This is a genomic window from Sinorhizobium sp. 22678, assembly GCF_052044265.1.
Classification (GTDB): domain Bacteria; phylum Pseudomonadota; class Alphaproteobacteria; order Rhizobiales; family Rhizobiaceae; genus Sinorhizobium; species Sinorhizobium meliloti_A.
In genome coordinates, this window is record NZ_JBQEMS010000004.1 from 27496 (window position 1) to 140996 (window position 113501).

Annotated in this window: 102 protein-coding genes, 1 tRNA gene and 1 pseudogene; 55 read left to right on the plus strand and 49 right to left on the minus strand. The window is 63.9% G+C overall.

The genetic code is table 11. The features are described from left to right. The coding region (locus ACTJKL_RS07720) for a formyltetrahydrofolate deformylase (protein WP_440852616.1) at positions 1-580 on the plus strand (580 nt) is incomplete at its 5' end. A 155-nt stretch (positions 581-735) separates the two neighbouring features. On the opposite strand, the gene ACTJKL_RS07725 is transcribed toward ACTJKL_RS07720, so the two are convergent. The 3 genes from ACTJKL_RS07725 to araD form a co-directional block, all read right to left on the minus strand. Next, complete coding sequence (locus ACTJKL_RS07725; RefSeq protein ID WP_440852617.1) at positions 736-3189, minus strand: phosphoketolase family protein; 2454 nt, start codon at positions 3187-3189, stop codon at positions 736-738. A gap of 144 nt (positions 3190-3333) precedes the next feature. Continuing rightward, positions 3334-4116 carry an NAD-dependent epimerase/dehydratase family protein gene (locus ACTJKL_RS07730; RefSeq protein WP_440852618.1) on the minus strand — a complete coding sequence of 261 codons (783 nt, stop codon included), beginning with the start codon at positions 4114-4116 and terminating at the stop codon, positions 3334-3336. Between the two features lie 63 nt (positions 4117-4179). Continuing rightward, entirely contained in the window at positions 4180-5904 is a 1725-nt protein-coding gene (gene araD / locus ACTJKL_RS07735; RefSeq protein ID WP_127708814.1) for an L-arabinonate dehydratase, read from the minus strand. 77 nt (positions 5905-5981) lie between these two features. On the opposite strand from araD, the gene ACTJKL_RS07740 reads away from it, so the two are divergent. Then, on the plus strand, positions 5982-6704 hold the full coding sequence (locus tag ACTJKL_RS07740; RefSeq protein WP_100669944.1) for a FadR/GntR family transcriptional regulator: 723 nt from the start codon (positions 5982-5984) through the stop codon (positions 6702-6704). 5 nt (positions 6705-6709) lie between these two features. On the opposite strand, the gene ACTJKL_RS07745 is transcribed toward ACTJKL_RS07740, so the two are convergent. Next, complete coding sequence (locus ACTJKL_RS07745; protein ID WP_157813651.1) at positions 6710-6856, minus strand: hypothetical protein; 147 nt, start codon at positions 6854-6856, stop codon at positions 6710-6712. A 158-nt stretch (positions 6857-7014) separates the two neighbouring features. On the opposite strand from ACTJKL_RS07745, the gene ACTJKL_RS07750 reads away from it, so the two are divergent. After that, a complete protein-coding gene (locus tag ACTJKL_RS07750) occupies positions 7015-7899 on the plus strand; it encodes an SMP-30/gluconolactonase/LRE family protein (RefSeq protein WP_440852619.1) in 885 nt (294 codons plus the stop codon). A 20-nt stretch (positions 7900-7919) separates the two neighbouring features. Here ACTJKL_RS07750 and ACTJKL_RS07755 read toward each other — a convergent pair whose 3' ends face one another. The 7 genes from ACTJKL_RS07755 to ACTJKL_RS07785 are packed head-to-tail and all read right to left on the minus strand — an operon-like array spanning position 7920 to position 14904. Continuing rightward, on the minus strand, positions 7920-8561 hold the full coding sequence (locus ACTJKL_RS07755; protein WP_440852620.1) for a glutathione S-transferase family protein: 642 nt from the start codon (positions 8559-8561) through the stop codon (positions 7920-7922). Then, positions 8558-9640 (minus strand): ABC transporter ATP-binding protein, encoded by a 1083-nt coding sequence (locus ACTJKL_RS07760; protein WP_440852621.1) that lies wholly within the window; start codon positions 9638-9640, stop codon positions 8558-8560. The genes ACTJKL_RS07755 and ACTJKL_RS07760 overlap by 4 nt, the downstream gene beginning before the upstream one ends. Positions 9641-9664: 24 nt before the next feature. Beyond that, on the minus strand, positions 9665-10738 hold the full coding sequence (locus tag ACTJKL_RS07765) for a Gfo/Idh/MocA family protein (RefSeq protein WP_440852622.1): 1074 nt from the start codon (positions 10736-10738) through the stop codon (positions 9665-9667). Position 10739: 1 nt separating this feature from the next. Then, positions 10740-11756, minus strand: coding sequence for a Gfo/Idh/MocA family protein (locus ACTJKL_RS07770; protein WP_440852623.1), 1017 nt, complete (start codon positions 11754-11756; stop codon positions 10740-10742). 22 nt (positions 11757-11778) lie between these two features. Next, positions 11779-12666, minus strand: coding sequence for a carbohydrate ABC transporter permease (locus tag ACTJKL_RS07775; RefSeq protein ID WP_100669939.1), 888 nt, complete (start codon positions 12664-12666; stop codon positions 11779-11781). Next, entirely contained in the window at positions 12659-13615 is a 957-nt protein-coding gene (locus tag ACTJKL_RS07780) for a carbohydrate ABC transporter permease (RefSeq protein WP_018093750.1), read from the minus strand. Before ACTJKL_RS07780 ends, ACTJKL_RS07775 begins: the two co-directional genes overlap by 8 nt. Before the next feature lie 5 nt (positions 13616-13620). Then, positions 13621-14904 carry an ABC transporter substrate-binding protein gene (locus tag ACTJKL_RS07785; RefSeq protein ID WP_275597044.1) on the minus strand — a complete coding sequence of 428 codons (1284 nt, stop codon included), beginning with the start codon at positions 14902-14904 and terminating at the stop codon, positions 13621-13623. A 193-nt stretch (positions 14905-15097) separates the two neighbouring features. Between ACTJKL_RS07785 and ACTJKL_RS07790 the strand changes: the two genes are divergently transcribed. The 13 genes from ACTJKL_RS07790 to deoA all read left to right on the plus strand — a co-directional run bounded on the left by ACTJKL_RS07790 (position 15098) and on the right by deoA (position 30582). Then, a complete protein-coding gene (locus ACTJKL_RS07790) occupies positions 15098-15775 on the plus strand; it encodes a TetR/AcrR family transcriptional regulator (protein ID WP_018093752.1) in 678 nt (225 codons plus the stop codon). Positions 15776-15897: 122 nt separating this feature from the next. Next, positions 15898-17046, plus strand: coding sequence for a Gfo/Idh/MocA family protein (locus ACTJKL_RS07795; RefSeq protein ID WP_440852624.1), 1149 nt, complete (start codon positions 15898-15900; stop codon positions 17044-17046). Between the two features lie 3 nt (positions 17047-17049). Continuing rightward, entirely contained in the window at positions 17050-18213 is a 1164-nt protein-coding gene (locus ACTJKL_RS07800; protein WP_440852625.1) for a dihydrodipicolinate synthase family protein, read from the plus strand. A gap of 9 nt (positions 18214-18222) precedes the next feature. Then, positions 18223-19638: an enolase C-terminal domain-like protein gene (locus tag ACTJKL_RS07805; protein WP_440852626.1), complete on the plus strand. Its 1416-nt coding sequence runs from the start codon at positions 18223-18225 to the stop codon at positions 19636-19638. A 17-nt stretch (positions 19639-19655) separates the two neighbouring features. Beyond that, complete coding sequence (locus tag ACTJKL_RS07810) at positions 19656-20480, plus strand: sugar phosphate isomerase/epimerase family protein (protein WP_440852627.1); 825 nt, start codon at positions 19656-19658, stop codon at positions 20478-20480. Positions 20481-20567: 87 nt separating this feature from the next. Next, positions 20568-21878, plus strand: coding sequence for a Gfo/Idh/MocA family protein (locus ACTJKL_RS07815; RefSeq protein WP_440852628.1), 1311 nt, complete (start codon positions 20568-20570; stop codon positions 21876-21878). 53 nt (positions 21879-21931) lie between these two features. Continuing rightward, the gene (locus ACTJKL_RS07820) at positions 21932-24151 is read left to right on the plus strand and encodes a heavy metal translocating P-type ATPase (protein WP_440852629.1); all 2220 of its coding nucleotides are present in this window, start codon (positions 21932-21934) and stop codon (positions 24149-24151) included. Positions 24152-24428: 277 nt separating this feature from the next. After that, entirely contained in the window at positions 24429-25964 is a 1536-nt protein-coding gene (locus ACTJKL_RS07825) for an ABC transporter ATP-binding protein (RefSeq protein ID WP_275597037.1), read from the plus strand. After that, the gene (locus tag ACTJKL_RS07830) at positions 25961-27094 is read left to right on the plus strand and encodes an ABC transporter permease (RefSeq protein ID WP_127708786.1); all 1134 of its coding nucleotides are present in this window, start codon (positions 25961-25963) and stop codon (positions 27092-27094) included. The genes ACTJKL_RS07825 and ACTJKL_RS07830 overlap by 4 nt, the downstream gene beginning before the upstream one ends. A 1-nt stretch (position 27095) precedes the next feature. After that, positions 27096-28067, plus strand: coding sequence for an ABC transporter permease (locus ACTJKL_RS07835; protein WP_018093761.1), 972 nt, complete (start codon positions 27096-27098; stop codon positions 28065-28067). 2 nt (positions 28068-28069) lie between these two features. After that, the gene (locus ACTJKL_RS07840) at positions 28070-28465 is read left to right on the plus strand and encodes a cytidine deaminase (RefSeq protein ID WP_003536146.1); all 396 of its coding nucleotides are present in this window, start codon (positions 28070-28072) and stop codon (positions 28463-28465) included. After that, positions 28462-29259, plus strand: coding sequence for a purine-nucleoside phosphorylase (locus ACTJKL_RS07845; RefSeq protein ID WP_440852630.1), 798 nt, complete (start codon positions 28462-28464; stop codon positions 29257-29259). Before ACTJKL_RS07840 ends, ACTJKL_RS07845 begins: the two co-directional genes overlap by 4 nt. 6 nt (positions 29260-29265) lie before the next feature. Continuing rightward, entirely contained in the window at positions 29266-30582 is a 1317-nt protein-coding gene (gene deoA, locus ACTJKL_RS07850; protein WP_440852631.1) for a thymidine phosphorylase, read from the plus strand. 103 nt (positions 30583-30685) lie between these two features. Here the strand turns inward: deoA and upp are convergent, their stop codons facing one another. The 6 genes from upp to ACTJKL_RS07880 all read right to left on the minus strand — a co-directional run bounded on the left by upp (position 30686) and on the right by ACTJKL_RS07880 (position 35654). Beyond that, positions 30686-31315, minus strand: coding sequence for a uracil phosphoribosyltransferase (gene upp, locus ACTJKL_RS07855; RefSeq protein WP_440852632.1), 630 nt, complete (start codon positions 31313-31315; stop codon positions 30686-30688). A gap of 110 nt (positions 31316-31425) precedes the next feature. Next, on the minus strand, positions 31426-32400 hold the full coding sequence (locus ACTJKL_RS07860; protein ID WP_440852633.1) for an adenosine deaminase: 975 nt from the start codon (positions 32398-32400) through the stop codon (positions 31426-31428). Then, positions 32397-33617 carry a phosphopentomutase gene (locus tag ACTJKL_RS07865; RefSeq protein WP_324762649.1) on the minus strand — a complete coding sequence of 407 codons (1221 nt, stop codon included), beginning with the start codon at positions 33615-33617 and terminating at the stop codon, positions 32397-32399. Before ACTJKL_RS07865 ends, ACTJKL_RS07860 begins: the two co-directional genes overlap by 4 nt. A gap of 169 nt (positions 33618-33786) precedes the next feature. Further along, on the minus strand, positions 33787-34371 hold the full coding sequence (locus ACTJKL_RS07870) for a TadE/TadG family type IV pilus assembly protein (RefSeq protein WP_127708777.1): 585 nt from the start codon (positions 34369-34371) through the stop codon (positions 33787-33789). A 7-nt stretch (positions 34372-34378) separates the two neighbouring features. Beyond that, positions 34379-34993 carry a TadE/TadG family type IV pilus assembly protein gene (locus ACTJKL_RS07875; RefSeq protein ID WP_018093768.1) on the minus strand — a complete coding sequence of 205 codons (615 nt, stop codon included), beginning with the start codon at positions 34991-34993 and terminating at the stop codon, positions 34379-34381. 244 nt (positions 34994-35237) lie between these two features. Continuing rightward, entirely contained in the window at positions 35238-35654 is a 417-nt protein-coding gene (locus tag ACTJKL_RS07880; RefSeq protein ID WP_127708773.1) for a pilus assembly protein N-terminal domain-containing protein, read from the minus strand. 251 nt (positions 35655-35905) lie between these two features. Between ACTJKL_RS07880 and ACTJKL_RS07885 the strand changes: the two genes are divergently transcribed. The 9 genes from ACTJKL_RS07885 to ACTJKL_RS07925 all read left to right on the plus strand — a co-directional run bounded on the left by ACTJKL_RS07885 (position 35906) and on the right by ACTJKL_RS07925 (position 44809). After that, positions 35906-36094 (plus strand): Flp family type IVb pilin, encoded by a 189-nt coding sequence (locus ACTJKL_RS07885; protein ID WP_107607858.1) that lies wholly within the window; start codon positions 35906-35908, stop codon positions 36092-36094. 109 nt (positions 36095-36203) lie between these two features. Continuing rightward, positions 36204-36713 (plus strand): A24 family peptidase, encoded by a 510-nt coding sequence (locus ACTJKL_RS07890; protein ID WP_440852634.1) that lies wholly within the window; start codon positions 36204-36206, stop codon positions 36711-36713. Between the two features lie 114 nt (positions 36714-36827). After that, a complete protein-coding gene (gene cpaB, locus ACTJKL_RS07895) occupies positions 36828-37637 on the plus strand; it encodes a Flp pilus assembly protein CpaB (protein ID WP_440852635.1) in 810 nt (269 codons plus the stop codon). A 13-nt stretch (positions 37638-37650) separates the two neighbouring features. Further along, entirely contained in the window at positions 37651-39186 is a 1536-nt protein-coding gene (locus ACTJKL_RS07900; protein ID WP_440852636.1) for a type II and III secretion system protein family protein, read from the plus strand. Positions 39187-39241: 55 nt separating this feature from the next. Next, on the plus strand, positions 39242-39922 hold the full coding sequence (locus ACTJKL_RS07905; protein WP_440852637.1) for a CpaD family pilus assembly protein: 681 nt from the start codon (positions 39242-39244) through the stop codon (positions 39920-39922). Between the two features lie 22 nt (positions 39923-39944). Then, positions 39945-41231 carry a CpaE/TadZ family protein gene (locus ACTJKL_RS07910; protein ID WP_440852638.1) on the plus strand — a complete coding sequence of 429 codons (1287 nt, stop codon included), beginning with the start codon at positions 39945-39947 and terminating at the stop codon, positions 41229-41231. Positions 41232-41293: 62 nt separating this feature from the next. Continuing rightward, the gene (locus tag ACTJKL_RS07915; RefSeq protein WP_198516599.1) at positions 41294-42760 is read left to right on the plus strand and encodes a TadA family conjugal transfer-associated ATPase; all 1467 of its coding nucleotides are present in this window, start codon (positions 41294-41296) and stop codon (positions 42758-42760) included. Positions 42761-42807: 47 nt separating this feature from the next. Then, positions 42808-43818, plus strand: a complete 1011-nt coding sequence (locus ACTJKL_RS07920; protein WP_100669915.1) for a type II secretion system F family protein — start codon at positions 42808-42810, stop codon at positions 43816-43818. A 7-nt stretch (positions 43819-43825) separates the two neighbouring features. Then, positions 43826-44809, plus strand: a complete 984-nt coding sequence (locus ACTJKL_RS07925; RefSeq protein ID WP_440852639.1) for a type II secretion system F family protein — start codon at positions 43826-43828, stop codon at positions 44807-44809. Positions 44810-44965: 156 nt separating this feature from the next. On the opposite strand, the gene ACTJKL_RS07930 is transcribed toward ACTJKL_RS07925, so the two are convergent. Next, on the minus strand, positions 44966-45790 hold the full coding sequence (locus ACTJKL_RS07930) for a tetratricopeptide repeat protein (protein WP_440852640.1): 825 nt from the start codon (positions 45788-45790) through the stop codon (positions 44966-44968). Positions 45791-45921: 131 nt separating this feature from the next. Between ACTJKL_RS07930 and ACTJKL_RS07935 the strand changes: the two genes are divergently transcribed. The 3 genes from ACTJKL_RS07935 to ACTJKL_RS07945 all read left to right on the plus strand — a co-directional run bounded on the left by ACTJKL_RS07935 (position 45922) and on the right by ACTJKL_RS07945 (position 48609). After that, entirely contained in the window at positions 45922-47313 is a 1392-nt protein-coding gene (locus tag ACTJKL_RS07935; RefSeq protein ID WP_440852641.1) for a leucyl aminopeptidase family protein, read from the plus strand. A gap of 88 nt (positions 47314-47401) precedes the next feature. Continuing rightward, entirely contained in the window at positions 47402-47746 is a 345-nt protein-coding gene (locus tag ACTJKL_RS07940; RefSeq protein ID WP_440852642.1) for a MarR family transcriptional regulator, read from the plus strand. An 8-nt stretch (positions 47747-47754) separates the two neighbouring features. Then, positions 47755-48609: a C40 family peptidase gene (locus ACTJKL_RS07945; protein ID WP_440852643.1), complete on the plus strand. Its 855-nt coding sequence runs from the start codon at positions 47755-47757 to the stop codon at positions 48607-48609. Positions 48610-48800: 191 nt separating this feature from the next. Here the strand turns inward: ACTJKL_RS07945 and ACTJKL_RS07950 are convergent, their stop codons facing one another. The 5 genes from ACTJKL_RS07950 to ACTJKL_RS07970 form a co-directional block, all read right to left on the minus strand. Beyond that, the gene (locus ACTJKL_RS07950) at positions 48801-49760 is read right to left on the minus strand and encodes a 2-hydroxyacid dehydrogenase (protein WP_440852644.1); all 960 of its coding nucleotides are present in this window, start codon (positions 49758-49760) and stop codon (positions 48801-48803) included. A 10-nt stretch (positions 49761-49770) separates the two neighbouring features. Then, positions 49771-51399: an ABC transporter ATP-binding protein gene (locus ACTJKL_RS07955; protein ID WP_440852645.1), complete on the minus strand. Its 1629-nt coding sequence runs from the start codon at positions 51397-51399 to the stop codon at positions 49771-49773. Between the two features lie 8 nt (positions 51400-51407). After that, complete coding sequence (locus ACTJKL_RS07960) at positions 51408-52541, minus strand: ABC transporter permease (protein WP_324762660.1); 1134 nt, start codon at positions 52539-52541, stop codon at positions 51408-51410. Then, a complete protein-coding gene (locus tag ACTJKL_RS07965; protein ID WP_018093787.1) occupies positions 52541-53623 on the minus strand; it encodes a microcin C ABC transporter permease YejB in 1083 nt (360 codons plus the stop codon). The genes ACTJKL_RS07960 and ACTJKL_RS07965 overlap by 1 nt, the downstream gene beginning before the upstream one ends. A 180-nt stretch (positions 53624-53803) precedes the next feature. Next, positions 53804-55663, minus strand: a complete 1860-nt coding sequence (locus ACTJKL_RS07970; RefSeq protein WP_440852646.1) for an extracellular solute-binding protein — start codon at positions 55661-55663, stop codon at positions 53804-53806. Positions 55664-55956: 293 nt separating this feature from the next. Between ACTJKL_RS07970 and mepA the strand changes: the two genes are divergently transcribed. The 6 genes from mepA to ACTJKL_RS08000 all read left to right on the plus strand — a co-directional run bounded on the left by mepA (position 55957) and on the right by ACTJKL_RS08000 (position 61999). Next, positions 55957-57024 (plus strand): penicillin-insensitive murein endopeptidase, encoded by a 1068-nt coding sequence (gene mepA / locus ACTJKL_RS07975; protein WP_100670053.1) that lies wholly within the window; start codon positions 55957-55959, stop codon positions 57022-57024. Between the two features lie 112 nt (positions 57025-57136). Continuing rightward, complete coding sequence (locus tag ACTJKL_RS07980; protein WP_275597014.1) at positions 57137-57517, plus strand: methylglyoxal synthase; 381 nt, start codon at positions 57137-57139, stop codon at positions 57515-57517. Between the two features lie 47 nt (positions 57518-57564). Further along, positions 57565-58584, plus strand: coding sequence for a glucokinase (locus ACTJKL_RS07985; protein ID WP_411932513.1), 1020 nt, complete (start codon positions 57565-57567; stop codon positions 58582-58584). Positions 58585-58692: 108 nt separating this feature from the next. After that, positions 58693-60498 carry an ABC transporter ATP-binding protein gene (locus tag ACTJKL_RS07990; protein WP_100669905.1) on the plus strand — a complete coding sequence of 602 codons (1806 nt, stop codon included), beginning with the start codon at positions 58693-58695 and terminating at the stop codon, positions 60496-60498. A gap of 16 nt (positions 60499-60514) precedes the next feature. Then, a complete protein-coding gene (gene dapB, locus ACTJKL_RS07995) occupies positions 60515-61333 on the plus strand; it encodes a 4-hydroxy-tetrahydrodipicolinate reductase (protein ID WP_379937171.1) in 819 nt (272 codons plus the stop codon). 30 nt (positions 61334-61363) lie between these two features. Beyond that, on the plus strand, positions 61364-61999 hold the full coding sequence (locus ACTJKL_RS08000; protein WP_018093794.1) for a 2,3-bisphosphoglycerate-dependent phosphoglycerate mutase: 636 nt from the start codon (positions 61364-61366) through the stop codon (positions 61997-61999). Between the two features lie 106 nt (positions 62000-62105). Here the strand turns inward: ACTJKL_RS08000 and ACTJKL_RS08005 are convergent, their stop codons facing one another. Both ACTJKL_RS08005 and ACTJKL_RS08010 read right to left on the minus strand, forming a co-directional pair. Next, the gene (locus tag ACTJKL_RS08005; RefSeq protein WP_411932515.1) at positions 62106-62978 is read right to left on the minus strand and encodes a methylated-DNA--[protein]-cysteine S-methyltransferase; all 873 of its coding nucleotides are present in this window, start codon (positions 62976-62978) and stop codon (positions 62106-62108) included. 72 nt (positions 62979-63050) lie between these two features. Beyond that, positions 63051-63548, minus strand: a complete 498-nt coding sequence (locus ACTJKL_RS08010) for a DUF2244 domain-containing protein (protein ID WP_440852647.1) — start codon at positions 63546-63548, stop codon at positions 63051-63053. A 22-nt stretch (positions 63549-63570) separates the two neighbouring features. On the opposite strand from ACTJKL_RS08010, the gene nth reads away from it, so the two are divergent. Next, complete coding sequence (nth, locus tag ACTJKL_RS08015) at positions 63571-64344, plus strand: endonuclease III (RefSeq protein WP_440852648.1); 774 nt, start codon at positions 63571-63573, stop codon at positions 64342-64344. Here the strand turns inward: nth and ACTJKL_RS08020 are convergent. Continuing rightward, positions 64338-64931 (minus strand): TetR family transcriptional regulator, encoded by a 594-nt coding sequence (locus ACTJKL_RS08020; protein WP_440852649.1) that lies wholly within the window; start codon positions 64929-64931, stop codon positions 64338-64340. The genes nth and ACTJKL_RS08020 overlap by 7 nt on opposite strands. A gap of 67 nt (positions 64932-64998) precedes the next feature. Here ACTJKL_RS08020 and ACTJKL_RS08025 point away from each other — a divergent pair, with 67 nt between their 5' ends. From ACTJKL_RS08025 to ACTJKL_RS08035, 3 genes are all read left to right on the plus strand, one after another. After that, the gene (locus tag ACTJKL_RS08025; protein WP_440852650.1) at positions 64999-65424 is read left to right on the plus strand and encodes a VOC family protein; all 426 of its coding nucleotides are present in this window, start codon (positions 64999-65001) and stop codon (positions 65422-65424) included. A gap of 138 nt (positions 65425-65562) precedes the next feature. Further along, positions 65563-66555 carry an adenosine kinase gene (locus ACTJKL_RS08030; protein WP_440852651.1) on the plus strand — a complete coding sequence of 331 codons (993 nt, stop codon included), beginning with the start codon at positions 65563-65565 and terminating at the stop codon, positions 66553-66555. Between the two features lie 37 nt (positions 66556-66592). Then, positions 66593-67132, plus strand: coding sequence for a P-loop nucleotide/nucleoside kinase family protein (locus ACTJKL_RS08035; RefSeq protein ID WP_440852652.1), 540 nt, complete (start codon positions 66593-66595; stop codon positions 67130-67132). On the opposite strand, the gene ACTJKL_RS08040 is transcribed toward ACTJKL_RS08035, so the two are convergent. Then, a complete protein-coding gene (locus ACTJKL_RS08040) occupies positions 67125-67628 on the minus strand; it encodes an SH3 domain-containing protein (RefSeq protein WP_050563083.1) in 504 nt (167 codons plus the stop codon). The two genes, ACTJKL_RS08035 and ACTJKL_RS08040, sit on opposite strands and share 8 nt — an antisense overlap. 252 nt (positions 67629-67880) lie before the next feature. On the opposite strand from ACTJKL_RS08040, the gene ACTJKL_RS08045 reads away from it, so the two are divergent. Next, the gene (locus tag ACTJKL_RS08045; RefSeq protein WP_003531928.1) at positions 67881-68885 is read left to right on the plus strand and encodes a 2-hydroxyacid dehydrogenase; all 1005 of its coding nucleotides are present in this window, start codon (positions 67881-67883) and stop codon (positions 68883-68885) included. Positions 68886-69285: 400 nt separating this feature from the next. Here ACTJKL_RS08045 and polA read toward each other — a convergent pair whose 3' ends face one another. Beyond that, positions 69286-72300 (minus strand): DNA polymerase I, encoded by a 3015-nt coding sequence (gene polA / locus ACTJKL_RS08050; RefSeq protein ID WP_440852653.1) that lies wholly within the window; start codon positions 72298-72300, stop codon positions 69286-69288. A 474-nt stretch (positions 72301-72774) separates the two neighbouring features. Between polA and ACTJKL_RS08055 the strand changes: the two genes are divergently transcribed. The 3 genes from ACTJKL_RS08055 (at position 72775) to ACTJKL_RS08065 (ending at position 76019) form a co-directional block, all read left to right on the plus strand. Beyond that, positions 72775-73218 carry a MarR family winged helix-turn-helix transcriptional regulator gene (locus ACTJKL_RS08055; protein ID WP_018093804.1) on the plus strand — a complete coding sequence of 148 codons (444 nt, stop codon included), beginning with the start codon at positions 72775-72777 and terminating at the stop codon, positions 73216-73218. A 95-nt stretch (positions 73219-73313) separates the two neighbouring features. Then, positions 73314-74708, plus strand: coding sequence for a M20/M25/M40 family metallo-hydrolase (locus ACTJKL_RS08060; RefSeq protein ID WP_100669896.1), 1395 nt, complete (start codon positions 73314-73316; stop codon positions 74706-74708). A 363-nt stretch (positions 74709-75071) separates the two neighbouring features. Next, positions 75072-76019, plus strand: a complete 948-nt coding sequence (locus ACTJKL_RS08065) for a lysylphosphatidylglycerol synthase transmembrane domain-containing protein (RefSeq protein WP_100669895.1) — start codon at positions 75072-75074, stop codon at positions 76017-76019. A gap of 53 nt (positions 76020-76072) precedes the next feature. Here the strand turns inward: ACTJKL_RS08065 and ACTJKL_RS08070 are convergent, their stop codons facing one another. After that, the gene (locus ACTJKL_RS08070; RefSeq protein ID WP_411923543.1) at positions 76073-76564 is read right to left on the minus strand and encodes a hypothetical protein; all 492 of its coding nucleotides are present in this window, start codon (positions 76562-76564) and stop codon (positions 76073-76075) included. 97 nt (positions 76565-76661) lie between these two features. After that, positions 76662-77585 carry a DMT family transporter gene (locus tag ACTJKL_RS08075; protein WP_440852654.1) on the minus strand — a complete coding sequence of 308 codons (924 nt, stop codon included), beginning with the start codon at positions 77583-77585 and terminating at the stop codon, positions 76662-76664. A gap of 505 nt (positions 77586-78090) precedes the next feature. Between ACTJKL_RS08075 and ACTJKL_RS08080 the strand changes: the two genes are divergently transcribed. The 3 genes from ACTJKL_RS08080 to dnaJ all read left to right on the plus strand — a co-directional run bounded on the left by ACTJKL_RS08080 (position 78091) and on the right by dnaJ (position 83904). Further along, positions 78091-80349: a transglycosylase domain-containing protein gene (locus tag ACTJKL_RS08080; RefSeq protein ID WP_440852655.1), complete on the plus strand. Its 2259-nt coding sequence runs from the start codon at positions 78091-78093 to the stop codon at positions 80347-80349. Between the two features lie 216 nt (positions 80350-80565). Continuing rightward, positions 80566-82491, plus strand: a complete 1926-nt coding sequence (dnaK, locus tag ACTJKL_RS08085; protein ID WP_100669893.1) for a molecular chaperone DnaK — start codon at positions 80566-80568, stop codon at positions 82489-82491. Positions 82492-82764: 273 nt separating this feature from the next. Further along, on the plus strand, positions 82765-83904 hold the full coding sequence (gene dnaJ / locus ACTJKL_RS08090; protein WP_440852656.1) for a molecular chaperone DnaJ: 1140 nt from the start codon (positions 82765-82767) through the stop codon (positions 83902-83904). Positions 83905-84035: 131 nt separating this feature from the next. Here the strand turns inward: dnaJ and ACTJKL_RS08095 are convergent, their stop codons facing one another. The 4 genes from ACTJKL_RS08095 to ACTJKL_RS08110 all read right to left on the minus strand — a co-directional run bounded on the left by ACTJKL_RS08095 (position 84036) and on the right by ACTJKL_RS08110 (position 87323). Next, positions 84036-84920 carry a DUF2182 domain-containing protein gene (locus ACTJKL_RS08095; protein WP_440852657.1) on the minus strand — a complete coding sequence of 295 codons (885 nt, stop codon included), beginning with the start codon at positions 84918-84920 and terminating at the stop codon, positions 84036-84038. 4 nt (positions 84921-84924) lie between these two features. Beyond that, a complete protein-coding gene (locus ACTJKL_RS08100; protein WP_440852658.1) occupies positions 84925-85560 on the minus strand; it encodes a DUF1326 domain-containing protein in 636 nt (211 codons plus the stop codon). Positions 85561-85674: 114 nt separating this feature from the next. After that, positions 85675-86679: an inorganic phosphate transporter gene (locus ACTJKL_RS08105; protein WP_018093815.1), complete on the minus strand. Its 1005-nt coding sequence runs from the start codon at positions 86677-86679 to the stop codon at positions 85675-85677. Next, positions 86679-87323, minus strand: a complete 645-nt coding sequence (locus ACTJKL_RS08110) for a DUF47 domain-containing protein (RefSeq protein ID WP_018093816.1) — start codon at positions 87321-87323, stop codon at positions 86679-86681. Before ACTJKL_RS08110 ends, ACTJKL_RS08105 begins: the two co-directional genes overlap by 1 nt. A gap of 234 nt (positions 87324-87557) precedes the next feature. Between ACTJKL_RS08110 and recF the strand changes: the two genes are divergently transcribed. The 3 genes and pseudogenes from recF to ACTJKL_RS08125 all read left to right on the plus strand — a co-directional run bounded on the left by recF (position 87558) and on the right by ACTJKL_RS08125 (position 89961). After that, positions 87558-88682 carry a DNA replication/repair protein RecF gene (gene recF / locus ACTJKL_RS08115; RefSeq protein WP_440852659.1) on the plus strand — a complete coding sequence of 375 codons (1125 nt, stop codon included), beginning with the start codon at positions 87558-87560 and terminating at the stop codon, positions 88680-88682. A 26-nt stretch (positions 88683-88708) separates the two neighbouring features. After that, positions 88709-89485, plus strand: a complete 777-nt coding sequence (locus tag ACTJKL_RS08120; protein ID WP_440852660.1) for a molybdopterin-synthase adenylyltransferase MoeB — start codon at positions 88709-88711, stop codon at positions 89483-89485. Positions 89486-89492: 7 nt separating this feature from the next. After that, positions 89493-89961, plus strand: a pseudogene (locus ACTJKL_RS08125) (GNAT family N-acetyltransferase). A gap of 117 nt (positions 89962-90078) precedes the next feature. Here the strand turns inward: ACTJKL_RS08125 and ACTJKL_RS08130 are convergent. The 9 genes from ACTJKL_RS08130 to ACTJKL_RS08170 all read right to left on the minus strand — a co-directional run bounded on the left by ACTJKL_RS08130 (position 90079) and on the right by ACTJKL_RS08170 (position 101948). Next, positions 90079-90735 (minus strand): TetR family transcriptional regulator, encoded by a 657-nt coding sequence (locus tag ACTJKL_RS08130; protein WP_324762677.1) that lies wholly within the window; start codon positions 90733-90735, stop codon positions 90079-90081. Positions 90736-90799: 64 nt separating this feature from the next. Continuing rightward, the gene (locus tag ACTJKL_RS08135; RefSeq protein WP_440852661.1) at positions 90800-93946 is read right to left on the minus strand and encodes a multidrug efflux RND transporter permease subunit; all 3147 of its coding nucleotides are present in this window, start codon (positions 93944-93946) and stop codon (positions 90800-90802) included. Positions 93947-93956: 10 nt separating this feature from the next. After that, positions 93957-95168, minus strand: coding sequence for an efflux RND transporter periplasmic adaptor subunit (locus tag ACTJKL_RS08140; protein WP_512556636.1), 1212 nt, complete (start codon positions 95166-95168; stop codon positions 93957-93959). A 414-nt stretch (positions 95169-95582) separates the two neighbouring features. Beyond that, positions 95583-96593 (minus strand): ABC transporter ATP-binding protein, encoded by a 1011-nt coding sequence (locus ACTJKL_RS08145; protein ID WP_440852662.1) that lies wholly within the window; start codon positions 96591-96593, stop codon positions 95583-95585. A 16-nt stretch (positions 96594-96609) separates the two neighbouring features. Next, positions 96610-97674, minus strand: coding sequence for a Gfo/Idh/MocA family protein (locus ACTJKL_RS08150; protein ID WP_100669884.1), 1065 nt, complete (start codon positions 97672-97674; stop codon positions 96610-96612). Beyond that, complete coding sequence (locus ACTJKL_RS08155) at positions 97671-98510, minus strand: carbohydrate ABC transporter permease (RefSeq protein WP_100669883.1); 840 nt, start codon at positions 98508-98510, stop codon at positions 97671-97673. Before ACTJKL_RS08155 ends, ACTJKL_RS08150 begins: the two co-directional genes overlap by 4 nt. A gap of 12 nt (positions 98511-98522) precedes the next feature. Then, on the minus strand, positions 98523-99470 hold the full coding sequence (locus ACTJKL_RS08160; RefSeq protein WP_018093826.1) for a carbohydrate ABC transporter permease: 948 nt from the start codon (positions 99468-99470) through the stop codon (positions 98523-98525). 266 nt (positions 99471-99736) lie between these two features. Then, positions 99737-100996, minus strand: coding sequence for an ABC transporter substrate-binding protein (locus ACTJKL_RS08165; protein ID WP_100669881.1), 1260 nt, complete (start codon positions 100994-100996; stop codon positions 99737-99739). A gap of 55 nt (positions 100997-101051) precedes the next feature. Then, the gene (locus tag ACTJKL_RS08170; RefSeq protein WP_440852663.1) at positions 101052-101948 is read right to left on the minus strand and encodes an N-acetylmuramic acid 6-phosphate etherase; all 897 of its coding nucleotides are present in this window, start codon (positions 101946-101948) and stop codon (positions 101052-101054) included. A gap of 199 nt (positions 101949-102147) precedes the next feature. On the opposite strand from ACTJKL_RS08170, the gene ACTJKL_RS08175 reads away from it, so the two are divergent. From ACTJKL_RS08175 to nagA, 4 genes are all read left to right on the plus strand, one after another. Next, complete coding sequence (locus tag ACTJKL_RS08175) at positions 102148-103032, plus strand: glucosamine kinase nucleotide-binding domain-containing protein (RefSeq protein WP_100669879.1); 885 nt, start codon at positions 102148-102150, stop codon at positions 103030-103032. Beyond that, the gene (locus tag ACTJKL_RS08180) at positions 103029-103793 is read left to right on the plus strand and encodes a GntR family transcriptional regulator (RefSeq protein ID WP_018093830.1); all 765 of its coding nucleotides are present in this window, start codon (positions 103029-103031) and stop codon (positions 103791-103793) included. Before ACTJKL_RS08175 ends, ACTJKL_RS08180 begins: the two co-directional genes overlap by 4 nt. Positions 103794-103887: 94 nt before the next feature. Continuing rightward, positions 103888-104910: an SIS domain-containing protein gene (locus ACTJKL_RS08185; protein WP_275596994.1), complete on the plus strand. Its 1023-nt coding sequence runs from the start codon at positions 103888-103890 to the stop codon at positions 104908-104910. Beyond that, entirely contained in the window at positions 104907-106067 is a 1161-nt protein-coding gene (gene nagA, locus ACTJKL_RS08190; RefSeq protein ID WP_440852664.1) for an N-acetylglucosamine-6-phosphate deacetylase, read from the plus strand. Before ACTJKL_RS08185 ends, nagA begins: the two co-directional genes overlap by 4 nt. 194 nt (positions 106068-106261) lie before the next feature. Here nagA and ACTJKL_RS08195 read toward each other — a convergent pair whose 3' ends face one another. Genes ACTJKL_RS08195 through ACTJKL_RS08205 form a run of 3 tightly spaced genes read right to left on the minus strand, consistent with a single transcriptional unit; the run spans position 106262 to position 109271 of the window. Next, the gene (locus ACTJKL_RS08195; protein WP_379937153.1) at positions 106262-107005 is read right to left on the minus strand and encodes a copper homeostasis protein CutC; all 744 of its coding nucleotides are present in this window, start codon (positions 107003-107005) and stop codon (positions 106262-106264) included. After that, positions 107002-107913 carry an ROK family protein gene (locus ACTJKL_RS08200; protein WP_379937152.1) on the minus strand — a complete coding sequence of 304 codons (912 nt, stop codon included), beginning with the start codon at positions 107911-107913 and terminating at the stop codon, positions 107002-107004. Before ACTJKL_RS08200 ends, ACTJKL_RS08195 begins: the two co-directional genes overlap by 4 nt. Then, positions 107910-109271, minus strand: coding sequence for an amidase (locus ACTJKL_RS08205; RefSeq protein ID WP_440852665.1), 1362 nt, complete (start codon positions 109269-109271; stop codon positions 107910-107912). Before ACTJKL_RS08205 ends, ACTJKL_RS08200 begins: the two co-directional genes overlap by 4 nt. Before the next feature lie 385 nt (positions 109272-109656). On the opposite strand from ACTJKL_RS08205, the gene ACTJKL_RS08210 reads away from it, so the two are divergent. Further along, the gene (locus ACTJKL_RS08210) at positions 109657-110391 is read left to right on the plus strand and encodes a sulfate transporter family protein (protein WP_018093837.1); all 735 of its coding nucleotides are present in this window, start codon (positions 109657-109659) and stop codon (positions 110389-110391) included. 76 nt (positions 110392-110467) lie between these two features. Beyond that, positions 110468-110680 carry a SlyX family protein gene (locus ACTJKL_RS08215; RefSeq protein WP_033047208.1) on the plus strand — a complete coding sequence of 71 codons (213 nt, stop codon included), beginning with the start codon at positions 110468-110470 and terminating at the stop codon, positions 110678-110680. A 74-nt stretch (positions 110681-110754) separates the two neighbouring features. Here ACTJKL_RS08215 and ACTJKL_RS08220 read toward each other — a convergent pair whose 3' ends face one another. The 3 genes from ACTJKL_RS08220 to ACTJKL_RS08230 form a co-directional block, all read right to left on the minus strand. Next, on the minus strand, positions 110755-111747 hold the full coding sequence (locus ACTJKL_RS08220; RefSeq protein WP_324762690.1) for a BMP family lipoprotein: 993 nt from the start codon (positions 111745-111747) through the stop codon (positions 110755-110757). Between the two features lie 286 nt (positions 111748-112033). Then, on the minus strand, positions 112034-112687 hold the full coding sequence (gene msrA, locus ACTJKL_RS08225) for a peptide-methionine (S)-S-oxide reductase MsrA (protein ID WP_018093840.1): 654 nt from the start codon (positions 112685-112687) through the stop codon (positions 112034-112036). 52 nt (positions 112688-112739) lie between these two features. Next, on the minus strand, positions 112740-113057 hold the full coding sequence (locus tag ACTJKL_RS08230) for a hypothetical protein (RefSeq protein WP_440852666.1): 318 nt from the start codon (positions 113055-113057) through the stop codon (positions 112740-112742). 230 nt (positions 113058-113287) lie between these two features. Between ACTJKL_RS08230 and ACTJKL_RS08235 the strand changes: the two genes are divergently transcribed. Further along, positions 113288-113377: transfer RNA gene (locus ACTJKL_RS08235), tRNA-Ser, on the plus strand. The last annotated feature ends 124 nt before the right edge of the window (positions 113378-113501 follow it).

Consider the following 113501-nt stretch of genomic DNA (forward strand, 5'->3'; position numbering starts at 1 on the left):
TCTCTACCGCTGGAAGATCGGCGCCTTGCCGATCGACATCGTCGGGGTCGTCTCCAACCACTTCGACTACCAGAAGGTGGTCGTCAACCACGACATCCCCTTCCACTGCATCAAAGTGACGAAGGAGAACAAGCCCAAGGCCGAAGCCCAGCTGATGGACGTGGTCGAGCAGACCGGCGCCGAGCTGATCGTTCTTGCCCGCTACATGCAGGTGCTTTCCGATGCGCTCTGCAAGAAGATGTCGGGGAAGATCATCAACATCCACCACTCCTTCCTGCCGTCGTTCAAGGGGGCGAACCCCTATAAACAGGCCTATGAGCGCGGCGTGAAGCTGATCGGCGCGACGGCCCATTACGTCACCGCCGATCTCGACGAGGGACCGATCATCGAGCAGGATATCGCCCGCATCACCCATGCCCAGTCGGCCGAGGACTACGTCTCGATCGGCCGCGACGTCGAAAGCCAGGTGCTGGCCCGCGCCGTGCACGCCCATATCCACCACCGCTGCTTCATCAACGGCAACCGCGTCGTCGTCTTCCCGCCAAGCCCGGGTTCCTACGCGTCGGAACGGATGGGCTGAGGTCGATAGAGGCCGAAACCGGCTTGCTCCAACCCGCCATTACCGCCCATCGCATCAGAGGCACGCTCTGCATCGGACCGGTGATCGAAACACGGAAATAGGCCCGCTTCGGCGGGCCTTTCGTGATGGTAGGTCCGGCCGCGGAAGTGCGTCTCTCAGACATTGTCGCCTTCGGTCGATGTTCCCTGTGCCGTCCCGGCGCTGCCGCCGCCCCATTTCCAGCCACTGATCGCCGGCATGTCCTCGCCGTATTTTTCGATATGGTGCTTGTGGTCGATCAGCCGCTCGTGGATCGCCTGCTTGAAATATGCGGCGCGGGCGCCGAGTTGCGGCAGCCGGTCGATGACGTCCTCGACCAGATGGAACCGGTCCAGATGGTTGAGCACCACCATGTCGAAGGGCGTCGTCGTCGTCCCCTCTTCCTTGTAGCCGCGGACATGCAGATTGGCATGGTTCGTACGGCGATAGGTGAGGCGGTGGATCAGCCAGGGATAGCCATGGAAGGCGAAGATGATCGGCTTGTCCTTTGTGAACAGGGCGTCGAAGTCGCGGTCCGGCAGGCCGTGCGGGTGCTCCCCCGACGGCTGCAGCTTCATCAGATTGACCACGTTGATCACCCGCACCTTCAATTCCGGCAGGTGCTCGCGCAGCAATTGCACTGCGGCAAGCGTCTCCAGCGTCGGAACATCGCCGCAGCATGCCATGACCACGTCCGGCTCGCAGCCTTTGTCGTTGCTTGCCCATTCCCAGATGCCGAGGCCTTCGGTGCAATGCTTCACCGCCTGGTCCATGGTTAGCCATTGCGGAGAGGGCTGCTTGCCGGCAACGACGACGTTGATGTAGTTGCGGCTCCTCAGGCAATGGTCCGTCACCGACAGCAGCGTATTGGCGTCCGGCGGCAGATAGACGCGGATGGTGTCCGCCTTCTTGTTGACCACGTGGTCGATGAAGCCGGGATCTTGATGGCTGAAGCCGTTATGGTCCTGGCGCCAGACATGCGAGCTCAGGAAATAGTTCAAGGAAGCGATCGGGCGCCGCCACGGGATTTCGTTGCAGACCTTCAGCCATTTGGCGTGCTGGTTGAACATCGAGTCGATGATGTGAATGAAGGCTTCGTAGCAGGAAAAGAAGCCGTGGCGTCCGGTAAGCAGATAGCCTTCGAGCCAGCCCTGGCATTGATGCTCGCTGAGGACCTCCATCAGCCGCCCGTCCGGCGACAAATGGTCGTCTTCCGGATAGATGTCCGCCATGAAACAGCGATCCGTGACTTCGAGCACGTCCTGCCAGCGGTTCGAGTTGTTTTCGTCCGGACTGAACAGGCGGAAGTTCCCGGACTTCAGGTTGAGCTTCATCACGTCGCGCAGATAGCTGCCCATCACGCGGGCCGACTCGGCCGTGGCCGTTCCCGGGCTCTGAACCGAAACCGCATAATCGCGGAAGTCGGGCATCTTCAGGTCGCGCAGCAACAGCCCGCCATTGGCATGCGGATTGTCGCTCATCCGGCGGCGGCCCGTTGGGGCAAGCTCCGCCAGTTCCGCCGTCAGCCGCCCTTCACCGTCGAAAAGCTCCTCCGGCCGATAGCTCTTCATCCAGCCTTCGAGGATGCGGACATGCTCCGGCTTGTCCATGTCGCCCATCGGCACCTGATGCGATCGCCAGTAATCCTCGCATTTCTTGCCGTCGATTTCGGCCGGGCAGGTCCAGCCCTTGGGTGTGCGGAAGACGATCATCGGCCAGGCAGGGCGTTTCAGATTTCCGTTGACCCGGGCGTCGGCCTGAATGCGCCTGACATCGGCAAGCGCGGTATCGAGCGCGCCCGCCAGCTGCTGGTGCACGTCTGCGGGGTCATGACCTTCGACGAAAAGCGGCGCATAGCCCATGCCCTCGAAGAACTTCTGCAGCTCCTCTCTGGGAATGCGTGCGAGAAAGCAGGGATTGGCGATCTTGTATCCGTTGAGGTGCAGGATGGGCAGGACGCACCCGTCGCGCGCCGGGTTCAGGAACTTGTTGCCGTGCCAGCCGGTCGCGAGCGGACCCGTTTCGGCTTCCCCGTCGCCCACGACGCAGGCGACGATCAGCTCCGGATTGTCGAAGGCGGCACCGTAGGCATGGCTCAACGCATAGCCGAGCTCGCCGCCCTCGTGAATGCTGCCCGGCGTTTCCGGCGCGACATGGCTCGGGATGCCGCCGGGGAAGCTGAACTGCTTGAACAGCTTCCGCAGGCCCTCGGCGTCCTGGCTGATGTCCGGATAGACCTCGCTATAGGTGCCCTCCAGATAGGCGTGGGCGACGAGCGAGGGCCCGCCATGCCCGGGCCCGATGACATACATCATTTCGAGATCGTCGCGCTTGATCACCCGGTTCAGGTGGACATAGAGCATGTTCAGGCCCGGCGACGTACCCCAATGGCCGAGAAGCCGCGGCTTGATGTGCTCCCGCTTCAGCGGCTCGCTGAGAAGCGGATTGTCGAGGAGGTAGATCTGGCCGACGGAGAGATAGTTCGACGCCCGCCAGTAGGCGTCCATCCGCCGAAGTTCATCTGCGGAGAGCGGATTGGCGGATAATGGATCATGGCCGGAAACGCCACCTGCCGTCCTGGGGGAAGTCATGTATTCCTCCTGAAGCGAGAGCTCGGATAGCGACGGCGCAACGAGCTGCCGAAGCTGCCGCTGCAGAATCTATGGCGGTGCCGCGCCAGGGCAATGCCGAGCAGCGGCGGGGATGGAGAACCGTGGTCTTGCGGGCCGGTTGCCTTAACCCGGCAACTTCGCCGCCGCATGACGCCCGCCCTGATAGCGCACGCCGTCCGAAGGCGCCTCCTCACGCTCTTCAATCGCGTGCCGGTAAGGTTCGCTGCTGTCCTGCGGGCGCCAGCCGAGGAAATCCGCATGCCCGTTTGACCACCAGACGTCACGGTTGGCGGAGACGCCGTAGAGAACCAGATGGCCGATTTTCGGTGCATCGAGAAGCCTGCGCACAAGCGCCAGGAAGTCGCGCGGGCTCAGCCAGGTGGAGAGCATGCGGCGGTTCGTGGGTTCGGCAAAGCAGCTGCCGATCCTGAGGCAGGCGGTTTCCATGCCGTATTTGTCGAAATAGAGCCGGGAAAGATCCTCGCCGAAGCACTTGCTCACGCCGTAAAGGCTGTCCGGCCGCCGCGGCGACAGGTGGTCGAGCGTCTCGCCGACGGGATGGAAGCCGGTCACATGGTTGGTGCTCGCAAAGAGAACGCGGTTCACGCCGGCCTTTCGCGCCGCCTCGTAGAGATTGTAGGTGCCGAGGATGTTGGCCTGAAGAAGAGCGTCGAAGTCGGACTCCACCGAGATTGCACCGAGATGCAGGATCGCATCGCAGCCGCGCACGAGTCGGTCGACCGCCTCGCGCTCGGCGAGGTCGCAATGCACGACTTCCTCCCCCTCTCGGGCGGGAAAAAGCGTGGCGACATCCGAAAGGCGCAGAACATCGGCGCAGCCCTTCAGTCCCTCGCGGGCATAGCGGCCGAGGCCGCCTGCGGCCCCGGTTATCAATAGTCGCGTCATGCGTACAACCTGCTTCGCACGGATCGTGATGACTTCGGCTCCAATGACCAGTCGTCACGGTGATCAATGAATCTCGGGTTCGGGCAGCTTATGGGGCGATTGCAGGAAGGTGAAGTCGCAGCCTTCCGGTGCCTGCTGGATATTCTCCGCATGCATCTTCAGATAGCCCCTCGAATAATCGCGCTCCGGCGGCCTCCATTCGGCGAGCCGGCGTTCGATCTCGGCCTGATCGACCTCGAGCGTGATCGTGCGGCGATCGACGTCGAGCGCGATGATGTCGCCGTTGCGGACCGCTGCCAGCGGGCCGCCGACATAGGCCTCCGGCGCCACGTGGAGGATGCAGGCGCCGTAGCTGGTGCCGCTCATCCGGGCGTCGGAAATGCGCACCATGTCGCGCACGCCCTCTTTCAAAAGCTTCTTCGGGATCGGCAGCATGCCCCATTCCGGCATGCCCGGTCCGCCGACCGGACCGGCATTGCGCAGGATCATCACCGTGTCGGCTGTGACGTCGAGATCCTCGTCGTTCACCGCTCTCATCATCGCGTCGTAATCGTCGAAGACGAGGGCCGGACCGCGGTGTTCGAGGAGGGCAGGGTCGGCGGCCGCGGGCTTCATCACGCAGCCCTGCGGCGCGAGGTTGCCTTTGAGAATTGCCGTGCCGCCGCGCGCGGCAACCGGCCTGTCCAGCGGGCGGATCACCTCCGGCAGATGGACTTCGGCCTCGTCGAGAGCGCCGCCGATCGTGCCGATCACATTGCGTTCCCCGGTATGCAGGAGCGGCTTCAATTGTTTCCAGAGCGCGATCAGACCGCCGGCATAGTAGAAGTCCTCCATCAGGAATTCACCGGTCGGCCGGATGTTGCAGAGAACAGGGACTTGGGCCGATACGCGGTCGAAATCATCGAGCGTCAGAGGAACGCCGCAGCGCCGCGCGATCGCGATAAGATGGATCATCGCATTGGTCGAGCCGGCCATCGCCATGTGCACCGCGAGCGCATTCTCGAATGCCTGCGCCGTCATGATGTCGGACGGCTTCAGGTCCTCGAAGACCATCTCGACGATGCGCGCGCCGGAAAGCGCCGCCATTCGCGCATGGCCGGCATCCGCCGCGGGGATGGCGGAGGCGCCGGGCAGCGAAAGCCCCAGCGTGTCGGCCAGCGCCGTCATGGTCGAGGCCGTGCCCATCGTCATGCAGGTGCCGAAGGAGCGGGCGATACCGCGCTCCATTTCGCTCCATTCGTTCTCGGTGATGCGGCCGGCTTCCTTTTCCGCCCAGTATTTCCAGACGTCCGATCCGGAACCCAGCATCCGGCCGCGATAATTGCCGCGCAGCATCGGCCCGGCCGGCACGAAGATCGTCGGCAGGTCGACCTGGATCGCTCCCATGATCGTTCCCGGCGTAGTCTTGTCGCAGCCGGCAAGCAGTACAACGCCATCGACCGGATGCGAGCGGATGAGCTCCTCCACCTCCATCGCCAGGAAGTTGCGGTAGAGCATCGTCGTCGGCTTCACATAGGTCTCTGCCAGCGACATGGCGGGCAGCTCGATCGGGAAGCCGCCCGCCTGCCAAACGCCGCGCTTGACCTCCTCCGCCCGAGTCCTCAGATGCGCGTGGCACGGATTGATGTCGCTCCAGGTATTGATGATCGCGATGACGGGCTTGTTTGCGAGTTCCGCATGGTCGTAGCCCATCTGATAAAGGCGGGATCTGTGGCCGAAGGCGCGAAGGTCCTTGACGCCGAACCAGCGAAAGCTTCGAAATTCCTCCGGCTTCTTGCGCCCGGTCATCGGCAGCCTCCTTTGCATTTGCGGGTGGGTCGGCTAGATTGCGCCTGTACAGAAAAATGACAGGTGAAGGCAGACCCTTGAACGACGTAACGTTGAAACTGAAACCGGCGCGGCGGGAGCGGCTTGCCGATGTTCTCTACGGGCAAATTCTCGAGCAGATCGCCAGCGGCCAGATGGCCGAGGGAGCCAAGCTGCCGTCCGAAGCGCATATCTGCCGCGACTTTCAGGTTTCCCGTCCGGTCGTGCGAGAGGCGCTGATGCGGCTGCAGGCCGACGGCCTCGTGGTTTCGCGCCAAGGCATCGGCACCTTCGTGAAATCGCGTCCGTCCGACAAGCTCACCAGTCTCGCCGCCTCGGCCGAGATCGCGATCTATCTCAGGGCTTTCGAGCCCCGGCTCGCGCTCGAGACGGAATGCGCGGGGCTTGCCGCGATGCGCCGGACCAAGGCTCAGCTCAACCAGATCGGCGAGGCGCTGGCGGCGCTGGAAGGCGCCTTCGCGCGCGGGGAAACCGGATGGGAAGAGGACTTCGCCTTTCACCACGCGGTAGCGGAAGCTGCGGGCAACGAACTTTTTCCACGCCTTCTGGAAGAGCTGCGTGACATTCTCAGCGGCTCGATGCGCATGGCGCTCGGCCTGACGCGGCAGGGCTCCGATGACCGCCGCCGCCGTGTCCTCGAAGAACACCGCAAGATCTACTCTGCCATTTCGGGCCAGAACCGGGATCTCGCCCGCCTTTACATGCGCTACCATCTGACGGAATCGCGCGCCCGTATCACCGGCTCCCATGGCGATCTCTGATCCGGTCATGCTCCGATCCACTTCAAGCGCTCGCCGGTAGCCCGGCTCGACCATTTGCGGACACGCTTTCCGCCTTCGGGCGACACGCTGCCGCGGCGCACCGCGCCGAGCGGCAGGCCTTCAGGGTCGCGGGTTACGAGGGGCGTTTTCATGCAGATCTCCCGGCCGGTTTCTTGTATTTTTATTTTACAAGTTGAGCGAGGGCAAGAGCAATGATAGAGCTGGCAACTGCGGCAACGAATTCAAAAATGGGAGTTTAAGCGCCTCTGGGCGCATCTTCTGGCGGCGGCCCGGGCCCATGGTGTGAAACATGTCTTTCGATTTAACATTTGAGTGTCTTCTGGATTCGCGTTGCGACGTCGCCGAAAGCCCGGTTTTCGATGAGCGCCGGAACTGCCTGTTCTTCGTCGATATCGGCCGCAGCGCCCTTCATCGCGTCGAGCTTTCGGGCGCCGGCCACGTCGAATGGACCGTCGAGGGCGGCGCCTGCAGCGCTGGCCTCGCGCGCTCCGGACGCCTCGTGCTGGCGCAGCGCGATCGCGTGGTTCTGTTCGATCCCGATGTCGGCGCGATCACCAGGGAAATCGCCGCGGTCGAGCCGGACGTTGCGGATACGCGCCTCAACGACGGCAAGGTCGGACCGGACGGCGCCTTCTGGGTGGGGACGATGCACGATGTGCCCGACCGCCGGCCCGTCGCGTCGCTCTACCGCGTCTCGCCGGACGGCGCGGTGGAACGCAAGGTGGAAGCCATCGTCTGCTCCAACGGCCTTGCCTGGAGCGGCGACGGTGCTCTTCTGTTTCACTCGGATTCGCGCGGCGCCTGGGTCGACCGCTGGCAGTTCGACCCCGCAACGGGCGCGCTTTCCGGGCGCCGGCGGCTGGCAAGCCTGGACGAGGCGAGCGGCCGACCGGACGGAGCCGCAACCGACGTGGAAGCCCATTACTGGAGCGCCGGCGTGTCGGCGGGCATCGTCAACCGCTTCTCGCCCGAAGGTCGCCTTGTCGGGACGCATCGCTTTCCAGTGCCGGCGCCGACCATGCCCTGCTTCGCCGGAGCGGGCCTGAAGACGCTTCTCGTCACGTCGCTGCGGCCCGCGGGCATCGGCGAGAAAAACCGCTCCGGCGGCATTTTCGTCGCAAGAAGCCCCGTGGCGGGTGTGGCCGTCCACCGCTTCGACGATCGCTGGATTTGAGGCTGGCGTCTGCGGTCTGATCAGCGCTCCGGAATCGGCGGCAGTTCGGGCGCATCCAGACCCCTGAAGGGATCGCGCCAGGCATCGATCTCCTCGAGCCGGTCACTCCAGCGGCAGATGTTGGGATAATCGCCAAGCGGCAGTCGGGCGGCGTCGTTGAAGGGCAGAAAGCTCGCCATTCGGAAATCCGCATGGGATACGGCGTCTCCGACCAGCCAGTTCCGCCCGGAAAGCTCCATATCGAGTATCGCCGCTGCCGTACGGAACCTGCTCAGCCCCTCCTCGACCAGCTGCTGGTCGATCGGGCCGAGCCCATAGCGCTGCTTCGTGCCGCGCTCGAACTGCACCATGTCGCAAGCTCTTACGAAGTTTTCCTTGCCCCAGCTGATCCATCGGACCATGTCGGGTTCGTCGTCGCCCATGCGCCAGAAATCCGATTGCACCTTGCGGGAAAGCCGGCAGGCGATCGCGTCGGCCTCCCAAAGGCTTTTTCCGGCCTCCACGAGTATCGGCAGCGAAAGGTTGGGGTTGAGCGGCCGAAACCGCTCCGCCTGCCCCGGCGCGAAGGGTGAGGCGAATTCGAACTCGACCTCGGCTGCGAGATGGCGTGCCACCGCGACGGCAAGCCTCGGGTTGGGATTGCGGCTGTAGAACAGTTTCATCGCATGGCCCTTCCGTCGGCGCCGAAGACGTGGCAGCGCGACGGGTCGAAGTGGACGGCGAGATTGGAGCCCCGCTCGACCTTCTGCTGCCCCTCCAGCGCGACGGTCAGCTGCTGGCGATCCGGCGTGATCCCGTAGAGCATGGTTTCGCCGCCGAGATTCTCGACGATCTCGACATTGACCGAAGCGAGCTCGATGCCGCCCTCGCGCGCGGAAAGATGCTCCGGCCGGATGCCGAATGTGACGTCCTGCCCCTGGGTCGCACCGTTCAGGCGACGGGGCAGGCGGATCGTTCCGCCGCAGACCTCGATCGCCGTTTCGCTTCCGGTGACCTCCGCGATCCGCGCCTTGAGGAAATTCATCTTGGGGCTGCCGATGAAGCCGGCGACGAAGCGGTTGACGGGATTGTTGTAGAGATCGAGCGGTGCGCCCACCTGCTCGATCCGGCCGGAATTCAGGACGACGATCTTGTCGGCCATGGTCATGGCCTCCACCTGATCGTGCGTCACATAGATCATGGTGTTTCCGAGGTCCCGATGAAGCCTTGATATCTCCACGCGCATCTGCACGCGGAGTTCGGCGTCGAGATTGGAAAGCGGCTCGTCGAAGAGGAAGATCCGCGGCTCGCGCACGATCGCGCGGCCGATCGCCACGCGTTGCCGCTGACCGCCGGAGAGCGCCTTCGGCTTGCGGTCGAGCAGCTTTTCGATCTGCAGGATCTCGGCCGCCCGGCGCACCTTCGGCTCGATTTCGGCCTTCTTGAAGCCGGCCGTTTCGAGGCCGAAAGCGAGGTTCTTGTAGACCGACATGTGCGGATAGAGCGCATAGGACTGGAACACCATGGCAATGCCGCGCCTGGCGGGTGCCACTTCGTTCATGCGGTCGCTGTCGAGCATCAGCGTGCCGCCGGAAATCTCCTCCAATCCGGCGATCATTCTGAGCAGCGTCGACTTGCCGCAACCGGACGGACCCACGAAGACGGCGAACTCGCCGGGGTCTATGGTCAGGTCGATGCCGTGGATCACATCGAGCGCGCCGTAGCGCTTCTCGACCTTCTGAAGAACGACGCTCGTCGCCATGTCAAAGTTCCTCCCTGCGGCTCTCTATCGGGTATTCGCACGCCAATCGGCATATTTCGGGCTGTCCGGCCCGAGCGGCAACTCTATTTCGCGGCCGGTATCGGCGGATTGATAGATCGCGGTGACCAGTTCCAGCGCGCGGCGCGCATCCTGCGTCGTCACGGGCAGGGGTCCTCTGCCGCTCAGGAAATCGTGGAAATGCGCCATCTGGGTGGTGAAGCGCGGCAAGACCGGACGCCAGTCGCCGGTCACTTCGTCTATCCGCGCCTGCACTTCGTCATTTGCCGCGATGATCTTCCACGGATCCTTACCCGGCGCATAAGGTTCGTGGCTGCTCTCGAAGGTGACGTTCTCGAAATGCAGCCTTAGCCGGCTGATCTGCTCCTGAGAGCCGAGCGTACAGGAAAGCGAAACGAAGGCGCCGTTCTTCATGAGCAGGCTCGCGGAGGCGCAGTCCTCGACCTCGATGTCGTTGACCCGGGTCGCAACCCGGCCGAACACGCGCGCCACCGGGCCGAGAAGATGCAGCATCATATCGTGCAGATGCAGCGCGTGGGTGACGAGCACGCCGCCGAGCTCCGTCGCCCACTTGCCCCTCCAGGGGACGGAATAATATTCGGGCGTGCGCAGCCAGAAAGTCTCGACCGAGCCGACATAGGGCTTGCCCGAGATGCCGGCCTCGATGATGCGCTTGGCTTTCTCGATGCCGTCGCCGTAGCGATACTGGAAGATCGGCATCAGCACGCCACGTGCCTGCTTCTCGGCTTCCATGATCGCATCGACGCCCTTCAGCGATCCGGTCAGCGGCTTTTCGCAGACCACATGCTTGCCGGCGGCAAGGGCCGCGAGCACCTGTTCGAGATGGATGCCTGGCGGGGTGCAGATGTCGATGATGTCGATTCCATCGTCGGCGAGAAGTTCCTCGAAGTGGCGGGTCCGCTGCTCGATCCCGAATTCGTCGCCCACTTCGTTCATCCGTTCCTCGTTGAGGTCGCAGAGAGCCTGGACTCGGAACTTGTCCGGGTGCGGCTGATAGCCCTCGACGATATGCGAACGCCCGATGCCGCAGCCGATGATGGCGACTGTCTTCACGCTCATGTCAGTTCCTGTCCCCGTTCTGTTCGGCGATCGCCTGCGCCTGAAGCGCAAGCTCCATGGCCTTGAGGCAGCGCTCCTGCGGCATCGCGGTTTCGGTCCTGTCGCGGATGTCGGCGAGGAACTGACGCCCGAAGGGCAGGTCGACGCCGGAGCAGTCGATATGTTCGACGCCGTTGCGGTCCGCGAGAAACAGGTGGTTGCCGCCTTCGCGCCCGGCGAGATCGACCGCCTTGCGGACCTCGATCGTTCCGGATGTGCCCACGATGAAGAGCCGGCCGTCACCCCAGGTCGGCATTCCCTCCGGGGTCAGCCAGTTCACATGGATCATGCCGGTGGCCCGCCCCGTCGCGAGGTGGATGCTGCCCGTATCCTGCAGTTCGGGAGCGTCGGGAACGCTCCGGTTGCCGACGCTCGCCGAAAGCACGGTCGCGTCGTTGACGCCGGTGAAGAACAGGAACTGCTCGCACTGGTGCGATGCGATGTCGGTCAGGATGCCGCCATAGTCCGCGCGGCGGAAGAACCAGTCGGGCCGCGTCTCGCGGCGCAGCCTGTGCGGGCCGAGGCCGACGATGTGCACCACCTCGCCGATCGCGCCGGCGGCGACGAGCTCGCCGGCCTTGACCGTGGCCGGGCTCTCGAAATGCTCCGAATAGAGGATCGAGAAGATGCGGCTTGTCTCGGCCTGGACCCGGCGCAGCTTGGCGAGCTGGTCGAAGCTCGTCATGCCCGGCTTGTCGACAAGCACGTCCTTGCCGTGCTGCATGGCACGGATCGCCAGTTCCGCGCGCTCGCTCGAAACGGCGGCCGAGACGATGAGGCCGATGCTCTCGTCCTCGAGGATTTCCTCTGCCGTCGCGATGCGCGGGGCGTCTGCGTAGACGGCGGAAAATTCCGCGGCCAGCGCATCGTCCTTCTCGTGGAAACCGGCGAGGCGGGCGCCGGCCCGAAGCAGGCAGTCGACCTGGCCGTAGATGTGATTGTGGTTGAGCCCGACGGCAGCGAAACGCAATTCGTCCATGATGGTTTTCTAGCTCCGTCGCTCAGCGTTTCATGCCGGTGGTGGCGATGCCCTCGATCAGAAGGCGCTGGAAGAAGAGGAAGAAGAAGAACACCGGCACGAGCGAGAGCGTCGACATGGCGAAGAGCCCGCCCCAGTCGGAGGTGCTGCTCGAGTCGACGAAGGTCCTCAAGCCGAGCTGGATCGTGTAGCTGTTCATGTCGTTGAGGTAGATCAGCGGCCCGAAGAAATCGTCCCAGGTCCAGATGAAGGAGAAGATGGCGGCCGTCGCCAGAACGGGAAGCGATAGCGGCAGCATGATCTTCCAGTAGATGCGCCAGGCGCCGCAGCCGTCCATCATCGCCGCTTCGTCCAGTTCGCGCGGGATTCCGCGGAAGAACTGCACCATGAGGAAGATGAAGAAGGCATCGCTGGCAAGAAACTTCGGGACCACCAGCGGCAGGAAGGTGTTCACCCAGCCGAGATCGAGGAAGAGCACATATTGGGGAATGAGCGTCACGTGATAGGGGATCATCATCGTGCCGAGCATGATCGCGAACCAGAAATTCCGCCCCGCGAAGCGCAGCCTTGCGAAGGCATAGGCCGCGAGCGAGCAGGCGACGACATTGCCGACGACGGTGAGGACCGCGATGACCAGCGAGTTCCAGAAGAACCGCCCGAAGCTGACGTCGAGCCCGAACCAGCCGCGCAGATAGGAGGAGAAATCAACCGAGGAGGGCCAAAGCGACGTGGAGGCGAAGATCTCGTCCTCCGGCCTGACCGATGCCGAGATCATCCACAGGAGCGGATAGATCATGGCGATCGAGGCGGCGATCAGGGCGGCGTGAACGAGGACCGATCCCACAGGGCCGCGGCGGCCCGTCGGGACCGGCGGCGCGGCGGTTACCGAGCTCATGGTCGCGTCAGTCATCGTAGTGCACCCAGTAGCGAGAGGTGAGGAACGAGAAGGCCGTGAACAGCCCGATGATCAGCACGAGAATCCAGGCAAGCGCCGAGGCGTAGCCCATGCGGAAATTACCGAAGGCCTCCTGGTAGAGGTAAAGCGTGTAGAACAGCGTCGAGTTGATCGGCCCGCCGGTGCCGCCGGAAATGATGAAGGCGGGTGTGAAGGCCTTGAAGGCGTCGATCGTCTGCACGACCGCGTTGAAGAAGATCACCGGCGTCAAGAGCGGCAGCGTGATCTTGTAGAACTGACGGAACTTGGACGCCCCGTCGAGGCTCGCCGCCTCGTACATGTCCGTCGGGATCTGCCGAAGGCCCGCAAGGAAGATGATCATCGGCGATCCGAACTGCCAGACGCTCAAGACCACGAGCGTCCATATCGAATAGTCCGGATGCGAGATCCAGCTCGGCCCCTCGATGCCGAACTGGGCCAGCAGGCTGTTGATCAGGCCGTCGCCGGCGAAGAGCTGTCGCCAGAGCACGGCGATCGCGACGCTGCCGCCAAGTAGCGACGGCAGGTAGAAGATCGCCCGATAGACGGTGAGCCCCCGGACGCCGCGGTCGAGAAGGATCGCGACGAGCAGCGCGAAGGCGAGCTTGAAGGGCACCGAAAGCACGACATAGAGAAAGGTCACCTTGATCGCCGCGGCGAATTTCGGGTCGGCTGTCGCGATGCGCACGTAATTTGCGGTGCCGATCCATTCCGGCGCGCGGATCAGGTCGAAATTCGTGAAGGAAAGATAGAGCGAGGCGATGGCGGGCCCGAGCGTCAGGCCGAAGAAGCCGATGAGCCATGGCAACAGAAACATGTAGCCGGCGCCATGGCTTGCCCATGTCCTGGCCAGGCGACCCTGTGCGGCCGGGCGCGATGACGCGCCCGTGCCGACTGCGACAGCGGTGTCCTGCACGGCCGCCATCCTCCTTAACCTCGTGCGAGGATTTGGCTGACCTCGTTCACCAGCGTCTCGCCTCCTTGCTTGGCGTCGAGCTGACCGAAGCCGACCTGTTCGGCGACGTTGCGCAGAGCGAATTCCGCCTCGCCGGCACCGCTGGGCGGCGGCGGCGGCAGATCGCCGGCAAGCGCTCCGAGGCCCGAGACATAGTCGAGCATGGCGCGGCCGAGCTCGTCGAGCGTCGACGCCAGTTTCTCGCGTACGGCTGCCGATTCCGGTACGCCGCGCTCGACGCCCAGGATTTCGGCGGCTTTCGGGTCCTTGACGAAGAAGTTGACGTATTTTGCGCCGAGTTCCGGGTCCTTGGTCTGGGCCGAGACCGAGAAGAACATCGACGGCTTGCGATAATGGCCGCCCTTCGCATCCTTGTCGATCAGTGGATGGCTTCTCAGCGCCAGTTTGTCCTTGTTTATGCCCTGATAGGCGACGAACTGATTGGAGTGCGCGAAGGAAGCGGCCGCCTTGCCGAGCGATAGGGGGCTCGTCTCCACATTGTACTGGTCGAGCGCCTGGATGTCCGGCGGGACGCAGGCCTTGTCCTCGCGCATTTTCTGCCACATGGCGAACCATTCGGCCGCATCGTTCGCATCATAGGCGATCTTGCCGTCCGCGGTGAACAATGCCTTGCCGCGCTGGCGCAGCCAGTTTTCGAACAGCGGCTCGACCGCGCTGCCGTCGGAGAGGCCATAGAAACCCTTGCGCTTGCCGGCCTTGGTGATCTCGGCGCCCGTCCGCGCCATCTCTTCCCAGGTCGTCGACGGCGTCGGAAGTTCGATGCCGGCTTCCTCGAAAGCGGCGGCATTGACCATCATCGCCGCCGAATTGGCGCCGAGGCTGATGCCGTAGAGCTTGCCTTCGACGCTGCCGCCCTTGATCTGCACCTGGTCGAAATCCTCGACCTTGAGCACGGAACCGAGATAATCGTCGAGGGGCGCGAGCGCGCCGCGCCGGGCATATTCGACGATGTAGCGATAGTCCATCTGGATGATGTCGGGCGCATTGCGCCCGGCCACCTGGGTGGCAAGCCGCGGCCAGTAGTCGCTCCAGCCGAGGAATTCGCCGTTGATGGCGACGCCCGCGTTCTGTTCCTGGAAGAGCTGATTGACCTTGTTCGTGCGGTCGGCACGGGCCTGTGAACCCCACCAGAGCACCCGCAGCCGCGCCTCCTGCGCAAAGGCGGGCCCCAGTGCGGACATCGAAAGAAGTGCCGCCCCTCCCGCGAGTACGTTTCGCCTGCTGATCTTATGCGTCATCTGTTCCTCCTCCCTTCGGAACGCCTCCACAACGTTCCGGCCTCTTGCAACAAATAACTATTTGGTTACAAGTTATGGAGAAGCAGTGATCCTGTCAAGCAGTTGTGTGCCGAACTGTCATTGGCTTGTAAATTATTTTGACAAAGTTGCACCGAAGGCCGTTAAAGGCAAGAGGTTGCGGAGGTTGCGCGTGATGGACAAGATAAGAGGCGAGGCGAAAGGGAGGAGCGGGTCCGGGGGACGGGCGGAGCGGGCGCTTCAGCGCGACCCCGAGCGCACGCGTGCCTCGATCCTCGCCGCCGCGACCCGGGAGTTCGCCGAAAACGGCATAGGCGGCGCCCGCGTCGATTCCATCGCCGAGAGGGCCGGCATCAACAAGCGCATGCTCTACCACTACTTCGGCGACAAGGAACAGCTTTATCTCGCGGTCCTGGAGGAGGCCTATGTGGGGATAAGAACGGCAGAAAAATCCCTTAATCTCAGCGACTTGGAACCCGAGCAGGGAATTGCTGAGCTTGCCATGTTCACCTGGGACTACTTCCTGGAACATCCGGAATTCCTGAGTCTCCTCGGCACCGAGAACCTGCACCGGGCCCGCTGGCTGCGTCAGTCGACGCGTCTAAAGGAACTGCATTCGAGCTTCATAGATAAGCTCTCCGACCTTCTCCGGCGCGGCAAGGCCGAGGGGCTCTTTCGGCCCGATGTCGATCCGCTCAACCTCTATCTGACGATCGCCGCCCTCGGTTATTTCTACCTTTCCAACCAGTACACGCTCTCGACGATCTTCGGCCGCGACCTCATGGACAAGAGCAATCTCGACGTCTGGAAGCGCCATATCGTCCATGTCACGCTGGCGTCGATCCGGCGCTGATCCAGGCACATGTCGTTTTTTTTGTTGACAAGTGCGATTCTCCTCTGCCACAAAGTAACCGATTAGTTACTGGCTTGGGAGGGCTGGTTCTTCCCCTCACCGGCCTCTCAGGGAGGAACGGCATGCCGCGTTTGGGTATAATATTGCACGGTGTCACCGGCCGCATGGGCTACAACCAGCATCTGGTGCGCTCGATCCTGGCCATCCGTGATCAGGGCGGGATCACGCTCCAGTCGGGCGAAAGGCTGGAGATCGATCCGATCATTGTCGGCCGCAATCGCGACAAGATGGAGCAATTGGCCAAGCGCCATACCATCGCCCGCTGGTCGACCGATCTCGACGCGGCGCTTGCCGATCCGAACGACCAGATATTCTTCGACGCCGGCACGACGCTGATGCGTGCCGAGCTCATCGGCCGCGCGCTCGACGCCGGCAAGCACGTCTATTGCGAGAAGCCGATCTCCGACGATCTGAGGACGGCGGTCAAGCTGGCGCGGAAGGCACGCACCTCCGGGCTCAAGCATGGGGTCGTGCAGGACAAGCTGTTCCTGCCGGGCCTTCGCAAGCTGGCCCTGCTGAGAGAGTCGGGCTTTTTCGGCAAGATCCTCTCGGTGCGCGGCGAGTTCGGCTACTGGGTGTTCGAAGGCGACTGGGGCGTTCCGGCCCAGCGGCCCTCATGGAACTACCGGAAAAAGGACGGCGGCGGCATCATCCTCGACATGCTCTGCCACTGGCGCTACGTGCTCGACAATCTCTTCGGGGAAGTGAAGGCCGTCTCCTGCCTCGGCGCGACCCATATCCCAAACCGTATCGACGAACAGGGCCGCGCCTACGACTGTGACACCGACGACGCGGCCTATGCCACCTTCGAACTTGAAGGCGGTATCGTCGCGCATATCAATTCCTCCTGGGCGGTGCGCGTGCGGCGCGACGATCTGGTGACGTTTCAGGTCGACGGAACCCATGGTTCCGCTGTCGCCGGACTCACGAAATGCTGGACGCAGCACCGCGTCAACACCCCGAAACCGGTCTGGAATCCCGATCAGCCGCAGACGATCGATTTCTACAGGACATGGGACGAGGTGCCGGATACGCAGGCCTTCGACAACGGCTTCAAGGCGCAGTGGGAAATGTTCCTGCGCCACGTCGCGGAGGACGGCCCCTGGCCCTATGGGCTCGAGGCCGGCGCCAAGGGCGTACAGCTTGCGGAACTCGGCCTCAAATCCTGGGCGGAGCGCCGCTGGCTCGACGTTCCGGAATTGGAGCTCTGAGCCATGGTCAGCATCAAGCTTCCAATCGAAGGCAGGCTTGCCAGCTACGACCTCACGGGTCGGCCGGTGCCTTTCAACAGGCGTGACGCCAAGGCCTTTTCCAGGGTCGCCTTCGCCGCCGCCCATGTGGTCGCCGATCCGCTCGCCGACAACGATCCCTGGCTGGCGCCGGCGATCGACTGGGAGTGCACGCTTGCCTTTCGTCACCGCCTCTGGGATCTCGGTCTCGGCGTTGCCGAAGCGATGGATACAGCCCAGCGCGGCATGGGCCTCGGCTGGCCGGAAGCGCGCGAACTCATCCGCCGCTCGCTTGCCGAAGCGCGCGGCCGCCAGGGCGCGCTGATCGCCTGCGGCGCCGGCACCGACCATCTGGCGCCTGGGCCGGACGTGTCGATCGACGATATTCTCCGGGCCTATGAGAGCCAGATCGAGGCGATCGAGGCAGAAGGAGGCCGGATCATCCTGATGGCGAGCCGGGCGCTTGCCGCCGCGGCGAAGGGCCCGGAGGACTATATCCGCGTCTACGACCGCGTTCTCTCGCAGGTGAAGGAGCCGGTGATCATTCACTGGCTCGGCGAGATGTTCGATCCGGCGCTCGAAGGCTACTGGGGCAATGGCGACCACATGGCGGCGATGAAGACCTGCCTCGAGGTCCTCGAGGCGCATGCCGCAAAGGTCGACGGCATCAAGATTTCACTCCTTTCCAAGGAGAAGGAGATCGTGATGCGGCGGCAACTGCCCAAAGCCGTGCGCATGTATACCGGCGACGACTTCAACTATGCCGAACTCATCGCCGGCGACGAGGAAGGGCATTCGGATGCGCTGCTCGGCATCTTCGACGCCATCGCGCCGGTGGCTTCGGCGGCGCTGGAAGCGCTGGGCAGCGGGCGAAACGGCGAATTCTTCGAATTGCTGGAGCCGACGGTGCCGCTCTCGCGCCACATCTTCAAGGCGCCGACGCGTTTCTACAAGACCGGCGTCGTCTTCCTTGCTTATCTGAACGGCCTTCAGGACCATTTCATCATGATCGGCGGACAGCAGAGCGCCCGATCGCTCGTCCATCTCGCCGAGCTTTTCCGCCTTGCGGACAAAGCCGGGGTTCTGACCGATCCGGAGCTTGCCGCCGCCCGCATGCGGCGCGTGCTCGCCGTGCACGGCGTCGAGTGAGGCTTTGCGATGACGCAAGCCCCGCGCGTCAGGCTGGCCGAAGCGGAGGTTTTCGAGCGGCCGGTCGAGTTCCGTTTTCCCTTCCGCTTCGGCTCGGCGCGCGTTGCGAGCGCGCCGCAGGCCTTCGTCCGGGTGCGGGTGGAGGATGCGCGCGGCCGGTCCGCCATCGGCTGGTCGGCAGAGATGATGATGCCGAAATGGTTCGACAAGAACCCGGGTCTTTCGCCGCAGGACAATATCGAGCAGCTGCGTGCCTCCTTGCGTCTGGCGGTCGAAGGGCTGACCTCGCTGCAGGCGCAGACCCCCTTTGGACTGCACGCGGCTGCCGAGGGTGATCACCACCGGGCGGCAGCCGGGCATGGCCTGCCAGCCCTTGTCGCCTCCTACGGCCTGGCGCTCCTTGATCGCGCCATCCTCGACGCGGTGTGCCGCATGACCGGAGCAAGCGCCGCCGAGGCGGTCAGAGGCAACCTGCCGGGCATCACCGACGCCACCGCGCCCGATCTGGGAGGCTTCGACCTTGCGCGGTTCCTCTCGCGCCTCGAACCCGGCCCGAGGCTGGCCGTTCGCCACACGATCGGCCTTGCAGACGCGCTGACGGCGGCCGATTTCGCGCCCGGGCAGCGGCTGGAGGACGGCCTGCCACAGACGCTGGAAGAGGTGATCGCCGCCTATGGCCACCGCTATTTCAAGATCAAGGTATCGGGGCGCCCGGCCGAAGACACCGAGCGTCTGCTCGCCATCGCCGCCATTCTCGACCAGGGCGTCGATGCGTATCGGGTGACGCTCGACGGCAACGAACAGTTCGAAAATGCCGATGCCGTTGCCGATCTCCTCGACCGGATCGCCGAAGAGCCGCGGCTCGAAAAATTGAGCGCCTCGGCGCTCTTCTTCGAGCAGCCGATCGCTCGCGCCGAGGCGCTGTCGAAACCGGTCACGGAAGTCGCCCGGCGGATGCCGCTCGAAATCGACGAGTCCGATGGCGATATCGGCGCGTTTCTCCGTGCCCGCGCGCTCGGTTATGCCGGCATCTCCTCGAAGTCCTGCAAAGGCTTCTACCGGGCACTCATCAACCGCGCTCGCGTGGAGATGTGGAACGCCGAGGCCGGGACCGCATGCTGTTTCATGTCCGCCGAGGACCTGACCACGCAGTCGGGCCTGGCGCTCCAGCAGGATCTCGTGCTGGCAGCGCTTATCGGCGCCGGCCACGTCGAACGCAACGGTCACCACTATGTCGACGGCATGGCCGGCGCCCCGGCGGCAGAGCAGGCCGCCTATCTCGCCCGCCATGGCGATCTCTACGAAAGAGCTTCCGGGCGGGCGCGGCTGGCGATCCGCGGCGGCGAAATCACCTTTTCCACCGTCTTGCGGTCCGTCGGTCTCGGCTCATCCGTCGAGCCGGGCTGGGCGGCGACGGTGTCCTGAAATCGGGAGGAAAACATATGCTGGTCGAAGGGCTTTCCATCAATCTGGCGACGATCCGGGAGCAGTGCGGCTTCGCCGAAGCCGTGGATATCTGTCTAAAGCACGGCATCACGGCGATTGCGCCCTGGCGCGACCAGGTGGCGGCGATCGGGTTCGACGAGGCCGTGCGTATCGTCCGCTCCAACGGTCTGAAGCTCACCGGGCTATGCCGCGGCGGCTTCTTTCCGGCGCCGGAAGCGTCAGGACGCGAAAAGGCGATCGACGACAACAGGCGCGCGGTGGACGAGGCAGCGGAACTCGGCGCCGATTGCCTGGTACTGGTCGTCGGCGGCCTTCCGGGAGGTTCGAAGAACATCGACGCGGCGCGGCGGATGGTTCTGGAAGGGATCGCGGCAGTGCTGCCGCATGCGCGCGCGGCCGGCGTGCCGCTTGCGATCGAGCCCCTGCATCCGATGTATGCCGCCGACCGCGCCTGCGTGAACACGCTCGGACAGGCTCTCGATATCTGCGACACCCTTGGCCCGGGCGTCGGCGTGGCGATCGACGTCTATCACGTATGGTGGGATCCCGATCTCGACGAGCAGATCGCGAGGGCCGGCAAAATGCAGGCGATCCTCGCTCATCACATCTGCGATTGGCTCGTCCCCACGAAGGACATGCTGACGGATCGCGGCATGATGGGCGACGGCGTCATCGACCTCAAGGGTATCCGGCGCCGGATCGAGGCGGCCGGCTTCCACGGGGCTCAGGAGGTCGAGATCTTCTCCGCAGACAACTGGTGGAAGCGTCCGGCCGAGGAGGTGATCGCGACCTGTGTGGAACGCTACCGGAACTGCTGCTGATATGCTGGGGCAGGATGTGTCTCCTACAAAATATGACAGGGCAAAATATGACAGGGCAAAATATGACAGGGATTGCGTGAGGATATGATGGACAACAAGCGTCGCTTTGCGCTGGTCGGCACCGGCAACCGCGGAACCACCATGTGGGGCAGGGATCTTCTGGCCGGCTGGCGCGGCCTCGTCGATCTGGTCGCCATTGCCGATACGAACGCGCTGCGGGCCGAGCGCGCCCGCACGATGATCGCCACCAATGCGCCTGTTTACGGCAATGTCGATACCATGCTTGCCGAAACGCGCCCCGATCTCGTCATCGTCTGCACCCCGGACGACACGCATGACGATATCGTCGTGCGCGCCCTGGAGTCCGGCGCCGACGTCATCACCGAAAAGCCGATGTCGACCACGGTCGAGAAGATCCGCCGCATTCTCGACGCGGAGAAGCGGACCGGGCGGCGGGTGGACGTTTCCTTCAACTACCGCTTCGCGCCGACCGCAGCACGCATCAAGGAACTCCTCAATGCCGGCGAGATCGGCCGCGTCACCTCGGTCGATTTCCACTGGTATCTCGATACACGCCACGGCGCCGATTATTTCCGCCGCTGGCACGCCTATACGGAACGCTCGGGCAGCCTCTTCGTGCACAAGGCGACACACCATTTCGATCTCCTGAACTGGTATCTCGACAGCGATCCGGACGCGGTCAGCGCCTTTGCCGACCTGCAGATGTACGGCCGCAAGGGACCGTTTCGAGGTCCCCGCTGCAAACTCTGTCCTCACAAGAGCGAGTGCGACTTCTACCTCGATCTCGAAGCCGATCCGTTTCTCGACTCGCTCTATGAGGAACCTTCCGAAATCGACGGCTATTTCCGCGACGGCTGCGTCTTCCGCAAGGATATCGACATCCCCGACACGATGGTCGCGAATATCCGCTACCGCAACGACGTCCACGTCTCCTATTCGCTCAACACCTTCCAGCCGATCGAGGGCCATCATATCGCCTTCAACGGTACGAAGGGCAGGATCGAGCTTCGCCAGTACGAGGACCAGCCGTGGGAGACGCCGGCGGAGGACATGATCCTGCTCGTCCGCAACTTTCCGAAGGGCAAGGCGGCGATCGAACGGATCACGGTGCCGCATTTTCCCGGCGGACACTATGGCGGCGACGACCGGCTGCGGAATACGCTCTTCGCGCCGGATGCGAAGGATCCGCTTGGACAGCGCGCAGGTGCGCGGGCCGGCGCCATGTCGGTCCTTTGCGGCATTGCGGCGCTTCAGAGTTCGCGTACGGGCAAGATCGTCCGCCTGGCCGATCTGATGCCGGAATTGTTCACCGACGGGGCGCAGGCGGAACGCAAGCTCGCGGCGAATGCCGGGTGGCCCGCGCATTTTCCCTCTTGAACCTCTAGTTGCTAGAGGACTTAGCCTGCTTCCGGTTTCGTAAGGAGCATGGAATGACAGGCATATTTCGGGAAACGAGATTCCGCGTCGATGGGATGGATTGCGCGTCCTGCGCGACCAAGATCGAAACGGCCGTCAGGCGGGTTGCGGGGGTCGAGGACGTGAATGTCTCGGTGGCCGCCGGCACCATGACCGTCCGGCATGCGGCGCGCGACGATATCGGCGCCCAGGTGATGCGGAAGGTCGGCGGACTCGGCTACGGGCTTGCGCCGCTTGACGTTGCGGCAGAACGGCAGCCGGCTCAGAGCGAGCACGCCTGCTGCGGCCACGAGCATGTTGCAGGCGGCCCGCACCAGGATCACGGCCATCCGACAATCCTTCCGGCAGGCACGAAGCCGTCGTCCCATTTCAGGGCGCCCTTGCCATGGTGGCGAACGGCAAAAGGCAGGTTCACGCTCGCCTGCGGCGTTGCCCTTGCCGCAGCCTATGCCATCGGCCAGTTCGTTCCCGGTACCGAGCCCTGGATTTTCATCCTCGCCATGCTCGTCGGCCTGGTGCCGATCGCGAGACGCGCGCTCATGGCAGCACTTTCCGGCACGCCTTTCTCGATCGAGATGCTGATGACCATTGCGGCAGCCGGTGCCGTCTTCATCGGCGCCGGCGAGGAGGCGGCCATGGTCGTCCTCCTGTTCCTGATCGGGGAACTGCTCGAGGGTGTTGCCGCGGGCAAGGCACGGGCGAGCATACAGGCGCTGACGGCGCTCGTGCCGAAATCGGCGCTCCTCGAAGAAAACGGCAGGACCGTGGAGGTCCCCGCCGAAAGCCTGGCCCCTGGCGCCATCGTCCTCGTCCGTCCCGGCGACCGGCTTCCCGCCGACGGTATCATCGTCTCCGGCGAGAGCGGCGTCGACGAGGCGCCGGTGACCGGCGAGAGCACGCCCGTCCTGAAGGAAGCCGGCGCGAACGTCTTTGCCGGAACCGTCAATGGTGACGGCGCGCTGCGGGTGCGCGTCACCGCCGCCGCAGCCGACAACACCATCGCGCGCGTCATCAGGCTTGTCGAAGAGGCGCAGGAGAAGAAGGCGCCGACGGAGCGTTTCATCGATCGCTTCTCCCGATATTACACGCCGGGCGTGGTGCTCGTCGCGGCATTGGTCGCGATCATCTCGCCGCTCGCCTTCGGCGGCCTGTGGCAGGACTGGATTTACAAAGGGCTCGCGCTTCTCCTGATCGGTTGCCCCTGTGCCCTCGTCATCTCCACGCCGGCCGCGATCGCGGCGAGCCTTTCGGCAGGTGCGCGCCGCGGTCTTCTGATCAAAGGCGGCGCCGTCCTCGAAAATCTCGGCAGGATCACAGCCGTCGCCTTCGACAAGACCGGAACGCTCACCGAAGGCAGGCCGAAACTGACCGACATCGTCGCCTTCGGCAGATCGGAAGCGGAGGTGCTCGACTACGCCGCTGCGCTCGAACAGGGATCCAGCCATCCGCTGGCTCGTGCCGTCCTGTCGCGTGCCGAAGCCGATGGATTGGCGCTCCTTCCCGTCGAAGGCGCCAGGGCCATCGGGGGCAAGGGCGTTGCCGCTTCCGCAGACGGCGTCGAGCTTTTCCTCGGCTCGCCCGAGGCGGCCCGGGAGCGCGCGCCGCTGGCGGCGGATGAACTGGCTCGGATCGAAACCCTGCAGGGTGAGGGGAAGACCGTCTCCGTGCTCGTCGTCGGCGGGAGGGCAGCCGGAGCGCTTGCCATGCGCGACGAACCGCGTGCGGATGCCGCGGCGGGCCTGAGGGCGCTCGCCGCTCAGGGGTTGCGGGTGGTGATGCTCACCGGCGACAACCGGGCGACGGCCGAGGCGATCGCCGGCCGGCTCGGGGGCATCGAGGCGCATGCAGGGCTTCTTCCCGAGGATAAGCAGCGCATCGTAAGCGGGCTCAAGGCCGAAGGTCTCGTCGTGGCGAAAGTCGGCGACGGCATCAACGACGCGCCGGCTCTGGCGGCGGCGGATGTCGGCATCGCCGTTGGCGGCGGCACCGACGTGGCGCTGGAAACGGCCGACGCGGCCAGCCTCCATGCCCGCGTCTCGGACGTCTCGGAGATGGTGAAGCTGTCACGGGTGACGATGCGCAACATTCACCAGAACATCACGATCGCACTCGGGCTCAAGGCGGTGTTCCTGGCGACGACCATTGCCGGCGTGACGGGCCTCTGGCCGGCGATCCTCGCCGATACCGGCGCGACCGTCCTGGTGACGATCAACGCATTGAGGCTGCTGCGTTAGTTGGCCGGGATTCAGCCCGCGACCTTCCGCAAGGCCCCCCAAACCCTCCCCACAAGGGGGAGGGAAGCGGCTTCACGCACCCGCGCCATGGATGCAATCTCCCTGTGTATATTCGCGCTGGACTCTCACCGGCGATCCTATGAGAGTATAAGGAGATTTCGTCGCCCAGGCTTTCGCGCCTGAAAATCGATGATAAACTTATACCAAATGGTAAAAAAATTGTCGGCACGGTTTCTGCGATGAGCCGAAGCGGGCAAAAAGGGGATCGCAGGCCAATATGAACAATATTGCCATCGAATTGCGTGGAATAGACAAGAGCTTCGGGCTGGTCCACGCCAACAGGAACATCAATCTCAAGGTTCGCAAGGGCACGATCCACGGCATCATCGGTGAAAACGGTGCCGGCAAGTCGACGCTGATGTCGATCCTCTATGGCTTCTATCAGGCCGACAACGGTGAGATCCTGGTCGACGGCAAGCCTGTTTCCATTCGCGATCCGAATGCGGCGATCTCCGTCGGGATCGGCATGGTCCACCAGCACTTCATGCTGGTCGAGAACTTTACCGTGCTCGAAAACGTCATGCTCGGCGCCGAGGACAGCCAGATCCTCAACAAGGGCATCGCCAAGGCGCGGCAGGAGCTGAAACGGCTCGAGAAGGAATATGCGCTCGAGGTCAATCCGGACGCCCTGATCGAGGAGCTGCCGGTCGGCCTCCAGCAGCGCGTCGAGATATTGAAGGCGCTTTATCGAAGGGCCGATATCCTGATCCTCGATGAGCCGACCGGCGTCTTGACGCCGGCTGAGGCCGATCACCTGTTTCGCATCCTCGGCCAGCTCAAGGCGCAGGGAAAGACGATCATCCTCATCACCCATAAGCTGCGCGAGATCATGGCGATCACCGACGAGGTGTCGGTCATGCGCCGCGGCGAAATGGTGGCGACGCGCACGACGCGTGAAACCTCGGTCGAGGAACTGGCCGAGCTGATGGTCGGTCGGCGCGTGCTGCTGCGTGTCGAGAAGGGCGAGAGCAATCCCGTTGACGTGAAGCTCGCCGTCCAGGGGCTGACGGTCAAGGACAGCCGCGGCGTGACCATGGTCGATAACGTCTCCTTCGAGGTTCGTGCAGGCGAGATCGTCGGCATCGCCGGCGTGGCCGGCAACGGCCAGTCGGAACTGCTCGAAGCGATCGCCGGCATCCGCAAGGCCGCCTCCGGGACGGTTCTCCTCAACGGCAAGCCGGTGGACGTGACCGGCAACGCGGACCCGGCGAAACTGCGGGATCGCGGACTGGCGCATGTGCCGGAGGACCGGCATCACGTCGGGCTCGTGCTCAAGTTCGAGGAGTGCGAAAACGCGATCCTCGGTTACCACCATGACCCACGCTTCTCCAACGGCATGTTCCTGAACATCGATGCGATCCGCAAGGATGCCGAGGAGAAGATTGCCAAATATGATATTCGCCCGCCGAATGCGCGGCTGAGGACGGCCAATTTTTCCGGTGGCAACCAGCAGAAGGTCGTGCTTGCGCGCGAGATGGAGCGGGATCCGGACGTCCTCATCATCGGCCAGCCGACCCGCGGCGTCGACGTCGGCGCGATCGAATTCATCCACAAGCGGATCATCGAGATGCGCGACCAGGGCAAGGCCGTTCTGCTGGTTTCGGTCGAGCTCGACGAGATACGTTCCCTTTCCGACCGCATCCTCGTGATGTTTGCCGGACGCGTCGTCGGCGAACGCAGCCCCGAAGCGACCGAAGGCGAGCTCGGCCTGCTGATGGCCGGTGTCGAAGGCCGCAAGGAGGCCGCAGAATGAGTACGCCCTATGCGAAACTCCCGGTATGGGTGGAATATGGCCTCATTCCGCTGATCAATCTTGCCGTCGCCTTCCTCGTCGCCGGCCTCGTCGTTCTCCTCGTCGGCGAAAACCCGCTCGAAGCCGCCTATCATCTCATCAACGGCGCCTTCGGCCGCGGCGAATATATCGGCTTCACGCTCTATTACGCGACGACCTTCATCTTCACCGGGCTCGCGGTGGCGGTCGCCTTTCATGCCGGTCTTTTCAACATCGGCGGCGAGGGCCAGGCCTATGTCGGCGGCATCGGCGTGGCGCTCGCCTGCCTCTGGCTCGACCAGACTATGCCCTGGTACGTGGTCTTCCCGCTCGCCATCGTCGGCTCCGCCTTCTTCGGCGCGCTCTGGGCGTTCCTGCCCGGCTGGCTGCAGGCCAAACGCGGCAGCCATATCGTCATCACCACCATCATGTTCAATTTCATCGCCTCCAGCCTGATGGTCTATCTGCTGACACGCGTGCTGAAGCCGCTCGGCTCGATGGCGCCGCAGACGCGCACCTTCGCCGAAGGCGGGCAATTGCCGAAGCTCGACTGGCTGCTGTCGATCTTCGGCCTCAATATCGGCACGGCGCCGTTCAACATCTCGTTCCTCCTGGCGCTGGCGGCCGCCTTCGCGGTCTGGGTGCTGATCTGGCGCACCAGGCTCGGCTACGAGATGCGCACCATGGGCCATAGCCCGTCCGCCGCGCGCTATGCCGGTATCAGCGAAAGCCGCATCACCGTCGTCGCCATGATGATATCAGGCGGCCTTGCCGGCATGATGGCGCTGAACCCGATCATGGGCGAGCAGTTCCGCATGCAGCTGGATTTCGTGCAAGGCGCCGGCTTCGTCGGCATCGCGGTCGCGTTGATGGGGCGCTCGCATCCGGGCGGCATCATTCCCGCCGCGATCCTTTTCGGCGTGCTCTATCAGGGCGGCGCCGAGATCGCCTTCGAGATGCCTTCGATCTCCCGGGACATGATCGTCATCATCCAGGGTCTCGTGATCCTCTTTGCCGGGGCGCTCGAGAACATGTTCCGCCCGGCGATCACGCGCGCCTTCGCGATGCGCGGCCAGCGCGCGGCCGCCGTCGTGCAGACCAAGGGAGCCTGAAATGGACTTCTTCCACGTTCTCGTCGTGCTCCTGGAATCGACGATCCGCGTCTCCGTGCCGCTGGTCTTCGCAGCCCTTGCCGGTCTGTTCACCGAGCGCGCCGGCGTCTTCGACATCGGCCTGGAGGGCAAGATGCTCGGTGCGGCCTTTGCCGCCGGGGCGGCGGCAGCCGTCACGCAGTCCGTCTGGGTGGGGCTCGTTGCGGCGATCCTCGTTTCCGTGGCCCTCTCGCTCGTCCACGGCTATGCTTCGATCACCCAGCGCGGCAACCAGATCGTCTCGGGTGTGGCGATCAACTTCATCGTTGCCGGTTCCACCGTGATCCTGGGAGAGGCCTGGTTCCGGCAAGGCGGCCGCACGCCGGCGCTCGCCGAAGGCGCGCGGTTCCAGACGATCAACTTCCCCGACGCGGACATGATCCGCGAAATTCCCGTCCTCGGGCCGGTCTATGCGGACCTCCTGTCCGGCCATTTCCTGCTCACCTATCTCGCCTTCGCCATGGTGCCGATCAGCTGGTGGATTCTCTACCGCACCCGTTTCGGCCTGAGGCTGCGCGCCGTCGGCGAGAATCCGGGCGCGGTCGATACCGCCGGTATCTCGGTGATCTGGCTCAGATACCGGGCTGTCATCTGCTGCGGCATTCTCTGCGGCTTTGCCGGCGCCTATCTTTCGCTGGCGATGACGGCGGGCTTCGTCAAGGGCATGACGGCGGGCAAGGGCTATATCGCGCTTGCGGCGCTGATCTTCGCCAAATGGCGGCCGCTCAACGTCATGTTCGCCTGCCTGCTCTTCGGCTTCCTCGATGCGCTCGCGATTCGTCTGCAGGGCACGCCCTTGCCGCTTATCGGCCAGGTTCCGGTGCAGCTCATGCAGGCCCTGCCCTATATCCTCACCGTCATCCTGCTTGCCGGCTTCATCGGCAAGGCCATTCCGCCGAAGGCGGGCGGCGTACCCTATGTGAAGGAGCGCTAATCATGTCCAAGGACGAACTCTTTGTCGCGGCGCGTGAAGCCATGGCGAAGGCGCATGCGCCCTATTCCAAGTTTCCGGTCGGCGCCGCCATTCGCGCCGAGGACGGCAGGATCTATACGGGCGCAAACATCGAGAACCTGTCCTTTCCGGAGGGCTGGTGCGCCGAGACGACGGCGATCAGCCATATGGTGATGGCCGGCCAGCGCAAGATCACGGAGGTCGCGGTGGTCGCCGAGAAACTCGCGCTCTGCCCGCCCTGCGGCGGCTGCCGTCAGCGGCTTGCGGAATTTTCCGGCGCGAGCACCCGCATCTATCTTTGCGACGAAACGGGGATCAGGAAGACGCTGGCGCTCTCCGACCTGCTGCCGCACAGCTTCGAGACGGAGATTCTCGGATGACGGCGGCGGCGGACTTCCTCGGGGGCAAGCTCGGAGCGCTTGCGCCCCGCTACGGGATCGTGCTCGGGTCCGGCCTCGGCTCGCTGGTCGACGCGGTGGCGGAGCCGCTGCGCATCCCCTATGCGGAGATCCCGGGCTTTCCGGTGAGCGGCGTTTCCGGCCATGCCGGCGAGTTCGTGGCGGGCAGGATCGGCAACACTCCCGTCGCCGTGCTTTCCGGTCGTGCCCATTATTACGAACGCGGCGACGCCAGTGCCATGCGCGTGCCGATCGAGACGCTGAAGCGGATCGGCGTCGAGAACCTGATCCTCACCAATTCCGCCGGTTCGCTGCGCGAAGACATGCCGCCGGGCTCGGTCATGCGCATTGCCGATCACATCGCCTTTGCCGGCGCCAATCCGCTGATCGGCGTCGAAAGCGACGAGCGTTTCGTCGGCATGACGAATGCCTATGACGCGGCGCTGGCCATAGGGATGGAGGAGGCCGCCGAACGCCTCGGCATCCCGCTCGCGCGCGGCGTCTATATGTGGTTCTCCGGGCCGAGCTTCGAGACGCCGGCCGAAATCCGCATGGCCCGTATCCTCGGTGCCGATGCGGTCGGCATGTCCACGGTGCCGGAGGTCATTCTCGCCCGGCTCTTCGGACTGAAGGTCGCCGCCGCCTCCGTCGTCACCAATTTTGCCGCCGGCATGACCGGGGCGGAACTCAGCCATGAAGAAACCAAGCAAATGGCACCGCTCGGCGGCACGCGGCTGGCGGCAATCCTGAAAGAGATGATCGCGAGCGAAGGCTGAACGGCCATGCTTCCGCAGGAAATCATACGAAAGAAAAGGGACGGCGATCGGCTTGATCCGGCGGATATCGCCGGTTTCATCGCCGGTGTGACCGATGGCTCGGTTTCGGAAGGGCAGGCGGCCGCTTTCGCCATGGCGGTCTGGTTTTCCGGAATGAATCGCGACGAATGCGTGGCGCTAACGCTGGCGATGCGCGATTCCGGGGAAACGCTCGACTGGAGCGATCTCGCACGCCCCATCGTCGACAAGCACTCGACGGGCGGCGTCGGCGACAATGTCTCGCTGATGCTGGCGCCGATCGTCGCCGCCTGCGGTGCCGCCGTGCCGATGATTTCGGGCCGGGGGCTCGGCCACACCGGCGGGACGCTCGACAAGCTCGAATCGATTCCCGGCTATGACATCCAGCCATCGCCCGAGCTCTTTCGGCTGGTGGTCGATGAGGTCGGCTGCGCCATCATCGGCCAGACCGCCGATCTCGCGCCGGCCGACAAGCGCCTCTATGCGATCCGCGACGTGACGGCCACGGTCGATTCAGTGCCGCTGATCACCGCATCGATCCTTTCGAAAAAGCTCGCCGCAGGCCTCGGGTCGCTGGTCCTCGACGTCAAGCTCGGCAATGGCTCCTTCATGACGGATCCCGCCGAAACCGAAGTCCTGGCGCGTTCGCTGGTCGAGGTCGCCAATGGCGCGGGCGTGCGCACCTCTGCGCTGATCACCGACATGAACGAGCCACTGGCGGACGCGGCCGGCAACGCGCTCGAAATCGAGAGCTGCCTGGCCTATCTGCGCAGCGAGAAAGCGGGAACCCGCCTCGATCAGGTCGTGATGGCCCTGGCTGGGGAAATGCTCGTTGCAGCGGGTGTCGCGGCGCATGAAGCCGAAGCCGAAGCCATGGCCCGGCGCGTCCTGGGGAGCGGGGAGGCGATGGAGCGTTTCGGCCTCATGATCCGGCGGCTCGGCGGGCCTGGCGATTTCGTGGATCGCCCGGGCGCCTATCTTGCCGGGGCGCCCGCGGTCCTTGCCGTGCCGGCGGGCCGGAACGGCTATCTGGCGTCCTGCGAGACGCGCGAATTGGGAATGTCGGTCATCGCACTCGGCGGCGGGCGCACCCGCCCGGATGACCGGATCGATCATCGCGTCGGTTTTTCCGGCCTGCGACCGCTCGGGACGAAAGTCGAAAAGGGCGAGCCGATCGCCTTCGTCCATGCTGCCGACCGAAGCCAGGCCGAAGCGATCGCAAAGCGGGTTGCCACGCTCTATGCGATCGCAGACGAGGAGCCGGGGCAACGGCCGGTGGTCGTTTCGAAGCTGAGAGCGGGGTGAGGAAAAGCGTGTGCGGTTTTGCGCCCGCATCCCGCGCCTTATCGGACTCGTTGACGAAATGCAGCGTCGTTTTCCGAGGCGGCAGGACGGCAGACCGACAGCGCTACTTCGTTCCGTACATGCGGTCGCCCGCATCGCCGAGGCCCGGCACGATATAGCCCTTCTCGTTGAGATGGCTGTCGATCGAGGCCGTGAAGATCGGAACGTCCGGATGGACGCCCTGGAAGTTGCGGATACCCTCCGGAGCGGCAAGGAGGCAGAGGAAGCGGATGTTCCGCGCACCGCGCTCCTTGAGCTTCTCGATGGCCGCGATCGAGGAATTGCCGGTGGCGAGCATCGGGTCGACGACGATGACGAGGCGCTCGTTGATGTTGTCCGGCGCCTTGAAGAAATATTCGACCGCCTGCAGAGTCTCGTGGTCCCGGTAGACGCCGATATGCGCAACGCGCGCCGAGGGTACCAGTTCGAGCATGCCCTCGAGCAGGCCGTTGCCGGCGCGCAGGATGGAAGCGAAGACGAGCTTCTTGCCCTCGAGCACCGGTGCGTCGGTTTCCACGAGAGGCGTCTCGATCCGTTCGGTCGTCAGCTCCAGATCGCGCGTGACCTCATAGCAGAGCAGCGTCGAGATTTCCTTGAGCAGCCGGCGGAAGCCCGCAGTCGACGTTTCCTTCTTGCGCATGATGGTCAGCTTGTGCTGCACCAGCGGATGACCGATCACCGTTACGCCGTCCATGGCTCATCTTCCCCGCGAAAATTGGCTATCCACCCTCTTTTCCATGGAAAGGGCGGGGGCCGCAAGAGTGTAGGTTGAAGTTGTGCAGCTCCGCCCGCTCATCCGCGCAACTAGACATGCAACGCGGCCAGCAACCTCTCCCGCGTCGGCTCGTCCACGAAGGCGGCTTCAATCGCGGTCTTCGTCATCCGGTCGATCTCGCTGTCGGAGAAGCCCATCGCGTGGAAGGCGATTTCGTATTCCTGCGCGAGCGACGTGTGGAAGAAGGGAGGATCGTCGGAATTGAGCGTCACGCGGACGCCGGCTTCGTAAAGCCGCCTAAGGGGATGCGCGGCAAAGTCCGGGAACACCTGAAGCGCGACATTCGAACCGGGACAGACTTCGAGCACGACGCCCTCGTCGGCAAGGCGCTTCACGAGATCGCCGTCCTCGATCGCCCTGACCCCGTGGCTGATCCGGGCCGGGCGGACATGGTCCAGCGCATCACGCACGCTGAAGGCGCCGGAAAGTTCGCCCGCGTGGATGGTGAGGCCGAGGCCGGCATCGCGGACGGTGTCGAAGGCGCGGGAGAATTCGGCGACGCTGTGCATGCGCTCCTCGCCGGCCAGATTGAAGCCGGTCACGAGCGGATGCCGGCGCATCGCTGCATATTCGGCGGTCCTGATGACGGAGTCGGGACCGAAATGGCGGATGCCGGTGATCAGCATGCGCGATTCGATGCCGGTCTTCGCCTTCGCCGCCTCCATGCCGGCGGCGAGGCCCTCGATATAGGCGTCGGCGCCGAGACCGATCGTTTCGCCGTGGTCGGGCGAGACGATGATTTCGCTGTAGATCGTGCCCGCTTCGGCGAGCTCCGTCAGATAGGTCTCGGCGAGAAGCGCATAATCGCCTTCGGTGCGAAACAGCGAGGCGATGGCGTCGTAGCACCTTACGAAGCTGGTGAAATCCTCCCAGACATAGGCCCTGTCGCGGATGATCGCGCTGGTGTCGACGCCGTATTTGCGGGCCTGCCTCAGCGCCAGTTCAGGCGGCGTCGCGCCCTCGATATGGCAATGCAGTTCGGCTTTCTTCAGATGAGCGGTCAAAGGAGGCTTCTCCCATGTGGGCCGGCGCCAATGCCGAGATGTCTTGCGACGGTTTCGCCGATATGGGCGAAGCTGTCGGCGATGCCGAAGGAGCGGCTGCGAAGCGTCGGGCCGAACATCAGCACCGGCACGCGCTCGCGCGTGTGGTCGGTGCCGCGCCAGGTCGGATCGCAGCCATGGTCGGCGGTCAGGATCACCATGTCGCCGGGTTTCAGCCGGCGGTCGAGATCGGGCAGGCGTGCATCGAAGGCTTCCAGCGCGGCGGCATAGCCGGGCACGTCGCGGCGATGGCCGTAGAGCATGTCGAAGTCGACGAAATTGGTGAAGACGAGCGCCCCGTCTTCGGCCTCTTCGATGGCTTCCAGACTGGCGTCGAAGAGGGCCATGTTGCCGTTGGCCTTGGTGAGCCTGGTCACACCCTGATGGGCGAAGATGTCGCCGATCTTGCCGATCGCGTGCACCGTGCGCCCGGCCTCCTGCAGTCGGTCGAGAACGGTCGGCTCGGGCGGCGGCACCGAATAGTCGCGACGGTTGCCCGTGCGCGTGAAGTTGCCCGGGTCGCTACCGACGAAGGGCCGTGCGATGACGCGGCCGATATTGTGGTCGTCGACGAGCCGGCGGACGACCTCGCAGAGGTTCAGCAGGCGCTCCAGCCCGAAGGTCTGTTCATGCGCGGCGATCTGGAAGACGGAATCGGACGAGGTGTAGCAGATCGGCTTGCCGCTCCGCATATGCTCTTCGCCGTGGCGGGCGATGATGTCGGTACCCGAAGCATGGCAATTGCCGAGAATGCCGGGCACATCGCCCTCGCGACAGATCGCTTCGACCAATTCGGGAGGGAAGGCGTCGCCTTCGGCCGGAAAATAGCCCCAGTCGAAGGTCACCGGCGTGCCGGCGATTTCCCAATGACCGGACGGCGTGTCCTTGCCGCGCGAGACTTCGCTTGCCGCGCCGTAGATCCCGTAGACGCGTTCCGGCAGCGCCATGCCGGCGGGCAGCCGCCCGGTCGCGAGCCGCGCCGCATGCATGAGGCCGAGCGCCGACATGTTGGGCAGATGAAGCGGCCCTTCCCGGAGACCTGTCCGGTCGGCCGCTCCCGCCGCGCAGAATTCCGCAATATGTCCGAGCGTATCGGCGCCGAGATCGCCGAAAGCCTCTGCGTCCGGCGCATTGCCGATGCCGAAGGAATCGAGGACGAAAAGGAACGCACGCGCCATGAAACACCCTGACTGATCCCGAGCGCGAGCGCGATAAGCGGCGAGCCGGTGCCATTAAGATTTTCGCGGCCGTCGCCGCACAATCCGGCAGAAATAGCGCGCCGCCTTGTCCATTGCAATTGATGCCTGCCGCCCAGGACCCACCCCGCGTGGGTGCCGGAGGGGGGCCTCAGCAATCGGTGCAGTTGATGGTCGTGCCGAAGCGCTGGCGGTAGTAGGAGGTCCGGGAGAGCGGGATCGTGCCGCCGGCGTCCGAGCCGAACAGGGAAATCTGATGGTTGACGACGAGTTCGGTGCGCACGACGAAGGCATTCACCGCGTCGAGCTCCGCCGGAACGCTGACCACGGAATTGACCGCATAGGGGACCGTCGCGCCGTCGCTCGCGTCCGACCAGCCCCGGGACCAGGCGACCTTGCCTTCAGTCGTGCCGTTCACCTGGATACCGGTGATCTTGAGGTCGTAGTCGGAGCCGTCATAGGGCACCAGCATGTTTTTCGCGACGTTGCGCATGTCGTCCAGAAAGGCCTTGTTCACCTGCTGCTCCTGGGTGACGATATCACTCACCGCACTCGAGGCCCGCCCGACCTTGCGCGCCACGGTGAAGCCGAGCGAAAGCTCGAAAGCGCCAACATAGGCCGCGATCAGAAGCGGCGCGACAATGGCGAATTCCACGGCCCCGGCGCCGCGCCGGTCCCGCAACAGTCCGTGGAAGACCCCCCACAGCTGCCGTTTGCATGCAGGAAGACGTTCCATGGCGGCCTCAATAGTTTTCGTTGCGGAAGGTGGCGGTCGAGACCATCAGATAGTCGCGCGGCATGCTGTCGCCGGCGGGTCTGAGCTTGGTCACCAGGGGACGAACGAGATCGGTGATCACGGTCCAGCGGTAATAGGCGCGCACCATGGTGTAGTCGTTCGGGCCGCCGGGTGCGAACGTAAAGCCGCTGGTGTCGAGATCGGAGCCGATCCGCGGCACGGCTTCCGGAAAGACACTGAGATCGGCGGGAAGCTTGCGGACGTCGAGATAGAGTTTCGAGGCTTGCGTCGCCTCGGTCGCCGAGCAGGTCATCATGATCGCGATTTCCTCGCAGAAGGCCTGGCGGAACTGGGTTTCTGTCGTGAAGCCGGGCTTGCCGGTATCGGTGGTGATTTCACCCGTGCGGATTTTCCGCGCCAGCGTATCGGTCGCATTGGCCAGCAATTGCTCCCCGGCAAAAGCGACGAATGTCTCGATCGAGGCGAAGACGACGATGAAGAAAGGCAGTGCAAGGATCGCGAATTCGATCGCCGTCGCACCTTTCCGGTCGCCGATGAAGCGCCGAAAAAGGGCGCGCGGGGAGGGAGCCCGGGGAGTGGATGCTTTCTCGTCGATCGACATCGCGCCGTTCCATCATGCCAACTGGTTGGCGCAAAATACACGGCGACTGTTGAAGATTCGTTTTCGAGGACCCGGAGAATTTTAGTGGTTCTGAAGCTGAGGGCGGAACGGCCCCTCATCCCGCTGCCGCGACCTTCTCCCCGCAAGCGGGGAGAAGGGACAGGCGGCTCGCTTTGCGGCTCAAGTCCCCTCTGTCCGCGCGCGGGGAGAGGGTTAGGGTGAGGGCAGGGCGAATTTCCCGGTCTCAATTGCCGCTCGAAGCGGAGGCCTGCCGTTCCGCACGCTCGCAATTGGGCGTGCAGGAGAGAACGGTGCGGACGGTCTGTTTATAGACGCGTACCGTGTTGCCCTCGTCGATCGATACCAGGATGCGCTCGTCGACCATGGCGTTGCCGTCCTGGTCGAGAATGACGAGATTGGTGGTGCCGAAATTGCGCCCGGTCAGCACGATGGTCTTCGCATCCGCCACGGTCGCGTCGGCAACCTCCGCATTGCCGATGATCACCTTGCTGACGGGCCGGTCGAGCTTCAGCACGCGGGCGTGGTCCATATAGACGCGCATCATTTCTTCAGCCGCGCGGGCGCCACCCGGTGCGGCGATCGCCAGAAGTGCAGTCGTTGCAAGCAGTGCGGCCCGTGGGGTCGCTGAGGGCGTGTTCATGGCGCGTCCTGACGGTCTATCTGCCACATCTTGGCGCCTTTTGGTGAATGAATGGTTACGCCGATGCGGCGCAATTTAAGGCATCCATTTTCCGCACATTTACCCAGGAAAAAGCGAGTTTCCTTTAACCTCACGGTAACCGGTTTCCTTAAGCGGAAAGCAATTAGCCCCCGCTAAATTCAGGGTATCCGATCAACGGCAACAGTTTGACGGACGTGCTGAACAACAAGTGAAGTTTGAGGAGAATAGTCATGAAGACCATTTTTGCACGCCTGATGAAGGACGAGTCCGGCGCAACCGCAATCGAATACGGCCTGATAGCAGCCCTGATCTCGGTGGCGTTGATCGGCGGCGCCTCAACGTTGGGGACACAGCTCGACCTTACGTTCGATGCCCTAGGTACCAAAATGACTGAGGCGCAAAAGGATTACACCAAGTAATCGTCGTGCCGGAATCGAGAGCCGGGAGCTACCTTTGCAAGGTGGCTCTCGGCGAAATTGTTGAGTTGTCGCAAGTTGGCGCTTGCAGGCGAGTTGTGGAGAGACTCCGGTGATCAATGTGGCCATCTTGGTAATCTTTCCGGTGTGCCTGGCATTTGCCGCCTTCTGCGACTTGTTCACGATGTCGATTCCAAATCGTATCTCGGTCATTCTGCTGGGCTCGTTCGTCGTGGTCGCCCCGCACGGACTTGATCTCACACAGATCCTTCTCCACTTTGCGGCTGGCGGGACGGTTTTTGCTGCCTGCTTCTGCCTTTTCGCGCTGAACGTCATGGGCGGTGGCGACGCAAAACTCCTGACAGCGAGTGCGATCTGGTTCGGCCTCAGCACTTCGCTCGTCGCCTTCCTATTGTACGTCTCCGTTATTGGCGGCCTGCTGACGCTCGTCGTCTTGTTTCTGCGTAGCAAAGAGAACCTGATCCTTGCCGCCCGCATCCCGGTTCCGCATCGGCTGCTAACCTCGAAGAAAATTCCCTATGGCGTTGCCATTGCGCTCGGTGGACTCGCGGCTTACCCGTCCTCGCCGCTCATGCAGGCCGCATTCGCGCAACTCGCCTGAGTTCCGATGCATGACGTTTTCCGTTAACCATCTGCATAAGCATTCTATTAACCATAATTACACCAATTCCTGATCAACCTGATCCCGGGCAATTCTTGGGAGTTTGGGGCGATCATGAGACCGGTGCGCATTATCATTCTGGCGGTGGCCGTCGGCTCGGCTGCCTTGGCCGGGCTGCTGGCGATGAAGCTCACCCGCGCGCCCGCCCCGCAGACGGCGGAACCCGTCATCGAGCAGGCGCCGACCATCAACGTGCTGGTCGCCGGCAAGAGCCTGCCGGTCGGCTCCCGTCTCGGCGCCGATTCCATCCATTGGAAGGCCTGGCCGAAGGATGGTGTCGCCGAGGGAATGATAACGGAGGAAAACCGTCCCGCCGCCGTCGAAGATCTCGCCGGCGCCGTCGTCCGCCTGCCGATCTTCACCGGCGAGCCGGTCCGCCAGGAAAAGATCGCCGACGCATCGAACCGGATCATGTCGTCGCTGCTGCCCGCCGGAAAGCGCGCCGTCGCCACGGAAATCACGGTTGCGACCGGGGCGGGCGGCTTCATCCTGCCGAACGATCGTGTCGACGTGATCATGGTGCGCAAGTCCGACGGCGATCTCTATCTGACCGAAACGGTGCTGAGCAATGTCCGCGTGCTGGCGATCGACCAGCAGATCGAGGAGAAGGAAGACGGCTCCAAAGCGGTCGTCGGTACGACCGCGACGCTGGAACTGACGCCGGATCAATCGAAGGTCATGACCGTGGCGCAGCAGATGGCGGACCGCATCTCGCTGGCTCTGCGCAGCGTCGCCGACGCGCAGGAGCCGGATACCACGGCTGCCGACTACCTTCTCAACGGCGACGGCCGGCCGAGCATTCAGGTCATCAAGTCGGGCTCCATCGTCAAGGGCGACGGTGTGGCCCTCCAGAACCAGAAGTGAGGCGGGGCGCAAGGTGAAACCGATCGCAAAAAAGTTTCGGGCGTCTGTCGCAGCCGGCCTTTCCTTCTGCCTGACCTTTTCGGGCATGGCGCTGCCGACTCTCCCGACCGCCGAGGCCGCCTCCTCCTCGGTGGTGAGGATCGTCGATAGCGGCCCCGGCGCCCGCAAGACCATCAATCTCGGTCTCAACAAGGCGGTCGTCGTGGACCTGCCGAGCGACGCCCACGACATCCTCGTCGCCGATCCCTCGCTCGCCGATGCGATCACCCGCACCTCGCGCCGCATCTATCTCTTCGGCAAGTCCGTCGGCCAGACGAACATCTTCGTCTTCGGCCCGGGCGGCGAGGAGATCGTCAGCCTGGAGGTCGCCGTAGAGCGCGACGTCGCCGGTCTCGAATCCAATTTGCGTCGCTTCATTCCCGATGCGGATATCAATGTCGAAATCATTTCGGACAACGTGGTGCTGACAGGCACGGTGCGCACGCCGCTCGACTCGACCAGGGCCGTCGATCTCGCACGCGCTTTCCTGAAGGGTGGCGAGGCGACCACGCGCAACATCACCGCGCAGGGCAATAACGGCGATGCCGATATCTTCGCCGAGGACCGGCAGAACTCGCAGATCGTCAATCTGCTGACGATCGAGGGCGACGACCAGGTGACGCTGAAGGTGACCGTGGCCGAGGTCAGCCGGCAGGTGCTGAAGCAGCTCGGCTTCAACGGCCGTGTCTCCGACGGCGAAAGCGGTATCAGCTTCCGTAATCCGGCCAATCTGGGCGACGCCATTTCCCTCGGCACCAACGCTCTGATCAAGGGTTCGATCGGCGGGACAACCATTTCGAGCTATATCAATGCAATGGAACAGGCCGGCGTGATGCGCACGCTCGCCGAGCCGAGCCTCACGGCGATCTCCGGCCAGGAAGCGAAATTCTATGTCGGCGGCGAGTTCCGGCTTACCGGCATGCAGGAAGTGGGCACAGACGCCGACACCGGCGAAACGACTGTCACGCGCGAGGTCAACGATGTCGAATACGGCATCAGGCTGAACTTCAAGCCGGTCGTTCTCGGCCCCGGCCGCATCAGCCTGCAGATCGAGACCGATGTCTCGGAGCCGACCTATGAGGGTTCGGTCGTCACCGGCAATGGTACGGTCAACGTTCCCGGCAATACCTTTCTCGGCATCCGCCGGCGCGAGGCCTCGACCAGCGTCGAACTGCCGTCCGGCGGCTCGATCGTGATCGCCGGCCTCGTCCAGGACAATATCCGCCAGGCGATGTCGGGCCTGCCCGCCGCATCGAAGATCCCGATCCTCGGCACGCTCTTCCGCAGCAAGGATTTCCAGCGCAGCGAGACGGAACTCGTCATCATCGCCACGCCCTACCTCGTCCGGCCGGTTGCCCGCAGCGCGATCTCGCGCCCGGACGACAACTTCAATCCGGCGAACGATCTCGAAAGCTTTTTCCTCGGCCGCGTCAACCGGATCTATGGACGCCCCGAGGCTCAGCCGCCGGCCGGCCGCTATCACGGCAATGTCGGCTTCATCTACAAATAGGCCGGCCATGAAGAAGCGAAGAGCAGCTCGAAACAGTCCCGAAAGGCAGCCTCCGATGGCCCTGAACCGCTTTCCGTATCGCCTGGCCCTGGGGGCGCTCGTCGGCCTGCTGCTGGCTGGCTGCGCCAACAAGGACAGGCTCGCGACCGGTGCTCTTCCGGACGATTACCGCACTCGCCACCCGATCGTGCTGACCGAGGGCGAGCGGACGATCGACATTCCCGTCGCCTCGGGCGACACGCGGCTCACCCAGGGGACCCGCGACGTCATCCGCGGCTTTGCCGCCGAATATCGGAATGCGTCGAGCGGCGTCATCCAGATCATGCTGCCGCGCGGATCGGTGAACGGCCATGCCGCGCAGATCGTCCGCAAGGATATTCGTCGCGTGCTGGCGGCGGGCGGCGTGTCACCGAAGAAGATGATCGAAACCACCTATGACGCCTCCGTGACGGGCGACGCCGCACCGATCCGCCTGAGCTATGTCGCGATAACTGCGCAGACCGCACCCTGCGGTGCGTGGCCGGAAGATCTGGCGCTGAATACGCTGGAAAACCGCAACTACTACAATTTCGGCTGCACCACCCAGTCCAATCTCGCCGCTCAGATCGCCAATCCGACGGATCTCGTCGGCCCGCGCCAGATGTCGCCGATCGACGCCGAGCAGCGGGGCCAGGTGATCGACAGCTGGCGCGGGACGGAAAAGGGCGACGGCGGAACCACGATCGTCTTCAACTGAAACGGGCCTTCAAGGAAAAGCGATGAACGCGATTGAATACACGATCGAAAGCGGCGCTGCCGGCGATTGGCCCCCGGACGGGTCGCGCCCCGGCGACCTCGAGCAGCTCCGGCCCCTGCCGCGCATCTCGATCCACGCCTTCTGCGAAAGCGAAGCGGTGCAGCGGCTCATGGAGCGTTGCGGCCAGGACCGCCGTATGGCGAAGGTCAGCCTTCGCATCACCGGTGGCGGCATCGCCGCCGCCGCGACCACTTTTACCAGCGTCTCAACGCCCAATCTGATCATTCTCGAAACCGCGGCCGAGACCGGCTCGCTGCTTTCGGAGCTGGCGCCGCTCGCGGAGGTCTGCGATCCGAGCACCAAGGTCATCGTCATCGGTCGCCATAACGACATCGCTCTCTATCGCGAGCTGATCCGCAACGGCATTTCCGAATATATGGTCGCACCGGTCGGGATGGCGGATATGCTGAGCGCCGTCTCGGCGATCTTCGTGGATCCGGAGGCGGAGCCGCTCGGACGCAGCCTTGCCTTCATCGGCGCGAAGGGCGGCTGCGGCTCGTCGGTCATCGCCCATAATTGCGCCTGGGGCATTTCCAATCTTTTCTCGACCGAGACGATCCTTGCCGATCTCGATCTGCCCTACGGAACCGCCAATATCGACTTCGACCAGGACCCCCCGCAGGGGATCGCCGAGGCCGTATTCGCACCGGATCGGCTGGACGAGGTCTTTCTCGACCGGCTCCTGACCAGATGCTCCGATCATCTGTCGCTGCTCGCCGCCCCCTCCATGCTCGACCGCGCCTATGACTTCGAGACGGGTGCGTTTCAGCCGATCCTGGAAGTCCTGCAGCGCAGCGCGCCCGTATCCGTTCTGGACCTGCCGCATGGCTGGACCGACTGGACCCGCTCTGTGCTTTCCGCGGCCGACGAGGTGGTCATCACCGCCGCCCCGGACCTGGCAAGCCTCAGAAACGCGAAGAACCTGCTCGATGCCTTGAAGAAGTTGAGGCCGAACGACAAGGCACCGCATCTCGTGCTCAACCAGGTGGGCGTGCCCAAGCGTCCGGAGATCGCTCCCGATGAGTTCTGCGCGTCGCTGGAGATCGAAGCCGCAGCGATCATTCCGTTCGATGCGGTCCTCTTCGGCAATGCCTCCAACAGCGGACGCATGATCGCGGAGATCGACCGGAAGTCGCCGGCCGCCGAGACCTTCTCGCAGCTGTCCCACCTCTTGACCGGGCGCACCACCGTCAAGAAGGCCAGACGGGGCGGCCTCGGCAAGGTTCTGGCGAAGCTCGGCAGGCGGTAGCGGACTATTTCCGATCCCGCACCCGAAGGGGCGGGGATCGATGAAGCAACTGGAATGAAGTGATGTTTGGCAAACGCGGAAATGAAGGTTCTGGCAAGGGTGGTGCGCGCGGCTTCTCGCCTGCGCCGCCGATGCCCGCCGTCCAGCTGGTACCGGTGGAGCGTGCCGCCGCGCCCGTTCTCGGCGAAACGATCGCTGCGCCATCCCGCCCGCAAGCGGCGGCGCCGCCTCCGCGGCGCCGAGCGCCGAGGGCGGAAGATTATTACGACACGAAATCGCAGGTCTTCTCCGCGCTGATCGATACGATCGATCTGTCGCAGCTCTCCAAGCTCGATATCGAGAGCGCCCGCGAGGAAATCCGCGACATCGTCAACGATATCATCACCATCAAGAACTTCGCGATGTCGATTTCGGAGCAGGAGGAACTGCTCGACGACATCTGCAACGACGTGCTCGGCTACGGACCGCTGGAACCATTGCTCGCGCGCGACGACATCGCCGACATAATGGTCAACGGCGCCGGGCAAACCTTCATCGAAGTGGGCGGCAAGGTCGAGGAATCGGAGATCCGGTTCCGCGACAACGGGCAACTGCTGTCGATCTGCCAGCGCATCGTCAGCCAGGTAGGCCGCCGCGTCGACGAATCGAGCCCGATCTGCGATGCGCGTCTGCCGGACGGGTCACGCGTCAACGTCATCGCGCCGCCGCTCGCGATCGACGGTACGGCGCTCACCATCCGCAAGTTCAAGAAGGACAAGCTGACGCTGGAGCAGCTGGTGCGCTTCGGATCGATCACGCCCGAGGCCGCCGTCCTGCTGCAGATCATCGGCCGCGTCCGCTGCAACATCGTCATTTCCGGCGGCACCGGCTCCGGAAAGACGACGCTGCTCAACTGCCTGACGCGCTATATCGACAGCACCGAGCGGATCATTACCTGCGAGGATTCGGCCGAATTGCAACTGCAGCAGCCGCATGTCGTCCGGCTCGAGACGCGCCCGCCGAACATCGAGGGCGAGGGCGAGATCACCATGCGCGACCTCGTGAAGAACTGCCTGCGCATGCGCCCGGAGCGCATCATCGTCGGTGAAGTGCGCGGCCCGGAAGTCTTCGACCTGTTGCAGGCGATGAACACCGGCCATGACGGTTCGATGGGAACGATCCACGCAAATACCCCGCGCGAATGCCTGAGCCGCATGGAATCGATGATCGCCATGGGCGGCTATACCCTGCCGGCCAGGACCGTTCGCGAGATCATCTCCGGCTCGGTGGACGTGATCATCCAGGCCTCGCGCCTGCGGGACGGATCGCGCCGGATCACCCACATCACCGAAGTCACCGGCATGGAAGGCGACGTGATCATCACCCAGGACCTGATGCGCTACGAGATCGACGGGGAGGACGCCAATGGCCGCATCGTCGGCCGCCATGTCTCCACCGGCATCGGCCGGCCGCATTTCTGGGACCGGGCCCGTTACTTCAACGAGGACAAGCGGCTCGCTGCGACCCTCGACGCGATGGAAAAGCAATAGGCGAACGGCTGTAGTCCCGCCGCTCCGAGTAAAGGACAGACCGAGCGATGTTCGGCATAGACATCACCGTCCTGGGACTGGCCGGCCTCGTCGCCCTGGCGGCGGCAGCACTCGCCTATGGCGTGCTCTATCCCCGTATCGAGACCGAGAAAAAGGCGGAGGGCCGCCTGCGCCGGGTCAGCGCCTCGGAGACGGACCGCACCAAGATCAAGGCGGCGCGCGACCGCGTCAACGAGATGTCGAAGCGTCGCAAATCCGTTCAGGATTCGCTGAAGGACCTCGAGAAGAAGCAGCAGGAAAAATCCGCCAATGCGGCGCCTTCGATGAAGAAGCGTCTGCTGCAGGCCGGTCTTTCGATATCGATCGCGCAGTTCTATCTGTTCAGTGCGCTTTTCGGGTTGTTCGCCTTCCTTGTCGTCCTCCTGGGAGGGGCCGGACTGATCATTGCCGCAGGCGTCGGCCTGATAGGCGCGGCCGGCCTGCCGCGGTGGATCGTCGGCTCCATGGTCAAACGCCGTTGCAGAAAGTTTCTCGACGAGTTTCCGAATTCGCTCGATGTCATGGTCCGGTCGATCAAGTCGGGGCTGCCGCTGAACGACGCCTTGCGGCTGATCGCGAGCGACGGGCAGGAGCCGGTCAGGACCGAATTCCGCCGTGTCGTCGAATCCCAGCAGGTGGGTCTCAACGTTCCCGAAGCCTGCGCCCGCATGATTCACAGCATCCCGCTGCCGGAAGTGAACTTCTTCGCGATCGTCATCGCCATTCAGGCGCAGGCGGGCGGCAATCTGTCCGAGGCGCTCGGTAATCTCTCCAAGGTCCTGCGCGAACGCAGGAAGATGAAGGCGAAGGTCAGCGCGCTGTCGATGGAGGCCAAGGCGTCCGCCTGCATCATCGGCGCGCTGCCCTTCATCGTCGCAACCCTCGTCTATCTGACTTCGCCGGACTACATGATGATTCTCTTCACCGACCCGCGCGGCCACATCATCATGGGCGCTTCCGCCGTTTGGATGAGCATCGGCATCTGGGTGATGCGCAACATGATCAACTTCGACATCTGAGGATCCCGTGGCCGGCTGGATAGAGACGCTTACCGATCTGAACATCCTCGTCGCGGCGCTCGTCTCGGTGGCCGTGCTCGCCACGTTCTATTCGCTCGTGGCGCCCTTGCTCGAGCGGGGAGACCTCGCGAAGCGGATGAAGTCGGTCGCCACCGAACGGGAGCAGATTCGCGCCCGCGAGCGCGCCCGGCTCAATGCCGAGGCGACCACCGGCAGGGCAAGCCTCAGGGCACAGCACAACACCTCGGTCCGGGAGATCGTCGAGCGGCTGAACCTCAGGAAGGCTCTGGTGGACGACAACACCGTCAACCGCCTGAAGACGGCCGGCTATCGCTCGCAGAACGCGCTCAACACCTTCCTCTTCGCCCGCTTCTGCTTGCCGTTCCTGTTTCTGACCGTTGCGGTTCTCTATATTTTCGTGCTCGGAAATTTCGCCGACAAGCCGATCATGGTCAGGGTGTCCTTCGCCATCGGATTCGCCTATGTCGGCTTCTACGCGCCGAACATCTTCATCGCCAATGCGATTTCCAAGCGCCAGCAGTCGATTCGCCGCGCCTGGCCGGATGCGCTCGATCTCCTGCTCATCTGCGTCGAGTCCGGCGTCTCGATGGAACTCGCCATGCGCCGCGTCGCCGACGAGATAGCCGTGCAGTCGCAGCCGCTGGCGGAGGAACTGGTGCTGACGACCGCGGAACTCTCCTTCCTTCCCGAAAGGCGCATCGCGCTCGAAAATCTCGGCCTGCGCACGGGGCTCGATGAGGTGAAATCGGTGACGCAGGCGCTGATCCAGGCCGACCGCTACGGCACGCCCGTCGCTCAGGCGCTGCGCGTTCTGGCGCAGGAGAGCCGCGACCAGCGCATGACCGCCGCCGAGAAAAAGGCGGCCGCACTGCCGCCGAAGCTGACGGTGCCGATGATCCTGTTCTTCCTGCCGGTCCTCGTCGCCGTCATCCTCGGCCCCGCCGGGATACAGGTGGCGGACAAGTTTTAGGATGGAAAGGCAAAGGTGGTCTACCCGCCGGGGGCGGGAGAAGGGACTGGAGAGGGCGGCATATCCCTTCTCCCCGCCTGCGGGGAGAAGGTCGCGGCAGCGGGATGAGGGGCGCGTGCCGCCACCCTGGCGGGCGGCGGTGCCGGCCGGTCACCTTCAATCCGCCTTCACCGCATCCGCCTTTGCCAGCTGCTTCCACGCGCCCTGCTGAGACAGCATGGAGCGAAGATAGGCGACATTGGCCTCCGCCTGCTCGGCTGTCAGTTCCTGGCGGGCGATGGCTTCCGCTTCCTGGAAGCGGCCCTGCAGGCCGACGGCAAGCGCGAGGTTCTGGCGCACGCTGCTGCCGGCATCCGGTTGGCTCGCCGCGGATTTGAGGTAGGTCTCGGCCGTCCGCAGATCCTTCGAGAGCAGATAGGACATGCCCAGATTGGAAAGGACCGAGGGCTCGTTGGGCTTGAGGTCCAGAGCCTCGCGATAGCGCAGCCGTGCCTCGGCGGAACGGCCGAGCTGGTCGAGGATGGCGCCTTCCGCGGATTTCAGCTTCCAGTCGGGCCGGTCCGGCGTCTGGGCACGGCCGATCGTTGCGAGCGCCTGTTCCAGCTGACCCGCTGCGGCCTGGGCCTTGCCGTAGGCTCCGAGCACTTCGCGATCCGCCGGATGGTAGATCGCCACCTGTTGCATGACGGCAAGCGCCTGTTCGTTGCGGCCCGTCATGCGCAGGAGATTGGCGTAGTTGAGCCCGGCCTCCCGGTCCTTCGGATTGCGCTCATAGGCCTTGCCGATGCGTTCGGCGGCGGCAGCGAGTTCGGTCGCGTTCATCGACTGCACCGGCCTCGTGAGCTTCGGGATCGATCCGGTCGTCAGCTCCTTCCTGCCCTGTTGTCCGGCGCAGGCGGAGAGCGACAGCGCCACCATCGCAACGGCAACCCCCGTTGCGAGGCGGCACAGGGATAAGGAAAAAGTATCTTGCATCGTCATCGAAGCCCCAGCCATCCAGTCCTGCACCGGAACTCCAGACAAAAGCGGCGCAACTTTCACTCCAGCAATAATCTGTTAACCCTAACGGAGCGTTAATCGCACCTGTTCGCATCCGCCAGTCGAGGATTCCAATGGCTCCCTATCAGTTCATCGAGCGGCCATCGCCGTTCAACACCAGCAACGGCAAGACGCTGCCGATCTTTGCGGTGACGCCCGCGCATATAGAGACGGGGAGCATCGATCCGATCGCGCTCGATTGGGCGAAGAAAGCCGGCTTCAAGGCGGAATCCGGCGCGGTGCTGCTCATCCCCTCGGCCGATGGTCATCTCGGAGGCGCGCTGTTCGGGCTCGGCGCCAACCCGTCAGACACGCCCTTCCTGACCGGCAAGCTCGCCCGGGCGCTCCCGGCCGGCAAATGGCACATCGAAACGGCGCCGCTCACCGCCAATCGGCTGGCTCTCGGCTACGGCCTCGGGTCCTACCGTTTCGAGCGCTACAAACCGTCGAAGACGGACGCGCCGACACTGCTCATTCCGGCCGATTCGGATGCGACCGATATCAAGCGGCAGCTCGCCGGCGTGTTCCTGGCGCGCGACCTGATCAACACGCCGACCAACGATATGGGACCGGAAGCGCTGGAAGGCGCGTTCCGGGCGCTGGCCGCCCATTACAAGGCCGACGTCTCGGTGATTTCCGGCGAAGCCCTGTTGACCGAGAACTTCCCGCTCGTCCACACGGTCGGCCGCGCCAGCGCCGAAGCGCCGCGGCTGCTTGAAATGCGCTGGGGCAGGAAGGGCCACCGGCAGGTGACGCTCGTCGGCAAAGGCGTCTGCTTCGACACCGGCGGGCTGGACATCAAACCGGCGTCCTCGATGCTGCTCATGAAGAAGGACATGGGCGGCGCTGCGAACGTCATGGGCCTTGCGCTGATGATCATGGATGCAAAGCTCAAGGTGGATCTGCGCGTGATCATTCCCGTGGTCGAGAATTCGATCTCGGCGAATGCCTTCCGTCCCGGCGACATCTACAAGAGCCGCAAGGGTATGACCGTGCAGATCGACAACACCGACGCGGAGGGACGGCTGATCCTCGCCGATGCTCTCGCCTATGCGGACGAGGAGAAGACGGACCTCGTCATCGACATGGCGACCCTGACGGGCGCCGCCCGCGTGGCGCTGGGGCCGGACCTGCCGCCTTTCTTCACCGACGACGATGACCTCGCCCATGATCTTGCCGAAGCGAGCCTGACCGTGGACGATCCGGTCTGGCGGATGCCGCTCTACAGGGGCTATGACAAGGATGTTTCCGCCCGCATCGCCGATCTCACCAACGCCCCCTCGGGCGGCATGGCCGGCTCGATCACGGCGGCGCTGTTCCTCAAGCGTTTCGTGACGAACGCGAAAAGCTGGGTCCATTTCGACATCTTCGGCTGGGCCCAGTCCGAGCGCCCGCATTCGCCGATCGGCGGTGAAGCTCAGGCGATCCGGGCGCTTTACCATCACATCGGCAGGATAGCGGGGTAGCTATTCGCGCAATCGAGCCGCAAAAGAAACGCTTGCGTAACGATCGCCGGCTATGCTCCCGGACAGGTGATCCACGCAGGAGTTTCCTTTGCCGGTCGAACTTACCCCTTCTCAGGCGCTGGGGCTCTGGCATGCCGTGTTGCTCGAACAGGTGCGCGTCGACAGCCGCGATCTGACCTTGCGCCAGATGGCGATCCTGTTACAGATTTATCTCGTGCCGCCGCCCCATACGGTGCGCGGCCTCGCCGCGGCGCTCGGGGTGACGAAGCCGGTGATCACGCGCGCGCTCGACACCATGGGTGCGCTCGGCCTCGTCGACCGGATCCGCGACGAGCGCGACAGGCGCAACGTCATCATCAAGCGCACCGTCGAGGGCGCGCTTTATCTTGAAAAGTTCGGCGATCTGATCATCTATCAGGGCCGGAAAATGTGAGCTTATCCATGTCCGAGGTCCTCGACCGCCGCCTGAATGCCTACCGCGAGGATCTCGCGGAGGAACGCCTGCGCGGCATGGTCGAGGCAAAGCGCTTCGTGGAAGGCACGCCGGCGGCCCTATCCGTGCCGGTGACGCCGCTGCGGGCGCGGCCGGAGGCCGGCTGCGGTACCGATACGGAGCTTCTCTATGGCGAGACGGTGCGCGTGCTCGACGTTGCCAACGGATGGGCGTGGGTGAAGTCCGATCTCGACGGCTATGTCGGCTACGTACCGGAGGATGTCGTGCAGCCCCCGCAAGCGCCGGCGACGCACCTCGTGGCGGTGCCGAGGACGTTCGTCTATCGCGGCGCGGATCTGCGCTTTCCCCAGGCCTTTGCCCTTTCCATGGGAAGCCGGATCGCCGTCGCCGGTGAGGCCGAGACGCGCGGCACGCGCTATTTTCTGCTGGATGGCGGGCTGGCGATCGTCGCCGATCACTGCATCCCCGCAACCGGCGCGCTTACGGATGATTATGTCGCAATCGCGACCCGCTTTCTCGAAACGCCCTATCTCTGGGGCGGCCGCTCCGGCTTCGGCATAGACTGTTCCGGCCTCGTGCAACTCGCAATGCAGATGGCGGGGCGCAATGCGCCGCGCGATTCCGACATGCAGGCCAGCGGACTCGGCCGCCTCATCGAGCGCGAAGATCTCACGCGCGGCGACCTCGTCTTCTGGAAGGGCCATGTGGCGATCATGGAAGACGAGAAGACCCTGGTGCATGCCAACGGACACACGATGACGGTGGCGCGCGAAGGTCTCGAAGACGCCATCCGGCGCATCGCGTGGCTCTATGCGCAGCCGACGGGATACCGGCGGCCCTGATTCCCGGATCGTCCGGCTTTCTTGAGCCGCGGCCGCCCCTCATCCGCCTGCCGGCACCTTCTCCCCGCAGGCGGGGAGAAGGGAATCGCGGATTCGCCTTCGCACCATCTCCACGCAGGCCGTGGCGCACGTCCACTCTCCCCGCATGCGGGGAGTGTTAGGGTGAGGGGCTGTCGCTGCGCGCCGCGCAATCAATAGCCGGCTACCTTATCCACCACATGCTCGAGGGGCAGCCCGCGCTCGAAGCGCGCGATCTGGTGCTCCACATGCACAAAGAGCGCCCTCACGTCGGACGAAGCGGCGACATGCGGCGTCACATAGACATCCGGCATGTCCCAGAAGCGGCTTTCCGGGGAGAGCGGCTCCTGTTCGAAGACGTCGAGCGATGCGCCTCCGAGAACACCGGAATCGAGGCAGTCCAGAATGTCGGCCTCGACCTGACTGCCGCCACGGCCGGCATTGATGAAAACGGGCGCTCCGAACGGCCCGTTCCGGCTGAGCTTGGCGAAGAGGGCGGCGTTGAAGATACCCCTGGTATCCGGCGTCAGCGGCAGCAGGCCGACGAGAAAATCCGTCCTGCCGAGAAATGCGTCCAGTCCGGCGGCGTCGTAGGTCTCTACACCCTCGACCACCCGTTTGCTTCGCGACCAGCCGATCACCTTGAAGCCCATCACGGCGAGCTTGCGGGCGGAGTCCTGGCCAAGCACGCCCATGCCCATGATGCCGACCGTCACCTCGGCTGCTTCCGGCTGGCTGAGGTCGCGCCATTCGTGCTTTTTCGCCAGCGCCTCGTAGGCGCGGTGCTGGCGAAGATGCAGGAGGCACTGCATCACCACCCACTCGCTCATCCGCGTCGTCAGCGACCGGTCGACGAAGCGCACCAGCGGCACGTCGGGCAGGTCCGGCAGCGTCAGCACGTGGTCGACGCCGGCGCCGCCGGAAAAGACCACCTTGAGGTCGGGTGCGCGCGAGAAGAGGTCCGGCGCGGATTTCCAGACCACCGCATAGTCGATGCCGGAGAGGTCGCGCCCCTGATGCGCCGGGTCGGCGAGATCGATCACCTCGCGGCCGGGAAAGGCGCCCGCAAGGGCGGCTTCGACCTCCTCGGGGATGAATTTCAGGTCGACGATTACGGGGCTTCTGGCGGACATGGACGCAACTCTACTGATGAATGGCGGCGAGATTGACCGCTTCGAGGTTGAAGGCGGCGGCCATCAGCGCCTTGGTATAATCTTCCGCCGGCGCCTCGAAGATGCGCTCGGCGGGTCCCTGTTCAACGACCTTGCCGAGCCGCATGACGATCACTTCGTTCGCGAGCGCGCGCACGACCCTGAGGTCATGGCTGATGAAGAGATAGGCGAGATTGTGCTTGCGCTGGAGATCGCGCAGGAGATCGACCACCTGGGCCTGCACGCTCATGTCGAGGGCGGAGGTCGGCTCGTCGAGCATGACGAACTGAGGTTTCAGCACCATCGCCCGGGCGATCGCGATGCGCTGGCGCTGGCCGCCGGAAAATTCGTGCGGATAGCGCCAGCGCGTCGCGGGATCGAGGCCGACCTCTTCCAATGCTGCGGCGACGCGCTGATCGCGCTCGCCGTCCGTCAGCGCCTTCTCGTGGATCTTCAAACCCTCGCCGATAATATCGGCGATCGACATGCGCGGGCTCAGCGATCCGTAAGGGTCCTGAAACACCACCTGCATCCGGTTTCTGAGCGGCCGCATCTCGCGGAAACTGTAGGCGTCGATGCCTTCCCCGACGAAGGCGATGCGGCCCTTGGACGAGATCAGTCGCGTCAGCGCAAGGCCAAGCGTCGTCTTGCCGGAACCGGACTCGCCGACCACGCCCAGCGTCTGGCCGGCGCGGAGCGTCAGGTCGATGCCGTCCACCGCCTTGACGTGGTCGACCACCCGGCGCAGGAAGCCCGCCTTGATGGGAAACCAGACTTTCATGTCCTTGGCTTCGATCACGATCGGCCTGGAGGCGTCCGAGGGGGGCGGTTCGCCCCGCGGTTCGGAGGCAAGCAGGTGGCGGGTATAGGCGTGCTGCGGATTGGCGAAGATCTCGGCGGTCGGTCCGGTCTCGACGATCTTGCCCTTGGTCATGACGCAGACCCGATCGGCGATCTTGCGGACGATGCCGAGGTCGTGGGTGATGAACAGCATGGACATGCCGTGCTCGTCCTTGAGCGACTTCAAAAGCTCGAGGATCTGCGCCTGCACCGTGACGTCGAGCGCCGTCGTCGGCTCGTCGGCGATCAAGAGCTCCGGCCGGTTGGCGAGAGCCATGGCTATCATCACGCGCTGGCGCTGGCCGCCCGAAAGCTGATGCGGGTAGGCGCCGAGCCGCTTCTCCGCTTCGCGAATGCCGACCTGCTCGAGGAGCTCCAGCGTTCTCGCGCGGGCGGCCGCACCCTTGAGTTGCTGATGGATATCCAGGATTTCGCCGATCTGCTGCTCGATCGTGTGCAGCGGATTGAGCGATGTCATCGGCTCCTGAAAGATCATGGTGACGTCGTTGCCGCGGACATGCCTGAGCTCGTCGTCGCTCGCCTTCAGGAGATCCTTCCCGTTGAAGAGGATTTCGCCGCTCGGATGGCTTGCGGCGGGGTAGGGCAGGAGCTTCAGGATCGAGTTGGCGGAGACGGATTTGCCCGAGCCGGACTCTCCGACCAGCGCCACGGTCTCGCCGCGCCTGATGTCGAAGGAGATGCGGTCGACAGCAAGCGAGGTTTCGCCGCCCTGGTGGAAGGCGACGGAGAGGTCGCGCACGGAAAGGAGGGTATCTGTCATCGTCGCGCTCACCGGAACGTCTTTCTCGGGTCGAAGGCGTCGCGCGTCGCCTCGCCGACGAAGATCAAAAGCGACAGCATGATCGACATGGCGAAGAAGGCGGTCAGACCCAGCCAGGGCGCCTGCAGGTTGGACTTGCCCTGCGCGATCATCTCGCCGAGCGACGGGGAACCCGGAGGCATGCCGAAGCCGAGAAAGTCGAGCGAGGTGAGCGTGGTGATCGAGCCCGAAAGAATGAAGGGCAGGAAGGTGAGCGTCGCCACCATCGCGTTCGGCAGCAGGTGACGGTACATGATGGTGCCGTTGCCGACGCCGAGCGCGCGCGCCGCGTTGACATATTCGAAATTGCGGGCGCGCAGGAATTCGGCCCTGACGACGCCGACGAAACCGACCCAGGAAAAGAGCAGCATGATGCCGAGCAGGATGAAGAAGCCCGGCGGCAGGATGGCGGCGATGATGAGCAGGATGTAGAGCACCGGCATCGACGACCAGATCTCGATGAAGCGCTGCATGAGCAGATCGGTCCAGCCGCCGAAATAACCCTGCACGGCACCGGCCGAAACCCCGATCACCGCCGAGGCGATGGTCAGCGCGAGACCGAATAGGACCGAGATGCGAAAACCGTAGATCATCCGCGCCATCACGTCGCGGGCCTGGTCGTCGGTGCCGAGCCAGTTCAGGTTGCCGGCTATGCATCCGGGGTCGTCGACCCCTTGCGGATAGGCGGAGCAGCGCTCTTCTTCGCTCATCAGCCAGAAAGGGGGCGTCGGCGCCGAATGGGGGATGCTGGAGTTGACCGTCTGGTAGGAATAGCGGATCGGCGGCCAGACCATCCAGCCGTTCGCCTCGATCTCGTCGCGGACGAAATCGGACCGATAGTCGGTCTCGGCGAGGAAGCCGCCGAATTTCTCTTCCGGATAATCGATCAGCACCGGAACCAGGATCTCGCCCTTGTAGGAGGCGAGGATCGGCTTGTCGTTGGCGATGAATTCCGCAAACAGGCTGAGGCCGAAGAGGAGAAGGAAGAGCCAGAGAGACCAGTAGCCGCGGCGGTTGGCCTTGAAATTCTGCCAGCGGCGGCGCCCGATCGGCGTGAGCCAGCCCTTTTCCGGCGCGCCGGCATAGGCGGTAGCGGTGCTCATCAGACGTCCCTCCGCTCGAAATCGATGCGTGGGTCGACCCAGGTGTAGATGAGGTCCGAGACGAGGCTGACGACAAGGCCCATCAGCGAATAGATGAAGAGGGTCGCGAAGACGATGGGATAGTCGCGTTTGACGACCGCGTCATAGCCGAGCCGCCCCAGCCCATCGAGCGAGAATATGTATTCGATGAGCAGCGACCCGGTGAAGAAGGCGGAGATGAAGGCACCGGGAAAGCCCGCAATGATGATCAGCATCGCATTGCGGAACACATGGCCGTAGAGAACGCGCCGCTCGGTCAGGCCCTTGGCCCGCGCCGTCGTCACATATTGTTTCTTGATCTCGTCGATGAAGGAATTCTTGGTGAGCAGCGTCGTGGTCGCGAAGGCGGAAAGCAGAAGCGTGATCAGCGGCAGCGTCATGTGCCAGAAATAATCGAGGATCTTCTCGTACCAGGGAAGCTGGTCGAAATTGTCGGAGACGAGGCCGCGCAGGGGGAACCAGTCGAAGAAGGATCCGCCCGCAAAAAGCACGATCAGGAGAATGCCGAAGAGGAAACTCGGCACCGCATAGCCGACGATGATGACCCCGGAGGTCCAGACGTCGAAGGTGGATCCGTCGGAGACCGCCTTCTTGATGCCGAGCGGGATCGAGATCGCATAGGAAAAGATCAGGATCCAGACCCCGAGCGAGATCGAAACCGGCATTTTCTGGATGATGAGGTCGATGACCGGCGTATTGCGGAAGAAGCTCTCGCCGAAGTCGAAGCGGATATAATCCCACATCATCGTGACGAAGCGCTCGAGCGGCGGCTTGTCGAAGCCGAACTGCTTTTCGAGCTTGGCGATGAAATCGGGATCGAGCCCTTGCGCCCCGCGATACTGCCCGCCGTCGCCGCCGCCGATAGGCATGAGGTCGCCGGCATTGCCGGAAAGCCTGTCGGAGCCGGCCGCGTTGGTGAGGTCGGAGATCACCTGCTCCACCGGCCCGCCCGGCGCGAACTGCACCACGGCGAAGGAGATGGCCATGATGCCGACGATCGTCGGGATCATCAGCAGGAGCCGGCGCAGGATATAGGCACCCATCAGGCGAACCTCTGGATCGACGAATTGCTGGCGAAGCAGACCGGCGCAGCGTCGACTGGAATTGCTCTAATGTGCCTCAAATCCTACATCTCCCAGCGGCTGCGGCCTCTGCGGAGCCGTTCGTGTTTCGTGATTCGTTTCCCGCATTTGGAATCGAGACAGCTCCTGAGCGCAAGAGCTTCATTTTGCAGCCGCGTTTTTCGACCACCACGAATCCGGGAAATCCATCCCGTAATAGGGAAGCTCCTTCGGGCGTGCCAGGTGGTTCCAGTAGGCAACGCGCAAGGCCTTCGAGTAGAAAAGCGGCACGACGTAGTGATGTGCGAGAAGCACGCGGTCGAGCGCCCGTGTCGTCGCGACCAGCTCCTCGCGGTTCGGCGCGAACACGATTCTCCGGATAAGTTCGTCAATTGCCGGATCAGCGATGCCGGCGTAGTTCCTTGATCCCGGCTGGTTTACTGAGGCCGAACCCCAATAGTCGCTCTGTTCGTTGCCGGGCACGAGCGTTTGTGCCCAGATGCCGTAGATCATGTCATAGTCGTAACTTCTGACGCGGTTGGTGTATTGCGAGTCGTCGACGGTGCGGATGCGAGCATCTATCCCGATCTTCCTTACGCTGTTCACGAACGGTGTGACCGTTCGTTCGAAGGAAGGATTGGACAGAAGGATCTCGAAGCTGAACGGCTCCCCGGTCTTCGCGTTCACCAACCGGCTGCCCTTCAGTTCGTAACCCGCCTCCTTGAAGAGTGCGAGCGCCGTGCGCAGGTTGTCGCGCACCTTTTGGGGATCGCCGTTGACAGGGTTCTTGTAGGGTGTGGTGAAAACGGCGGCAGGAACCTTGTCTTTCAGTTCTTCAAGGATTTCTTTCTCGCGTCCTTCGGGCAGGCCGGAGGAGGCAAGCTCCGTGCCCCAGAAATAACTGTCGACGCGCTGAAACGCGTTGTGTGCGAGGCTGCGATTCAGATCCTCGAAGTCGAAGGCGTAGTTCAACGCTTCGCGCACCCGCTGGTCCTTGAATTTTTCGCGGCGCATATTGGGTACGAAGGCCTGCATTATGCCGGTAGCGCGCAACGGGTTTTCGATCTCCTCTCGGATCACCCGGCCGTCTTTCATCGCTGGAAAGTCGTAGGCCGTGGCCCAATGGCTTGCGCTGTTGTCCTGATAGAAATCGACATTGCCGGCACGGAAGGCCTCGAACTGCACGCTCCTGTCGCTGAAGAAGGCGTAATTGATGGTGCGGAAATTATATCGGCCGACATTCACGTTGAGATCCTTGCCCCAATAGTCGTCCCGCAATTCAAAGCGGATCGAGCCGCCCGCCTGGAACGAGGCGATCTTGTAGGGGCCGGAGCCCATGACCGGCTCCAGCGTCGTGCGGCTGATATCGCGCTTGCTCCCCTTGGCGTCCTGCCCTTCCCACCAGTGCTTCGGCAGGATCGGAAACTGGCCGAGAATGTTCGGCAGTTCGTGGTTATTCTTCTCGTCGAAACGGAAGATGACCTCGCGTTCGCCTGTCTTTTCCGCCGAAATAACGTGGCGATAGTAGTTGGAAAAAAGCGGATTGTGCTCTTTCACCATGTTGAAGGAGAAGACGACATCCTCCGGGGTCACCGGTTTGCCGTCTGCCCACTTGGCCTCTGCCCGCAGGCGAAAAGTGGCGGAGGAGATATCGGCGGGATATGAGATCGCCTCTGCGAGCAGGCCGTAGGATGTGGTGATCTCGTCCTCGGCGGATTTCAGGAGCGTTTCGAAGACCAGCGAAGAAAGGCCGGTCGCCACCTCACCCTTGGCGAGGATCGGGTTGAACGAGTCGAACGTCCCGTTCTCCGAGAGCCGCAGCTCTCCGCCCTTTGGAGCATCCGGATTGACGTAATCGAAGCGCGGGAAGCCGTCCTTGTATTTGGGTTCTCCGACCGACGACGTAGCGTGGCGCCAGACGGGCTGTTCCTCGGCGTTGGACGCAGGAGGAACGAGGAGAAGCGCTGCTGTCAGAAACGAGGCCGCGAGGCCAGGCTTCACGGTCCTGCAGAAGTTTGGCATCCGGCCGGTACCCCTTTTTGTTTCAATGTTCTTTTTTAACGAACATAGGCGAAATCAGGGCAATTGACAGAACCTGCCCAAAATCAGGCGAAATTCTTTGGTCACATCCCGGTGAGTCGCAAGGCTGCTGCAACCGCGGCGAATCAGGATAGGAGAGGGCGGCGGACCGAGAGCGCCGCGCGTCCTGCCAGACGCGCAAAGGTCGCTGCAACGCTTCAGGCTGCCGCATGTTTTTGTCCTTTGATCGGGACGAGCAAGAAAACATTCGGTAAAGCAAGGTTATGGGGAATGGAATGAGATTTGATGCGCGGGCTGCGCTTCGGCGCTGCGGTTCGACCGTCCTGGCTCTGATCATGGGGGTGAGCCTCGTCTCCGCCGAGGCGGCTGCAAACGACGCTCCCCCGGCCAAGGAACTCTTCGGCGCCAAGGACCTGCCGATGCAGGCGGCGCCGGCTTCGTTCGGCTTCTACTCCAAGGGTTGCCTTGCCGGCGGGGTCGCCATCCCCACCGACGGCCCGACTTGGCAGGCGATGCGCCTGTCGCGAAACCGTCGCTGGGGGCATCCCGCGATGATCGCTCTGATCGAGCGCTTCTCCCACGATGCCGTCGAGAAGATCGGCTGGCCCGGCCTTCTGCTCGGCGATATCTCGCAGCCGCGCGGCGGGCCGATGCTTTCGGGTCACGCTTCGCATCAGATCGGGCTCGATGCGGATATCTGGCTGACGCCGATGCCGCAGCGGACGCTGAGCTACCAGGAGCGCGAGACGATTTCCGCGACGTCCATGCTCGACAAGAGCAAGTTTCTGACGGTCGATCCCTCCATCTGGACACCCTCTCACGCCCGGCTGATCATGATGGCGGCGAGCTATCCGCAGGTCGAACGGGTCTTCGTCAACCCGGCCATCAAGAAAAAGCTATGTGAAACCTGGAAGGGCGACCGCTCGGCGCTCGGCAAGGTCCGGCCGATCTACGGCCACGACTATCATTTCCACATCCGGATCAAATGCCCTGAAGGCTCCAAGGGCTGCAAGGACCAGGCCGTGGTTCCGGCGGGTGACGGCTGCGACAAGTCGCTCGCCTGGTGGTTCACGGACGAGCCCTGGGCAAAGCCGACCCAAAAGCCGGCCGCGAAGCCGCAGAAGCCGAAATTCGCGACTCTCGCCGATTTGCCGAAGGCCTGCGCCCTCGTGCTGAACGGTCCGGCACCCGCTTCGGAACAGGAGGCGACCTACGGCACGGCCTATCGCGCTCCTGCCGCCATTCCGGCTGCCGCGACCAGCATAGAGGCCGTAATCAGCGCGGCAGGCGAAGGGCTGCCCGCGAACATTCCCGTACCCTTGCCGCGGCCGGGCCTGCAGTAGCGCCATTGCAATTTGCCGATGCTCATGTATAGGCGTTCAATCGATTTAAATCGGTTCGCATGAGTGTGCCTGCTGCATCTGTGCGCCATGAACCTTGCCGGGGGGCTCTCGCATGGCAGATCGGAAATGTCTCGCCCTGATCGCCCATGATCAGAAGAAGGATGACCTCGCGTCTTTTGCCAAGGCGAACGAGGCGGTCCTCTCCAAGTGGAAGATCGTCGCCACGGGGACGACCGGCGCACGAGTCCTCGACGTGTGTCCGGCGCTCGACATCGTCCGGTTGAAGAGCGGTCCGCTCGGCGGCGACCAGCAGATCGGCGCGCTGATCGCCACGGGGGACGTGGACTGCCTGATCTTCTTCGTCGATCCGTTGACGGCCATGCCGCACGACGTCGACGTCAAGGCACTGATGCGGCTCGCGATCGTCTATGACATCCCTATGGCGCTCAACCGCGCGACTGCCGAGCAGTTGATCGACTTCAGGCGCAACTGATACATAAACCCCGGACATTCACGCCGCGATCAGGACGGACCTCTGCCATGCCCAATGCGAGTGAACACAGCTTTCCCTTCCCGATCCTGATCGGCGACATCGGCGGCACCAATGCCCGGTTCGCATTGCTCATCGACGCCTACGGCGAACCGAAGCAGCTTGCCCCGATCAGAACGGGCGATTTCGCCACGATCGAGGAGGCGATGCAGAAAAGCATCCTCGACAAGACCTCCGTCCAGCCGCGCTCGGCGATCCTCGCCGTAGCCGGGCCGATCAAGGGCGACGAGATACCGCTGACGAATGCCGGCTGGGTGATTCGCCCGATGGACATGCTGGCCAGCCTCGGACTGGAGGACGTGCTGGTCATCAACGACTTCGAGGCCCAGGCGCTCGCCATTGCCGCGCCGGCCGATCAGGATGTCGTTCAGATTGGCGGCGGCGCCGTCCGGCCCTTCCATTCGCGCGTCGTGCTCGGCCCGGGTACCGGTCTTGGCGTCGCTGGACTGGTCTATGCGCAGCATACCTGGATACCCGTGCCCGGCGAGGGCGGCCATGTCGATATTGGCCCCCGAACGGAGCGCGACTTCCGGATCTGGCCCTTCCTCGAACCGATCGAGGGACGTATGGCCGGCGAGCAGATCCTGTGCGGCCGCGGCATCATGAATCTCTATCGCGCGGTCTGCGCGGCCAATGGCGAGGAAGCGGTTCTTGCGGATCAGGCGGCCGTGACGACGAGCGCCCTGTCCGGCGCCGATGCGGCGGCGGTCGAAACCGTGTCGCTCTTTGCGACCTATCTCGGGCGCGTTGCCGGCGACATGGCGCTGATTTTCATGGCGCGCGGCGGGGTATTCCTTGCCGGCGGCATTTCGCAAAAAATACTGCCGGCACTGACGAAGCCCGAATTTCGCGCGGCCTTCGAGGACAAGGCGCCGCATTCGGCGTTGATGCGGACGATTCCGACCTTCGCCGTCATTCACCCCATGGCGGCGCTCTCCGGCCTCGCGGCCTTTGCCCGCACGCCGAGGGACTTCGGTGTTGCAATGGAGGGACGCCGCTGGAGAAGGTGACGCTGCGCCCGGCGCAGAGACTCGCCAAAACGGCAGCAAAGCACTATAGAGCCCCCGAAAGCGATGCCGGGGTGCGGTACGCGAGCGGGCTCAGGGAAGACGGGCTTATTGAACGCCAAGGATAGAAACAAGCGCGCAGTCGATTCCGAAACGATCACGGGAATCCTCAGGCGCGTCATCGCCGAGAACGGCCGCGACCACATTCGTGGCTATGCTTTCGCAATCGCATGCCTTGTCGTGGTGGCGGCAACGACCGGCTTCACCGCCTGGATCATGGAGGCGGTCGTCAACGAGGCCTTCGCCAACAGGCGCGCCGACATCGTACTCCTGATCTGCGGTGCGATCTTCGCCGCCTTCGTTCTCAGGGGGCTTGCGACCTACGGGCAGGCGGTCGCCCTTTCCAAGATCGGCAACAACATCGTGGCGCGCTATCAGCGCCGGCTTTATGCGCATCTGATGGCGCTCAGCGTCGGCTATTTCCACGAGCACCGCTCGGCTCAGCTCGCCGCCAAAGTCAGCCAGAACGTCAGCGGCATCCGCGACGTGCTCAACATGACGGTCACGTCCGTCGCCCGCGACCTCCTGACGCTGATCGGCCTGGTCGTGGTCATGTTCAGCAAGGACTGGCTCCTGTCGCTGATCGTCTTCTTCGTCGCGCCGCCATTGCTCCTCGGGCTCCGCTACATTTCCAGACGCCTGCGCCTGGCGACGCGCGAAGCCGTCGAGGTCAACAGCCGGGTACTCGGCGCCATGCAGGAGACCATCCAAGGCATCACCATCGTCAAGGCCTTCACGATGGAGAACGAATTGCGGCGCAAGGTCGAGTCGATCATCGACCGTGCCGAGAACCGGGCAAATCGCATCGCGCGCCTGAGCGAGCGCACGGCGCCGATGACCGAGACCTTCGCGGGACTGGCGATCTCCAGCGTGCTTGCCTATGCGGCCTTCCGCACGATCTATCACAACGTGCCGCCCGGAGCGTTCTTCGCCTTCGTCACCGCCCTGCTCATGGCCTATGATCCGGCTCGCCGTCTCGCGCGCCTGCAGGTTTCGCTGGAACGCGCGGCCGTCAATGCCCGCATGATCTACGAGATCCTCGATACGGTACCGCACCAGCGCGACCGTCCGGACGCCACCGAGCTGAGGCTCGGCGAGGCGACCGTCGAATTGCGCGACGTGCGCTTCGCCTATGGCACCGGCGACGAGATACTCAAAGGCGTCAGCTTCCGTGCGGAGGGCGGCAAGACCACCGCTCTCGTCGGCCCCTCGGGCGCCGGCAAGTCGACGATCATCAGCCTGATCCCGCGCTTCTACGATCCGATGTCCGGCGAGATCCTGATCGACGGGCAGAATATCGCCGGCGTCACCAAGCAATCGCTTCGGGCCGGCCTCGCCTATGTCTCGCAGCAGCCCTATCTCTTCGAAGGCTCGATCCGCGACAACATCCGCTACGGCCGGCCCGATGCGACCGATGCCGAGATCGAGGAAGCGGCGCGGCTGGCCTATGCGCATGATTTCATTCTGGCGCAGCCGCAGGGCTACGATACGCCCGTCGGCGAGCATGGCGTGACGCTTTCCGGCGGCCAGCGTCAGCGCCTGTCGATCGCCCGCGCACTCGTCCGCAACGCGCCCGTCCTGCTGCTGGACGAGGCGACGTCGGCGCTCGACACCGAGTCGGAAGCCGCCGTCCAGAAGGCGCTCGAAGAGGCGATGAGCGGCCGCACCGTCATCGTCATCGCGCACAGGCTTTCCACCGTCGTCAACGCCGACAAGATCGTCGTCATGAAGGAGGGCACCGTCGTCGAGGAGGGCTCCCATGAGGAGCTTGCGCGGCGTCCGGACGGTCTTTACGCTCGCCTCCACAATCTCCAGGGCAGCGGAGCGGATACGGTCGCCGAGGCCCAGATCCTGTAACACAAGGGAATTTCAGATGAACGAAACGGACATGAAGCTCGTTGTGGTCGGCGCGGCCGGCCGTATGGGCCAGACATTGATCCGGATCATTCACGAGACGGCCGGGGTGAGCCTTCATGCCGCGATCGAGCGGACCGGATCGCCCTTTATCGGCCGGGATGCCGGCGAGCTTGCCGGTGTCGGCCCGATGGGGGTCGCCGTTACCGACAAGCCGCTCGAAGCCTTTGTCGAGGCCGAGGGCGTCCTCGACTTCACGGCCCCCGCCGCCACGGTGGAATTCGCCGGCCTTGCGGCGCAGGCACGCATCGTCCACGTGATCGGCACGACCGGCTGCTCGGCGGATGACGAGGCGAAGATCCGCGCCGCCGCCCGTCATGCCCGCGTCGTCAAGTCGGGCAATATGAGCCTCGGCGTCAACCTTCTCGGCGTGCTTACGGAAAAGGCGGCGCGCGCGCTTCCGGCCCGGGGTTGGGACATAGAGATCCTCGAAATGCACCACAAGCACAAGGTCGATGCGCCCTCGGGCACGGCGCTGCTTCTTGGCGAAGCGGCGGCCAAGGGGCGCGGAATCGGTCTTGCGGATCACTCCGTGCGGGTCCGCGACGGCCACACCGGTGCGCGGCCCGAAGGGTCAATCGGTTTTGCGACGCTTCGCGGCGGCTCCGTCATCGGCGAGCACTCGGTTGTGATTGCCGGAGAGGGTGAGATTGTCACGCTTTCGCACAGCGCGACCGACCGCTCCATCTTCGCCCGCGGCGCTGTCGCTGCCGCCCTCTGGGGCCGGAGCCAAAAGCCCGGCCTTTACTCAATGCTCGACGTTCTCGGGCTCGACTGACATCCGATAGTTCACAATGAGGAAATCGAAATGAGCGGCACCCTCGTCCTTGTCCGGCACGGCCAGAGCGACTGGAACCTGAAGAACCTCTTCACCGGCTGGCGCGATCCCGACCTCACCGAGCTCGGCATCGAGGAGGCAAAGGCCGGCGGCAAGGCGCTTGCCGATTACGGCATCAAGTTCGACATCGCATTCACCTCCGTCCTCATCCGGGCCCAGCGTACCTGCCAGCTCGTCCTCGACGCCGTCGGCCAGTCATCGCTCGAAACGGTCCGCGACCAAGCCTTGAACGAGCGCGACTACGGCGACCTCTCCGGTCTCAACAAGGACGATGCCCGGGCGAAATGGGGCGAAGAACAGGTCCATATCTGGCGCCGCTCCTACGACGTGCCGCCGCCCGGCGGCGAGAGCCTGCGCGACACCGGCGCGCGCGTCTGGCCCTATTATCTGACCGACATCCTGCCGCGCGTGCTTTCGGGCGAGAAGGTGCTCGTCGCCGCCCATGGCAACTCGCTACGCTCCCTCGTCATGGTGCTGGACAAGCTGACCAAGGAGCAGATCCTCAAGCTCAATCTCGCGACCGGAGTGCCGATGGTCTACAAGCTGAACGCGGATTCGACGGTCGCTTCGAAGGAAGTGCTCGGGGATATGTCCGGGGCGCATTGAGGGCGCTTGATGGCAGGGGTTTTAACCCCTCCCGAACCCCTCCCCACAAGGGGCAGGGGTTTGGGAGGGGCCTGTTTCCTACCCCATCATACCAGGAATGCTCCCTTCAAGCCTTCCCGGCCTCCCAGCCGAGGATCGCGCGCTTGCGCGTCAGGCCCCAGTGATAGCCGGTGAGATCGCCGGTCTTGCCGAGCGCACGGTGGCAGGGGACGACGAAGGAGATCGGGTTGCGCCCGACCGCGGCGCCGACCGCACGCGAGGCCGTCGGCTGGCCGAGGTTTTCGGCGATCCTGGAATAGGTCGTGGCCTTGCCAAGCGGAATCTGCAGCAGGGTCTGCCATACGCGGATCTGGAAATCCGAACCGATCAGGAAAATCCGGAGCGGCTCTTCCGCGCACCAGCGGTCGGGGTCGAAAATGCGTGCCGCATAGCGCGCCGTCGCCGCGCTGTCCTCGACATAGGCGGCGTTCGGCCACCGGGCGGCCATGTCTTCGAAGCTCGCGCGCTCCTCGCCCGAATCGGCGAAGGCAAGGCCGGCGAGGCCGCGGTCGGTCACCATCACCAGGGCCGTGCCGAAGGGCGAGGGGTGAAAGCCGTAGCGGATGGTGAGGCCGGCGCCGCGCGCCTTCCACTCGCCGGGCGACATCGCCTCATGGGTGACGAAAAGATCGTGCAGCCGGCTCGGACCTGACAGACCGACCTCGATGCTGGTCTCGAGCAAGGGCATGTCTTCCTGGCGCAGGAGCCGCTTGGCATGATCGAGGGTGACCGCCTGCAGGAAGGCCTTCGGCGAAAGCCCGGCCCAACGGGTGAAGACCTTCTGGAGCTGTGTCGGCGACTGGCCGAGGTGCCGGGCGAGCGACTCGAGCGACGGCTGCTCGCGATAGTCTTCGGTCAGCATCGCGATCACACGCCTGACCGTGTCGTAGTCGGTGCCTTCCGGGGTGATGTCGGTGGGAATGGATGTAACGACGTTCATGATCATCTCCTTGTGCCACAGATAATCATGCAGGCGATGCTATAACCACCCGATTCTTGTCGGCCAACCGGCTCAACGCGACCTGGCGGTCGCCAGCGCCCGGGCGAAGGCGACGGCGAAGGTTTCGCGGTCGTCGCGGTTGAGGAAGGAGCCGATATCGGTCTGCCGGCCGCCGCCACTGATCTTCATCGACACGATGCCGATCTCCTGATGACGCTTGATGCTGAAGCGCGCCCAGAAGGTGTTGAAGCGGTGCTCTATCATCCTCCCCGAGGGCGCGAACTTCCTGACCGACACGTCGGTGCGCGAAACGCTGACCTCCTCGCGGGCCCGCGCAGTGTGGTAGTTGAGCCAGAAGGCACCGAAGAGCAGGACGAAATCGAGGCCGAAGAAAAAGACGACCGGCCAGGCGCCGATGACCAGAAACACGACGATGTGCATCAGGCTCATGATGCCGGCGATCATCAGGAAAATCTTGAGGCCCCTATGTCCCAGCGAGCGGTAGGGGGTGAGTTCGGCCGCAAAGATCGGCTCGTCATCGATGTTTGGCGCAGCGTTGCCTTTGATCATGACCCTTGACTATAGATGCAGCATGAAAAACGTGAAGCTCAAATCGCCACCGAAAGCGCCGAAGCCGGCGAAAGCGACAACGCGCCGCACGGGGCCGCGCAGTGCCTACCGCAGGGCGGAAGTCGAGGAAATCTTCCGCCGATTTTCGGTGCAGCGTCCGGAACCGAAGGGCGAGCTCGAGCACGTCAATCCGTTCACGCTCGTCGTGGCGGTCGCTCTTTCGGCGCAGGCGACGGATGCCGGCGTCAACAAGGCGACCCGGCAGCTCTTCGCTGTCGCCGATACACCGGAAAAGATGCTGGCGCTCGGCGAGGAACGGGTTCGCGATTATATCAAGACGATCGGCCTCTACCGCAACAAGGCGAAAAACGTCATCGCTCTCTCCGAGAAGCTCATCACCGACTTCGGCGGCGAGGTGCCGCGCACGCGCGAGGAGCTCGTGACGCTGCCCGGCGTCGGGCGAAAGACCGCCAATGTCGTGCTCTCCATGGCCTTCGGTCAGCCGACGATGGCCGTCGACACCCATATCTTCCGCATCGCCAACCGTATCCGCCTTGCCCCGGGCAAGACGCCGGACGAGGTGGAGGCCCACCTCCTGCGGGTGACCCCGGAGCACTATCTGCTCCATGCCCATCACTGGCTGATCCTGCACGGCCGCTACGTCTGCAAGGCGCGCCGGCCGGAATGCGAGCGCTGCGTGATAGCGGACCTCTGCAAATCGCCGGAAAAGACCTGCGACATCCCGGCGCCGCTCGTGGAATTGCCGCCGCAAGCGATCTCGCTCGCCGCTCATTGAGCGATCAGGCGATCGATCAGCCTGTCGATGGCGTAGGCATAGTCGGCCCGTGCGGCGCCCGCATCGATCTCGAGCGCAGCGCGGTCGAAGGCGGCCGATAACAGGAATGCCATCGCCTTGACCGTCTTCTCCTCCAGACGGTGCGGAGCCATGGCGGCAGCGAGGCCTTCCTCCAGCGTTCTGCCGCCATGGGCGGCGTCGAGAGCCGCCATTTCGGTGACGCCCAGCACGGCCGGCCCGTCGAGCAACAGCAGGCGTACCCTGCCCGGAACGGCCATGGCGTCGAAATAGCCCGCCGCTCCTGCAAGGAGTGCCTCACGGGGTGGGAGGGGAGCACCGGCCAATTGCTCGATCGTCGCCGCGACGTCACGTGCTTCCCGTTCGACGATCGCCCGAAACAGCGCCTTCTTGTCCTCGAAGTGGTGATAGAGCGCGCCGCGCGTGAGCCCGGCTGCGGCAACGATGTCCGGCGTCGCCGTTTCGGCGTAGCCTCTGGAGACGAAGAGCGCGCGTGCGGCATCAAGGATCGCCGTGCGGGTTGTATCGGAGCGTTCCCGGTTGGAGCGTCTTGGTTCTTTCTGTTGCATACATGCAGCCTGTATGTTATTGAACGGATACATGCAGATTGTATGTTATCGAAAAACGGAGGGAAAGATGAAATCGACAAGCTATTATCCGGTGATCATGACGCAGGACGTTCGGCAGACGGCGGATTTCTACGTCAGGCATCTAGGCTTCGAGGCGCTTTTCGTGAGCGATTGGTACATGCACCTCCAGTCGACCGAAAACGGACATGTGACGCTCGCGGTGCTCGATTACCGTCATGAGACGGTGCCCGAACGGCACCGGGCGCCGGTGCAGGGTCTGCTCCTGAATTTCGAGGTGGAAGATCCCGATCGGCTCTATGCCACGATGCGTGACGCGGGCCTGCCCATCCTCAAGCCGATCTGCGACGAAGACTTCGGCCAGCGTCATTTCATCACGGCCGATCCGAACGGCGTGATGATCGACATCATTAAACCGATCCCGCCAAGCGCCGAGTTCGCCGCCGCCGATGACGCAAAGGCGCTGCCGACGTGATCGTCGGCATCTCCGAATTCCGCCGCATGCGGGAGCCTTCCCGCATTTGAAGAAGCGCATAACGCTGTTGCGTCTTCCAAATGGCCGGAAAACCGCTATTAACGAACACCGGTCACCAAGGAAACCCGGACGGAGTTCATGGCAAAATACGACGTTCTGACGATCGGCAACGCGATCGTCGATATCATTGCGCGCTGCGATGACAGCTTTCTCGAAGAAAACGGCATCATCAAGGGCGCGATGAACCTCATCAATGCCGATCGTGCCGAACTGCTCTATTCGAGAATGGGACCGGCGGTCGAAGCCTCCGGCGGCAGCGCCGGCAATACGGCGGCTGGCGTCGCGAGCCTCGGCGGCCGCGCCGCCTATTTCGGCAAGGTCGCCGACGACCAGCTCGGCGAAATCTTCACCCATGATATCCGCGCACAGGGCGTCCATTTTCAGACGAAGCCGCTCGACGGCCATCCTCCGACGGCCCGCTCGATGATTTTCGTGACCGAGGACGGCGAGCGCTCGATGAACACCTATCTCGGCGCCTGCGTCGAGCTCGGCCCGGAGGACGTCGAGGACGACGTCGTCGCCCAGTCGAAGGTCACCTATTTCGAAGGCTATCTGTGGGACCCGCCACGTGCCAAGGATGCGATCCGCGAAGCGGCGCGCATCGCCCACGCCCATGGGCGGGAAACGGCGATGACGCTGTCCGACAGTTTCTGCGTGCATCGCTACCGCAGCGAGTTTCTCGAACTCATGCGCTCGGGCACGGTCGATATCGTCTTCGCCAACCGGCAGGAGGCGCTCGCGCTTTACGAGACCGAGGACTTCGATCGCGCGCTCGAGCTGCTGGTCAAGGACTGCAAGCTTGCGGCGGTCACGCTGAGCGAGGAAGGCTCCGTCGTCGTGCGCGGCGCTGAGCGCGTACGTGTCGGCGCGAGCGTTCTGGAGCAGGTGGTCGACACCACCGGCGCCGGCGATCTCTATGCCGCCGGCTTCCTCTTCGGCTATACCAGCGGCCGCTCGCTCGAGGAGTGCAGCAGGCTCGGCAATCTGGCAGCCGGTATCGTCATAGGCCAGATCGGCCCGCGGCCGCTGGTCTCGCTTGCAACCGCTGCCCGGCAGGCAGCTCTCGTCTGAGGCGCTCGTCCGACCGGCCAATCGAAAGCCCGCGTTCATGCTCATCATCTTGGGAGGCTTGCCCGGATCCGGGAAGACGACGATTGCTCGCGCTTTGGCGAAGCGATTGCGCGCGGTGCATGTGCGCGTCGATACGATCGAGCAATGCATCCGGGTTTCGGGCGGTCCGGGCTCCGACGTCGGGGCCGCAGGATATGTAGCGGCCTACGGGGTGGCTGAAGACAACCTCACGCTCGGCCACACCGTCGTCGCGGATTCCGTCAATGGCCTGGGCGTGACGCGGGACGCCTGGCTCGCGGTGGCAGACCGATCGGCGGTACGGGCGTTCGAGGTGGAGGTCGTCTGCTCGGACAAGGCGGAACATCGCCGGCGCGCGGAAACGCGGCTTTCCGACGTACCGGGTCTGACGAAACCAAGCTGGGAAGAGATTATCGATCGCGTTTACGAAGATTGGGGATCGCGACCCCTCGTCATCGACACCGCGAAGAAGAGCCCCGACGAGCTCGTCGCCGATCTCATTTCGAAGCTCGAACGCCAGAAACCGGGGAGCTTACGCCCTCCCGCACCGCTTACTTGAAGGCCTCGCCGGGATAGGCGCCCCAGATCTCGCTCTGGGCAATCCAGCCTTCGACCCCTTGCGTGTCGGCATGGCACCAGTCGCCGTTGCATTCGCCGATGTGCAGCATGACGCCTGGTTCGACGCGCGCGACGATCGGCGCCGTGCTCTGCGGATCGCGCCGCATGTTGACAAATACACCCTCTCCCTTGCTGCGCATCCACGGGGCCGCCAGCGCCGTGCGGTCGCCGGAGAGAAGCGCCTGGTTGACCCAGCCCTCGGTTCCGTCGGCGTCGCGGATACGGCGCCAGTTGTCATACTCCTGGATGATCTCGACCGGCACGCCGGATTTGAGATAGCGGAACGCGACGGCATAGTCGACGCTCGGGCCGATTCTCAAGTTCACGCTTTTCGCCTTCAGGCTGACGAAGCGGGGGAGGGGAAGGCCGCTCGGCCCCTTCGCCGCCTGCGCCTGGGCGGTGCCGGCCGTCAAGACCGCTCCGAGCAAGGCTGCCATCGTGAGGGTGGAAACTCGTGAAATGAAGTGACGCATGACGAAGCTCATCTTCCGAAGGTAAGCAGGGCTTGGCGCAAGCCCTTGCGGTGCTGACCGGCCAGGCGCTCGCAGATTCCCGCACTTTTCAAATCCCCGCACGGGGCGGCGAGTTTCAATTGTGTTCCCCACCGGGTCTGGTAGAAATTGCGGCTGTAGGGAGAACTATCACCCGACTTGGTTAAGGACCCGTCAACGAGGGCGCCGCTCACAGCAATGACAAGCAAGAAAAAGCCAACGGTCTACATCACCCGCAAACTGCCGGATGTCGTCGAAACCAGGATGCGTGAGCTCTTCGACGCGGAGCTGAACATCGATGACACGCCGCGCAGCCAGCCGGAGCTGGTCGCCGCGGTCAAACGGGCCGACGTGCTCGTGCCGACGGTGACGGACCGGATCGATGCGGCTCTGATCGAGCAGGCCGGGCCGCAGCTGAAGCTCATTGCCGCCTTCTCGAACGGCGTCGACAACATCGATGTGGATGCGGCCGCGCGCAAGGGCATAACCGTCACCAACACGCCGAACGTCCTGACGGAGGACACGGCCGACATGACCATGGCGCTGATCCTCGCGGTGCCGCGCCGGCTCGCCGAAGGTGCGCAGGTGCTGACCGACCGCAAGGGGGAGTGGGCAGGCTGGTCTCCCACCTGGATGCTGGGGCGGCGCATTGCCGGGAAACGCATCGGCATCGTCGGCATGGGGAGAATCGGCACCGCCGTCGCCCGCCGCGCCAAGGCCTTCGGGCTCTCGATCCACTATCACAATCGCCACCGCGTCAAACCGGAAACCGAGGAGATGCTGGAAGCGACCTATTGGGACAGCCTCGACCAGATGCTCGCCCGCGTCGACATCGTCTCCGTCAACTGCCCGTCGACCCCGGCGACCTATCATCTGCTCTCGGCCCGGCGGCTGGCGCTGATGCGGCCCGACAGCTACATCGTCAACACCGCGCGCGGCGGCATCATCGACGAGGCGGCACTGATCAAGAGCCTTCGCGAGGGCAAGATCGCCGGCGCCGGGCTCGACGTGTTCGAGAACGAGCCGTCCGTCAATCCGAAGCTCATCAAGCTCGCCGGCGAGGGAAAGGTCGTTCTCCTGCCGCATATGAGCTCGGCGACGCTGGAAGGCCGTATCGACATGGGCGAGAAGGTGGTGATCAACATCCGCACCTTCTTCGACGGCCATCGCCCGCCGGACCGGGTCCTTCCGGGGCGGGATTGAAACACCACCACTTTGGCAAAAGCCGCGTCCCTGTGCTCGTCACAGGGAGGAGAGCAGCGCCGGGTCTGCGGCGCGGGAAGCGTTCTTTCAGCCCAAGGACTTGGTCTGGCTGGATTCCTGTGACAAGCACAGGAATGAGGGACCGGGGATGTGCGGCTCCTACAACTTTCGCTTGGGAATATGCGGGGGAATGGTCAGCCTGGTTTATGAAGCTTGCCGAGGGGTCGCACCCCTCTCTACCCTCATCCCTGTGCTCGTCACAGGGATCGAGCAGCGCCGCGTCTGCGGCGCGGAAAGCATTCTTTCAGCCCAAGGACCTGGTCTGGCTGGATCCCTGTGACGAGCAAAGGGAGGAGGGATCAAACGAGCGCCCGCCGGGTATCCCAGATCTCAACAGGCCTCAATGCGCCTCGTCCCAGTTGTGTGCCGCGCGCGCATCGACCTTGAGAGGCACCCTCATGTCGAGCGCGGGCATAGCGGCGTTCTCCATCACCGAGATGATGACCGGAATGGTGCGCTCGATCTCGCCATCCTCCACCTCGAAGATCAGCTCGTCGTGCACCTGAAGCAGCATTCGCGCGGAGAGCTTTGCTGTTTCGAGCGCCGGCTCCATCTTGACCATCGCGCGGCGGATGATGTCGGCGGCCGAGCCCTGGATCGGGGCGTTGATCGAAGCGCGCTCGTTGAAGGCGCGCATCGACGGATTGGACGAGCGGATGTCCGGGTAGTGGGCCCGGCGTCCGAAGATCGTCTCGACATAGCCGTTCTCGCGGGCAAAAGCCTTGGTGTTCTCCATATAGTCGCGAATGCCGGGGAAGCGTTCGAAATAGCGTTTGATGTAGTCACCCGCCTCCGAACGCTCGATCGAAAGCTGGTTGGCTAGCCCGAAGGCGGAGATGCCGTAGATGATGCCGAAATTGATCGCCTTGGCGCGGCGGCGGATCTCGCTCGGCATGCCGTCCACCGGCACGCCGAACATTTCGGAAGCCGTCATCGCATGGATGTCGACGCCATCGGCGAAAGCCTGGCGCAGCTGCGGGATGTCGGCCACATGGGCGAGCACTCTCAGCTCGATCTGGCTATAGTCGGCCGAGACCAGCTTGTGTCCCGGCGCCGCCACGAAGGCCGTGCGGATCTTGCGGCCTTCGCCGGTCCTGATCGGAATGTTCTGCAGGTTCGGATCGGAGGAGGAAAGCCGCCCGGTCGCCGTCGCAGCCATTGCAAAACAGGTGTGGACGCGCCTCGTCTCCGGATGCACGAAGCCGGGAAGGGCGTCGGTGTAGGTCGATTTCAACTTGGTCAGCTGCCGCCAGTCGACGATCTTGCGAGGCAGGTCGTGCCCGGCGGCCGCGAGGTCTTCGAGCACCTGCGCGGAGGTCGACCATTGCCCGGTCTTGGTCTTGGAGCCGCCCGGAAGGCCCATCTTGCCGAAGAGAATGTCGCCGAGCTGCTTCGGCGAGCCGATGGTGAATGTCTCGCCGGCTAGGCGATAGATCTCGTCTTCGAGCGCCGCCGCCCCCTGTGCCAGCTCGCCGGAAAGGCGTGACAGGATCTGCCGGTCGATGGTTATGCCGCGTTCCTCCATCCCGGCAAGGACAGAAATCAGCGGCCGCTCCAGTCGCTCGTAGACGCGCGTCAACCCCTTGGCGGCGAGCCGGGGCTTCAGCACATGCCAAAGCCTCAGCGCGATATCCGCATCCTCGGCCGCATAGGTCGTCGCCTTGTCGATGTCGACGAAGTCGAAGGTGAGCGAAGACCGGCCGGTGCCGGTGACGTCCTTATAGGCGATCGGCTTGTGGCCGAGCCACCGCTCGGCAAGCGAATCCATGCCGTGGGCGCCGTTGCCGGCATCGAGCACATAGGACATCAGCATCGTGTCGTCGAAGCTTCGCATGGCGATGCCGTGCCGCTTCATCACGAGATAGCCGTATTTCAGGTTCTGCCCGACCTTCAGGACGGACGGGTCCTCCAGCAGGTCCTTTATCCGGCTAAGGGCCTCGCGGACCGGTACCTGGCTGTCGACAGGTCCACCCCCCAGGAGGTCGCTGACGCCGCTCTTGTGCGCGAGCGGCACATAGGCCGCCCTGATCCTGGAGCCCGACGGGTCGTTCGCGTAATCGGCGACCGCGAGCGAAAAGCCGACGAGGTCGGCGCGCATGGCGTCGGGCGACGTCGCCTGGGTGTCGAAGCCGACGAGCCCCGCCTCGCGGGCGTCGGCGATCCAACGCTTGAGCGTATCGAGATCGCGGATGGTGAGATATCCGGAATGATCGAAGGCGGCTTTGCCGAAATAGGCCGCACGCGCCTCGGCGAGGCCCGCGGGCGTCGCGCCGGTCGTATCGGCATCCTGGCCGGAGGAGAGGAACGAGACAGCCGCCCTGGCCGCATTTCCCCTGGGCGGCGTCGCGCTCGATGATTGCGGCGACGGCGGCGGGCCGCCGGCCTCGCCGACGTCCAGATCCGGTCCATGCGCCTGCGCGCCCCATTCGACCGGCACATGAGCCGGTTCGATCGCTTCCGCATCCGTATCGGTCGCCGCTGCGACGCGGCGCGTGAGCGTGGTGAATTCCATCGCCTTCAGGAATGCGATGAGCTTCGGGCCGTCCTGCGAATCGAGCCTGAAGTCCTCGGGCGGAACGTCGAGCGGCGTGTCCTTCTTCAACGTCACGAGCTCACGCGAAAGGCGCGCCAGATCGGCATTGGCGATGATGGACTCGCGCCGCTTCTGCTGTTTGATCTCGCCAGCCCGTTCGAGCAGCGTGTCCAGATCGCCATATTCTTCGAGGAGCTGGGCTGCCGTCTTCGGCCCGATCCCGGGGATGCCCGGCACGTTGTCGGTCGAATCGCCGGTCATGGCCTGGAGATCGATCATCTTTTCCGGGGGCACGCCCCACTTTTCGATCACGTCCGGAACGGTGATCTGCTTGTCCTTCATGCTGTCGTACATCGACACTTTCGGCGTGACGAGCTGCATGAGGTCCTTGTCGGAGGAAACGATGGTCACGTCGGCGCCCGCCTCCTCGGCAAGCCGCGCATAGGTCGCGATGAGGTCGTCGGCCTCGTAGCCCTCCTTCTCGATGCAGGGCAGGTTGAAAGCGCGGGTGGCGTGGCGGATGAGCCCGAACTGCGGAATCAGATCCTCCGGCGGCGCCGTACGGTTGGCCTTGTACTGGTCGTAGAGCCCGTTGCGGAAGGTCTTCGAGGAATAGTCGAAGATCACGGCCAAATGCGTCGGCGTCACGCCGACGGAGGTGTCGCGCGCGTCGGTCAAAAGCTTCCAGAGCATGTTGCAGAATCCCGCAACCGCATTGACGGGAAGCCCGTCCGACTTGCGGTTGAGCGGCGGGATGGCGTGGAACGCCCGGAAGATGAAGCCCGAGCCGTCGACGAGGAAGAGATGATCACCGTTTTTCATGCGGCCATGGATAGCGCGAGGCAGGGGAAAGGTCCATTGCGCTTTTCCGGCGCTACCCCATTTAAGTGGAGCGACAAAGGCCTGCCGGAACCCTGATATTCGGGTGCCGAACACTCACGCAAACGTTACGCATTTGTAATGCGCGATTCAGTCTCCCTATCCTTGAAATGCCACATTTGACTCCACAAATCATGTCGAGCGGCAATCATTCAATGCCGTGAGTCTGGTGATTGGCCTGTCCCCCGCCCGCACCAGATGAGGACAAAGGCCTCATCCCCCTCTCCGGGCCTTTGTCCCGCTTTCAAAGAGCCGCCACGGCGCAGCCTCCGCGCCGTGGCGGTTTTTTGTTGCCTATGCCCGTCAGTCGAAAAGTGGATCGCCACACAGCCTCAAATCCCCGTGAAGTCGGCGCGGTTCGGCTTCATTGCAGGCATTGTAACTTGTCTTCGCGCTCCTTCCCGCGTAGGCATAGACATGGCCTTCAATCGTATGGAATCTGCGACTTACCTGGCCAGCTTGTTGGCGAGGGGTTTCTCGCGCGCCCTGCAGGAGCGCGGTCAGAAACTCGGCTTTGCCCCCGGGCAATTCCCGGTCCTCCTGGAATTATGGTCCGAGGAAGGGCTGACTCAGAGACAGCTTCTCGACCGGCTCGACATCGAGCAGGCAACCATGGCCAATACGCTCGCCCGAATGGAGCGAGACGGCCTCATCGTCCGCCGCAAGCATCCTAACGACAAGCGTTCGCAGCAGATATTCCTGACCGAACGTGCCCGCAAGATGGAGGCCGCTGCGAAGGAGGCTGCTGCTGCAGCGGAGCAGTCGCTGCTTTCCGGCTTTCGCCGCTTCGAGAAAGAACTGATGCTCGAATATATGCGCATGGCGCTCGCGAATACGGCGCGCCACGGCGACGCCTCCTGATTTCACCCGACAATTTATCGTTGCATCAAAAGTTTTCGCTTAAAGCCGCCGGGTTTCGATTCTAGTTTCGCCGCGAAAACCCAAAAAGGATTCGCATGATGGCAGATATCACCCCGGTTCTCGAGCGCGCCGACGCAAATCTCCCGAAAAGCCTCGAGCGGCTCTTCGACCTCGTCCGCATCAAGTCCATTTCCACCGATCCCGCCTTCAAGGAGGAGTGCCGCAAGGCTGCGGAGTGGCTGGTGGCGGAACTCGGAGCGATCGGCTTCGAAGCCTCGGTTCGCGACACGCCCGGCCATCCGATGGTCGTCGCCCATCACGCTGCCGAGAAAGCGGACGCTCCGCACCTGCTCTTCTACGGCCATTACGATGTGCAGCCGGTCGATCCCCTGAACCTCTGGGAGACCCCGCCCTTCGAGCCCTCCGTCAAGGAGGTCGAGCCCGGCCGCAAAATCATCACCGGCCGGGGTACGGCCGATGACAAGGGCCAGTTGATGACCTTCGTCGAGGCAGTGCGCGCCTATAAGGAAACCCGTGGCGGCTTGCCCTGCCGCATCACCATTCTCTTCGAGGGCGAAGAGGAATCCGGCTCTCCGTCGCTCAAACCCTTCCTCGAAGCCAATGCCGGTGAACTCAAGGCCGACTACGCTCTTGTCTGCGATACCAGCATGTGGGACCGGGACACGCCCGCGATTTCGGCCGGCTTGCGGGGCCTCGTCGGCGAGGAGGTCGTCGTCAAGGCGGCGGACCGCGACCTGCACTCCGGTTATTTCGGTGGCGCGGCGGCGAACCCGATCCATATCCTGGCCGAAATTCTCGCTGGCCTTCACGACGAGACCGGCCGCGTGACGCTCGACGATTTCTACGAAGGCGTCGAGGAGACGCCGACCGAGATCAAGGCGGGCTGGGAAACGCTCGGCCAGACCGCCGAGAAATTCCTCGGCGAGATCGGCCTCTCTATCCCCTCCGGCGAAAGGGGCCGCTCCGTGCTCGAACTCACCTGGGCGCGGCCGACGGCGGAGATCAACGGCATCACCGGGGGCTATACCGGCGAAGGATTCAAGACGGTGATCGCTGCAGAAGCCTCCGCCAAGGTTTCGTTCCGCCTGGTCGGCAAGCAGGACCCGGCAAAGATCCGGGAGAGCTTCCGCGCCTATGTGCGCTCGAAAATTCCGGCGGACTGCTCCGTCGAATTTCATGCGCACGGCGGTTCGCCGGCTATTCATCTGCCCTATGATTCGGCGCTGCTGAGCACGGCGAAGGCGGCACTTTCGGATGAATGGCCGAAGCCCGCCGTGGTCATCGGCATGGGCGGCTCCATACCGATCGTCGGCGATTTCCAGCGGATGCTCGGCATGGAATCGCTGCTGGTCGGGTTCGGTCTTTCCGACGACCGCATCCACTCGCCCAATGAGAAATACGAGCTCGCGTCCTTCCACAAGGGCATCCGCTCGTGGGTCCGCATTCTGGACGCACTCGGCACGCGGTAACGCCTTGCAGGCGGGGGGCTATGGTGAACACCGTTCGGCCATTGTCCACCGCCTTCGGCCATGAATGACAAATCGCACCCGCTTGACGGATATCAAGTCGACTTTGCTTGACCTGCCTGCCTTGGGATGCTTCCCTTTTTGAAAACAAATCAAAGTGGGAAATGGGCTGTTGGCAAGTGCAAGGATCGGGACGCCTCGTCCCGAGCATGTTTCTTTCGTTACGCAGAATGGGCATCGCCACCTCGGCAGAACCGCGAAGCGCTTGGCGTGCCTTCAACCGGCCGCTGCTGATGGGCACCCGCATCGCCGCGACGCTTCGCTCGTGAATCGATTTCCGCCGGAAAATCACGCAGAAGCCCCGGCATGAAACGGTTCAAGGCATATTTCTGGCCCGTTGTGGGGCTTGCCGCGATCTTGGTTTCGGTGCGCGCGCTCGTCGATGAACTGCGCGGCCTGTCTCTCAACGAGTTCCTGGCGAGTTTCCAGGCCATATCGCTCGAAAGCTGGCTGCTCGCCATCGGTTCGACGCTTGTCGCCTATGCGGCGCTTGCCGCCTATGACCGGCTGGCGCTCGATCATCTCGGCCACCGCATCTCGCTGTGGTTCATCACCCTCTGCTCGTTCACCACCTATGCGCTTTCGCACAATCTCGGCGCCTCGGTTTTTTCCGGCGCGGTGGTGCGCTATCGAGCGTATCGGTCGAAAGGCCTGACGCCCGGAGAGGTGGGCGTGCTCGTCGCCTTCTGCTCCTTCACCTTCACGCTCGGCACGCTGATGCTCTCGGCCATCGTGCTGCTCCTGAGGCCGAATATCATCGAGAGATTTTCGGAGTTCCTGCCCATCGAAATGTCGTTGACGACGGGCGGCCTCATTCTCGCGCTCATCGCGCTCTACGTCCTCGGCAGCCTGGTCGGCATGCGGCCGCTGCGCACGCGCTGGTTCCAGCTGCATTACCCGCGGCCCTCCATCGTGCTGAGGCAATTGATCATCGCCCCCGTCGAGCTTCTGGGCGCTGCCGGCATCATCTATTTCGCGCTGCCCGAAGCCGGCAATCCCGGCTATGTGGTCATTCTGGGCATCTTCCTCGCATCCTTCTCCGCCGCGCTGCTCTCCCATGCGCCGGGCGGCATCGGTGTGCTTGAATTCGTCTTCATCGCGGCGCTTCCGGAAATGGACCCGGCCGACGTTCTGGCTGCGCTTGCCATTTTTCGGCTGCTCTACCTCCTCGTCCCCTTCGTGCTGGCGCTCGTCGTCATTCTCGTCTTCGAGCATTCCCGCTTTCTGGCCGAGCGTGCCGCGAAGGAGCCGTAGAGTTTCGCTGGAGCACTTCCAGGAAAAGTGTGTAACGCTTTTCCGTCCGGACCTCAGGGGGCGTTGCAGGTGGCGGGGATCGCCTTCTCGATGGGGCCTTCCGCTTCGTCGAGCCGGGCCGTCTCGATCTGATAGGGCGTGAAGGGCGGCACCTGGAGCGACGGATTGATGATCCTCGTCACGTAACAGCCGGAGAAGAAGCGGGTCTTTCCGCCTTGTTCGATGGATTTGATCGCAACCGGAACGGCCGAATAGATGCTGCCGGCAGCGCCCTCCGTGACGACCTTGCCGAACTTCGCTTCCACCGACACCGTCTTGGCGTAACCGTCGGCGAAGGCCTTGAACTCGCCGACGGGTTTCGACGCTCCGAAGTAGCCGTAGGCTCTGGCATATTCCTTCCGGTTGATCGCGTTGTAGAGCGAGCGGACGAGCGCCGCGCCGTCGGAGCGGTCGTCGACATAGGGAAATTCCTCCTGTGCCCTGGCCCCGATCCCCTGCGCGGCAAGGGCGGCAAGGGCGATCAGCACGGTGCAGCGAACCCTCATTCTCTCTCCTTTCGAACGGATGAGCCGGCCGGCCGAGAAGCCGGCGCGCTCGCGAGTGTCCTGTACGATCCCGACGATTTTGAGTCGAAGGAGAGGCTTACCGCGGCGGCAGACCGGCCTTTCGCCGGCCGACGACATGCTCGCGCCAGATGGTGAAGATGCCGGCGGCGACCACCAGCACCGAGCCGATGATCATGTTCGTCGTCAGCGTCTCTCCGAAGATGGTCACGCCCATGACGGAGGCGAAGACGAGCTGCAGGTAGGTAAGCGGCTGAACCGCGGCGGCATCGAGCATGTCGTAGGCGCGGATCAGAAAATAGTGGCTCGACGTGCCGGTGATGCAGAGCAGCACCATCCAGATCCAGTCCGCCCCGGAAAGCGTCGCCCAGAAGAAGGGCCCGACGAGACTGATCGCGAAGGCGCCGACGATGCCGGTATAGAAGAAGCTGGTCATCGCCGAATCGTCGCGACTGGCAAGCCTGGTGGTGATGACATAGAAGGCGAACATCACCGCTGCCGCCAGCGGCAGCAGAAAGTTCACGTCGAACGACCCGTCTTCCGGCCGCAGGATCAGAAGAACGCCGATGAGTCCGACGGCAATCGCCGACCAGCGCCGCCACCCGACCCGTTCGCCGAGCAGAGGCATCGACAGGAGCGCCACGAAGAGCGGAGTGGCCGCGAGGATCGCCTGCGAATGCGCCAGCCCGACGATGGTGAAGGACGTGATCACCACGACGATCTGTACGGGCAACAGGACGCCCCGCAGGAACTGAATGAGCGGCTTTCTCGTCACCGCGGTCGCGGCAAATCCGCCCGGCGCCCGCGCCGCGATCACCGCAGCGAAGCCGGCAAATGCCCAGTAGCGGATCATTGCCACGAAGACCGGCGGATAGATGGCGCCCAGATGCTTGGAGATGCCGTCCTGGATCGAGAAGATGACGATCGCCAGAAGCGCGAAGACGTAACCGTTTGCCTTGGATCTCATGGGGTGGTGATACACGCGCTTTGCGGCCGCAGCCACGAGTTTTTCGCCCTGTGCATCTGGCCGGATCCGAAGCGCGTCGCGCGAATGCGATGCGTTTTCAGGTATCGCCAGATACAGAAAGACCCCGAGCCGGGAGGAGGTGGCTCGGGGTCTTAAACTTGATCGGTTCTGGGAGGAGGAGTGAACCGACCGAATGCCGGGCGCCGTGGGAGGAGGTACAGCGCTTCGACAAGGAGGAGAATAGATTATTTTCGTTGAGGTAATAGTGCGAATGTTGCATTGCAGCATTGCGCCGGATGCAAGGCGGCGTTCAGCCTTCCGAAGGTGAGGAACCAGGAGGCCGGGGGCCGATGCAAGGTTTTGAACAATCTGCCTTTTTCGCAAGAGAGCTCTTAACTTCCCCTTAAATTGCCGCATTTAAAGTACAACGCATCGGGACCAGCGGACGGGGTGGAGCCTACCGCACGACAACGGCACGGCCGGGATCGCCTGCGGGCGATGGGCACCGGTTTGGCCCCCAAAGGGGATATTTCCTTCCGGCATGGCGAGCGGCAAATCAGGACAGCGGATCGAGCCTTCCTTCGGCAGTAGCGACGACGGCGGCGACCTGCGCGTCGACGCGAGCGACCGCGTCTCGGGCGGCGGCAGCAAGCCGAAGCGCGCCAAGCCGCCCGAACGCGGTGCGAGGCGAGAAAAGCCCGGCAGGCGCGCCGGCGGGCGCGGCTCCGGAAGAAGCGGCTCCGGCGGCGGGTTCTTCGGCCTCGTCCGGCGGCTCGCCTATTGGTGCATCGTGCTCGGCATATGGGGCGCGATCGGCGTCGGCGGGCTCGTGCTCTATTACGGGGCGCGCATGCCGAGCGCCACGAGCTGGTCGATTCCCGAACGGCCGCCCAACGTCAAGATTCTCGCGGCGAATGGCGACATCATTGCCAACAGGGGCGCGACCGGCGGCGAGGCGGTCGCTCTCGAAGACATGTCGCCCTATATCCCGCAGGCGGTGATCGCCATCGAGGATCGCCGCTTTTATTCGCATTTCGGAGTCGATCCGCTGGGGCTGGCGCGCGCCATGCTCACGAACGTCATGAGCGGCCGCATGGTCCAGGGCGGCTCCACGCTCACCCAGCAGCTTGCCAAGAACCTGTTTCTCTCGCCGGAGCGGACGTTGGAGCGCAAGGTGCAGGAGGTGCTGCTCGCCTTTTGGCTGGAGCAGAAATACACCAAGGACCAGATCCTGGCCATGTATCTCAACCGCGTCTTCTTCGGGTCGAACGCCTATGGCGTCGAGGCGGCCTCGCGGCGTTACTTCAACAAGTCGGCGCGCGACGTCAATCTCGGCGAAGCGGCGCTGCTCGCAGGCCTTCTGAAAGCTCCCTCACGGCTGTCACCGGCCCGAGACCCCGAAGCGGCGGAGGAGCGCGCACAGCTCGTGCTCGGCGCAATGCGCGAGGAAGGCTTCATCAGCGACTCCGAGATCAAGACGGCGATGTCGCAGGCGCCGACACGGGCAAAGAGCTTCTGGTCCGGCGCCGAGCACTATGTCGCCGACATGGTGATGGACCAGCTCCCCGGCATGATCGGCGAAGTCACGCAAGACCTCGTCATCGATACGACCATCGACCTTGCGCTCGAGAAGAAGGCGGAAGAGGTGCTCGCCGAGAGGCTCGAGGCCGAGGGCGGCAAGCTCAACGCCTCCCAGGCGGCGCTCGTCTCGATCGACGGCACAGGCGCCATCCGCGCGCTCGTCGGCGGCAGGGACTATGCCGAAAGCCAGTTCGACCGCGCCTCCAAGGCGAAGCGCCAGCCGGGCTCGGCCTTCAAGCCCTTCGTCTACGCGGCGGCGCTCGAGATCGGCCGCACGCCGATGTCCGTGCGCAACGACGCGCCGGTCCGGATCGGCAACTGGACACCTGAAAACTATGATCAGAAATACCGCGGCGAGGTGACGCTCGCCGATGCGCTCGCCAATTCGCTGAACACCATCGCCGCCCAGCTCGTCATGGAGGTGGGGCCGCAGAACGTGGTCAAGCTCGCGCACCGGCTGGGCATAGATTCCGAGATGCAGGCCAATGCATCGATCGCGCTCGGCACGTCGGAAGTGACGCTGGTGGAGCTGACGTCCTCCTATGCGCCTTTCATGAATGGCGGCTTCAAGGCGACGCCGCACGTCATCCGGCGCATCTCCGCCGCCGACGGCGCCGTGCTTTACGAAAACACCTACGACAACCCGCCGCGGGTGCTCGATCCGGCGATCGTCAGCGAGATGAACCGGATGATGGTGCGCGTGCTGACGGATGGCACCGGCAAAAATGCGCGCCTGCCGGGCTGGGAGGCGGCCGGGAAGACCGGAACGACGCAGTCCTTCCGCGACGCCCTGTTCGTCGGCTACACCTCCAACCTCGCGACCGGCATCTGGTTTGGCAACGACGACGGAAAATTCATGAAGAAGGTCACCGGCGGCGGCCTTCCCGCCAGGGCCTGGCACGATTTCATGGTTGCGGCGCATGAGGGTCTTTCGCCGTCGCCGCTCTTCGGCACGACGGGCGTGCAGCCCGTCTTCGACGAGGGCGGCATCGCTGCTGCCGACGAAATGCCGGCCGAGGGTTTCGGCACGGGTAATCCCGACGTCTTTCCCGAGCGCCCGGCAGGCATGGACAGCGTCGAAAGCATGGACGGCATGGCCGCGGTCGATCAGGTCCGGCCTGCAGAACAGGCCGGAGGACCAGTCCCGCCGGCCGGCGTCGGAGAGACCACCGGTGGGACCCGCCGAACGACGCTGTTCGACCTGCTGACCGGCGGCTGAACCAGCGGCAGCGGGCCCCCGTCGGGTGTTTGTGGATGACGGCTTGCATTTGCCGTCGTTCCCCCCGCAGAATGCCTTGCAGTCCGAAACGCCGGTCCTTATATACGCCGCATCGATGCAGCCGCGGCTGCGATGAAAGACAAAGACCATCCCGTTAGGGGCTGTCCCACGAATGCCTGACCGGGTTCCGACAGTCCGCTGCAAGGAGAGAACGACATGGCTAAAGTTATTGGTATTGACCTGGGAACGACCAACTCCTGCGTCTCCGTCATGGACGGCAAGGACGCGAAGGTGATCGAGAATGCGGAGGGCGCGCGCACGACCCCCTCCATGGTGGCATTCACCGAAGACGGCGAACGTCTCGTCGGCCAGCCGGCCAAGCGCCAGGCGGTGACCAATCCCGAAAACACGCTTTTTGCGATCAAGCGCCTGATCGGCCGCACCTTCGAGGATCCCACGACCCAGAAGGATAAGGGGATGGTCCCCTACAAGATCGTCAAGGCAGACAATGGCGACGCCTGGGTCGAAGCCCACGGCACCAGCTACTCTCCGTCGCAGATCTCCGCGATGATCCTTCAGAAGATGAAGGAAACGGCCGAGTCCTATCTCGGTGAAAAGGTCGAAAAGGCCGTCATCACCGTTCCGGCCTACTTCAACGACGCACAGCGCCAGGCCACGAAGGATGCCGGCAAGATCGCCGGTCTCGACGTGCTGCGCATCATCAACGAGCCGACCGCAGCGGCCCTTGCCTACGGCCTCGACAAGAAGGAAGGCAAGACGATCGCCGTCTACGATCTTGGCGGCGGCACGTTCGACATCTCGGTCCTGGAAATCGGCGACGGCGTCTTCGAAGTGAAGTCGACCAACGGCGACACCTTCCTTGGCGGTGAAGACTTCGACATGCGCCTCGTCGAATATCTTGCCTCCGAGTTCAAGAAGGAGCAAGGCATCGACCTCAAGAACGATAAGCTCGCGCTGCAGCGCCTGAAGGAAGCTGCCGAAAAGGCGAAGATCGAACTCTCGTCCTCGCAGCAGACCGAAATCAACCTGCCGTTCATCACGGCGGACGCTTCCGGTCCGAAGCACCTGACGATGAAGCTGTCCCGCGCCAAATTCGAGAGCCTGGTCGAAGACCTGATCCAGAAGACCATCGCGCCCTGCAAGGCCGCGCTCAAGGATGCCGGCGTTTCGGCTGCCGAGATCGACGAAGTCGTTCTCGTCGGCGGCATGACCCGCATGCCGAAGGTTCAGGAAACGGTGAAGCAGCTTTTCGGCAAGGAGCCGCACAAGGGTGTCAACCCGGATGAAGTGGTTGCCATGGGCGCCGCGATCCAGGCGGGCGTTCTGCAGGGCGACGTCAAGGACGTGCTGCTGCTGGACGTCACCCCGCTCTCGCTCGGTATCGAAACGCTCGGCGGCGTCTTCACCCGCCTGATCGAGCGCAACACGACGATCCCGACGAAGAAGAGCCAGGTCTTCTCGACGGCCGACGACAACCAGTCCGCCGTGACGATCCGCGTCTCGCAGGGCGAGCGTGAAATGGCGGCCGACAACAAGCTGCTCGGCCAGTTCGATCTCGTCGGCATTCCGCCGGCACCGCGCGGCGTGCCGCAAATCGAGGTCACGTTCGACATCGATGCGAACGGCATCGTCCAGGTGTCCGCCAAGGACAAGGGCACGGGCAAGGAGCACCAGATCCGCATCCAGGCCTCGGGTGGCCTTTCCGACGCCGAGATCGAGAAGATGGTCAAGGATGCCGAAGCCAATGCGGAGGCCGACAAGAAGCGCCGCGAAGGCGTAGAGGCCAAGAACCAGGCCGAAAGCCTGATCCATTCTTCGGAGAAGTCGCTCCAGGAGCATGGCGACAAGGTTTCCGAGACGGACCGCAAGGCGATCGAGGATGCGATCGCAGCGCTCAAGAGCGCCGTCGAAGCCTCCGAGCCGGACGCCGAGGACATCAAGGCCAAGACCAATACCCTCATGGAAGTCTCCATGAAGCTCGGTCAGGCGATCTATGAGGCTCAGCAGACGGACGCCGCCCATGCGGATGCCGCCGCCGACGCCAAGCGCTCCGGCGATGACGTGGTCGACGCCGACTACGAGGAAGTCAAGGACGAAGACGACCGTAAGCGGTCGGCCTGACGGCTTCGCCTTTCGATGAACGGGCCCGGGAGCAATCCCGGGCTTTTTCATAGATGGTTGATGGGCTGCGGCCCCAGGCGTGGAAGCGAACCGACCCTGCGCAGGAAAGTGGCTGCGAAACCGCCGTTTTCCGACAAAAAACGGCTTCCGCCCCGACTTGGCTATGGTATCGCGCTTAAAGGTTTACTAAATCCTGTGGCAAGATAATCAGGCAGCCGTCGGATCCTTCGCGCTGGCAAGCCCTGTCGCTGATAACAGGACGATCTTTGAAGCATGAAACGTGATCTTTACGAAACGCTTGGCGTTCAAAAAAACGCGGACGAAAAGGAGCTGAAGAGCGCCTTTCGCAAACTCGCGATGAAATATCACCCGGACAGGAATCCCGGCGACCAGGAATCGGAAAAGTCCTTCAAGGAAATCAACGAAGCCTATGAAACGCTGAAGGACCCGCAGAAACGCGCAGCCTATGACCGTTACGGCCATGCGGCCTTCGAGCAGGGCGGCATGGGCGGAGGCTTCGGCAACGGCTTCGCCGGCGGCGGAGCGCACGGCTTCTCCGATATTTTCGAGGACATCTTCGGCGAAATGATGGGTGGCCGTCAGCGCCGCTCGTCCGGCGGACGCGAGCGCGGCGCGGACCTGCGCTACAACATGGAGATTTCGCTCGAGGAGGCCTATTCCGGCAAGACGGCGCAGATCCGCGTGCCGACGTCGATCACCTGTGACGTCTGCACCGGCACGGGCGCCAAGCCCGGTACCAGCCCGAAGACCTGCGGCACCTGTCAGGGCACCGGCCGCGTCCGCGCGGCCCAGGGCTTCTTCTCGATCGAGCGGACCTGCCCGACCTGCGGCGGCCGCGGCCAGACGATCGCCGACCCTTGCACCAAATGCCACGGCCAGGGCCGCGTCGTGGAGGAGCGGACGCTCTCGGTCAACATTCCGGCCGGTATCGAGGACGGCACGCGCATCCGGCTTTCCGGCGAGGGTGAGGCCGGCCTTCGCGGCGGCCCGGCGGGCGACCTCTACATCTTCCTCTCGGTCAAACCGCATGAGTTCTATCAGCGCGACGGCGCGGATCTCTATTGCGCCGTGCCGATCTCGATGACGACGGCGGCGCTCGGCGGCAAGTTCGACGTTACCACGCTCGACGGTACCAAATCGCGCGTCACCGTGCCGGAAGGCACGCAGGCTGGCAAGCAGTTCCGCCTCAAGGGCAAGGGCATGCCGGTGCTGCGTTCCAGCCAGACGGGCGATCTCTATATCCAGATTCAAATCGAGACGCCGCAGAAGCTCACCAAGCGCCAACGCGAGTTGCTGCACGAATTCGAGCAGATCTCCTCCAAGGAGAACAATCCCGAATCGACGGGCTTCTTCTCCCGGATGAAGGATTTCTTCGATACGTTGAGCGATTGAGGTAACGTCTCGGATGTTGCGCCTTCCCCTGTGCGGCCGCTTGGGGAAGGGGCCCGGGACTGCGCGGCTTGTCCCTTCTCCGGTGAAACCGGGAGAAGGCGGCGGCGGTCCCCCTGCATGGCGCCATCCGCCTATATTGCAGCTGAAATCAATTGCCACAGGCCGGCGGCGATGAGCAGCGTGCCCGCAATACGGGAGAGGAGGCGGCCCGGGAAGAACACCTTCTCCGCCAGCACGAAGATGGCGATTGCCGCAATCCAGAGCACATTCATGATGCCGCCGACGAAAAGAAGCGTCATCAGCGCCCAGCAGCAGCCGATGCAATAGAGCCCGTGGCGCAAGCCCAGTCCGACGGCTCCCGCCGGGTCGCGGCGAAAGCCGCCGTGGCACTGCAGGAAGACGATCGGCGTCTGACACTGGCTGAGGCAGGCATCCTTGAGCGGCGTCCATTGGTAAAGACCCGCGACGATCAACACGGCACCGCTGAAGATGCGACTGGCGCTTGCCAGCGCCGGCGACAGCAGGGTTCCCTCCATGAGCCATTGCCCAAGCGTCGCGGCAAGCGCAAATCCCACCCAGGCAAGGAGATAGCCGCCGGCGAAAAAACCGGTCGCCGCGAAGGGCTTGCCCTCCTTCCGGCTTTGCCGGCCGACCCGGGCATAGAGCAGGATCATCGGCGTTGCCGAAGGCAGCATCATGCCGACCATCATCACGACCCACATGGTCAGGGTGACGCCGGCCTCTACGGAACTCCAGGGACGCGGTGAAATGCCGAGGACGGTGCCGAGCGACGGGGCGGCGCCGGCTTCCATCTCCATGCCGTCCATCTCCATGGCAGGGTCCATCCGCATGTCCGCTCCCATGCCGGGACCGGACATGCTCATGCCGTCGCCGCTCATGGCTGCTGCCAGCCAAAGAGTGTATGTCCAGGCGATCACCGTCAATGCGGCGAGCGACGCTGCCACGATGACGCGATCCCGCCTGAGCAGGCTTTCAAGCGCGGTGTCGGCCGGCATGACGTCAGTGAACCACGCCGCTTCCGGTCATGTGCAGTCTGGCGAAGTGGGCGTGCGAATCCGCGAGCGAAACCGCCAGCGGCCCGCTCGTCTCGGCCCAGCCGCGCCCCACCTCGCAGCGGTCGTATTCGAAGCCGTGCGGAAGGTTGATGCGGGCGTGGTGCTCCTCACCGGTCACCGGATTGACGATGGGCTCGCCGCGAGCCTCCATCCATCCCGGAATGTTGACGCGCGCCGAGCGCCTTTCGACGTCGATCTCGAAATCGATCGGCGCGAAAACCGGGTCGTGGAAGGTCTCGAAAGTCGTCGCGAACACCTGGAAGAAGGTGGCGCCGGGCTCGGTGTCCTGGCCGCTCATGATCCGCAGCAGCGCCTCCCGCTGCTCGTCGGAGGCACGCTCGTCGATGATCGGGACCACCGCGCCCCTGCCCTCATGAATGGCGCCGGGCCAGGATACGATCATGCCGCATCTCAAGCCGTCGAGCCGGGTGTCGCCATGGTGTCCCTCGTCGATATCGACGACCCCGATCGCGCGGCAATGCCCCTTGGTAGGCAGTGCGTTGAACTGGCACGGGCAGCCATAGGCGCAGTTGCAATGGATGAATTCGCGGCCCTTGATCGTCCACTCGACGTCCGTCATCGTTTCCTCCCCAGATACGATGGAAGTTTCACTCTCCTCCGAATGCAATTCTATTAGATAGCGGGAATATACTCCCCGCCGACGGCAATGCCAACGGGGTGCCTGGCGAAAGCGTCAGGCGATGAGGTCCACGGCGAAATAGCAGAGCGCCGAGATCAACGCTGCCGCCGGCATGGTGATCACCCACGCGACGACGATGTTGCCGGCGAGCCCCCACCGCACCGCCGACACCCGCCTCGCCGCGCCGACGCCGATGATCGCGCCGGTGATCGTGTGGGTGGTCGAAACCGGAATGCCGAGCCAGGTCGCCGCGAACAGCGTGATGGCGCCGCCCGTCTCGGCGCAGAAGCCCTGCATCGGGTTGAGCTTGGTGATCTTCGAGCCCATCGTGTGGACGATCCTCCAGCCGCCGAAGAGCGTGCCGAGCGCGATCGCCGCCTGGCAGGTGATGACCACCCAGAAGGGCACGTAGAATTCCGAGCCGAGATAGCCCTGCGAGAAGAGAAGCACGGCAATGATGCCCATGGTCTTCTGCGCATCGTTGCCGCCATGGCCGAGCGAATAGAGTGAAGCCGAAACGAATTGCAGCACCCGGAAGGTGCTGTCGACGGCGAAGGGTGTCTGGCGAACGAACACCCAGGAGACGATCAGGATCAACAGCAGTGCCAGAACGAAGCCGATGCCCGGCGACATGACGATGGCGCCGGCGGTCTTCAGCAGTCCTTGCCAGACGATCGAGCTGAAACCGGTCTTGGCCAGCCCGGCACCCACGAGGCCGCCGATGAGCGCGTGCGAGGAACTCGACGGGATGCCGAAGACCCAGGTGACGATGTTCCAGGTGATTGCACCCATCAGCGCCGCGAAGATCACCTGCGGCGTGACGATACCCGGATCGATGATGCCCGTTCCGAGCGTTTCGGCGACGTGCAGTCCGAAGAAGAGGAAGGCGATGAAGTTGAAGAACGCCGCCCAGAAAACCGCATATTGCGGCCGGAGCACGCGGGTCGAAACGATGGTCGCGATCGAATTGGCCGCATCGTGCAGCCCGTTGAGGAAGTCGAAGAAAAGCGCGACAGCAATGAGCCCCACGAGCAGCGGGAAGGCGAGCGTCGCATCCATCAGACGTTCTCGATCACGATGCCGCTGATTTCGTTCGCCACGTCCTCGAAGCGATCGACGACCTTTTCCAGCTCGCCGTAGATCTCGCTGCCGATGATATAGGCCATGGGGTTGGAAGCGCCGTGGCGCTGGAAGAGATCCTTCAGGCCCTGCTCGTGGAGCTGGTCGGACCTATCCTCGACATGCGTCACCTCCTCGGCGATGGCGCCGAGGCGGTGCGCATTGGCGCCGATGCGACTGAGGAGCGGAATGGCCTCGGCGACCAGATGGGCGGCCTCGACGACCGCCGCGCCCATGGCCTGCATGCCGGGGTCGAAGCTCTTCTGTTCATAGAGCCGGATCGTTTTCACCGTCTTGTGCATCATGTCGATCGCATCGTCCATCGACTGGATGAGATCCTTGATGTCGCCGCGGTCGAAGGGGGTGATGAAGCTGCGGCGGACGGCCAGCAGAACCTCGCGGGTGATCTCGTCGGCCTCGTTCTCGAGCGCGACGATGCGGTCGCAATGGCTTTCGATGTCAGGGCCGCCGGCAAGAAGCGCGTTCAGCGCCTCCGCCGCACCCATGACGGTGCGCGAATGGTCGGCGAAGAGGTCGAAGAAACGGTCTTCCCGGGGGAGGAGCTTGCGAAACAGGCCGAGCATCAGCGATCCATCCAACTGTCGATTGTCACGCAATTGTCATATTGTACTTGCGCGCTCGGGGAAAGTTCCGATGCGGCCGAAAAAAAGGGCTTTCCCACAGGCGATTGGGCGGAAATGCGCAGCCCGGACACGGAATCGCCGCGGGCCGGAGAGAGGCAGACGGAACACCCCTTTCCGCCTTGCCTTGGCCCGGCTTTCATCCTACCTGACAGCAACGTCGAATTCGGACCCGCAATGCCCCACAAGGTCTTTCTCACACGCCTGAAACTGAGCGACTTTCGCAACTATGCAACGCTGGCGCTCGACCTCGACCAGCGCCATGTGGTGCTGACCGGCGAGAACGGCGCGGGCAAAACCAACCTGATGGAGGCGGTCTCCCTTCTTTCGCCCGGGCGCGGCTTGAGGCGCGCTGCCTATGCCGATATCGCCCGCGTCGGCGCCGCCGATGGTTTCTCGATCTTCGCCGCCGTCGACGGCATGGAAGGGTCGGTGGAGATCGGCACGGGGACTCAAGGGGCCGAGGAGGGGCAATCACGGCGCCTCAGACTCAACGGCACTGCGGCCCGCACGGTCGACGAACTCACCGATCACCTCCGGGTGCTCTGGCTCACGCCGGCGATGGATGGCCTCTTCACCGGCCCTTCCGCCGACCGCAGGCGCTTTCTCGACCGGCTGGTACTGTCGCTCGATCCCGGGCACGGCCGGCGCGCCAGCGAGTTCGAGCGCGCCATGCGCAGCCGCAACCGGCTACTCTCGGAATTCCGACCCGATCCCGCCTGGCTGTCGGCCATCGAGCGCGAAATGGCCGGGCTCGGCATCTCCATGGCGCTCGCCCGTCAGGAGATGCTCGGCCTGCTCTCGGCCCTCGTCGAGCGAAGCCGGAGCGATGTGACCTTTCCGTCCGCAAGCCTGTCGCTCGCCGGCTTTCTCGACGACTGTGCAGGTATTCCCGCCTTTGAACTCGAAGAGCGTTATCTGACAATGCTCGCCGAAGGCCGTGCCCGCGATGCGGCCGCCGGCCGCACGCTCGACGGACCGCACCGGACCGATCTCCTGATCCGCCACCGGGAAAAGGACATGGAGGCAGAGCGCTGTTCGACCGGCGAGCAGAAGGCGCTGCTCGTCGGTCTGGTTCTCGCGCATGCACGGCTCGTCGGGGATATGACCGGCCACGCCCCGGTGTTGCTGCTCGACGAAATCGCCGCCCATCTCGACCGGGGACGCCGTGCCGCCCTCTTCGATCTGGTCGATGGGCTCGGCGGCCAGGCCTTCATGACGGGCACCGACCGGGCGATGTTCGACGCCCTTGGCGAGCGGGCTCAATATCTGGCCGTTGCAAACGGCCGCGTTTCCGGGTGACATAGAGCGCCGTCCGCGGAAATTAAATGGAGACGCATATGACGACCGATGCGACGCTCGCTCCTTCGGAGATTGCGCGCTACGCACGCCACATCGTGCTGCCGGAGATCGGCGGCCCGGGGCAGCAGAAACTCAAGGCCGCGCGCGTGCTCGTCATCGGCGCGGGCGGGCTCGGCGCGCCGGCTCTGCAATATCTCGCGGCCGCCGGTGTCGGCACGCTCGGGGTCGTCGACGATGACGTGGTCTCGTTGTCGAACCTGCAGCGTCAGGTGATCCACGCCACCGCCGATATCGGGCGGCCGAAGGTCGAGAGCGCCGCCGCGGCGATCGACGCCCTCAATCCGCATGTGAAGGTCGTGACGCACGCGCTCAGGCTGGACCCCGAAAATGCAGATGCGCTCTTGCGCCAATACGATCTCGTCGTCGACGGGTCGGATAATTTCGATACGCGTTATCTCGCCGCCGATACGGCCGCGGCGGCAGGCGTGGCGCTCGTCACCGGTGCCGTCGGACGCTTCGACGGCTCGGTCACCGTGCTGAAGCCGTACGAGACCGATGCCGAGGGGCACCCGAACCCCTCCTACCGCGATCTCTTCCCGGAGCCGCCGCCGCCGGGCACCGTGCCAAGCTGCGCCGAAGCGGGCGTCCTGGGCGCGCTCACCGGCGTCATCGGCACGCTGCAGGCGATGGAAGCGATCAAGCTCGTCACCGGCATCGGCGAGCCGCTGGTCGGCCGTCTGCTGCTCTACGATGCGCTCGCCGCCCGGTTCGACACGATCCGCTATCGACGCGGCACGCGCTGAGGACGCCATGGAGACGGTTCGCATCGACGCCAGCTTCGATCGTTACGAGGAGTTGCTGTCGCTGATCCGTGCGTCCTTCGCCTATATGGACGGCCGCATCGATCCGCCCTCCTCGGCCCATACGCTGACGGCGGCCTCCCTTAACCGGAAAGCAAGAGACGAGATCGCCTTCGCGGCCGTCGCCGGGCGTGACCTCCTGGGCTGCATCTTCTGTAAGCCGGAAGCGGACTGTCTCTATATCGGCAAACTCGCCGTCGCTCGGCTTCCAGGGAAAGGGAGTAGGGCGGATGCTCATCGCCGCCGCCGAGGAAACGGCGCGCGGTCTGGGCCTGCCTGCGCTGAGGCTTCAGACACGCATCGAACTCACCGGGAACCAGGCCGCTTTTGCGGCTTTGGGCTTCGTGGAGACGGCGCGAACCGCCCATCCAGGCTTCACCCGCCCGACCTCGGTCGATATGCGCAAAGTGCTCAGCTAGATCACGATGGTTTTGGGTCGGGTCGACCTAAAAGCACGACCGTGATCGGTTTCAGGAAGTTGAGACGCGGGATGCGGGCGGAAACCGCACACGTTTTTCCTCATCGCGCTCTTTTCTTCATTCCGCTCCAGCGCCGAGGTGTGGGGAGGTATCGCCGCGCGCCGGCACCCGCCGGAAGCCCGCAAAGAGAGACTGGAGCGCTTCGCTCCCCTGGGCCACGAGGTCGAAGCGGCGGCCGAACAGCAGCCATTCGGTACAAAGCCCCATCATCATCCAGCGCAGGGCCCGCGCCGCGGTCGGCGGCGCCCAGTGCTCCTGCAACTGGCCCCTTTCCAGTGCCCGGGCGAAGGCAAGCTCGAGAAGGGCATCGTGGCGCTCATCGATCTCGCGCTGGCGCACGAGAACGGCGGACATGTCATTGTCGTAGTCGCAGCGCAGCATGATCGCGAGAATGCGCTGCCGCTGCTCGTCCGCGGCCAGGGTCGTCAACCAGTCGCTGGTCGCGCTCTCGACGATGGCGAGCGTGTCGAAGGGTTCCGTTTCGATCTCGCGTGCGATCATGTCTTCGTGAGGCAGCGGCACGGCCTCGTAAAGGGCGAGGAAGAGATCCGTCTTGTTGGCGAAATGCCAGTAGATGGCGCCGCGGGTGACGCCCGCCTCCTTCGCCACTTCCTCGAGCGTCGTATTGGGAACGCCCTTCTTGTAGAACATCCGCTCGGCGGCACACAGGATCTTCTGTCGTGTAGCCTCGGCGTCGGCCTTGGTTCGGCGCATCTATTCAAATTCTCCTTCGGCGACGGCCCGCCCGCCGCCCTAGGCGGGCGGGCCGTCTTCGATATTATTCGGCCGGGCTGGCGGTTTCGGATGCTGACTTGGCCGCCTCCGGCGCCGCTCTTCCGCGTTCGAAGATCTTCATCACGAACACGAAGAAGACCGGGACGAAGAAGATCGCCAGCACCGTCGCCGAGATCATGCCGCCCATGACCCCCGTGCCGATGGCGCGCTGGCTGCCGGAACTCGCGCCCGTCGCGATCGCCAGCGGCAGGACGCCGAGGGTGAAGGCGAGCGAGGTCATCAGGATCGGCCGGAAGCGCAGATGCGCAGCCTCCAGTGTTGCGTCGATGAGCGACTTGCCCTGTTCGCGGAGTTCCTTGGCGAACTCGATGATCAGGATCGCGTTCTTCGCCGAAAGCCCGATGATCGCGATCAGGCCGACCTTGAAGTAGACGTCGTTCGGCATGTCGCGCATCGTCACCGCAAGCACGGCGCCGATGACGCCGAGCGGCACGACCATGATGACCGAGACCGGAATGGACCAGCTCTCATAGAGCGCGGCCAGGCACAGGAAGACGAGCAGGCAAGAGAGCGCAATCAGGAGCGGCGCCTGCGAGCCCGACTGGATTTCCTGCAGCGACTGCCCTGTCCACTCATAGCCGAAGCCCGCGGGAAGCTGGGCCACCAGGCGCTCCATCTCGGCGATCGCATCGCCGGAGGAGTAGCCGGGAGCGGCCTCGCCGCTGATGCGGACCGCCGGATAACCGTTATAGCCCACCGTTTGCGTCGGCGCCTTTACCCATTCCACGTCCGCAAAGGCCGAAAGCGGAACCATGCCGCCATTGGAGTTGCGGACGTTCAGGTTCAGGAGATCCGCCGTCTGCATGCGCTTCGTCTCGTCCGCCTGCACCGTCACGCGCTGCATGCGGCCGGCATTCGGGAAGTCGTTGACATAGGACGAGCCGAGATTGGTCGAGATGGTCGAGTTGATGTCGGCAAAGGTCACGCCGAAGGTATTGGCCTTCTCGCGGTCGATATTGACGCTGACCTGCGCCGCATCGGGCATGCCCTCGAAGCGGACCCCGGTCAGGACCTTGCTCTGGGAGGCGAGGCCGAGCAGCTGATCGCGCGCTTGCGCCAGCGCCTCTTGACCGAGACCCGCACGGTCCTGCAGGCGGAAGGAAAACCCGCCGGTCGTCCCGAGCCCCTGGATCGCCGGAGGCGACAGAGCGAAGCTGATCGCATCCTTGATCTGGCTCATGGCCATCGTGGCGCGGCCGGCGATCGATTGGGCGGAGTTGTCAGCATCGCGCTCGCTCCAGTCCTTGAGCGTCACGAATGCGAGCCCCGCATTCTGCCCGCTGCCGAAAAAGGAAAAACCGTTGATCGCCACGATCGTGTCGACCGCCTTTTCCTGGCCGAAGATGGTCTCGGTCTGCTCGATCACCTCCGTGGTGCGGTTTGCAGTCGCTTCCGAAGGCAATTGCATCATCACGATGACGAAGCCCTGGTCCTCGTCCGGCAGAAACGACGAAGGAAGCTGGAGAAAGGCCCAGCCGAGGCCGGCGAGCAGCGCTAGATAGATGACCATGAAGCGGCCGGTCCGCCTGACGATGCCTCCGACGGCGCGCGTGTAGCCGTGCGACGTCCGGTCGAAGCCGCGATTGAACCAGCCGAAGAAGCCGCGCTTGGCGTGATGGTGACCCTTCGGAACCTGCTTGAGGAAGCTTGCGCAAAGCGCCGGCGTCAGCGAGAGCGCAAGCAGCGCCGAGAACAGGATCGAGACGACCATGGTAAGACTGAACTGGCGATAGATCACGCCGACGGCGCCCGGGAAGAAGGCCATCGGGATGAACACCGAGGCCAGCACCAGGGTGATGCCGATCACCGCACCGGTGATCTGCTTCATCGCCTTGCGGGTTGCATCCTTCGGAGTGAGCCCTTCTTCCGACATGATACGCTCGACGTTCTCGACCACGATGATCGCATCGTCGACGAGAATGCCGATCGCCAGCACCATGCCGAACATCGTCAGCACGTTGATCGAGAAGCCCATCGCCAGCATGACGGCGCAGGTGCCGAGCAGGGCGACCGGCACGACGATGGTGGGAATGATCGTGTAGCGGACGTTCTGCAGGAAGAGGAACATTACCAGGAAGACGAGGCCGACGGCCTCGACGAGGGTGTGCAGCACCTTCTCAATCGACACCGCGACGAAGGGCGAGGTGTCATAGGGGACCGAATATTCGAGCCCTTCCGGGAAGAACTCCGCCAGCTCGTCCATGCGCGCCTTGATCGCTGCCGAGGTCGACATCGCGTTGCCGCTCGGAGAAAGCTGCACGGCGATGGCCGCCGAGGGGCTGCCGTTGAGGCGGGTGGAGAAGGTGTAGCTTTCGCCGCCGATCTCGAGGCGCGCGACGTCGCGCAGCCGCACGGCGGAGCCGTCGGCATTCGCCCTGAGCACGATGGCACCGAATTCCTCCGGGCTCGAAAGCTGACCCTTGATGACGACCGGAGCGGTGACCTGCTGCGTGATCGGATTCGGCTGGGCGCCGATCGAGCCCGAGGCGATCTGGGCGTTTTGAGCCTGGATCGCTGCCGTGACGTCGGCCGCCGTCAGGTTGAGGCCGAGCATCTTGTCGGGATCGAGCCAGACGCGCATCGAGCGCTCGGTCGCAAAGAGCTGGGCGCGTCCGACGCCGGGCACGCGCTGGATTTCGCTGAGCACGTTGCGGCTGAGATAGTCGCCGAGCCCGATCGCGTCCATCGAACCATCGGTCGAAGTCAGCGAGATGATCAGCAGGAAGCCGGCGCCGGCCTCGTCCACCTGCACGCCTTGCTGCCTGACGGGATCGGGCAGGCGCGGTTCGACGCGCTGCACCCGGTTCTGAATGTCGACCGAGGCCTGGCTTGGATCGGTGCCCGGCTGGAAGGTGGCGTCGATCGAGACCGAGCCGGAGGAGCTGGTCGACGATTCGAAGTAAAGCAGCCCCTCGACGCCGTTCAGCTCATCCTCGATCAGCCGCGTGACGCTCTGATAGGTGTCCTGCGAGGAGGCGCCGGGATAGTTGGTATTGATCGATATCTGCGGCGGTGCGACATCCGGATACTGCGAAACCGGCAGGAGCGGAATAGCCATGATGCCGGCGATCATGATGAAGATCGCCACCACCCAGGCAAAGATCGGCCTGTCTATGAAAAAACTGGGCATGATATCGGTCTCACTTCACTTCGGTGCCGGGCTTTTCGCCGGCATCGGCCGAAGCGCTGGCCTGTTCGGGCGCGGGCTTTGCATTCGGGTCCCAGTCGGAAGGCTGCACGGGCGCGCCCGGGCCGACTTTCTGGAAACCCTCGACTATGACCTTTTCGCCGGGTTTCAGGCCGGAGGTCACCTGCCAGCGCTCGCCGACGGTGCGTCCGAGCGTGACGTTGCGGAATTCAACCTTGTTGTCGGCATTCACGACATAGACCTGCGACTGCCCGGCATTGTTGCGCTGCACGGCCTGCTGCGGGACGGTGATCGCGTCCTTTTCCAAACCCTGCTGGATCTGGACGCGGACATACATGCCCGGCAGCAGATCGTTGTTCGGGTTGGGGAATTCGCCGCGCAGCGTCACCTGGCCCGTGGTCGCGTCGACGGCGGCCTCTGAGAAGAGCAGCCTGCCCTTGAGGGCGTAGGGCGTCCCGTCGTCGAGGATCAGCTGAACCTCGGCCTCGTTGTTGGCGCTCATCCACTGGCCGTCCTTGAGCGCTTTGCGCAGGCGGATCAGATCCGTCGCCGACTGGGTGAAATCGGCGTAGATCGGGTTGAGCTGCTGGATCGTTGCAAGGTTCTGAGTGTCGTTGGTGTTGACGAGCGCGCCTTCGGTGATCAGCGCCCGGCCGATCCGGCCGCTGATCGGAGCGGTGACGTTCGTATATTGCAGATTGAGCTTGGCCTCGGCGAGCCCTGCCTCGGCGATGCCGACATCGGCCTCGGCCTGGGCGAGGGCCGCGATCGCATCGTCGTACTGCTGCACGGCGGTGACCTGCGCCTCCTTCAGGCGCGACTGGCGGTCGGCCGTCCGCTTGGCCTGATCGACCACCGCCTGAGCGCGCTTCAGCGTCGCCGCGGCGCTGTCCACCTTGACCTGGAACGGTGCCGGGTCGATGCGGTAGAGCACGTCGCCTTCCTTGACCATGGTGCCCTGCTCGAACACGCGCTCGACGACGATGCCGGAGATGCGCGGGCGGACCTCGGCGATGCGGGTGGCGGTGATGCGGCCGGGCAGTTCGTTGGTGATCGGCAGAGGTTCCGCCTTCGTCGTGAAGACGGCGACCGGCGACGGCGGAGGGGCGGCAGCCGCGGCCTGCTGTTCTTCATTCTTCTGGCAGCCCGCGAGAAAAATCACGGATGCCAGCGCGGCGGCCAATATCGGTCGGTTCATGCGCATCGCAATGTCCATATTGTCAAAGGACCGGCCGCAGTCGCGGCGTTTCGCAAGCGCTGCGCGGTCCAAAAGTGAGGTGAAGCGGAGCCGGTATCGGAGTGGAAAATACCGGAAAGCTAATATACAGACGCCAATGTATGTTAATTTCTGCCGCAGTGCAACAGAGTTTCGACGCGCCGGACGGGGAGGCAAAAAAGGGGGGAGTCGCAACGGTTTCGGCGTTGCGGCGCGTGGTGAATCACGCAGGTGTGATTCGGGCCGAAGCTGTTTCAGAGTGCAAATCGTCCCGTCATCCGGCTGCCGCGACCTTCTCCCCGCCGGCGGGGAGAAGGAAAACACGGGACCGCCTGCGCCACGATGCCACGGCCCGCGTGCGGAGGGTTAGGGTGAGGGGCAATCATACCGGCACTTCGTCTCTTACTGACCCGACCTGATCACCCGCCCGTCCGCATCGAAGCGGTGCATGCTGCCGATTACCGGCGTCGCGTGGACGATGTCGTCGGCGGCATAGCGGTGTTCGCCGAAGAGGCGCACCGTCAGCAGGCCGACCGCCTCCGATTCGATATAGATGATCGTGTCGGCGCCAAGATGCTCGACATGGATCACCTTGCCCTTCCAGTCCCCGCTTTCACGGGAGAGGCCGATATGCTCCGGACGGATACCGATCGTCTTTGCCTCTCCGTCGCCGAGCTTTGCGGCTTCGATGAAATTCATCTGCGGCGAGCCGATGAAGCCGGCGACGAAAAGGTTGGCCGGGCGATTGTAGAGCTCCATCGGCGAGCCGACCTGCTCGATCCGGCCGGCATTCAGCACGACGATCTTGTCGGCAAGCGTCATCGCCTCGACCTGATCGTGGGTCACGTAGATCATCGTCGCCTTGAGGCTGCGGTGAAGGCGGGCGATCTCGAGCCGCGTGTTGACGCGCAACGCCGCGTCGAGGTTCGACAGCGGCTCGTCGAAAAGGAAGAGCTTCGGCTCGCGCACGATCGCGCGGCCGATCGCCACGCGCTGACGCTGGCCGCCGGAAAGCTCGGCCGGACGGCGGGCGAGATAGGGTTCTAGCGACAGCATGCCGGCCGCCTTGGCGACCTTTTCTTCGATCTCCGCCTTCGGCACACCCGCCTGCTTCAGCCCGAGGCCCATATTGTCCTTGACGGTCAGGTGCGGATAGAGCGCGTAGGACTGAAACACCATGGCGATGCCGCGCTTGGCCGGCGCCACATGGCCGACCTCGACGCCGTCGATCTGAACGCTGCCCGAGGTCGCGTCCTCGAGGCCGGCGATAGTGCGCAGAAGCGTCGACTTTCCGCAGCCGGACGGACCGACGAAGATGACGAACTCGCCGTCCTTCACGTCCAGGTCGATGCCCTTCAGCACCTCATGACTGCCGAAGGCCTTGCGGATGGTTTTGAGTTGAAGTGATCCCACGTGTCGCCCTCTTGGGTTAAAGCTCGACCGGCTTGCCGGTGCGCACACTCTCGTCGGCGGCGAGGCAGATCTTCAGCGACTGCACCGCATCGTCCATGTGCCGGCCGAGATCGATGTCTTCTCGGATGGCCTTGAGCACGAAGGCCTGCTCGCGGTCGCAAAGCTCCTGGTGGCCGGGCTCGCCCTCCATCACCAGGTCCTCGTCGGATTTCAGGAACCGGCCGTCCGGTCCCGTCGCGGCGCTGTGCACGCGGATGACGGAGGTTTTCGTGTGCACGTCGATGTCGTCCGACTTGGCGTTCTGATCCATGACGATCGACACGGCGCCGTTCGGAGACATCACGTCCTTCACGAAAAAGGCCGTCTCGGAGATCATCGGCCCCCAACCCGCCTCGTACCAGCCCACAGAGCCGTCCTCGAAGATCACCTGCAGATGCCCGTAATTGTACATATCCGCGGCGATCTCGTTCGAGAGCCTCAAGCCCATGCCGCGCACCTCGACGGGCCTGGCATCGGTGATCTGGCACATGACGTCGACATAGTGGACGCCGCAATCGACGATCGGCGGTGTCGTCTGCATCAGCGACTTGTGCGTCATCCAGGTCGGGCCGCTCGACTGCTGGTTCAGGTTCATGCGGAAGACAAAGGGCCCTCCGAGCTTGCGGGCTTCCGCGATCAGCCGCATCCAGGACGGGTGGTGGCGCAGGATATAGCCGACGACCAGCTTGCGGCCGTTGGCCCGGGCGCAGGCGACGACGCGCTCGGCGTCGACGACCGTCGTTGCCAGTGGCTTCTCCACGAAAACATGGGCTCCCGCCTCCATCGCCATCACCGCATAGTCCGCATGCGTGTCGGAATAGGTGTTGATCGAGCAGAGCTCCGGCTTCAGCGCGGCCAGCGCCTCCGGGAACGACGGCAGGATCTCGTATCCTGCCAGAGCCTCGGGCAGCGCCACCTTCGATCGGTTGACCAGCCCGGCGATTTCGAAGCCGGGGTTCTGATGATAGGCGAGCGCGTGGCTGCGGCCCATATTGCCGAGCCCGGCGCTGAGCACGCGGATCGGGGGTGCGGATGAATTCACTTGACTGCTCCTGCCGTGATGCCGCGGATCAGCTGCCGCGAGAAGATGACGTAAAGGACGAGGACCGGGAAGATCGCCAGCGACAGCGCCGAGAGGACCGCGTTCCAGTTGGTGACGAACTGGCCGATGAAGATCTGCGAGCCGAGGGTGACGGTCTTGGTCGCCTCGGCGGGCGCGAGGATCAGGGGGAACCAGAGATCGTTCCAGATGGGGATCATGGTGAAGACGGCGACCGTCGCCATGGCCGGGCGGATGAGCGGCAGCACCAGCCGCAGGAAGATCGCATATTCCGACAGGCCGTCGATGCGTCCGGCATTCTTCAGGTCGTCGGATACGGTGCGCATGAACTCGGACAGAATGAATACCGCCAACGGCAGGCCTTGCGCCGTATAGACGAGGATCAGCGCGGTCAGCGTATTGACGAGACCAGTCGCCACCATGCCCTGCAGGATCGCCACCGTTCCGAGCCGGATCGGGATCATGATGCCAAGCGCCAGATAGAGTCCCATCAGCGTATTGCCGCGGAAGCGGTATTCGGAAAGCGCGAAGGCGGCCATGGCGCCGAACAGCAGGACGAGCGCGATCGAGACCACGGTGACGATGATGCTGTTCTGGAAATAGCCGATGAAGTCACCCTGCTTCAGCACCGTTTCGTAGCCGATCAGGCTGAAGGTCTCGGGTGTCGGGATCGCCAGAGGCTCCCGGAAGATCGCGTTGCGGCTCTTGAACGAGTTTACGATCGTCAGGAACACCGGAAAGAGTGCAACGAGCGTATAGGCGATCAGGGCCGCGTGAACGGCGCCCATGCGCACGAAGGAGGCGCGTGCTTTCGACATCTTCTATCCTCCTTAGAACTGATAGCGGCGCATGCGGCGCTGTATGCCGAAGAGATAGAGCGCGACGCCGGCGAGAATGATCAGGAACATGATTGCGGCGATCGTCGCGCCCATCGAACGGTCGCCGAGCTGAAGCTGGAAACCGAAGAAGGTGCGATAGAGCAGGGTGCCCAGGATGTCGGTCGACTTGTCCGGGCCGGCCAGCGCGCCCTGCACCGTATAGATCAGGTCGAAGGCGTTGAAATTGCCGACGAAGGTGAGGATCGACACGATGCCGATGGCAGGCAGGATCAGCGGAAGCTTGATCTTCCAGAACTGGCTCCAGCCGGTGACGCCGTCGAGCTCCGCCGCCTCGGTCACCTCGTCTGGAATGTTGAGAAGCGCCGCATAGATCAGCATCATCGGGATGCCGATATATTGCCAGACGGAAATGAGCGAAACGGCGATAAGCGCGGTGTCGGGCTTGCCGAGCCAGGGCCCGAACAGCGACCGCAGGCCGACCGTGTCGAGAAGATAGGGGGCGACGCCCCAGATCGGCGACAGGATCAGCTTCCAGATGAAACCGACGATGACGAAGGAGAGCAGCGTCGGCAGAAAGATCGCCGTGCGATAGAAGGCGCCGAAGCGCAGCTTCGGGACGGACAGCATGGCGGCGAGCGCGATGCCGATCGGGTTCTGCACGGCCATGTGGATCAGGAAAAAGACGAAATTGTTCTTGAGCGCGTTCCAGAAATCCGCCGCCCAGCGCGGGTCGCCGAACAGAACCTTGAAATTGCCCAGGCCCACGAAGGTCAACTGGCCGTCAACCGTGTTGTAGAAGGACTGGCGCAGCGTCTCGAAGAGCGGAAGGATCATCACCGCCGTGTAGACGACGAGCGCCGGCAGCAGAAAGACGAGGATGTGCCAGCGCCGCGGGCGCCTGATCTCGGTGACGTCGGTCGTGATTTCACGTGGGTTCATCGGCCTCTGGCCCGTTCTCAAACCGGCTGGCCATAAGGGCGCAGCCTCGATTTCTTTCGAAATGCGGCGCGGCTTCCTGCCTTGCACCGTGCTTCCGTCTGGCGTCCCGGGGTCGCGGAGAGCCGGCAAGCCGCTTCGATCCGCCCGTCACAGGCGCGGCGCCGTAGCGCCGGTGCCCGAGCAATCCATGACGCCGTCCCGCATGCGATACGTTTGCACATGTCGGGGAGGGTGCGCAGACGGCATCCACGCACCCCGTTCCGGTCTTACTTTACCGGCTTGAACCAGCTGTCGAGGCCGTCCTGGAGCTTCTTGGCCGCCGCCTCCGGCGTGTCCGTGCCGTTGATGACATTGGCCGACATGACCCAGGTTTCGTTCTCGAGGTTAGGGGTTCCGCGCGACAGGATCTGATAGGTCGAGCGGATGGTCGGCTTGCATTTCTCCCGCCAGGAGACGAATTCCTGAGCGAGCGGATCGGACATCTTCACCGCCGTCGAATTCAGGCTGAAGAAGCCGGGCAGGGCGTTCGCATAGATTTCCGCGAACTCCGGCGAGGCGACCCAGGTGAGGAAGGTCTTGGCGGCATCCGCATTCTTGCTCTTGGCATTGAGGCCGATGCCGATGTCGTTGTGGTCGGAGATGTAGCAGGTATCGCCCGCCTTCTTCACCGGGGGCGGAAAGGCGCCCATCTTGAATTCGGCCTGTGTGTTGAAGCCGGAGATTTCCCAGGAGCCGGCCGGGTAGATCGCCGCCCGGCCGAGCGTGAAGAGGTTCTGGCTGTCCGGATAGGTCTGTGCCTCGAAGCCGTCGCCGAGATAATCCTTCCACTTCGCCAGCACGCGGAAAGGCTCGACCCACGGCTCGTCGGTCAGTTTCTGCTCGCCTTTCAGCAGAGCCAGACGGCCTTCCTCGCCCTTCCAGTAGTTCGGGCCGATGTTCTGGTAGCCCATCGTGGCGGCTTCCCAGAGATCCTTCGTGCCCATCGCCATCGGGATGTAGTTGCCGTCCGCCTGGATCTTTTCGAGGACCGTGAAGAACTCCTCCTCGGTCGTCGGAACGGAAAGGCCGAGCTGGTCGAAGGCATCCTTGTTGTAGATGAAGCCGTGAATGACGGAAGCCATCGGCACGCAGAAGGTCGCCTTGCCGTCGTCGGTCGTCCACGCGGATTTGGCGACGTCGGAGAAATTCTCCATGCCGGGAAGACCGGTCAGGTCGGCAAGATGCTTCTTGTTGTAGAGTTCGAGCGAGGCGTCGAAGGGACGGCAGGTGATCAGGTCACCCGCGGAGCCGGCGTCGAGCTTGGCGTTGAGGGCGGCGTTGTATTCGGTGGGGGCCGAGGGCGCGAATACCACCTTGATGCCCGGGTTCTTCGCCTCGAAGGCGGGGATCAGCTTTTCCTGCCAGATCGCCAGGTCGTCATTGCGCCAGCTTTCGATCGTCAGCGTTGCGTCCTGGGCTTGTGCAAGCCCGGCCGAGCCGAGAATGCTCGATGCGAGCAGCAAGCCTTTCATTGTTGAGCGGGTCATGCAGTTTCTCCCCTTTAGGCGCGTGTCGCGCGGTTTTGAATTCCCAGTTTGTCTCTCACGCCCCGACGATGGCGATCGCCCGGCGCAAATTCTGATCGGCGCGCTCGAGCGCGTCTTCGGCATGGGCGATGTCCCTCGCTCCGGATGCGAGCAGGATCGCCAGCTTGACCGACCCGGCGGCAAGGCCGAGCAGCCTGTCCGCCTCGGCGGCGCCGATGCCGGTTATGTCCGAGACGATCCGGATCGCCCGGCCGCGCAGCTTGATGTTGTCGGCACGCAGATTGACCATGTGACCATCGAGCACGTGGCCGAGATGGATGCCGACCATGGTGGAAAGCATGTTGAACGCGATCTTCTGAGCCGTCCCGGCGCCCATGCGCGTCGAGCCGGACACGACTTCCGGAGGCGTCTCCAGGAGGATGGAGACGTCGGCGTTCAGAAGGAGCGGTGCGCCGGCATTGTTGGCCATGCCGATGACGCGGGCGCCGCGTTGCGCGGCCTCGTCGGCAGCGGCGATCGCATAGGGCGTGGAACCGCTGGCGGAAACCGAAATGAGGCAGTCGCCCGCCCCGATTCCGGCGTTGCGCACATCGGCGCGCGCGAGCTCCATGTCGTCCTCATAGCCGCCGGCAAGATCGGTGAGGCTTTCGGCGCCGCCGGCAATGAGAATGACGATCTGCTCCCGAGCTATGCCGTAGGTGCCCGGCAGTTCGAGGGCGTCCGCCATCGCCATCAACCCGGAGCTTCCTGCGCCGGCATAGGCAAGCCGGCCGCCCGAGGCAAGGCTGTCCGCCGCAAGGCGGGCCGCGGCGGAAATCGGCTCGATCGCCTGTTCCACCGACCTTGCCGCCTCCTGCTGACCGGCTGCGAGCAAGCGAAGGGCCAGCTCCGGACGCATGACGTCCAGGCCCTTGGCATTGTCGCGGCGTTCCTCGGTCTTGGCTGGCGGCATGGCATCGTCCTCCTCTTCTGGAATTAATGCCAAAAAAATACCACTTGTCTAGGAGAAATTTAACTTTTGCCGCAAGAAACCGCTGAAAAAAGAAATAAATCCATAATTTTCAAAGAAATAGACTGGGGAATGATCCGTAGTCAGAAATCTCGCTTGGTTAATGGTATTTTTTTGGTATCTTGTGGTGACGGAGGTGCCCATGGCGTTTTACCTGATCGGAATTGATGGCGGCGGAACGAGCTGCCGTGCGGCTGTGGCAGCCCTCGACGGCCGCATTCTCGGCCGCGGCAAGGCGGGCGCCGCGAACATCCTTACCGATCCGGAAACGGCGCTGCAGAACATAACCGATGCGGCGCGCAACGCCTTCGGGGATGCGGGCCTCGACCAGGCCGCAATTGCGGCATCGCGCGCCATCGTCGGCGTCGCCGGCCACAATGTGGGCGATGCCGTTCATTACGTGAAGAGGCGGCTTCCCTTTGCTCAGGCCGATATCGAGTCCGACGGGCTGATCGCGCTGCAGGGCGCTCTCGGCGATGGGGACGGAGCCGTCGCGATACTCGGGACGGGCACGATCTATATCGCGCGCCGGGGCGATGAGATCAGCTATGTCGGCGGCTGGGGCTTCACCATCGGAGATCACGGCAGCGGCGCACGCATCGGTCACGCGCTGCTGCAGGAGAGCCTGCTCGCCTATGACGGCATACATGAAGGCTCGCGCGTGACCGATGCCGTGCTTGCCGAGTTCAACCACGACCCGCGCGACATCGTCGATTTCGCACGGCTCGCCAAGCCGGGCGAGTTCGGCCGCTATGCGCCGCGCGTCTTCGAATATGCCGAGCGCGGCGACCCTGTGGCAGTCAGCCTGTTGGAGGCTGCCGCCGCGACGGTGGACGAGGCGCTCGACGTGGTGGTTTCGAGGGGAAGCGAGAAGCTGTGCCTCCTCGGAGGATTGGCGCCGCTTTATCGCCGCTGGCTGGCCGACCGACATCAGCCGCGCTTCGTCGAGGCGCAGGCCGATGCTTTGACTGGCGCCGTCGCGCTGGCGGCGGCCCGTTTCGGCTCCCATTCCGGGGTTTCGGCATGAACCAGCAGCTCGCCGCCATTCTGCCGCTCGAAACCCTGCAGTCGGGGGGCGCCGGCCCGCTCTATCTGAAGCTTAGACAATCGCTCGAAGAGGCGATCCTGTCGGGCAAGCTCAATCACGGAGATGCGCTGCCGCCGGAGCGGGATCTTGCGGATTACGCCAATGTCAGCCGAGTCACGGTCCGCAAAGCCGTCGACGATCTCGTGCGTGACGGGCTCCTCGTGCGCCGCCACGGTTCCGGGACCTTCGTCGTCCGGCCGGTTTCGCGCGTCGAGCAGTCGCTTTCGCGCCTGACCTCCTTCACCGAGGACATGGCCCGGCGCGGCCTCAACACGCGTGCGGAATGGCTGGAGCGCGGGCTCTTCCATCCCTCGCCGGACGAGATGATGACCCTCGGGCTTGCGGCCGACGCGCTGGTGGCTCGCCTTGGGCGGCTCCGTATTGCCGACGACATGCCGCTTGCGATCGAACGCGCCTGCGTTTCGGCGGAATTCGTTCCCGATCCGCTCGCGGTCGCCTCCTCGCTCTATTCAGAGCTCGAGAAGAAACAGGCCCGGCCGGTGCGTGCGGTGCAGCGGATCTCCGCCTGCAATATCAAGGAACCGGACGCGGCCATGCTCGGCGTCGCGGTCGGCGCCGCCGGTCTTTCGATCGAGCGCGTCTCCTATCTTGCTTCGGGGCGTGTGGTCGAATTCACGCGGTCGCTCTACCGCGGCGATGCCTATGATTTCGTCGCGGAGCTGACGATCCCGGAAAATTGAGCCGGCGTGGCCGGACGAGGGAAGGGCGGGACCAAGGAAAAGTGTAAAGCGGTTTTCCGCCCGCATCCCGCCTGTTTGATGAAAGGACATGACGATGCAGACCAACATGCGGCGAGAAATCGACGAGATTCCCGAGGCCGCAGCCCGGTTGCTGGAGCGCTCGGCCACGGGGCTGGCGCAAGCAGGCGCGGCGCTGCGCGCCAAGGATCCGGCCTTTCTGGTAACGATCGCCAGAGGCTCTTCCGACCATGCCGCGCTGTTCCTGAAATACGCGATCGAGCTCACGATCGGTCGTCCGGTCGCCTCGCTCGGGCCCTCGCTGGCGTCGATATACGGTGCCGATCTGAAACTCGGCGGTGCGGCGGCGATTGCGATCTCGCAGTCCGGCAAGAGCCCGGACATCGTGGCCATGGCCGAAGCCGCGACACGCGCCGGCGCCGTTTCGATCGCGCTGACGAACACCCTGCCGTCGCCGATCGCCGAGGCCTGCACCCACCCGCTCGATATTCTCGCCGGGCCCGAAATTGCCGTTGCGGCGACCAAGTCCTATGTTAACTCGATCGTCGCCGGTCTTGCCGTGCTCGGCGAGTGGACCGGCGACGCGACGCTCAAGCACGCGGTCGCCGATCTGCCGAACCAGCTTGCCAAGGCCGTGAAGCTCGATTGGCAGGACTTTGCCGACGACCTTGCAGAAGCGGAATCGCTCTATGTGCTGGGCCGCGGTCCGGCGTTGGCCATCGCCAGCGAAGCGGCGCTGAAGTTCAAGGAGACGTCCGGCATGCATGCCGAGGCCTATTCCGCGGCAGAGGTGCTGCACGGACCGGTGGCGCTGGTCGGGCCCCGGTTCCCGGTGCTTGTGCTGGCCGCCCGCGATGCTGCCGAGGCCTCGGTTGCCGATATCGCGGACGGCATGAGTGCCAAGGGCGCGGTGGTGCACGTGACCTCGGCACGGGCGAGCAAGGCAAAACGCCTGCCCTTCGTCGAGACCGGGCACCCGCTCACCGACGCCTTGGCGCTGATCCTGCCGTTCTATGGCTTCGTCGAGGCCTGGTCCCGCTCTCGCGGTCTCAATCCCGACGCACCGGAGAACCTCAAGAAGGTGACGGAGACACGATGACTGCGAAGAAGACGATCAGCGGCGCGCGGATTTTCGACGGCATCGACTGGCACGACGGGGCAGCCCTCGTGATCGAGGCGGGACACGTCAAGGCGATTTCGCCGGCGGGAAGCGTCCCCGCCGGCGGCGAGACCGTCGACGCGCGTGGCCTGCTTCTCGTGCCCGGTTTCATCGATCTGCAGGTGAATGGCGGCGGCGGCGCGCTTCTGAACGAAGCGCCGACCCTCGAAAGCATCCGGCAGATCTGCGCGGCGCATGCGAAATACGGCACGACGGCGCTGCTGCCGACGCTGATCACCGACACGCGCGCGGTCAGGACCGCGGCCATTGCCGCAGGCGTCGAGGCGAAAGCCGCGGCGGTTCCGGGCTTCCTCGGCCTGCATCTCGAAGGCCCGCATCTGTCCGTCGCGCGCAAGGGGGCTCACGATCCGGCGCTGATCCGCCCGATGGGCGATGACGATCTTGCCGAGATACTCGCTTGCGCAAAGGCGCTCGGCCGTCTGATGCTCACCGTGGCCCCGGAAAACGCCACCAAGGAGCAGGTGCGGGCGCTGGCCGATGCCGGCGTCGTGGTGAGCCTCGGCCATACCGACGTGGATTACGATACCGCCTGCGCCTATGCCAAAGCGGGTGCCCGGACCGTCACGCATCTCTTCAACGCCATGAGCGGGCTCGGCCATCGCGAGCCCGGCGTGGTCGGCGCGGCGCTTTCGACCGGCACGCTCCACGCGGGCATGATCGCCGATGGTTTTCACGTTCACCCGGCCTCGATGGGCATCGCGCTGCGCGGCAAGAAAGGCCCGGGTCAGATTTTCCTGGTCACCGACGCCATGTCGCCGATCGGCACCGACCAGACGAGTTTCTTCCTGAACGGACGGGAAATCCTGCGCCAGGGCGGGCGCTTGACGCTTGCCGACGGCACCCTTGCCGGCGCCGATATCGACATGCTGTCGTCGGTCCGCTTCGTCCACCAAAGGCTTGGTCTGCCGATCGAAGAGGCGGTTCGCATGGCCTCCGCCTATCCCGCCGACGCCATGGGGATCGCCTCGCACAAGGGCCGGCTCCTGCCTGGTAAGGATGGGGACTTCGTGCTGCTCACGCCGGAACTCGCAATGAAATCGACCTGGATCGCCGGGGAGGCGGTTTTCGCGGCTTGAGGCAGCTTGGCGGAGCGATACACGGCAAGATGCCCCTCACCCTAACCCTCTCCCCGCAGGCGGGGAGAGGGTACTTGCCCTATGAAACACGGGCAGTTGTGGCTGGGCAGGCAGTCTCCGCTTGGCCCTTTGCCCCGCCTGCGGGGAGAAGGCGGGCCGGATGAGGGGCGGACGCCGGAAGGAAGCCTCACAACTTACGCTCGAATCTTCGCCCCTGTGGCATCGAGCCGCGCCCGCATCGCCCTGATCGTTGCTGAGTGCGTGCGGCGACGCTCCGGCGCGGCGAATCCCATCTCGACGAGGCGCTTGTCTTTAGCCGGCTCAGCAACAGAACAGGACGAATGAACCTCGGCGACAGCAAGCCTCGGCACGATCGCTCCGACTGTGTCGACGGTGATGCCCGATCCGGGCATGATCGAGAGCCGTCCCGCCGCCAGTTCGATAAGTCTTTCCAGCGTATCGGCCGCTTCCGGTGCCGTTCTCGCGCCGCCCGAGGTCAGGATGCGTTCGAAGCCGAGATCAGCGGCGATCTCCACCGCCTCGGCGAAATCCGGCACCAGATCGAAGGCGCGGTGCAAGGTGAGCCCCAAACCTGACGCATGGCCGGCGAGTTTCGTCAGCATGCGCGCGTCCAGGCGGCCGTCGGCGAGCGATGCGCCGAGAACCACGCCGGCGAGTCCTGCATGCCGCGCCGCGTCGATGTCGTGTCGCATGACCTCGAGGTCGGCCCTGTCATAGATGAAATCGCCCGCCCGCGGCCGGATCATCGCATAGACGGGCACCGGCGGTGGAGCGGCGGCGGCCATCAGGCCGGGGCTGGGTGTCAGCCCTCCCGCCCCAAGCGCCGAACAAAGTTCGATGCGGTCGGCGCCCCCGGCAACGGCGGCCTCCAGACCATCCGGATCGTCGACGCAGACCTCCAGCAATATGCGGCTCATGCCGATCTCCCAGCGAAGCCGAGCAAGGCGGCGCCGATCAGGCCCGGCTCCACCCGGCACTCGCCACGCACGACGAGCGGCCGGTCGAAACGCCTGAGGATGCGCGCCCGCACCGCCCGGTCGATCTCGGTGAGCAGCGCTTCGGCATTGGAAAGACCGCCGCCCACCGGCACGATCGTCGCCCCGGTGATGTTGATCACGAGCGCCAGCGGCGAACTCACCAGATCGACGAAGACGTCGATCGTGCGCGCCGCCTCGGCATTTCCGTTCTGCCAGCCTTCGATAATGTCGTGACTGGAGAGCACCTTGCCGTGGACCGTCTCATGGAGCCTTTCCAGCCCGCGTGCACCGCCGACCGTATCGACGCAACGGCTCTGGCCGCAGCCGCAGGGAAAGGCCGGTATGTCCATGGGCGGGTGTCCGGCGGCGGCCGCGACGGCGGGGCCGTGACCCCACTCGCCGGCAAAGCCGCCATCGGCATTGATCAGCCGGCCGTCGATCACCAGCCCGCCGCCGACGCCGGTGCCGAGGATGGCGCCGAAGACGATGCGATGGCCGCGCCCGGCGCCGACACCGGCCTCGGCAAGCGCGAAACAATCGGCATCGTTGGCGATCACCACCGGCAGGTGCAGCGCCGCTTCGAGTTCGGCGACGAGCTCACGCCCGTCGATGCAGGGAATGTTGGCGCATTTGATCCGGCGCGTCTCCGGATCGATCACCCCGGTGATCGAGATCGCCACCCTTTCGGGCAGGCCGCCCGCTTCGTCGAGCACGGATTCCATCGCCTCGACGAAGCGGCGGAAATCCGTGAGCGGCGTCGCGCGTCGGGGCAGCGGGAATATCCGCTCCGACGAATGGGTGATCGCGCCCTTGATCGCCGAGCCGCCGATGTCGAAACAGACGATCATGCATCGCCCCGGATGGTCGCCTCGGCGGCGAGTGCTGCGGAAAGCAGGCGGTCGTCCTGGTGATGAGGCGCCGAAAGCTGGAAGCCGACCGGCATGCCGGCCGCACCCGTGCCGCAGGGAAGAGAGACGCCGCAGAAATCCAGGAAGTTACCGATCGATGTATTGCGCAGCGTCCTGGCATTGACCTTGAAGAAGAGATCGTCGTCGGCAAGAAGCGGATCGAGCGGCGGCGCCACATGCGGCAGGGTCGGATGCGCAATGAGCTCGCCGGCCCTGATGCTCTCGCCCGCTTCATGGATCAGCCGCTCGCGGGCGTCGAGGATGGCGATGTAATCGCTGACGGTGATCTTCTCGCCGAGGCGGCTACGGGCGACGACGCGCGGGTCCATGCGCTCCGCTTCAGGCCCTGCCAAGCGTTCCCGGTGCAGCGTGTAGGCCTCTGCCGTCACAAGAGCGCCGTGGCGGGCGGTAAGCTCGAAAATTTCCGCAAAGCTCGGGAAGGCCTGCCGGCGGACCTTCACGCCCGCCGCTTCGAGGCGCTTGATCGCTTCCTCGAATGCGGTCACGACTTCCGGTTCGGCGTCGTCGAAGACGATCGTCTCGGGAACGACGATTGAAAGATCGGCGATCTCGGCGCGGCGGATCACCGGCGCGGTCAGTCCATGCATGGCGGCGTCTGCCCAGACTGCATCCTGCACCGTCTGGCAAAGAGGGCCGAGCGAATCGAGGCTTTGCGCGAGCGGGAAGACGCCCTTCATCGCGTAGCGGCCGCGTGTCGCCTTGTAGCCGACGATGCCGGTCATTGCCGCCGGGATACGGATCGAGCCGCCGGTGTCGGTGCCGATCGCCAGCGGCACGAGGCCGGCAGCGACCGCAGCGGCGGAACCGGAGGAGGAGCCGCCGGGAATGCGATGGACATCCGTGGACCTCGGATTGCGCGGCGTGCCGTAATGCGGATTGATGCCGAGCCCGGAGAAGGCGAATTCGCTCATATTGGTCCGCCCGACGCTGACCATGCCGGCGCTGCCGAGGTTCGCGACCACCGTTGCGTCGGCCGCGGCCGGCGGCCCTTCAGCGAGAACGACGGAACCTGCGGTCGTGACACCGCCGGCAAGATCGAAGAGGTCCTTCCAGGCGACGGGCAGGCCGTCGAGCAGCCCGAGGGAGCGGCCGGTCTTGATGCGCTCGGAAGCCGCCTTCGCTTCGCGCGCCGCACGCTCCTGCGTGAGCGCGACGAAGATCGATCGGTCGGGGTGGTTTTCGATCCGCGTCAGGGTTTCCGCGACAAGCGCGACGGGATCGAGCTTGCCGGACTGCGCGAGCACGGCGAGGCTCGCAAGTGTTCGTTGGTTGATCATGGTACCTTTTCCCGCTGGCGTTCCAGCGCTCGGATACGACTTTCCTTCCCCTGGATCACGATGTTTTTAGGTCGAGCGACCGGAAAACATGAGCGTGATTGATTCCAAGAGGTTGAGACGCGGGATCCGGGCGGAAAACCGCACACACTTTTCCTCGTCCCGCTCCAGCATATCGCATTCGTTCGACGCACACGACAATGCCCTCCTCGTTATTCCGATAGAGCAGGCGGGGTGCTTCTGCGATGGTAAAGCCACCGGCGACTTGGGGGCTGTCGCCACAAAAGGAAACAGCAGCAGGCCCGAAAACCGCCTCCGGCCGGCTTGCTCCTGCCGGCCGCTCTGCCTACATGCCTTTCGGTTGCACTTATCGGCCAGGGAGACGGTCATGATTCTCGATGCGGCGCGCCTTGCCTTCGCCAATCTTTTCGCGACGGAGACCCGCACGGTCTTCTGGAAGGTCATCGGGCTGACGCTGCTGGCGCTCGTCGCGCTCTGGTTCGCGCTGCGCGAGCTCTTCGTCTGGCTTGCCCTGCCCTGGATCGATGCGCTGATGCCGGGCACACCCGACTGGGCGGGGTGGCTCACTTTCGTCGTCGGGATCTTTGCGAGCCTGGGACTCGCGCTCGCGCTGGCGCTGCTGCTGGCGCCGGTGACGGCGCTGATTGCCGGCTTCTTCCTCGACGATGTCGCCGAGGTGGTCGAGAAACGGGACTATCCCGGCGAGGCGCCCGGCACGCCGCTGCCTCTCGCCGAGGCTATCACCGGTTCGGCGAAATTCCTCGGCGTCGTCATTCTCGGCAACATCGTCGCGCTTTTCCTCCTGTTGGTGCCGGGGGTCAATCTTGTCGCGTTCTTCCTCGTCAACGGCTACCTGCTCGGTCGGGAGTTCTTCGAGTTCGCCGCCATGCGCCATCGTCCGCCCGCGGAGGCGCGGCTCTTCCGTGCCAAACATCGCTCGACCGTATTCCTCGCCGGCCTCGTGCTGGCGGCCTTCCTAGCCGTGCCTCTGCTCAACCTGCTGACGCCGCTCTTTGCTGCCGGCATGATGGTGCACCTGCACAAGATGCTCTCGGCGCGGGACACCGGTTTTGCGGGCACGACCGCGGCTGCGAGAAGCTGATCGCACCGCGCTCCCTTGACACCCGGCCGCGCACCGACATTCTGCGCCCGACCTTGAATCCGACCGACGGAGAAGCATGATGCGCGAAGCAGAAGAGCGGATCACCCGGCTCGAAGAGACGGTGGCTCATCAATTGAAGACCATCGAGGAGCTTTCGGACCAACTGGCGGAGCAATGGAAGGTGGTCGAGCAGACGCGCGCCAAGCTCGATCGTCTGACCGAACGGTTCCTGAGCCTCGAAGAACAGGCGCAAGATGCGACTCCGGTGACGCGCCCGCCGCATTATTGATGCCTCTTGATCCCACAAAAAAGCCTCCGGTCGCATGAACCGGAGGCTTTTGAATAAGGTCAGATGTGCGACGATCAGTACGGGCAGGTCTCGTCGGTCATATAGTCGTGAACCTGGACCTTGCCGGCGATGATGTCTGCCTTCACTTTCTCGACCGCTTCCTTCATTTCCGGCGTGATCAGCGCCTGATTGTGCTCGTCGAGCGCGTAGCCGACTCCGTCTTCCTTGAGACCGAGATTGGAGATGCCGAATTCGAACTTGTCGTCCTTCGCGGCCATGAAGGAGTCGTAGACGGCGACGTCGACGCGCTTCAGCATGGATGTCAGCACCTTGCCCGGCTGCAGCATGTTCTGGTTGGAATCGACACCGATTCCGAGCTTGCCCGCATCCGCTGCCGCCTGCAGCACGCCCACGCCGGTGCCGCCGGCAGCATGATAGACGACGTCGGAGCCCTGATCGATCTGCGACTTGGCGATCTCGCCGCCCTTGACCGGGTCGTTCCATGCATCGGGCGTGGTGCCGGTGTAAGCTTCGAGCACCTTTACGTCCTCACCGGTCGACTTGGCGCCGCCGACATAGCCGCAGGCGAATTTGTGGATCAGCGGGATGTCCATGCCGCCGACGAAGCTGACCGTCTTGGTCTTGGAGGCGAGGCCGGCAAGAACGCCGACGAGATATGAGCCTTCCTGCTCCTTGAAGACAATCGATTTGACGTTGGGTTTTTCGACAACCATGTCGATGATCGCGAACTTGGTGTCCGGATATTCGCCGGCGAGCTTCTCGAGCGACGCGGCCCAGTTGAAGCCGGCCATGACGATCGGGCTGTTGCCGTCGCTGGCGAAGCGGCGCAGCGCCTGTTCGCGCTGGGCGTCGTTGGCGATCTCGAACTCGCGATATTCGATGCCGGTTTCGGCCTTGAACTTTTCGGCTCCGTTGAAGGCCGCTTCGTTGAAGGATTTGTCGAACTTTCCGCCGAGGTCGTAGATGATCGCCGGCTTGATGTCGGCGGCCAATGCCGTCGCGGACATCATCGAGAATGCAAAAAGACCGAGAATGGTTTTTTTCATTGTAAAGCCCTGTTGTCGCTATTGATCTTTTCGGGTCTTCCGCCGGTCCCGAACGGGGCCCCCACCGCGGAACCCGCCCCTCTCTTTAAGGCTTGGGTGGGCGCATCCTTGCACGGCTTCGGCAAAAAAACATCCAAATTTTTTCGGATGGTAAAAAAGCGATCCGGCCGCCGAACTGGCCGGCGGAGCCGGCTCACGGTGCAAAAAAAGGGGTGCGGACATATGTCCGCACCCCGTTCGATCCTAAGCATGTCGAGAGCGTCGGCTTCGACGCGCCGCGGAACGGTCAGGCGCCGATCGGGCAGCTGACGCCGGTGCCGCGCAATCCGCAATAGCCGTCCGGATTCTTGGCGAGATATTGCTGGTGATAGTCTTCGGCGAAGTAGAAAGGTCCCGCCTTCGCGATTTCGGTGGTGATCTCGCGATCATGCTTGCCGACCCGCAGCGCCTTCTGGAAGGCGTTGCGCGCAGCATTCGCCTCGGCGAGCTGCTCCTCGTCATAGACATAGATCGCCGAGCGGTAGGTGGTGCCGACGTCGTTGCCCTGGCGCATGCCCTGGGTGGGGTCGTGCTCCTCGAAGAATGTCTTCAGCAGGCGCTGAAGCGAGACCTTGGCCGGATCGTAGACCACCAGCACCACCTCCGTGTGGCCGGTCAACCCCGTCGTCGTCTCCTGATAGGTCGGATTGGGCGTGAGCCCGCCGGAGTAGCCGGCAGCCGTCACGTAGACGCCGGGGATCTCCCACAGGAGACGCTCGGCGCCCCAGAAGCAGCCCATACCGAAGAGGATCTTCTTCATGCCTTCCGGATAAGGGCCCTTGAGCGGCCGTCCGGACACGAAATGCGTCGTCGCGGTCGGGATCTCCTCCTCTCGGCCGGGCAGCGCCGTTGCAGCATCGGGCAGGATGGTCTTCTTGTTGAACATGTCGATCAGAAACATCTGAGGCTCCTTTCGTCAGCGCTCGTGGGAGCAAGCCGTGCGGCTGCGGCGCTCAGGCGGCAAAGCGCCCGGCAGCGGGTTTCTTCCTGTATCCGGCCATCCACAGGACGAGGGCGAGGGCGAGGAATACGGCAAAGGCGGGCTGCGCCAGAATCCAGTGCAGCGCCCTGAGCCACATTGCAGGCCCGGCGCCGGTCCGCTGCAGCGACTGAATCCAGTTCAGCTGGTCGGATCCGATCGCCGCTATGCCGTCGGCAAGCGAAGTGATGACCGGCTCCGACGCCGCTACCGACTGAATGGAATCGATCGTCCCTGCAAAGACCGCAGCCATCAGCGCCAGAAAGCTCGCAAACCGAAGCAGCAACCGCATCCGCTCCCCCCTTTCGGCTCGTCCTGCGCAAGAGATAGGCGCAAGGGCGGGCAAGCGCAATGGCGGGTCTTCCGCAGCAGCTTTCACGGCCTGTCAATAATATGTCAGAAACCAGTTGATCCCGCGCACATCATCGGTATATATCGCGCCCGTCTCCCGGTTTCACCGGTGACGCGGAGAAGCTTCGCTTTTCCCCATCCAGCCGGATCGACCGCCGGCTGCAGAAGGATGGACAGGTGGCCGAGTGGTTGAAGGCGCACGCCTGGAACGCGTGTATACGTGAAAGCGTATCGAGGGTTCGAATCCCTCTCTGTCCGCCATCAGCCGCCGATTGTCCTCTATCGTGCGATAATGCCGCCGATCACCGCATCATCATCAAGCTGCATACGCACATCGCCTACCACTGCCGTTCCTACGATACAGCCCGACGTCTGCGACGTTCGT

Bases quoted from the DNA above. Each gene is read 5' to 3' on its own strand.
- ACTJKL_RS07725 (WP_440852617.1), bottom strand. From the start codon at position 3,189: ATGACTTCCCCCAGGACGGCAGGTGGCGTTTCCGGCCATGATCCATTA.
- ACTJKL_RS07730 (WP_440852618.1), bottom strand. From the start codon at position 4,116: ATGACGCGACTATTGATAACCGGGGCCGCAGGCGGCCTCGGCCGCTAT.
- araD (WP_127708814.1), bottom strand. From the start codon at position 5,904: ATGACCGGGCGCAAGAAGCCGGAGGAATTTCGAAGCTTTCGCTGGTTC.
- ACTJKL_RS07745 (WP_157813651.1), bottom strand. From the start codon at position 6,856: ATGAAAACGCCCCTCGTAACCCGCGACCCTGAAGGCCTGCCGCTCGGC.
- ACTJKL_RS07750 (WP_440852619.1), top strand. From the start codon at position 7,015: ATGTCTTTCGATTTAACATTTGAGTGTCTTCTGGATTCGCGTTGCGAC.
- ACTJKL_RS07755 (WP_440852620.1), bottom strand. From the start codon at position 8,561: ATGAAACTGTTCTACAGCCGCAATCCCAACCCGAGGCTTGCCGTCGCG.
- ACTJKL_RS07760 (WP_440852621.1), bottom strand. From the start codon at position 9,640: ATGGCGACGAGCGTCGTTCTTCAGAAGGTCGAGAAGCGCTACGGCGCG.
- ACTJKL_RS07765 (WP_440852622.1), bottom strand. From the start codon at position 10,738: ATGAGCGTGAAGACAGTCGCCATCATCGGCTGCGGCATCGGGCGTTCG.
- ACTJKL_RS07770 (WP_440852623.1), bottom strand. From the start codon at position 11,756: ATGGACGAATTGCGTTTCGCTGCCGTCGGGCTCAACCACAATCACATC.
- ACTJKL_RS07775 (WP_100669939.1), bottom strand. From the start codon at position 12,666: ATGACTGACGCGACCATGAGCTCGGTAACCGCCGCGCCGCCGGTCCCG.
- ACTJKL_RS07780 (WP_018093750.1), bottom strand. From the start codon at position 13,615: ATGGCGGCCGTGCAGGACACCGCTGTCGCAGTCGGCACGGGCGCGTCA.
- ACTJKL_RS07785 (WP_275597044.1), bottom strand. From the start codon at position 14,904: ATGACGCATAAGATCAGCAGGCGAAACGTACTCGCGGGAGGGGCGGCA.
- ACTJKL_RS07790 (WP_018093752.1), top strand. From the start codon at position 15,098: ATGGACAAGATAAGAGGCGAGGCGAAAGGGAGGAGCGGGTCCGGGGGA.
- ACTJKL_RS07795 (WP_440852624.1), top strand. From the start codon at position 15,898: ATGCCGCGTTTGGGTATAATATTGCACGGTGTCACCGGCCGCATGGGC.
- ACTJKL_RS07800 (WP_440852625.1), top strand. From the start codon at position 17,050: ATGGTCAGCATCAAGCTTCCAATCGAAGGCAGGCTTGCCAGCTACGAC.
- ACTJKL_RS07805 (WP_440852626.1), top strand. From the start codon at position 18,223: ATGACGCAAGCCCCGCGCGTCAGGCTGGCCGAAGCGGAGGTTTTCGAG.
- ACTJKL_RS07810 (WP_440852627.1), top strand. From the start codon at position 19,656: ATGCTGGTCGAAGGGCTTTCCATCAATCTGGCGACGATCCGGGAGCAG.
- ACTJKL_RS07815 (WP_440852628.1), top strand. From the start codon at position 20,568: ATGGACAACAAGCGTCGCTTTGCGCTGGTCGGCACCGGCAACCGCGGA.
- ACTJKL_RS07820 (WP_440852629.1), top strand. From the start codon at position 21,932: ATGACAGGCATATTTCGGGAAACGAGATTCCGCGTCGATGGGATGGAT.
- ACTJKL_RS07825 (WP_275597037.1), top strand. From the start codon at position 24,429: ATGAACAATATTGCCATCGAATTGCGTGGAATAGACAAGAGCTTCGGG.
- ACTJKL_RS07830 (WP_127708786.1), top strand. From the start codon at position 25,961: ATGAGTACGCCCTATGCGAAACTCCCGGTATGGGTGGAATATGGCCTC.
- ACTJKL_RS07835 (WP_018093761.1), top strand. From the start codon at position 27,096: ATGGACTTCTTCCACGTTCTCGTCGTGCTCCTGGAATCGACGATCCGC.
- ACTJKL_RS07840 (WP_003536146.1), top strand. From the start codon at position 28,070: ATGTCCAAGGACGAACTCTTTGTCGCGGCGCGTGAAGCCATGGCGAAG.
- ACTJKL_RS07845 (WP_440852630.1), top strand. From the start codon at position 28,462: ATGACGGCGGCGGCGGACTTCCTCGGGGGCAAGCTCGGAGCGCTTGCG.
- deoA (WP_440852631.1), top strand. From the start codon at position 29,266: ATGCTTCCGCAGGAAATCATACGAAAGAAAAGGGACGGCGATCGGCTT.
- upp (WP_440852632.1), bottom strand. From the start codon at position 31,315: ATGGACGGCGTAACGGTGATCGGTCATCCGCTGGTGCAGCACAAGCTG.
- ACTJKL_RS07865 (WP_324762649.1), bottom strand. From the start codon at position 33,617: ATGGCGCGTGCGTTCCTTTTCGTCCTCGATTCCTTCGGCATCGGCAAT.
- ACTJKL_RS07870 (WP_127708777.1), bottom strand. From the start codon at position 34,371: ATGGAACGTCTTCCTGCATGCAAACGGCAGCTGTGGGGGGTCTTCCAC.
- ACTJKL_RS07875 (WP_018093768.1), bottom strand. From the start codon at position 34,993: ATGTCGATCGACGAGAAAGCATCCACTCCCCGGGCTCCCTCCCCGCGC.
- ACTJKL_RS07880 (WP_127708773.1), bottom strand. From the start codon at position 35,654: ATGAACACGCCCTCAGCGACCCCACGGGCCGCACTGCTTGCAACGACT.
- ACTJKL_RS07885 (WP_107607858.1), top strand. From the start codon at position 35,906: ATGAAGACCATTTTTGCACGCCTGATGAAGGACGAGTCCGGCGCAACC.
- cpaB (WP_440852635.1), top strand. From the start codon at position 36,828: ATGAGACCGGTGCGCATTATCATTCTGGCGGTGGCCGTCGGCTCGGCT.
- ACTJKL_RS07905 (WP_440852637.1), top strand. From the start codon at position 39,242: ATGGCCCTGAACCGCTTTCCGTATCGCCTGGCCCTGGGGGCGCTCGTC.
- ACTJKL_RS07910 (WP_440852638.1), top strand. From the start codon at position 39,945: ATGAACGCGATTGAATACACGATCGAAAGCGGCGCTGCCGGCGATTGG.
- ACTJKL_RS07915 (WP_198516599.1), top strand. From the start codon at position 41,294: ATGTTTGGCAAACGCGGAAATGAAGGTTCTGGCAAGGGTGGTGCGCGC.
- ACTJKL_RS07920 (WP_100669915.1), top strand. From the start codon at position 42,808: ATGTTCGGCATAGACATCACCGTCCTGGGACTGGCCGGCCTCGTCGCC.
- ACTJKL_RS07930 (WP_440852640.1), bottom strand. From the start codon at position 45,790: ATGACGATGCAAGATACTTTTTCCTTATCCCTGTGCCGCCTCGCAACG.
- ACTJKL_RS07935 (WP_440852641.1), top strand. From the start codon at position 45,922: ATGGCTCCCTATCAGTTCATCGAGCGGCCATCGCCGTTCAACACCAGC.
- ACTJKL_RS07945 (WP_440852643.1), top strand. From the start codon at position 47,755: ATGTCCGAGGTCCTCGACCGCCGCCTGAATGCCTACCGCGAGGATCTC.
- ACTJKL_RS07950 (WP_440852644.1), bottom strand. From the start codon at position 49,760: ATGTCCGCCAGAAGCCCCGTAATCGTCGACCTGAAATTCATCCCCGAG.
- ACTJKL_RS07955 (WP_440852645.1), bottom strand. From the start codon at position 51,399: ATGACAGATACCCTCCTTTCCGTGCGCGACCTCTCCGTCGCCTTCCAC.
- ACTJKL_RS07960 (WP_324762660.1), bottom strand. From the start codon at position 52,541: ATGAGCACCGCTACCGCCTATGCCGGCGCGCCGGAAAAGGGCTGGCTC.
- ACTJKL_RS07965 (WP_018093787.1), bottom strand. From the start codon at position 53,623: ATGGGTGCCTATATCCTGCGCCGGCTCCTGCTGATGATCCCGACGATC.
- ACTJKL_RS07970 (WP_440852646.1), bottom strand. From the start codon at position 55,663: ATGCCAAACTTCTGCAGGACCGTGAAGCCTGGCCTCGCGGCCTCGTTT.
- mepA (WP_100670053.1), top strand. From the start codon at position 55,957: ATGAGATTTGATGCGCGGGCTGCGCTTCGGCGCTGCGGTTCGACCGTC.
- ACTJKL_RS07980 (WP_275597014.1), top strand. From the start codon at position 57,137: ATGGCAGATCGGAAATGTCTCGCCCTGATCGCCCATGATCAGAAGAAG.
- ACTJKL_RS07985 (WP_411932513.1), top strand. From the start codon at position 57,565: ATGCCCAATGCGAGTGAACACAGCTTTCCCTTCCCGATCCTGATCGGC.
- dapB (WP_379937171.1), top strand. From the start codon at position 60,515: ATGAACGAAACGGACATGAAGCTCGTTGTGGTCGGCGCGGCCGGCCGT.
- ACTJKL_RS08000 (WP_018093794.1), top strand. From the start codon at position 61,364: ATGAGCGGCACCCTCGTCCTTGTCCGGCACGGCCAGAGCGACTGGAAC.
- ACTJKL_RS08005 (WP_411932515.1), bottom strand. From the start codon at position 62,978: ATGAACGTCGTTACATCCATTCCCACCGACATCACCCCGGAAGGCACC.
- ACTJKL_RS08010 (WP_440852647.1), bottom strand. From the start codon at position 63,548: ATGATCAAAGGCAACGCTGCGCCAAACATCGATGACGAGCCGATCTTT.
- nth (WP_440852648.1), top strand. From the start codon at position 63,571: ATGAAAAACGTGAAGCTCAAATCGCCACCGAAAGCGCCGAAGCCGGCG.
- ACTJKL_RS08020 (WP_440852649.1), bottom strand. From the start codon at position 64,931: ATGCAACAGAAAGAACCAAGACGCTCCAACCGGGAACGCTCCGATACA.
- ACTJKL_RS08025 (WP_440852650.1), top strand. From the start codon at position 64,999: ATGAAATCGACAAGCTATTATCCGGTGATCATGACGCAGGACGTTCGG.
- ACTJKL_RS08030 (WP_440852651.1), top strand. From the start codon at position 65,563: ATGGCAAAATACGACGTTCTGACGATCGGCAACGCGATCGTCGATATC.
- ACTJKL_RS08035 (WP_440852652.1), top strand. From the start codon at position 66,593: ATGCTCATCATCTTGGGAGGCTTGCCCGGATCCGGGAAGACGACGATT.
- ACTJKL_RS08040 (WP_050563083.1), bottom strand. From the start codon at position 67,628: ATGGCAGCCTTGCTCGGAGCGGTCTTGACGGCCGGCACCGCCCAGGCG.
- ACTJKL_RS08045 (WP_003531928.1), top strand. From the start codon at position 67,881: ATGACAAGCAAGAAAAAGCCAACGGTCTACATCACCCGCAAACTGCCG.
- polA (WP_440852653.1), bottom strand. From the start codon at position 72,300: ATGAAAAACGGTGATCATCTCTTCCTCGTCGACGGCTCGGGCTTCATC.
- ACTJKL_RS08055 (WP_018093804.1), top strand. From the start codon at position 72,775: ATGGCCTTCAATCGTATGGAATCTGCGACTTACCTGGCCAGCTTGTTG.
- ACTJKL_RS08060 (WP_100669896.1), top strand. From the start codon at position 73,314: ATGATGGCAGATATCACCCCGGTTCTCGAGCGCGCCGACGCAAATCTC.
- ACTJKL_RS08065 (WP_100669895.1), top strand. From the start codon at position 75,072: ATGAAACGGTTCAAGGCATATTTCTGGCCCGTTGTGGGGCTTGCCGCG.
- ACTJKL_RS08070 (WP_411923543.1), bottom strand. From the start codon at position 76,564: ATGAGGGTTCGCTGCACCGTGCTGATCGCCCTTGCCGCCCTTGCCGCG.
- ACTJKL_RS08080 (WP_440852655.1), top strand. From the start codon at position 78,091: ATGGCGAGCGGCAAATCAGGACAGCGGATCGAGCCTTCCTTCGGCAGT.
- dnaK (WP_100669893.1), top strand. From the start codon at position 80,566: ATGGCTAAAGTTATTGGTATTGACCTGGGAACGACCAACTCCTGCGTC.
- dnaJ (WP_440852656.1), top strand. From the start codon at position 82,765: ATGAAACGTGATCTTTACGAAACGCTTGGCGTTCAAAAAAACGCGGAC.
- ACTJKL_RS08095 (WP_440852657.1), bottom strand. From the start codon at position 84,920: ATGCCGGCCGACACCGCGCTTGAAAGCCTGCTCAGGCGGGATCGCGTC.
- ACTJKL_RS08100 (WP_440852658.1), bottom strand. From the start codon at position 85,560: ATGACGGACGTCGAGTGGACGATCAAGGGCCGCGAATTCATCCATTGC.
- ACTJKL_RS08105 (WP_018093815.1), bottom strand. From the start codon at position 86,679: ATGGATGCGACGCTCGCCTTCCCGCTGCTCGTGGGGCTCATTGCTGTC.
- ACTJKL_RS08110 (WP_018093816.1), bottom strand. From the start codon at position 87,323: ATGCTCGGCCTGTTTCGCAAGCTCCTCCCCCGGGAAGACCGTTTCTTC.
- recF (WP_440852659.1), top strand. From the start codon at position 87,558: ATGCCCCACAAGGTCTTTCTCACACGCCTGAAACTGAGCGACTTTCGC.
- ACTJKL_RS08120 (WP_440852660.1), top strand. From the start codon at position 88,709: ATGGAGACGCATATGACGACCGATGCGACGCTCGCTCCTTCGGAGATT.
- ACTJKL_RS08130 (WP_324762677.1), bottom strand. From the start codon at position 90,735: ATGCGCCGAACCAAGGCCGACGCCGAGGCTACACGACAGAAGATCCTG.
- ACTJKL_RS08135 (WP_440852661.1), bottom strand. From the start codon at position 93,946: ATGCCCAGTTTTTTCATAGACAGGCCGATCTTTGCCTGGGTGGTGGCG.
- ACTJKL_RS08140 (WP_512556636.1), bottom strand. From the start codon at position 95,168: ATGCGCATGAACCGACCGATATTGGCCGCCGCGCTGGCATCCGTGATT.
- ACTJKL_RS08155 (WP_100669883.1), bottom strand. From the start codon at position 98,510: ATGTCGAAAGCACGCGCCTCCTTCGTGCGCATGGGCGCCGTTCACGCG.
- ACTJKL_RS08160 (WP_018093826.1), bottom strand. From the start codon at position 99,470: ATGAACCCACGTGAAATCACGACCGACGTCACCGAGATCAGGCGCCCG.
- ACTJKL_RS08165 (WP_100669881.1), bottom strand. From the start codon at position 100,996: ATGACCCGCTCAACAATGAAAGGCTTGCTGCTCGCATCGAGCATTCTC.
- ACTJKL_RS08170 (WP_440852663.1), bottom strand. From the start codon at position 101,948: ATGCCGCCAGCCAAGACCGAGGAACGCCGCGACAATGCCAAGGGCCTG.
- ACTJKL_RS08175 (WP_100669879.1), top strand. From the start codon at position 102,148: ATGGCGTTTTACCTGATCGGAATTGATGGCGGCGGAACGAGCTGCCGT.
- ACTJKL_RS08180 (WP_018093830.1), top strand. From the start codon at position 103,029: ATGAACCAGCAGCTCGCCGCCATTCTGCCGCTCGAAACCCTGCAGTCG.
- ACTJKL_RS08185 (WP_275596994.1), top strand. From the start codon at position 103,888: ATGCAGACCAACATGCGGCGAGAAATCGACGAGATTCCCGAGGCCGCA.
- nagA (WP_440852664.1), top strand. From the start codon at position 104,907: ATGACTGCGAAGAAGACGATCAGCGGCGCGCGGATTTTCGACGGCATC.
- ACTJKL_RS08195 (WP_379937153.1), bottom strand. From the start codon at position 107,005: ATGAGCCGCATATTGCTGGAGGTCTGCGTCGACGATCCGGATGGTCTG.
- ACTJKL_RS08200 (WP_379937152.1), bottom strand. From the start codon at position 107,913: ATGATCGTCTGTTTCGACATCGGCGGCTCGGCGATCAAGGGCGCGATC.
- ACTJKL_RS08205 (WP_440852665.1), bottom strand. From the start codon at position 109,271: ATGATCAACCAACGAACACTTGCGAGCCTCGCCGTGCTCGCGCAGTCC.
- ACTJKL_RS08210 (WP_018093837.1), top strand. From the start codon at position 109,657: ATGATTCTCGATGCGGCGCGCCTTGCCTTCGCCAATCTTTTCGCGACG.
- ACTJKL_RS08215 (WP_033047208.1), top strand. From the start codon at position 110,468: ATGATGCGCGAAGCAGAAGAGCGGATCACCCGGCTCGAAGAGACGGTG.
- ACTJKL_RS08220 (WP_324762690.1), bottom strand. From the start codon at position 111,747: ATGAAAAAAACCATTCTCGGTCTTTTTGCATTCTCGATGATGTCCGCG.
- msrA (WP_018093840.1), bottom strand. From the start codon at position 112,687: ATGTTTCTGATCGACATGTTCAACAAGAAGACCATCCTGCCCGATGCT.
- ACTJKL_RS08230 (WP_440852666.1), bottom strand. From the start codon at position 113,057: ATGCGGTTGCTGCTTCGGTTTGCGAGCTTTCTGGCGCTGATGGCTGCG.